80 protein-coding genes and 1 tRNA gene (2 of these 81 running past the window's edge) are annotated in these 115,343 nt (G+C 42.6%); 43 read left to right on the forward strand and 38 right to left on the reverse strand.

Annotated elements, in window-relative coordinates; all coding sequences use genetic code 11:
* Both EGM47_RS03375 and metG read left to right on the forward strand, forming a co-directional pair.
* Window positions 1–1,460, forward strand: partial view of a DUF1501 domain-containing protein gene (locus EGM47_RS03375; RefSeq protein ID WP_124979338.1) — the 3' portion only. It extends 145 nt beyond the left edge of the window; the window shows 1,460 of its 1,605 coding nt (coding positions 146–1,605); its start codon lies off the left edge, out of view; the stop codon is at window positions 1,458–1,460.
* A 192-nt stretch (window positions 1,461–1,652) separates the two neighbouring features.
* A complete protein-coding gene (gene metG / locus EGM47_RS03380) occupies window positions 1,653–3,713 on the forward strand; it encodes a methionine--tRNA ligase (protein WP_124979339.1) in 2,061 nt (686 codons plus the stop codon).
* 59 nt (window positions 3,714–3,772) lie between these two features.
* On the opposite strand, the gene EGM47_RS16575 is transcribed toward metG, so the two are convergent.
* A complete protein-coding gene (locus EGM47_RS16575; RefSeq protein WP_262707047.1) occupies window positions 3,773–3,898 on the reverse strand; it encodes a hypothetical protein in 126 nt (41 codons plus the stop codon).
* A 176-nt stretch (window positions 3,899–4,074) separates the two neighbouring features.
* Window positions 4,075–4,950 (reverse strand): pirin family protein, encoded by an 876-nt coding sequence (locus EGM47_RS03385; RefSeq protein ID WP_124979340.1) that lies wholly within the window; start codon window positions 4,948–4,950, stop codon window positions 4,075–4,077.
* 514 nt (window positions 4,951–5,464) lie between these two features.
* Here EGM47_RS03385 and EGM47_RS03390 point away from each other — a divergent pair.
* Window positions 5,465–7,654 carry a TonB-dependent receptor gene (locus EGM47_RS03390; RefSeq protein ID WP_124979341.1) on the forward strand — a complete coding sequence of 730 codons (2,190 nt, stop codon included), beginning with the start codon at window positions 5,465–5,467 and terminating at the stop codon, window positions 7,652–7,654.
* A 58-nt stretch (window positions 7,655–7,712) separates the two neighbouring features.
* Here EGM47_RS03390 and EGM47_RS03395 read toward each other — a convergent pair whose 3' ends face one another.
* Complete coding sequence (locus tag EGM47_RS03395; RefSeq protein WP_124979342.1) at window positions 7,713–8,141, reverse strand: Rieske (2Fe-2S) protein; 429 nt, start codon at window positions 8,139–8,141, stop codon at window positions 7,713–7,715.
* A gap of 205 nt (window positions 8,142–8,346) precedes the next feature.
* Between EGM47_RS03395 and greA the strand changes: the two genes are divergently transcribed.
* Both greA and EGM47_RS03405 read left to right on the forward strand, forming a co-directional pair.
* Entirely contained in the window at window positions 8,347–8,823 is a 477-nt protein-coding gene (greA, locus tag EGM47_RS03400; RefSeq protein ID WP_124979343.1) for a transcription elongation factor GreA, read from the forward strand.
* 1 nt (window position 8,824) lies between these two features.
* Window positions 8,825–9,217 carry an HIT family protein gene (locus EGM47_RS03405; protein WP_124979344.1) on the forward strand — a complete coding sequence of 131 codons (393 nt, stop codon included), beginning with the start codon at window positions 8,825–8,827 and terminating at the stop codon, window positions 9,215–9,217.
* A gap of 26 nt (window positions 9,218–9,243) precedes the next feature.
* Here EGM47_RS03405 and EGM47_RS03410 read toward each other — a convergent pair whose 3' ends face one another.
* The gene (locus EGM47_RS03410) at window positions 9,244–9,693 is read right to left on the reverse strand and encodes a nucleoside deaminase (RefSeq protein ID WP_124979345.1); all 450 of its coding nucleotides are present in this window, start codon (window positions 9,691–9,693) and stop codon (window positions 9,244–9,246) included.
* A gap of 70 nt (window positions 9,694–9,763) precedes the next feature.
* On the opposite strand from EGM47_RS03410, the gene EGM47_RS03415 reads away from it, so the two are divergent.
* Complete coding sequence (locus tag EGM47_RS03415) at window positions 9,764–11,536, forward strand: 1-deoxy-D-xylulose-5-phosphate synthase (protein ID WP_124979346.1); 1,773 nt, start codon at window positions 9,764–9,766, stop codon at window positions 11,534–11,536.
* On the opposite strand, the gene EGM47_RS03420 is transcribed toward EGM47_RS03415, so the two are convergent.
* Both EGM47_RS03420 and dgt read right to left on the reverse strand, forming a co-directional pair.
* The gene (locus EGM47_RS03420) at window positions 11,533–14,343 is read right to left on the reverse strand and encodes a T9SS type A sorting domain-containing protein (protein ID WP_124979347.1); all 2,811 of its coding nucleotides are present in this window, start codon (window positions 14,341–14,343) and stop codon (window positions 11,533–11,535) included. The two genes, EGM47_RS03415 and EGM47_RS03420, sit on opposite strands and share 4 nt — an antisense overlap.
* A 50-nt stretch (window positions 14,344–14,393) precedes the next feature.
* Window positions 14,394–15,725: a dGTP triphosphohydrolase gene (gene dgt, locus EGM47_RS03425; protein ID WP_124979348.1), complete on the reverse strand. Its 1,332-nt coding sequence runs from the start codon at window positions 15,723–15,725 to the stop codon at window positions 14,394–14,396.
* Between the two features lie 153 nt (window positions 15,726–15,878).
* On the opposite strand from dgt, the gene EGM47_RS03430 reads away from it, so the two are divergent.
* From EGM47_RS03430 to EGM47_RS03440, 3 genes are all read left to right on the forward strand, one after another.
* Window positions 15,879–18,608 (forward strand): TonB-dependent receptor, encoded by a 2,730-nt coding sequence (locus EGM47_RS03430; protein ID WP_124979349.1) that lies wholly within the window; start codon window positions 15,879–15,881, stop codon window positions 18,606–18,608.
* A gap of 88 nt (window positions 18,609–18,696) precedes the next feature.
* Window positions 18,697–19,845 (forward strand): hypothetical protein, encoded by a 1,149-nt coding sequence (locus tag EGM47_RS03435; RefSeq protein ID WP_124979350.1) that lies wholly within the window; start codon window positions 18,697–18,699, stop codon window positions 19,843–19,845.
* A gap of 186 nt (window positions 19,846–20,031) precedes the next feature.
* Window positions 20,032–22,308 carry an inorganic phosphate transporter gene (locus tag EGM47_RS03440; protein ID WP_124979351.1) on the forward strand — a complete coding sequence of 759 codons (2,277 nt, stop codon included), beginning with the start codon at window positions 20,032–20,034 and terminating at the stop codon, window positions 22,306–22,308.
* Between the two features lie 446 nt (window positions 22,309–22,754).
* Here EGM47_RS03440 and EGM47_RS03445 read toward each other — a convergent pair whose 3' ends face one another.
* Genes EGM47_RS03445 through EGM47_RS03460 form a run of 4 tightly spaced genes read right to left on the reverse strand, consistent with a single transcriptional unit; the run spans window position 22,755 to window position 29,493 of the window.
* Window positions 22,755–26,297 carry an efflux RND transporter permease subunit gene (locus EGM47_RS03445; RefSeq protein ID WP_124979352.1) on the reverse strand — a complete coding sequence of 1,181 codons (3,543 nt, stop codon included), beginning with the start codon at window positions 26,295–26,297 and terminating at the stop codon, window positions 22,755–22,757.
* A 1-nt stretch (window position 26,298) separates the two neighbouring features.
* On the reverse strand, window positions 26,299–27,477 hold the full coding sequence (locus EGM47_RS03450; RefSeq protein WP_124979353.1) for an efflux RND transporter periplasmic adaptor subunit: 1,179 nt from the start codon (window positions 27,475–27,477) through the stop codon (window positions 26,299–26,301).
* A gap of 21 nt (window positions 27,478–27,498) precedes the next feature.
* Window positions 27,499–28,875 (reverse strand): TolC family protein, encoded by a 1,377-nt coding sequence (locus tag EGM47_RS03455; protein ID WP_124979354.1) that lies wholly within the window; start codon window positions 28,873–28,875, stop codon window positions 27,499–27,501.
* Entirely contained in the window at window positions 28,876–29,493 is a 618-nt protein-coding gene (locus EGM47_RS03460) for a TetR/AcrR family transcriptional regulator (RefSeq protein WP_124979355.1), read from the reverse strand.
* Window positions 29,494–29,627: 134 nt separating this feature from the next.
* Here EGM47_RS03460 and EGM47_RS03465 point away from each other — a divergent pair, with 134 nt between their 5' ends.
* On the forward strand, window positions 29,628–30,611 hold the full coding sequence (locus EGM47_RS03465; protein ID WP_124979680.1) for a polyprenyl synthetase family protein: 984 nt from the start codon (window positions 29,628–29,630) through the stop codon (window positions 30,609–30,611).
* On the opposite strand, the gene rsmA is transcribed toward EGM47_RS03465, so the two are convergent.
* The 9 genes from rsmA to EGM47_RS03510 all read right to left on the reverse strand — a co-directional run bounded on the left by rsmA (window position 30,612) and on the right by EGM47_RS03510 (window position 39,682).
* Window positions 30,612–31,460: a 16S rRNA (adenine(1518)-N(6)/adenine(1519)-N(6))-dimethyltransferase RsmA gene (rsmA, locus tag EGM47_RS03470; protein ID WP_124979356.1), complete on the reverse strand. Its 849-nt coding sequence runs from the start codon at window positions 31,458–31,460 to the stop codon at window positions 30,612–30,614.
* A gap of 44 nt (window positions 31,461–31,504) precedes the next feature.
* Window positions 31,505–31,834, reverse strand: coding sequence for a DUF4286 family protein (locus EGM47_RS03475; RefSeq protein ID WP_124979357.1), 330 nt, complete (start codon window positions 31,832–31,834; stop codon window positions 31,505–31,507).
* A gap of 16 nt (window positions 31,835–31,850) precedes the next feature.
* Window positions 31,851–33,644 (reverse strand): tetratricopeptide repeat protein, encoded by a 1,794-nt coding sequence (locus EGM47_RS03480; RefSeq protein WP_240642155.1) that lies wholly within the window; start codon window positions 33,642–33,644, stop codon window positions 31,851–31,853.
* Between the two features lie 11 nt (window positions 33,645–33,655).
* Complete coding sequence (serS, locus tag EGM47_RS03485) at window positions 33,656–34,927, reverse strand: serine--tRNA ligase (RefSeq protein ID WP_124979358.1); 1,272 nt, start codon at window positions 34,925–34,927, stop codon at window positions 33,656–33,658.
* Window positions 34,928–34,993: 66 nt separating this feature from the next.
* Entirely contained in the window at window positions 34,994–36,334 is a 1,341-nt protein-coding gene (locus tag EGM47_RS03490; RefSeq protein WP_124979359.1) for an HTTM domain-containing protein, read from the reverse strand.
* Entirely contained in the window at window positions 36,315–37,250 is a 936-nt protein-coding gene (locus EGM47_RS03495; protein ID WP_124979360.1) for a bifunctional riboflavin kinase/FAD synthetase, read from the reverse strand. The genes EGM47_RS03490 and EGM47_RS03495 overlap by 20 nt, the downstream gene beginning before the upstream one ends.
* A gap of 111 nt (window positions 37,251–37,361) precedes the next feature.
* Window positions 37,362–38,000 (reverse strand): aminoacyl-tRNA hydrolase, encoded by a 639-nt coding sequence (gene pth, locus EGM47_RS03500; RefSeq protein WP_124979361.1) that lies wholly within the window; start codon window positions 37,998–38,000, stop codon window positions 37,362–37,364.
* A 65-nt stretch (window positions 38,001–38,065) separates the two neighbouring features.
* Window positions 38,066–38,716: a 50S ribosomal protein L25/general stress protein Ctc gene (locus EGM47_RS03505; RefSeq protein ID WP_124979362.1), complete on the reverse strand. Its 651-nt coding sequence runs from the start codon at window positions 38,714–38,716 to the stop codon at window positions 38,066–38,068.
* A gap of 24 nt (window positions 38,717–38,740) precedes the next feature.
* The gene (locus tag EGM47_RS03510; RefSeq protein ID WP_124979363.1) at window positions 38,741–39,682 is read right to left on the reverse strand and encodes a ribose-phosphate pyrophosphokinase; all 942 of its coding nucleotides are present in this window, start codon (window positions 39,680–39,682) and stop codon (window positions 38,741–38,743) included.
* 132 nt (window positions 39,683–39,814) lie between these two features.
* Here EGM47_RS03510 and EGM47_RS03515 point away from each other — a divergent pair.
* From EGM47_RS03515 to EGM47_RS03540, 6 genes are all read left to right on the forward strand, one after another.
* Window positions 39,815–39,896 (forward strand) — tRNA-Leu (locus EGM47_RS03515).
* A gap of 505 nt (window positions 39,897–40,401) precedes the next feature.
* Window positions 40,402–41,148, forward strand: a complete 747-nt coding sequence (locus EGM47_RS03520; protein WP_124979364.1) for a MotA/TolQ/ExbB proton channel family protein — start codon at window positions 40,402–40,404, stop codon at window positions 41,146–41,148.
* A 25-nt stretch (window positions 41,149–41,173) separates the two neighbouring features.
* Entirely contained in the window at window positions 41,174–41,668 is a 495-nt protein-coding gene (locus EGM47_RS03525; RefSeq protein ID WP_124979365.1) for a hypothetical protein, read from the forward strand.
* 3 nt (window positions 41,669–41,671) lie between these two features.
* A complete protein-coding gene (locus EGM47_RS03530) occupies window positions 41,672–42,283 on the forward strand; it encodes an ExbD/TolR family protein (RefSeq protein WP_124979366.1) in 612 nt (203 codons plus the stop codon).
* Window positions 42,284–42,285: 2 nt separating this feature from the next.
* Window positions 42,286–42,771 carry an ExbD/TolR family protein gene (locus EGM47_RS03535; protein ID WP_124979367.1) on the forward strand — a complete coding sequence of 162 codons (486 nt, stop codon included), beginning with the start codon at window positions 42,286–42,288 and terminating at the stop codon, window positions 42,769–42,771.
* 73 nt (window positions 42,772–42,844) lie between these two features.
* Window positions 42,845–43,564: a porin family protein gene (locus tag EGM47_RS03540; RefSeq protein WP_124979368.1), complete on the forward strand. Its 720-nt coding sequence runs from the start codon at window positions 42,845–42,847 to the stop codon at window positions 43,562–43,564.
* A gap of 27 nt (window positions 43,565–43,591) precedes the next feature.
* On the opposite strand, the gene EGM47_RS03545 is transcribed toward EGM47_RS03540, so the two are convergent.
* From EGM47_RS03545 to pyrH, 7 genes are all read right to left on the reverse strand, one after another.
* On the reverse strand, window positions 43,592–44,191 hold the full coding sequence (locus EGM47_RS03545) for a hypothetical protein (protein ID WP_240642157.1): 600 nt from the start codon (window positions 44,189–44,191) through the stop codon (window positions 43,592–43,594).
* A gap of 3 nt (window positions 44,192–44,194) precedes the next feature.
* On the reverse strand, window positions 44,195–45,652 hold the full coding sequence (gene rpoN / locus EGM47_RS03550; RefSeq protein WP_124979369.1) for an RNA polymerase factor sigma-54: 1,458 nt from the start codon (window positions 45,650–45,652) through the stop codon (window positions 44,195–44,197).
* A gap of 364 nt (window positions 45,653–46,016) precedes the next feature.
* The gene (gene asnS, locus EGM47_RS03555) at window positions 46,017–47,465 is read right to left on the reverse strand and encodes an asparagine--tRNA ligase (protein WP_124979370.1); all 1,449 of its coding nucleotides are present in this window, start codon (window positions 47,463–47,465) and stop codon (window positions 46,017–46,019) included.
* 117 nt (window positions 47,466–47,582) lie between these two features.
* Entirely contained in the window at window positions 47,583–49,976 is a 2,394-nt protein-coding gene (locus EGM47_RS03560; RefSeq protein WP_124979371.1) for an efflux RND transporter permease subunit, read from the reverse strand.
* Window positions 49,977–50,061: 85 nt separating this feature from the next.
* Window positions 50,062–52,260, reverse strand: coding sequence for a DUF5686 family protein (locus EGM47_RS03565; RefSeq protein ID WP_240642159.1), 2,199 nt, complete (start codon window positions 52,258–52,260; stop codon window positions 50,062–50,064).
* Window positions 52,261–52,390: 130 nt separating this feature from the next.
* The gene (gene frr, locus EGM47_RS03570) at window positions 52,391–52,945 is read right to left on the reverse strand and encodes a ribosome recycling factor (RefSeq protein WP_124979373.1); all 555 of its coding nucleotides are present in this window, start codon (window positions 52,943–52,945) and stop codon (window positions 52,391–52,393) included.
* Between the two features lie 47 nt (window positions 52,946–52,992).
* Complete coding sequence (gene pyrH, locus EGM47_RS03575) at window positions 52,993–53,700, reverse strand: UMP kinase (protein ID WP_124979374.1); 708 nt, start codon at window positions 53,698–53,700, stop codon at window positions 52,993–52,995.
* 175 nt (window positions 53,701–53,875) lie between these two features.
* On the opposite strand from pyrH, the gene EGM47_RS03580 reads away from it, so the two are divergent.
* The 8 genes from EGM47_RS03580 to EGM47_RS03615 all read left to right on the forward strand — a co-directional run bounded on the left by EGM47_RS03580 (window position 53,876) and on the right by EGM47_RS03615 (window position 66,592).
* On the forward strand, window positions 53,876–54,445 hold the full coding sequence (locus EGM47_RS03580) for a DUF3109 family protein (RefSeq protein ID WP_124979375.1): 570 nt from the start codon (window positions 53,876–53,878) through the stop codon (window positions 54,443–54,445).
* A 358-nt stretch (window positions 54,446–54,803) separates the two neighbouring features.
* Window positions 54,804–55,796, forward strand: a complete 993-nt coding sequence (locus EGM47_RS03585) for a ribonucleotide-diphosphate reductase subunit beta (protein WP_124979376.1) — start codon at window positions 54,804–54,806, stop codon at window positions 55,794–55,796.
* A gap of 148 nt (window positions 55,797–55,944) precedes the next feature.
* Window positions 55,945–58,458 carry a ribonucleoside-diphosphate reductase subunit alpha gene (locus EGM47_RS03590; RefSeq protein ID WP_124979377.1) on the forward strand — a complete coding sequence of 838 codons (2,514 nt, stop codon included), beginning with the start codon at window positions 55,945–55,947 and terminating at the stop codon, window positions 58,456–58,458.
* 272 nt (window positions 58,459–58,730) lie between these two features.
* Window positions 58,731–59,177 (forward strand): ferritin-like domain-containing protein, encoded by a 447-nt coding sequence (locus EGM47_RS03595; RefSeq protein ID WP_124979378.1) that lies wholly within the window; start codon window positions 58,731–58,733, stop codon window positions 59,175–59,177.
* A 291-nt stretch (window positions 59,178–59,468) separates the two neighbouring features.
* Entirely contained in the window at window positions 59,469–63,821 is a 4,353-nt protein-coding gene (gene dnaE, locus EGM47_RS03600) for a DNA polymerase III subunit alpha (protein ID WP_124979379.1), read from the forward strand.
* A gap of 105 nt (window positions 63,822–63,926) precedes the next feature.
* Window positions 63,927–64,244, forward strand: a complete 318-nt coding sequence (gene trxA / locus EGM47_RS03605; protein WP_124979380.1) for a thioredoxin — start codon at window positions 63,927–63,929, stop codon at window positions 64,242–64,244.
* A gap of 225 nt (window positions 64,245–64,469) precedes the next feature.
* The gene (locus EGM47_RS03610) at window positions 64,470–65,468 is read left to right on the forward strand and encodes an NADP-dependent oxidoreductase (RefSeq protein WP_124979381.1); all 999 of its coding nucleotides are present in this window, start codon (window positions 64,470–64,472) and stop codon (window positions 65,466–65,468) included.
* A gap of 194 nt (window positions 65,469–65,662) precedes the next feature.
* A complete protein-coding gene (locus EGM47_RS03615) occupies window positions 65,663–66,592 on the forward strand; it encodes a DUF58 domain-containing protein (RefSeq protein ID WP_124979382.1) in 930 nt (309 codons plus the stop codon).
* A 69-nt stretch (window positions 66,593–66,661) separates the two neighbouring features.
* Here the strand turns inward: EGM47_RS03615 and EGM47_RS03620 are convergent, their stop codons facing one another.
* From EGM47_RS03620 to EGM47_RS03640, 5 genes are all read right to left on the reverse strand, one after another.
* Window positions 66,662–66,898: a hypothetical protein gene (locus tag EGM47_RS03620; protein ID WP_124979383.1), complete on the reverse strand. Its 237-nt coding sequence runs from the start codon at window positions 66,896–66,898 to the stop codon at window positions 66,662–66,664.
* 142 nt (window positions 66,899–67,040) lie between these two features.
* Window positions 67,041–69,776 carry an alpha-amylase family glycosyl hydrolase gene (locus tag EGM47_RS03625; RefSeq protein ID WP_124979384.1) on the reverse strand — a complete coding sequence of 912 codons (2,736 nt, stop codon included), beginning with the start codon at window positions 69,774–69,776 and terminating at the stop codon, window positions 67,041–67,043.
* A gap of 65 nt (window positions 69,777–69,841) precedes the next feature.
* The gene (locus EGM47_RS03630) at window positions 69,842–70,948 is read right to left on the reverse strand and encodes a SusE domain-containing protein (protein WP_124979385.1); all 1,107 of its coding nucleotides are present in this window, start codon (window positions 70,946–70,948) and stop codon (window positions 69,842–69,844) included.
* Window positions 70,949–70,968: 20 nt separating this feature from the next.
* Entirely contained in the window at window positions 70,969–72,564 is a 1,596-nt protein-coding gene (locus EGM47_RS03635) for a RagB/SusD family nutrient uptake outer membrane protein (protein ID WP_124979386.1), read from the reverse strand.
* Window positions 72,565–72,576: 12 nt separating this feature from the next.
* Window positions 72,577–75,465 carry a SusC/RagA family TonB-linked outer membrane protein gene (locus tag EGM47_RS03640; RefSeq protein WP_124979387.1) on the reverse strand — a complete coding sequence of 963 codons (2,889 nt, stop codon included), beginning with the start codon at window positions 75,463–75,465 and terminating at the stop codon, window positions 72,577–72,579.
* A 193-nt stretch (window positions 75,466–75,658) separates the two neighbouring features.
* Between EGM47_RS03640 and EGM47_RS03645 the strand changes: the two genes are divergently transcribed.
* The 8 genes from EGM47_RS03645 (at window position 75,659) to EGM47_RS03680 (ending at window position 89,246) form a co-directional block, all read left to right on the forward strand.
* Window positions 75,659–76,678 (forward strand): LacI family DNA-binding transcriptional regulator, encoded by a 1,020-nt coding sequence (locus tag EGM47_RS03645; RefSeq protein ID WP_124979388.1) that lies wholly within the window; start codon window positions 75,659–75,661, stop codon window positions 76,676–76,678.
* Window positions 76,679–76,801: 123 nt separating this feature from the next.
* On the forward strand, window positions 76,802–78,334 hold the full coding sequence (locus tag EGM47_RS03650; protein WP_124979389.1) for an MFS transporter: 1,533 nt from the start codon (window positions 76,802–76,804) through the stop codon (window positions 78,332–78,334).
* A gap of 1 nt (window position 78,335) precedes the next feature.
* A complete protein-coding gene (gene pgmB, locus EGM47_RS03655) occupies window positions 78,336–78,998 on the forward strand; it encodes a beta-phosphoglucomutase (RefSeq protein ID WP_124979390.1) in 663 nt (220 codons plus the stop codon).
* The gene (locus EGM47_RS03660; protein WP_124979391.1) at window positions 78,995–81,298 is read left to right on the forward strand and encodes a glycoside hydrolase family 65 protein; all 2,304 of its coding nucleotides are present in this window, start codon (window positions 78,995–78,997) and stop codon (window positions 81,296–81,298) included. The genes pgmB and EGM47_RS03660 overlap by 4 nt, the downstream gene beginning before the upstream one ends.
* Window positions 81,299–81,301: 3 nt before the next feature.
* A complete protein-coding gene (locus tag EGM47_RS03665) occupies window positions 81,302–83,179 on the forward strand; it encodes a glycoside hydrolase family 13 protein (protein ID WP_124979392.1) in 1,878 nt (625 codons plus the stop codon).
* A 146-nt stretch (window positions 83,180–83,325) separates the two neighbouring features.
* Entirely contained in the window at window positions 83,326–85,680 is a 2,355-nt protein-coding gene (locus EGM47_RS03670; RefSeq protein ID WP_124979393.1) for an alpha-amylase family glycosyl hydrolase, read from the forward strand.
* Window positions 85,677–87,809: a glycoside hydrolase family 97 protein gene (locus EGM47_RS03675; protein WP_240642168.1), complete on the forward strand. Its 2,133-nt coding sequence runs from the start codon at window positions 85,677–85,679 to the stop codon at window positions 87,807–87,809. Before EGM47_RS03670 ends, EGM47_RS03675 begins: the two co-directional genes overlap by 4 nt.
* A gap of 6 nt (window positions 87,810–87,815) precedes the next feature.
* Window positions 87,816–89,246: an alpha-amylase family glycosyl hydrolase gene (locus tag EGM47_RS03680; RefSeq protein WP_124979394.1), complete on the forward strand. Its 1,431-nt coding sequence runs from the start codon at window positions 87,816–87,818 to the stop codon at window positions 89,244–89,246.
* Window positions 89,247–89,401: 155 nt separating this feature from the next.
* Here EGM47_RS03680 and EGM47_RS03685 read toward each other — a convergent pair whose 3' ends face one another.
* Window positions 89,402–89,587 (reverse strand): hypothetical protein, encoded by a 186-nt coding sequence (locus EGM47_RS03685; protein ID WP_124979395.1) that lies wholly within the window; start codon window positions 89,585–89,587, stop codon window positions 89,402–89,404.
* Between the two features lie 406 nt (window positions 89,588–89,993).
* Here EGM47_RS03685 and EGM47_RS03690 point away from each other — a divergent pair, with 406 nt between their 5' ends.
* The 10 genes from EGM47_RS03690 to EGM47_RS03735 all read left to right on the forward strand — a co-directional run bounded on the left by EGM47_RS03690 (window position 89,994) and on the right by EGM47_RS03735 (window position 102,963).
* Window positions 89,994–90,731, forward strand: coding sequence for a TIGR04282 family arsenosugar biosynthesis glycosyltransferase (locus EGM47_RS03690; protein WP_124979396.1), 738 nt, complete (start codon window positions 89,994–89,996; stop codon window positions 90,729–90,731).
* Window positions 90,732–90,860: 129 nt separating this feature from the next.
* Window positions 90,861–91,196, forward strand: a complete 336-nt coding sequence (locus EGM47_RS03695) for an arsenosugar biosynthesis-associated peroxidase-like protein (protein ID WP_124979397.1) — start codon at window positions 90,861–90,863, stop codon at window positions 91,194–91,196.
* Window positions 91,197–91,290: 94 nt separating this feature from the next.
* Window positions 91,291–92,361 (forward strand): arsenosugar biosynthesis radical SAM (seleno)protein ArsS, encoded by a 1,071-nt coding sequence (gene arsS, locus EGM47_RS03700; RefSeq protein ID WP_124979398.1) that lies wholly within the window; start codon window positions 91,291–91,293, stop codon window positions 92,359–92,361.
* An 82-nt stretch (window positions 92,362–92,443) separates the two neighbouring features.
* Window positions 92,444–93,412, forward strand: coding sequence for an arsenosugar biosynthesis arsenite methyltransferase ArsM (gene arsM / locus EGM47_RS03705; protein WP_124979399.1), 969 nt, complete (start codon window positions 92,444–92,446; stop codon window positions 93,410–93,412).
* Between the two features lie 300 nt (window positions 93,413–93,712).
* Window positions 93,713–96,922 (forward strand): SusC/RagA family TonB-linked outer membrane protein, encoded by a 3,210-nt coding sequence (locus EGM47_RS03710; RefSeq protein ID WP_124979400.1) that lies wholly within the window; start codon window positions 93,713–93,715, stop codon window positions 96,920–96,922.
* Between the two features lie 12 nt (window positions 96,923–96,934).
* Window positions 96,935–98,386 carry a SusD/RagB family nutrient-binding outer membrane lipoprotein gene (locus EGM47_RS03715; RefSeq protein ID WP_124979401.1) on the forward strand — a complete coding sequence of 484 codons (1,452 nt, stop codon included), beginning with the start codon at window positions 96,935–96,937 and terminating at the stop codon, window positions 98,384–98,386.
* Between the two features lie 59 nt (window positions 98,387–98,445).
* Entirely contained in the window at window positions 98,446–99,801 is a 1,356-nt protein-coding gene (locus EGM47_RS03720; RefSeq protein WP_240642170.1) for a sodium:solute symporter family transporter, read from the forward strand.
* Between the two features lie 17 nt (window positions 99,802–99,818).
* Window positions 99,819–100,703: a metallophosphoesterase family protein gene (locus tag EGM47_RS03725; protein WP_317126858.1), complete on the forward strand. Its 885-nt coding sequence runs from the start codon at window positions 99,819–99,821 to the stop codon at window positions 100,701–100,703.
* A 333-nt stretch (window positions 100,704–101,036) separates the two neighbouring features.
* Window positions 101,037–102,065 (forward strand): App1 family protein, encoded by a 1,029-nt coding sequence (locus EGM47_RS03730; RefSeq protein ID WP_124979403.1) that lies wholly within the window; start codon window positions 101,037–101,039, stop codon window positions 102,063–102,065.
* A 67-nt stretch (window positions 102,066–102,132) separates the two neighbouring features.
* Window positions 102,133–102,963 carry a hypothetical protein gene (locus EGM47_RS03735; protein ID WP_124979404.1) on the forward strand — a complete coding sequence of 277 codons (831 nt, stop codon included), beginning with the start codon at window positions 102,133–102,135 and terminating at the stop codon, window positions 102,961–102,963.
* Here EGM47_RS03735 and EGM47_RS03740 read toward each other — a convergent pair.
* Window positions 102,950–104,287, reverse strand: a complete 1,338-nt coding sequence (locus EGM47_RS03740) for a dihydrolipoyl dehydrogenase family protein (protein WP_124979405.1) — start codon at window positions 104,285–104,287, stop codon at window positions 102,950–102,952. The genes EGM47_RS03735 and EGM47_RS03740 overlap by 14 nt on opposite strands.
* Before the next feature lie 95 nt (window positions 104,288–104,382).
* On the opposite strand from EGM47_RS03740, the gene mfd reads away from it, so the two are divergent.
* A complete protein-coding gene (mfd, locus tag EGM47_RS03745) occupies window positions 104,383–107,727 on the forward strand; it encodes a transcription-repair coupling factor (protein ID WP_124979406.1) in 3,345 nt (1,114 codons plus the stop codon).
* A gap of 206 nt (window positions 107,728–107,933) precedes the next feature.
* On the opposite strand, the gene EGM47_RS03750 is transcribed toward mfd, so the two are convergent.
* From EGM47_RS03750 to EGM47_RS03770, 5 genes are all read right to left on the reverse strand, one after another.
* Complete coding sequence (locus tag EGM47_RS03750; protein WP_124979407.1) at window positions 107,934–108,371, reverse strand: hypothetical protein; 438 nt, start codon at window positions 108,369–108,371, stop codon at window positions 107,934–107,936.
* Window positions 108,372–108,459: 88 nt separating this feature from the next.
* On the reverse strand, window positions 108,460–111,723 hold the full coding sequence (locus EGM47_RS03755; RefSeq protein ID WP_164510814.1) for a TonB-dependent receptor: 3,264 nt from the start codon (window positions 111,721–111,723) through the stop codon (window positions 108,460–108,462).
* 132 nt (window positions 111,724–111,855) lie between these two features.
* Entirely contained in the window at window positions 111,856–113,490 is a 1,635-nt protein-coding gene (pgi, locus tag EGM47_RS03760) for a glucose-6-phosphate isomerase (protein WP_124979408.1), read from the reverse strand.
* A gap of 15 nt (window positions 113,491–113,505) precedes the next feature.
* A complete protein-coding gene (locus EGM47_RS03765) occupies window positions 113,506–114,765 on the reverse strand; it encodes a peptidoglycan DD-metalloendopeptidase family protein (RefSeq protein ID WP_124979409.1) in 1,260 nt (419 codons plus the stop codon).
* Window positions 114,766–114,768: 3 nt separating this feature from the next.
* Window positions 114,769–115,343 carry the 3' portion of a tryptophan 2,3-dioxygenase family protein gene (locus tag EGM47_RS03770; protein WP_124979410.1) on the reverse strand. Its footprint extends 415 nt past the window's final position, so only the last 575 of its 990 coding nucleotides appear in the window; its start codon lies off the right edge, out of view; the stop codon is at window positions 114,769–114,771.

A 115,343-nucleotide genomic window follows, 5' to 3' on the forward strand; every position in this document is an offset into this window, starting at 1 on the left:
GTGCAATGCCATCACCGCTCACAGCAGCCATTAATAGCTCTTCTAATGACCGCATTTTGGTTTTGGTGAGACTTAAAGGTGGAAACGATGGGTTGAATACAATAGTACCCGTCTATGATTACGCTACCTATGCTTCCAGACGTAGCAGTATCGCTTTACCTCAAAATTCGCTATATGCGTTAAATGCAGATTTTGGTCTACCTTCTTTTATGAGTTCGCTACAATCCAGATGGGGTAACGGTCAGATGAAAGTCGTAAATGGTGTGGGCTATGCAGTACAGGACTTGTCACATTTTAGGTCCAGTGATATTTGGGCCTCAATTGACGCCGTTAATCAAGAAGAAACTGGATGGATGGGCAGGCTGTTTGAAAGTGAGTTCCCCAATTTTATATTGAATCCGCCGGCCGTTCCGCCAGCTATTCAGATCGGTAGTTTGGGTAATCTGGCCTTTGAAGGACTGCAGACCAATTATTCTTTTTCCGTGGCTGATCCTCAACAATTATATAACCTGGCCCAAAATGGTTGGCAGCATGATCCTGTGAATGTTCCTGCCTGTACCTATGGTGACCAGCTCAGCTTCCTGCGTTCAACCACCAATAACACATTCAGGTATGCAGGGGTAATCAATACGGCTTACCAAGCGAGTAGCACTCAGGCTACTTATAATAATAACAATATTGCTGAGCAGTTTTCGATTGTGGCCAGGTTGATCAAGGGACAATTGGGAACCAAAGTTTATATGGTGACCTTGGACGGATTTGATACACATGCCTCCCAAGCCGGAACCCATGCAGATCGTCTCCAAAAACTGTCAGATGCTATCGACGCCTTTTATACCGATCTTACTGCCTATGGGAACCAAGATGAGGTATTGTGTATGACGATTTCAGAATTCGGCAGGCGGGTAGAAGAGAATGGATCTAATGGGACAGACCATGGAGCTGCTGCCCCAATGATGTTGTTTGGAGGTGGTCTGAACGGAAACGGTTTTATCGGTGCTCATCCCAGCCTTACGCAATTGGACAACAATGGAAATATGATCCACAATATTGATTTTAGGGATGTGTATACCACTGTATTAAAGGATTGGCTATGTATTCCACCAGGGATGGTAGATCAAGCCATGCTCAATGGAAATTACAACACGTTGAATCTAGGCTTTAATTGTACCACCGCCGGAATTGATAATGTCGTCCAACAAGATTTTCATCATCTGGTTATCAATGCGCCAGATGGAGAGCGTTTGCGTGTACAATTGGAATCTGGTAGAAAACTGGATATTCGTATTTATAATATGTTGGGTCAAGAAATCGGTCAGCTGGCCAATTCCTATTACGCTCCGGGAATGCACGAATTTGATATCAAAGCAGGTCTGAATACGCGTATGGATGCAGGTCCCTATATCTACAGGATTTCCACCAACGGCCAGGAATACTCTAAACAGTTTTTGTTGAGATAATGACTTAGAATGAGATGCATAGTCAGCTCACTGTTATTATCACTGTGGACATTCCAGTTTTAGCCTGGACTCTCAACACTAGAAGACTTGTTTTATGCAAAGTAATAAAGGGTAGATTACTCCCGCAGCAGATGTAAAAATCTGTGGGTTCAAGCTTATTAATTGTAAATTTGCGACTCTCAAAATTCATTCATGAGTAAGCAACAAAGATTTACGATCACCGCTGCACTTCCTTACACCAACGGGCCTGTCCATATTGGGCATCTTGCAGGTGTGTACGTGCCAGCCGATATCTATGCCAGATACCTGCGACTTAAAGGAAAAGATGTAGCTTTTATTTGTGGAAGTGATGAGCACGGTGTGCCTATCACCATCAAGGCAAAAAAGGAAGGCATCTCTCCACAGGAATTGGTCGATCGCTACCATACCATGATTGGAGATTCTTTTGAGGAGTTTGGGATCTCTTTTGATAATTACAGCCGTACCAGTGCGCCTATACACCATGAGACCGCCAGTGCCTTTTTCACCCAACTTTATCATGATGGGAAATTTGTGGAAAAGGTGACAGAACAACTCTATGACGCACAGGCAGACCAGTTTCTGGCCGATCGTTTTGTAGTGGGTACCTGTCCCAAGTGCGGCAATCCAGAATCCTATGGGGATCAATGTGAAAAATGTGGTACCAGCCATAATGCCACGGATCTGATCAATCCTAAAAGTGCCATCACAGGCAACCAACCACAACTGAAGGAAACTAAACATTGGTTCCTTCCGCTGGATGAGTATAGTGAATGGTTGAACCAATGGATTGTTGAGGACCATGCTACCGACTGGAAGAGCAACGTGGTAGGTCAAGTTAAAAGTTGGATTACTGACGGCTTGCATCCCAGAGCTGTTACTCGAGATCTGGACTGGGGAATTCCAGTGCCAGTTAAAGGTGCTGAGGGTAAAGTGCTGTACGTTTGGTTTGATGCTCCTATCGGATACATTTCAGCTACCAAAGAATGGGCGGCTCGAGAAAACAAAAACTGGGAAGACTATTGGAAAGATGAGGATACCAGCCTGGTTCATTTCATAGGTAAGGACAACATAGTTTTCCATTGTATAATTTTTCCAGCCATGCTTAAGGCACACGGAGATTTTATATTGCCAGAAAACGTTCCCGCTAATGAATTTCTCAACCTGGAGGATGATAAAATTTCTACGTCCAGAAATTGGGCCGTATGGCTTCACGAATATTTACAGGATTTTCCAGGTCAACAGGACGTGCTGAGATATGTGTTAACGGCCAATGCTCCAGAAACAAAGGACAACAATTTTACCTGGAAAGACTTTCAAGCCCGTAATAACAACGAACTTGTAGCCAATTTGGGGAATTTTGTCAACCGTGTGGTGGTACTGACTAACAAATATTACGGCGGCGTGGTGCCTCAACCTACCGGCCTGGAACCACGGGACAAGGAACTCCTGGAAAAAATCAAGACTTATCCTGGCAACATAGGTGGTAGTCTGGAACGTTACCGCTTTCGCGAAAGCCTCGCCGAACTCATGCATCTATCCAGTTTGGGTAACCGTTATATCGCTGAAGAAGGCCTCGAGCCCTGGAAACTGGTCAAAACCGATCCGGAAAAAGTTCAAAACATCATGTACGTGTGCTTGCAACTCACAGCTGCGCTCGCAGTCCTCAGCGAACCTTTTCTTCCACATACGTCTAAAAAACTTAGGCACATCTTAGGTTTATCAGATTCAGTAAGCTGGGAGACTGTTGAAAGTGAAAAAGCCTTGCTAGCCGCAGGACATCAGGTCCAAAAGTCACAATTGCTCTTTTCAAAAATTGAGGATGAACAAATTCAGGCGCAGTTGGATAAGCTCGCTACCACAAAAGCCAATAATACCACGCAAAACCCAAAACTCATGCCGCAAAAAGATGAAACCCAGTACGATGATTTTATGAAGATGGATCTGCGGGTAGGAGAAATTCTTACTGCAGAAAAAATGCCGAAGACCGATAAATTGATGGTGATGACCGTAGATACTGGTATTGACAAACGTACCATTGTGTCCGGAATTGCTCAGCATTATAAAGCTGAGGACCTGGTCGGTCGAAAGGTAACCGTTTTGGTCAACCTGGCACCAAGAAAATTAAGAGGTGTTGAATCACAAGGAATGATTCTACTGGCCGAAGATCCAGAGGGTAAATTGGTCTTTGTTAATCCAGATGATGAGATTCTGAACGGAGCCACCATCGCCTAATAAAAAAGCCTCGTTGCCGCAGTGGGTCAACGAGGCTATTAGTAGTCTAATCGAGTAGGTTATTCTTCCTCTTCGTTATCATAAGTCTTGACCGATTTGGGTTGTAAATTGTCATCCTTGGCAATGCCTTTAGCTTTTGGGATGGGATGTTTTCCTTTGGTTTCCTTGTAATTTGGCGTTTTCATAAAATTTGTTTTTTAAAAGATAAAGAAATCCATAGGTTATCCTACACCCACTAACAAAAGTTTAATGCTTTTTAGCAACGGTTAACATTGGCTTTTTATCGCTTGCTCTTCGTTTTTAAAACTGCAATAGTCCTATAGGTGAATCTAATTAACCATTGAAAATTGGTGTTTCTTCATTATTTAGGGAGAGAAACATAGGTATCGTCATTTTCCATCATGGGGAAGCTTTTTTCCTCCCAAGCGCTTTTGGCGTGTTCTATTTTTTCTTTGGAGTGGCTAACAAAGTTCCAATAGATATGTCTTTCTTCTGGAAAGGCTTTTCCACCAAAAAGTAGTAGGTGACTGCCCGCCTTGACCTTGATTTCGCAAGCATCATTGGTTTTGCTTACCAACATATTTCCCGCATTAATTTCTTGGCCACAGGCCCATACACCGCCAGTAACCACGGTTATACCTATTTCACCTTTAAGATGGTCTTTGATATTAAGATTAAAATCCTGTGTGGTAACCACATCTACCATAAAAAGGTCTGAATGCACTGGAACCGGAGAGGTATGGCCGTAGCCGGTGCCTGCAATCAATTGAAATCTAGCCCCCTGTTCTTCCCATTTAGGTAATTCTGATGGTTCAAAATGATGAAAAGATGGTGCCAAGTCTTCCAAGTCTTTGGGCAAAGCCACCCAGATCTGATAGCCATGCATGGTAAATGACTTGCCTTTATCTCGCAAGGCTTGGGGAGTGCGTTCCGTATGCGTGACTCCTTTTCCAGCCACCATCCAGTTAACCGCGCCAGGAGTGATGACCTGGTCAGTACCAATCCCGTCTTGATGTCTGATCTCTCCCTCCATTAAGTAGGTAAGCGTAGAAAGACCTATATGCGGGTGCTGATCCACATCCATATATTGATGAGGTCCCAACTCTGTAGGTCCCATATGATCGATAAAAATAAACGGGCCTACCATACGCTTTTGGCGGAAGGGTATCAATCTTCCTACCAGAAAATCACCAATATCGCGGCTGCGTTCTTCGATAATTAATCCTGTGTTGGACATAACTTATAATTTAATAATTCTCAACTTATATTCTCGTTGAAATTTACGCAATACTAAGCCAGCACATCAATTGAGGGGGTAAAGACTGTTGTTGTCCAACCAAAAGGAAAATGTAGACTAGCGCTGTAAAGGTCAAATGTACCTGAAATTTTGGCCTGATTCTTACCTTTTTTGCCCGGCGTGATCCCAGTTTACAGCAGTCATCACCATCGTTTTTACTTCTATAGCTTTTCTACTTTAAAAAGTCAAATAATCTAAACCGACCATGTATCTTTGCCAGCGTCTCAAGGGGTGCTGTGTAAAAGCGGCTGAGATTATACCCGAGGAACCTGGGCGAGTAATGTTGCCAAGGGATAGGAAAAGTACTAGTAGTAAAAGCAACACTGGTTGGGATAAACATACACCTTTAGCCAGGTCAGCGTATACCACCAATACTTTTCAAGAGCATCCTCTCTAACTTAATATTAACCCAAACCGAATGAATGCCCCTTTCATTGGAACTACAACTGTTCTTATGAAACATTTATGTCGCGTTGTCATGGTAGGAGCCCTTTTTTCAACGGGTCTGGCCGCAGCGCAAAACACACAGGAAAAGGATTCGCTCACCGCAGAAAAGCTGGATGAGGTACTGGTCAAGGCCGTACGCGTAGATGCCAATTCGCCAATCACCCACAGCAATCTCTCTGAAAAGGAAATTGTTAAAAGAAATCTGGGCCAAGATTTACCCACCATCATTAATTTCCTACCCTCAGTAGTTACCACGAGTGACGCAGGTGCCGGGATTGGTTACACCAGTTTTAGGGTGCGTGGGGTAGATGCCAGATCAACCAACGTTACCATCAATGGTATTCCGTATAATGATGCAGAGTCCCTGGGAACCTTTTTTGTCAATTTAGGGGACTTTTCTTCATCGGTAGAAAGCCTGCAGTTGCAACGCGGTGTGGGAACCAGTACCAATGGAAGCGGGGCTTTTGGAGCCAGTTTAAACTTGCTTACCGATGCCATTGAATCCGAGGCCTCTGGTCAAATTTCTAATTCGTTTGGTAGTTTTAACAGCAGGAAACATACGGTAAAATTTTCTACTGGCCTGCTGAATGAACATGTTGAGATCGCCGGTCGCTTGTCCAATATTGCCTCAGATGGTTTTGTAGACCGTGCCAGCACCGACTTAAAATCCTATTTCCTTCAAGGCTCCTATGTCGATGATAAACGCCTGATCAAGGCCATTACGTTTGGTGGGGAGGAAGTCACCTATCAATCATGGTTTGGGCTAACGCCTGAGCAGCTGGCTGAGGACCGCCAATTCAATCCCGCTGGCCAATACACGGATGAAAATGGAGAAACAAGATTCTATGACCGCGAGGTGGATGATTACCGACAAGACCACTACCAGCTGCACTGGAACGAGCGTTTTGACAACAAATGGTCAGCAAATTTAGGCTTGAACTACACCTACGGTCGTGGCTTCTTTGAACAATTTCGCGAGGATGACGATTTTGATACCTACGGATTTGACCCATTGGTTGTTAACGGTCAACCTGTTAATACCACAGACCTTGTGCGTCGTCGCTGGTTAGACAATGATTATTATGTGGCCAACCTCAATCTGAATTACAAGGACAATAAGGCCGATATTCTAACGGGAGTTTCCTTCAGTCACTATGATGGAGATCATTATGGTGAGGTGATCTGGGCGCGTTTTGCCTCCCAAAGCGAGATTCGGGATCGTTATTATGGTGGGAATGGAAAGAAGAATGATGTTTCCGCTTTCGCGAAAGCGAACATTAAACTCGATGACAAATTCCAGTTGTATGCCGATCTACAGGTGCGTAACGTCAATTATGAGACTTCGGGAATCGACTCTGATTTGGCGGCATTCAACGTAGATGAGAATTATACGTTTTTCAATCCGAAAGCAGGCTTGACTTATGCCTTTGACACCAGCAACGATTTCTACTTTTCTTATGCAAGGGCAAATAGAGAACCCAATAGAGATGACTTTCAAAACAATCCAGAGATCGAGCCCGAGCAACTCAATGATTTTGAATTGGGCTGGCGACACCGCAAGGGGAATTTCAGTTTGAATGCCAATGCTTATTTTATGTATTACAACCAGCAACTCGTATTGACCGGTGCCATCAATGATGTCGGGGCTTTGATCAGAGAAAATTCTGGAGAGAGTTATAGGTTGGGCCTAGAACTAGAAGCCAATGTTCAACTCGGGAAGAAATGGTTGCTTCAACCCAATCTTACGTTAAGCAGCAACAAAAACCTGGAGACCGTCCGATCTTTTGATGGAGAAATTCAAAACTTGGGCAGTACTGATATTGCCTACTCTCCTGAAGTCATTGCCGCCAATGCTGTAGTTTTTCAGCCAGTAAAATCATTACAAATATCACTGTTGAGCAAATATGTAGGTCAGCAATTTATGAGTAATACCGAGGCGTCGCTGTCCCAATTGGATGACTTCTTTATCAATGATTTGAACTTGGTTTATACCATTGAGACCAATTCCATATTTGAAAGTGTTGTTTTCACTGGATTGGTGAATAATATTTTTGATGTGGAATACATCTCAAATGGTTATTACTTTTCCTTTGACGACGACTTTTCTAATCCAGGGACTGTTACAACGGTAGAAGGAGTCGGCTACTATCCGCAGGCGGGTGTTAACTATTTATTAGGTGCGACCTTTAACTTTTAAGGCCTCTAATGTTAGTATAAATAAGCATCTTGACCCTTGTTTGGGTTGAGGTGCTTTTTTAATTGGATACACGGATGATGTTACCACTCTTGACCACCCGATAGGCTTTCATTCCAAACCTGCCTTCCCCCTCAATGGGCCGGCCAGTCAGAATATTGTATTTATTGATGTCATCGGTACAGGGGCAAGTGGCCTCAATACCCGAAATGGTCATTGTTGAACAGGAGTTGGGGGCGTGGTTGGGATCGCTCAATTCATAGGCAACATATTGCTCATTGTTGAAGTGATAAATCACAAAACCACGGATACCTGCGCTATTGACAACTACGGATGTGCCTGGAAAATTGAGGGTGGAGTATTGCGGTAGGCTGGTGTTGATATCAAATTGGAATCCTATATCTACCAAAAATGGATTTTGTCTACCGTCATCATCACTGGAACAGGCCAGCAATGCTCCCAACAACAATAAGGCAAGAATTCTACGCATGTATGTTTGTTTGATATTCTGTATCAAAGGTATAACGTTATGATTAGGTTTTAGTATATTTGTTTGACAATCCCGCAGCAATGATGGGATTTTGTTTTTTAAGGTCATGGGCTCATAAATGGCGTCTATTTCCTCTTTAATGGTCAGGAATTTAGAGCGATTGACCCTGGATCATTGACCATTTCATTTAAATCTTTTGACAATCATGAGTAACGTATCATATTATACCGAAGAAGGACTAAAAAAATTAAAGGACGAATTAAGCCACCTGAAGGATGTGGAGCGTCCCGCCGCTTCCCAAGCTATTGCCGAGGCCAGGGATAAAGGTGACTTGAGTGAAAATGCTGAATACGATGCGGCCAAAGAAGCCCAAGGAATGCTGGAAATGCGCATTTCTAAACTTGAAGCTATTGTAGCTAATGCTCGGATTATTGATGAGAACAGTCTTGATCTTTCAAAAGCTTTGATCCACAGTACGGTAAAGATCAAAAACTTGAACAATAAGATGATCATGAATTATAAATTGGTTGCGCAAAGTGAAGCCGACCTTTCTAAAGGTCATATTTCTGTAGAGTCTCCTATTGGAAAGGCTCTGCTGGGTAAACAGGTGGGTGATGTTGCCGAGGCTCAGGTACCGGTAGGAAGTATAAAACTTGAAGTCCTGGAAATTTCAAGAGACTGATATGAGTATTTTTACTAAAATCATCGCGGGAGAAATTCCTACTTATAAAGTAGCTGAAACAGATCAGTTCTATGCTTTTCTCGATATCAATCCCAATGCACCAGGTCATACTTTGTGCGTTCCCAAAAAAGAGGTCAATAAACTTTTTGATTTAGATCAGGAAACTTATGACGGTTTGATGTCGTTCAGCAGGAAGGTTGCGCTCGCTCTGAGAGAAGAAGTAAGTTGTCTTAGGATCGGCATGTCTGTGATTGGGTTAGAGGTCCCACATGTGCACGTTCATCTGATCCCTTTAAGAAGCATGGAAGACATGAGGTTTGTCAACAAGGTGCAGTTGGATCAAGAGCAAATGCAGGACATCGCTGATCGAGTCCGAAAAAGATTTGAGCAGTAGTAAGCTGCCCCAGCATTGTTTGACAATCAATTCAAGCTGCGTTTTCTATCAAAGAATTCCCTAAGAAGTAGGCTACATTCTTGTTCTAGTATACCAGATACAACTTGGGTTTTTGGATGTAAGCAGGAGCCCATGTTTTGGTAACCCCTGTCCAGATCCCTTGCGCCAAATACTAATGTTCCCATCTGCGACCAGTACAGTGCCCCTGCACACATCTGGCATGGTTCCAAGGTTACATACAGGCTACAATCTTTGAGATATTTTCCGCCTGTAAATCCTGATGCAGCGGTGATAGCCTGCATTTCAGCGTGGGCGGTGACATCGGTCAAGGTTTCTGTGAGGTTATGGCCCTTGGCAATAATGCGATTTTGCGTAACGATAACGGCACCTACTGGGATTTCATCCCTGTCAAAAGCGGCTTGGGCCTCTTGCAGGGCTTTTTCCATAAAATAGCGGTGGTCAAAGGGCTCGATCATCTTACAAAACTAAGCATTCATCTCTGACTAATTTCTATATTTTCAAAAAGCCTTGGCGTACCTTTGAAACATGGTAAGATCCTTACTTTCCCAAATTGATGATCCAGCAGATTTAAGACAACTGGAGACCGAACAATTACCTCAATTGGCTGGCGAACTGCGTGATTTCATCATTGATGTCGTGGCAACCAAAGAAGGACATTTGGGCGCAAGTCTGGGTGTGGTAGAGCTTACCATCGCATTGCATTATGTGTTCCAAACTCCCAAAGACTTGTTGGTCTGGGACGTGGGACACCAAGCCTATGGGCACAAAATTTTGACTGGTAGGAGAGTTGATTTTCATACCAATCGGGATCTGGGTGGTTTGTCGGGATTTCCCAAAAGAGCCGAAAGTGTTTACGATACCTTTGGCACAGGTCATAGTTCCACTGCCATTAGTGCTGCATTGGGAATGGCCATGGCCAGTGCATTAAAAGGTGTAGATACTAAGCATGTGGCGGTAGTAGGGGATGCCAGTATTGCCAGTGGGATGGCTTTTGAAGCTTTAAACCATGCAGGTGTGAGCGGTGCAGATCTCTTGGTCATTCTCAACGACAATGCGATTGGAATAGACCCTAGTGTAGGCGCTCTGAAGGACTACCTCACGAAAACAAAATCAGGTAAGGTTACCGGAAGGGATAACATTTTTGAGGCGTTAAATTTTGACTATTCAGGACCTATCGATGGACATAATCTGGAGCTGTTGATCCAAGAATTGAATCGGCAACGATCACTTTCAGGTCCTAGATTGCTTCATGTGCGTACCCTTAAAGGCAAAGGACTAAAACAAGCCGAGCAAGATCAGGTGCGCTATCACGCTCCTGGAAAGTTTGATAAATATACAGGTGAGATTCCTGCTAGTGATACCAGTGAGCTTCCGCCAAAATTCCAGGATGTGTTTGGGATTACATTGACCGAATTGGCTGCAAAGAATCCAAAAGTCGTAGGGATTACTCCTGCCATGCCTACCGGAAGTTCAATGAAGATAATGATGGATGCCTATCCGGATCGGGCTTTTGATGTGGGTATTGCAGAACAACATGCCGTCACTCTTGCTGCTGGTATGGTCACTCAGGGATTGGTCCCGTTTTGTAATATTTACTCTACATTTCTTCAACGAGCCTACGATCAGGTCGTACATGATGTCGCATTGCAGAAATTGCCAGTGGTCTTCTGCCTTGACCGAGCAGGACTGGTCGGTAAGGATGGTGCAACACATCACGGTGTATATGACCTGGCCTATTTAAACTGCATTCCTAATATGATCCTTTCAGCGCCCATGGATGCTATCGAACTGCGCCAGATGATGTACACAGCTTCACAAGGACTGAACCAGCCCATCGCTATCAGATATCCCAGGGGACGAGGACAATTGCGGGATTGGCAAGTAGACTTCAGGGAGATAAAACTGGGAAAGGCCCGTGTACTCCACCAATCCTCAAAAATTGCGGTCCTTAGTTTGGGAAGCATTGGTAGCATGGTGCAGGATGCGATCGTCGACCTGCAATTCAAACCTACGCACGTAGATATGCGATTTCTCAAGCCATTGGACACCCAAGTGTTGGATGAAATTATTGAACATCATGAACATATCATCACTATTGAGGATGGTTGTGTGATAGGAGGTCTTGGAAGTATGGTAACCGACTATGTTTCCTCAAAACGAGGCTTAGGTTCAGTCCCTGTGATTCATCGTTTAGGGATTCCAGATCAATTTATCGAACATGGTTCTACGGCAGAATTACACAAGCTAGCAGGGATTGATCGTGATACTTTAACAGCGCTAATTATGAGGCTGGTCTAGCGTTTGATCACCTTTTGGGTTTGTACAAAACCTTCCTTTTGGATGCGTATCAAATACATGCCACTGGGACCATAGATCTCAATGCGAATCGGTGTCGCGCTGATAGAAGATAACTGGTTGGATACTTCCCTTCCAGAAAGGTCAAAAACACGAATGTTAGCTTCACCCAACGTGGATGAGGCTGCTAATTGGAAAACTCCGTCAGAAATTGTTGGATAGACACTGATTTCTGTAGTTTCCGCTTCCGCGAAAGCGATACCCAATGTATCAAATTTACCTGTAAACATACCGCGACCATGGGTAGTGGCCAAAATCGTATTATCGGACAACCTGAGGTCTAAGTCGACTACCTTGACATTGGTCATACCGTTGATCAGAGGTTGCCAAGCTGGATTCGTGTTGGCAAAATCGCTTGTGGCATAGATTCCTAATTCAGTTCCAATCATAACCTCTCCTGGTAGTAATGGATTGGCAAGAATTGTTTTGACGGGAATATCGGGTAAGTTACCATCCTTGGGTTCCCAGGTTGTTCCGCCGTCATTGGTGTACCAGATATTGTTGACCCCATAATTGTGCATGGTCAGGTAGATTTCCTGTTCAGAGGCACCAAACTCAATATCTGAAACGCTTCCCAAAAAGTTCGGGTCAGAGATGTCCAACCAAACCGGATTGGTGGTGTTTGCATTTTCAACCTTGACCAATTTTGAAAATTCAGTACCTATAAAAAGGCTGGTACTTGTAGTGGTGTAGGGAGAAACTTTTAAGGCAGTTGGTCTAGAGCTGGATATCAAAGAATTACTCAGCAACGTACAGGCTGAAGCTCCAGAAAACAATTGACAAGCCTCAATGGCATTTGTTCCATTAAAATTTCGGCTGTTGGAAAAGAAGTAATCTAGATTAGCATCCAGTTCGGCTACATTGATAAAATCTCCATCTGGATTATTGCCGCCATCACCGCAATTGGGAGTGGAGATACAATATCTAAAATTATAGGTTGGGTAGGTCACATTTCTATGATTATTAAACTGGGAGGTGATCACCGCGTAATTATCAACCTCATCAATAGCTACATATCCGCCATCACCACCCAACACGGTTCCAAAAGCATTCTCACCAGGCGTAGCGTCATTGACAGCGAGCGTACCGTTATCTTGTGTACCGCCTGCCAGATCATCCCCATTGGCCTGACCGAGAGCTGCTATACTCCCGTAATAGAATTGAGTGACATTATAACCATTGTTTCTTGTTAGAATAGCGCTGGAGTTGGTATTGGCTTGGTTAAAACTCTGCGCCCATGAGACTCCGCCATCGCTCCCGATCAGTCCCTCATTTGGATTTCCAGGTTTGAAACTGATGGCATGTATATCTGCGTGTACAAAAGGGGCGTTAATGGTTTGAAGTCCATTGCCATTCATCCACTTAGAAATCTGGCTGTATGAAGTCCCGCCATTTACTGATCTGAAGCTGTCAATTCCGCCCACGTAAACAATTTGGTCATTGGTGGGATCCGTCTCAATCACCAAATCATAAAAGGCCTGTCCTCTGGTAAAATCGGTAGAAGGAATAGAATTATCTGCATCATTGGGCTCGTTGATTGGCGTGACACTGGCGAAGGCATCATCTGTAACAAACAAATCTCCAGCGCTCAACACTTGTGCGGCAATATAAAACTTGTTGGCATCCTGACCTGAAGCTGCAATTTCTACCCGATTAGCACCAGGGATAACGTTTCTGAGCGACCAACTCACCCCATCTGTTGAGCGGTAAACCCGGCCACCGCCTTGACCAGTTCCTGCTGAATTGATGGTGCTCATATAGAGTGTATTATCAGCGCTAATCTCAAAATCGTTGGGGGAGACATAAAAGGTTTGTCCGCTAAAATTATAGGATAAGATTGGTGATTCTACCCTGCTCCAGGTCGAACCATCATCAATACTTTTATAAATACCCGTATTCTGTGTTCCCAACACGCCGACAGGATTGGAAATATTGAAGTTTGGAGAATTGTACAAGATAGATCCCACCCCTATGTAAATCTCAGCATTTCCATTATTATCCCAAACGACAACGTCATTAATGCAAAATATTCCCGCTTTAAAGAGATTAGTTCCGGTGCTAGCATCTCCAGGACCAGCAAATGGTACTGGTACCGCTGCCCATGTGTTTCCTCCGTCAGAAGATTTATAAAGTCCATCGCCGATGGCTGCACCTCCTGTATATTGCTCGCCTGTACCGATGTATATGTTTTGCGGATTAAGTGGATCGATGGCATAACTTTGCACACTCAAGTTGGCTGCCACTCCCGGAACAATAGTCCACTGTTCATTCGGGTCAGTTATATCATCATTTACCCAAAGTCCGCCGCCAACACCGCCTGCAAAAACCCTGTTGTAATCAATCCCATCTCCATTGTTTGCACCTACGTCGTTAGGATCGTAAAAAACTACGCGTGTACGACCACCTACATTATTGGGACCGCGTTCTTCCCATGCCCTAGCGCCCGAACCTGGAACACTTTTTCCTATGCTATTTGTCTCAACAGGTTGAACCTTAAAAGGAGTTGGATATCCTAGTCTGGGATTCATGGTAAGCTCCCACATGCGTTCATTATAGGCATTAGGAGGGAGGCCATGAGCCTTGCGCTCTTCTTTTGACATGGATAGAGATTTATGAACTGCACTATTCAAAACAAATTCTCTGTGTAGTGCCTGTGCGTCCTCCATTGTAGTATCAGGAGAACAATGCCAAAAGCCAGCTCCAATAAAAAGTACTGAAGTGGTAAAAAATAAAATACGCTTGATTTTCATGACCTTTATTCTATGGTACGTAAATATAAATAAGCCTGGAGAAACTCTGTTTACACCTTGCCATTTATGACACCAAATAGCGCCATAGACTTACTGTCGGTAAGCGAGGCCACGTAACCACAAGCTTCTAGTAAACTATGGTATCGGTCTTTCTCAGCTATGTCTAGACCTTTGCAAGATGTCAGTATAAGTTTGTCGTAAGGGGTGAGCCTATCTTCCAATTTGTTTTCACAGGCCTGACAAACGGCCCCTAATATGTCACGCAGAATTTTATACCCGGCAATTTCTTTTTGGATGACCTCTTCATGTCTGTAAACTCGTTCTACGGTAATCCCTAATATATCGTCGATTTGTGCCTTATAGGTGGATAGGTCTGTTAGTGCTTTACTCATTTCACCATCGAGGATAGCTTCCTCATGATTCATAAAGATGTCCACGCAATCTTTGATCAGATTGTTGATGGCCAAAGATCTTAAATAAGCCAGTCTTTGGGAAGTAGTTTTAAGCTGGCTATAAGCTTCAGTCCGTATGGTATCCCTCACCAAGTTGATGAATTGTTCGAGCGCGTGGTCCTCGCTGATCCATCCCAGGTTGATTCCATCTTCAAAGTCTATGATGGTGTAACAGATATCATCTGCGGCTTCTACTAGATAGGCCAACGGATGGCGGTAATATTTTTCAGGATTGTTCTCAGGGGCTTTTAAGCCTAATTCCTGAGCTACATCCTCAAAATGTGCCCAATCTGCCTGGAAAACACCAAATTTCTTTTGGGAGATATGGCGCGTAGGTCGATGAGGTAAGGAATCCTTTGGGTATTTAATGAAAGCACCCAAGGTAGCATAGGACAAACGTAAACCGCCAGGAATACCAGGTTGACTTTGATTGAGTAGGTGATAGCCGTTAGCATTCCCCTCATATTGAAGCAGGTCTTGTTGTTGCTTTCGCGAAAGCGGTTCAATCATTCTTGCGCCTACACCTGAAGAGAAAAAGGAGCCAATAGATTTTTCGCCACTATGGCCAAAAGGTGGATTTCCGATATCATGTGCCAATGCGGCAGCGGCGACGATAGCACCAAAATCTTGTTGTTTATACCCCAGGGCCGATAAATGTGGATGTTTGTCCAGAATACGCTGTCCAGCCATACGTCCCAAGGAGCGTCCCACTACACTTACTTCTAGAGAATGGGTTAGACGTGTGTGTACAAAACCGCTTTGGCTCAACGGAATGACCTGGGTTTTATCCTGCAGACTGCGGAATTGCTGAGAAAAGATCACCCGGTCGTAATCCACCTCAAACCCCAGTCTTAATTCATCCTGATCAGCCCTGAGTCGTGGTACCTGATCTCCAAAACGTTTCAGCGAAAGCAGCTGTTGCCAGTTCATTGTCTTTTTTTGGGCAATATACACAGGATTTTGACGTCCGTCAGCGCTTTTTGATTTTACCATTTCTTAACGTAGAATGAATAGGACTTAATGGTGTGATAACTCATAAACGTCCTTTGTGGTTGTTCTTTTGCAAAATATAAATATGACCAAATGAAAAAGTTGTTTTTTCTTATTTTGTTTTTTGTAACTGCCTTGGTTTCAGCGCAAAATGGTACGGTTGCCGGTCTGGTGACTGATACGGATTATGATGATGAACCTGTAGCTTTTGCTTCAGTGCAGTTGAAAGGTACCACGTTGGGGGCGCAAACTGATATGGATGGGAAATTCCGCATTGTGGCTCCGGTTGGGACTTACACTTTGATCGTTTCTTTTGTGGGAATGCAGACGGTAGAAATACCTGACGTCAAGATCAACGAAGGCTTTACGACCACCATTAATGTGCCTATGAGTGCTGAAGCAGCCGCTCTTGAAGCGATAGAAATAACCGTAACCAAAAGCCGTGAAAGTGCCGAAGCCTTAATTCTTGAAAAGAAGAATGCCATAACGATTAAACAATCCATTGGTGCCGAGGAATTGTCCCAAAAAGGGGTGAGCGATGCTGAAGGTGCAGTGACCAAGGTAAGTGGTGTGTCGAAGCAGTCAGGGGTAAAGAATGTATTTGTACGTGGACTAGGTGACAGATATAATTCAACTACTTTGAATAGTTTACCCTTACCTTCTGACGATCCTGAATACAAAAATATTTCTTTGGACTTCTTTGGATCAGATCTGTTAGAAAGTGTTGATATCAACAAAGTGTTCACTTCAGAGATTACAGGTGACAACGCTGGAGCTAACATCAATATTGATATGAAAGGGCTAACCGGAAAAAGAGCCCTAGATATAGGTTTGGCCACGGGAATCAACACACAAACCATAGGTGAGGATTTTAAAGGTATAGATGGAGAAGGTTTCTTTGGTTTTAGTGAGGAAGAGGTGCCGGTAGATAATTTGAGTGTATATTCTTTTAATAATCAGTTGGCTCCAGAAACAAATGATGCCAGTCCTAACCTTGGGCTATCTATCGCAGGAGGTAAAAGATTTGATATCGGCGACAACCATTTGAATGTATACGGTTTGTTGACCTTTGATAATGGATACCGATTTACTGAAAGAACAGTAAGGAATACCAACAGTGCTGGAGTTGAATTTTTTGATTTAGATGGTGTGAATTACGATTATGGCACCTCGCAAATTGCCATGGGTAACCTTAATTATGTAATGGGGAAAAACAATATAGAGTTGATCTCTATGTACATTCATAAAAATACCCAAAGCTTTCAGGAATATGAGGGTATCAATAATCCTGAGCAAGAAGGAGACCGTATTTTCTTAAGAAGACAGCAAACCAATAATAACAATGTATATGTCAATCAGCTACTGACTAATTTTGCTTTGAGTGATCGTTTGGATCTTGAGGTCAAAGCATCATTTAATGCTGTCAGGGGTAGTGAGCCCGACCGACGTGATTTTGAATATCTTTTCAGGGATGGCTTTTATAGTCCAAACATAGATTCTGGAGGGAATAACCAGAGATATTTTAGTGAAGTTCAGGAAAATGATTTTAACGGTATTGCCAATCTTAAGTTTGACTTGAACACAGATGCAGAAAGTGACCTGGCTCATTTTATCAGCTTGAATACCTCTTATCGCTATACCCATCATATATTTAAGGCTACAACTTTTAACCATACAGTAAACAACCGAATTGAAGTTGATATTGATAATCCAGATGCATTTTATAGTCAACCTTCCCTGGTAGCAGGTAATTTTAGATTGGAAACAGGACGGGGGAGTGCTATCAATCCTAATGCTTTTGATCCATTCTATTATCTAGGGGATAAATACACGATCACTGGGGGAGCCAATTATGTGAAACAATTTTCTGATAAATTCCTCATCAACTTAGGAGGTAGATTCGAAAATATCGAGCAAGAGGTAGAATATAATACCAACATCGCCAGAAGTTCGATCAACGGTCCTTCTATTATAGAAGAGTCATTTTTTCTACCCAGTTTAGGGTTGAAATACAATCTTAACGAGGATAATATTATAAGATTTGGTGCCAGTCAGACCTATATGTTACCTCGATTCAAAGAAATTGCACCATTTAGATATGATGGAGTTCAATTCTCAATTCAAGGTAATCCTGATTTGGAGGCCTCTACCATCTTGAACTTTGACTTGGCCTATGAATACTATCCATCCAAAGGAGAGTTGATCTCGCTTACCGGATTCTATAAGAACATCAATGATCCAGTTTCTAGGGTTGAGATCCCAAGTGCGGGTAATACCTTAACTTATTTGAATGTAGGTGAAACAGCCACAGTATTGGGAGCAGAATTTGAATTGCGCAAAGATGTTTGGACCAAGGAATTGGCAGAACTGGAAGTAGACGCACCGAGAAATGCCACTTTTACAGTGGGATTCAATGCCAGCTATATTTACAGCAAGCAGGACCTGGACGATCCATTGGCCCAGTTCAGTGAGGAAAGCACCCAATTGCAGGGAGCAGCTCCATTATTGTTGAACCTGGATTTAAATTACAGCACATTTTTTGGTCACAGCAAGGTAAATACTGCCATGGTGTTGAACTACTTCAGTGATCGTGTTTACTCTGTGGGAACGAGAGGATTTGAGAATATCACAGAGGTGGGCGTACCTACCCTGGATTTTGTGGGATCTTTAGGTATTGGAGAGAATGGGAAGTTATCCCTAAAAGCTAAAAATATCCTCAATCCCGAAATCCAATTGGAGCGTGAAGGCCTGGACAACAATACAGTGTTAAGTAGCTACACCCGCGGAGTTAACATTAGCCTGGGATACAGCTACAAATTTTAAAGTTTGGTAAAGTTGGCTTAACACCTTCATGGTTATCAAGGAGTTAATTTGCACCAACATTCAAACTGAAAACTTTAAAAACAAAAAAATGAAAAAATTTATTTTATCAGCGCTTACCATAGCAGCCTTAAGCATCACTTCCTGTAGTACTGATGATGATGTCTCTGGAGGAAATCAAGGCAATAATGAAGAGTTGTCTTTGTCTGGAAATATTACCGAAAATAGAACTCTTGTAGCTGGAAATTCATATGTGTTAAACGGTCCTCTATTCGTTAAAAATGGAGTGACTCTAACCATTCCAGCGGGAACTGTGATTACAGCTCAGGCAGGAGGAACAGATGTTTATTTGATGGTAGAAAGAGGAGGACGTATTATCGCCGATGGTGAACCCAATGCGCCTATCAGATTTACAGCTTCTTCACAATCACCAGCCGCTTGGGGTGGGTTGATCATTAATGGGAACGCCTTTATTTCAGGTCAAAATCCTCAAGGGCAAAATGAGGCCGGAACTGAGGTGAATACTGGTGTCCTTTTTGGGGGTGATAACGATGCAGATAACTCTGGTGTTCTTGACCATGTGATCATTGAATATACGGGTGCTCGTATTGACGGTAGCGCAGAACACAATGGGTTGACGCTTAACGGTGTTGGTTCAGGGACTACGCTTTCTAATATCTGGATTGCTAATGGAGATGATGATGGTATTGAGTTTTTCGGCGGATCGGTTAATGCTTCCAACATCTTTGTTCTAAATGCTAAGGATGATATGTTTGACTTTACGCAGGGTTACAGAGGAACTTGTACCAACCTTTATGGTATCCGTCAGGCCGATTACACTGCTGTAACTTCTGACCCAAGAGGTATTGAGGCCGATGGTAACCTTGACGGGAACTCGCCTTCTGATAATACACAGTCGGACTTTACAGTGAATAATATTACGATCATCAATTCTGGTAATAATGTTGAGTTTTCTGACTTGATCAAGGTCCGTCGTGGAGCTACTGCCAGAATTACTAACGCGTTGGCAGGTACTTTTGGAACTGCCATTGCTTCTGACTTTATTGACCTGGAAGATTCAAGAGGAAATGCAACTGCATCAACTTCTATCGATGCTACCGCCAATGGTACGGCGGACGAGACTGATATTAAAAATGCGCCAGGCGCTACAGTGAATATCTCTGCTAACAACACAGGAGCTGATGCTACTGCATTTAGTTGGACGGGCTACAACTTCTAGTTCATCTAACTGATTATTTTATAAAAGCCACCCCAGTCGGGTGGCTTTTTGTATTCAAGCTTGTTTTGTTGGATTGAAGCCTATGTATCTTCATAATAACTCTATAGTATGAGTGTATTGATAACAATCCCATAACACTGGAAAGTTTTTAAAACACGACTTTTGCAGATTGAATAAAAGCGCCATATGTCTGATATATATATTTACATGCTCTTTATCCTTACCGGTCTGGCCATCACCGACCTGGTTGTGGGAGTGAGCAATGATGCAGTCAATTTTCTGAACAGTGCCATAGGTTCCAAGGCGATCAATTTTAAGACCATTATGATCATCGCCAGCTTAGGGGTGGCGCTCGGAGCTCTCTCCTCACAAGGGATGATGGAGGTGGCCAGAAAAGGGATTTTTAATCCGGGCGAATTTTACTTTGATGAGGTCATGACCATTTTTATGGCGGTCATGATTACTGACGTTTTGCTTCTGGATTTTTTCAATTCGATGGGATTACCCACGTCAACTACAGTTTCTATCGTATTTGAATTGTTGGGGGCAGCTGTGTGTGTTTCATTGATTAAGATCAATGCCAGTGATACAGAAACCTTCCTCAATCTAGGGCAATATATCGCCACCGATACTGCTTTGACCATTATTTTGGGAATTCTGCTATCCGTCCTCATTGCTTTTACTATAGGAGCGCTGGTCCAATTCCTCTCTCGACTCATGCTTACTTTTGACTTCCGCAAGCGACCTGCTTTTTATGCTGGAGTTTTCGGCGGATTGTCACTTACCAGCCTTTTCTATTTTATCATCCTAAAAGGTTTTAAAGGAGCAGATCTTTATTTTGAACCTCTTAATCAAGCGCTGAACAACTTACAAACCATGGATGTTACGGTATTGATTACAGTTGCTACCCTTATTTGGACCGTTGTTTCCCTGGTATATGTCTATGTCTTGAAATGGGATATCTATAAACTTATTATCATTCTGGGAACATTTGGTCTGGCCATGGCTTTTGCTGGAAATGACCTGGTCAACTTTATTGGTGTACCTATCGGTGCTTACCAAGCCTGGGAATATGCAGAATCTACAGGATTAATGGCCAGTGAAATCAGTATGGAACGCCTGGCTGCCAAACTCCCTGCCGATAAAATCCTGCTCATCGTTGCGGGATTGATCATGATTGCGACGCTGTGGTTGTCTTCCAAAGCACAAGCCGTAGTAAAAACTTCAGTAGATCTGGCCAGACAGGATTCTGGAACGGAGCGTTTCCAACCCAATGCTATTTCCAGATATTTGGTACGCTATTCTCTAATGGCTGCCGAAGGGATTAAATCCATTACCCCAGAGTCTACTCAGGAATACATCTCCGCCCGTTTTGACAAGCCCATTGCTCCAAAAGTAGTCTCCAGACATGCCGACAAGCCTGCCTTTGACTATGTGCGCGCCTCAGTTAACCTTATGGTAGCTAGTGTATTGATTTCTATTGCGACCTCTTATAAATTACCGCTCTCCACCACCTACGTGACCTTTATGGTAGCCATGGGAACTTCCCTGGCCGATCGCGCTTGGGGAACTGAGAGCGCTGTTTACCGTATTGCCGGAGTGTTGAACGTAATTGGTGGGTGGTTTTTTACGGCTTTTAGTGCTTTTACAGCCGCTGCTTTATTTGCCTATATCCTACACATAGGCGGGATGTATGCCGTTGTGGCGCTGGTGACCTTGGCCATTGTTCTGTTGATCCGTAGCTTCTTAAAACATAAGAAATCTCAGCAGATCCAAAAGGAAACTGACCAACTTAAAAAAGCAGAAAGCAAAACCATTCAAGGTATTATTGAGGAAAGTTCGTCTAACGTGGCTACCGTATTCAAGCGTTCCAAACGTATCTACAAAAACACCTTGGACGGGTTGATCGCACAAGACCTTGCCATCCTGAAAGCCTCCCGCAAGGAGTCTAAAAAATTGAGTGTTGAAATTGACGACCTGCGCAATAATATTTTCTTCTTTATTAAAAATCTGGACGAAAAAAACCTGGGTGCGAGTAAGTTCTATATCGATGCCTTAGGGAACCTACAGGACATCTCCCAATCATTGGATTATATCTCTAGGGCCAGTAACACGCACATTAATAATAATCACAAGAGTCTTAAGTTTACCCAGATCAAAGATTTGAAAGAAATCATTTTGAGCATTCACGAGATCTTTAACGATGCCCAGGAGATTTTTACCAAGCACGAATTTGACCAATTAGAGGAAATTATCCTGCAAAAACGTGAACTTATCGTCCTTGTGGACCAAAAAATTGACAAGCAGGTAAAGCGCACCAAAGACGATGAAGAATCGCCTAAAAACACCACGCTTTACTTCAGTATCTTATTGGAAACTCGCGATTTGATGAATGAAACCATTCAGATCGTAGAGCAGTATTATCGTGAATATGATGCTACCAGATCCACACAGGGTCAATAAGGAGGGTCTGCTGTTGACATCTTATCTAATCTTATCGCTTTCGCGAAAGCGAATCCATCACCGTCAGTTTTAGGTAGATAGGTCAGATGGACAAATCCTGTATTCATTATACAAGCGGCCTTTGTCAACATTCAGATCAAAAATGATTTCGTGAGATAAGGACCCTGTTGGTTGTTTAGAATTACGAAAAGCGGTTGTCTAAAAAAGCAACTTTCTAAAGTCGAACTGAGGCCGTAGAAGCAGTGTCAAACTGAGCCTGTCGAAGTTTTAATCTTTTGATTTCATATGAGCATGCTCAGCACGACAATACTTGTCAGCTTGAGCCCGTCAAAGGTGATTTCCAATGAATAAACCATTTGAGATTTCAACCGGTCTTCGACAAGCTCAGACTGACAACATTGTTGTTTATAAGCTTTTTAGACAGCCTCTTACAAGTTACAACTTATCTATGCGACTTGGTCGCCTTCCAGTTGTTGATAGGCTTCTTCACGTTCTTCTACACGTTCTGGATTTCTAAAACGTTGCCACCTTAACTTCGCCCGGTGTACCATATATAAAAGAACAGGTACAATGATCAAGGTCAGAAAGGTCGCAAACAATAGCCCAAAAATTACCGTCCAGGCCAATGGCCCCCAGAAGATCACATTGTCACCACCTTGGTAATAATTGGGGTCAAAATTACTGGCCAGACCAAAGAAGTCAATGTTCAGTCCGATGGCCAAGGGTATAAGTCCCAGTACGGTAGTGATCGCCGTAAGCAATACCGGACGTAAACGGGCTTTACCTCCTTGTACAATAGCTTTAAATGCATCTTCCTTGCTGATCAAGTGCTTGTCATCATCAATACCTAATTCCTCACGTCGCTTCAATTTTAAGATATCCACGTAGTCAATCAGGACCACACTGTTATTCACCACAATACCAGCCAAAGAGATGATCCCCATCATAGTCATCATAATGACAAAAGGCCAACCTGTGATCATCAAGCCCAAAAACACCCCAATAAAACTCAGGAAGATCGAGATCATGATGATGGTCGGTTTGGACACTCCGCCGAATTGGAAGATCAGGATAAAGAAAATCAGCAGTAATCCAAACAGTAGGGCTGACATCAAAAAGGCCTGTTGCTTATTTTGTTCTTCCAGCTGTCCGGTGTAATCGATTTTGATGTCTTGAGGTAGATCTTCAAAATCTAACATCTCATTTTGTATCTGCGCCACAGCGGCTCCTGCATCACTGTATCCAGGTTTCAACGCGCTGTAAACGGTCACCACACGCTGGTTATCCTTGTGCTTAATGGCACTAAAACCAGAAACATTCTCTTGAGTGGTTACTGCACTCACAGGTACTTCCATCACCCGGCCGGTCGCCATGTCCCTAAAGGTGATGCGCTGATTAAACAAAGAGCTACGATCGTATCGATTTTCCTCATTGAAGCGCACATAGATGTCATAGTCCTCACCATCTTTCTTGTAAATTCCAGCTTTTTCTCCAAAAATGGCACGCCTCAATTGCATTCCTACCTGGCTGGCACTGATACCCAGCTCACCCGCTTTTTCACGATCGACCTTAACCTGTAGGGCTGGCTTACTCTTATTGACATCGATTTTAAGTTCGTCAACAGGGGCGATATTCTTTTCATTGAGGAATTTGACCATGCGCTCTGCAGTCACGATCAGTTCTTCATAATCATCACCCTGTAGTTCGATATTGACCGGATACCCGGCTGGAGGACCGGCGGCATCCTTTTCAACACTAATGGCTATTCCCGGGAATTTGCCTTGAACGGCCTCTTGTACTTTCTTGCGTAATACCTCAGAATCCTTATCACGTCTGTATTTATATTCCCGCATGGAGGCGGTTATCTTTCCTTTATGGGGCATCTCAGCCGAGCTTCCCCCATCGGTTTGTGGGTTTCCGGCACCTTCACCCACTTGTGAAACCGCACTTTCTACCAAAAAGTTACGTCCATCATCCATGTACTCTTCTTGATTTAAGACATCATAGACTATCTCTTCAATGGCTTTAGTCGTGCTATTGGTCTTGGCGATGGATGTTCCTTGTGGGTATTCGATATAAACAATGATCTGGTTGGGTTTGTTTTCTGGGAAAAACTCCACTTTGGTACGACCTTTTGCTACCGACCACCCAAAATAAAGGGCCAATACACCAAAAAACATCACTACCATTCCCGCCATAAAGAAATACGGCTTCTTGCCTCTCAAGGCAAATTTCAGGAAACTGGCATAGGCATTGTCTAACCATTTGAGGATGCGACGTTGGAAAAATAAGGTAGCCCCTTTGAGGACATACTTGTAAATCCACAACAAAATTACAGTAACCACCATCACAGATCCAATTCCGCGTATCGCACCACCAAAAAGAATAATCAATATTCCCAATCCACCCATGACGATGGAAATCCAGATCAAATTCTTAAGCGGAATTTGTTTTTCATCCACGCTCATGAATTTGGACACCAACATCGAGTTAAAGAAAATGGCAACAATCAATGAACTTCCCAGTACCACGGATAATGTGATCGGGAAATACTTCATAAACTCGCCCATCACACCTGGCCATAGACCTATAGGGACAAAGGCTGCTACGGTTGTCAAGGTCGATATGATGATAGGTACGGCAATTTCGCCGATACCCACCTTTGCTGCTCGCATTCTGGGCATGCCTTCATCATCCATCAGACGATAGACGTTTTCAACTACCACAATACCATTGTCTACCAGCATTCCCAGTCCCATGATCATGGCAAATAGAATCATGGTGTTCAGTGTATATCCCAAGAAATTCAGGATAACAAAACTCATCAACATGGACATAGGAATTGCAAAACCTACAAACAATGCGTTACGGAATCCTAAAAAGAACATCAACACCGTCACCACCAAAATCACCCCAAAGATGATGTTGTTGACCAAATCATCTACTTGGTTCAGGGTTCTGCTGGAACCATCATTAGTAATGGTAATCTCTACATCTGAAGGGATTCGATTGTTTTCCTGTGATTCAGCTAAAATTTCACGAATACTTTCTGAGGCAGTAATCATGTTTTTACCTGACTGTTTCTTGACGTCGATCATCACAACCGGATCTCCTGACTCTCGGGCATAAGTGGTCTTGTCTTCTTCCTTAAAATTTACTTCAGCGATGTCTTTGAGATAGATCGGGCCGTTTTCATTCTTCACTACAAAACGTTCCAGCTGATCTGGTCGGGTTACTTCCCCCAAGATACGTATCGTGCGTCGTTGGTTTTCCGTTTTAATGTTACCTGCACTCATCGTGGAATTCCCTGCCCGTACCGCATTGATAACATTGTCAAAACTAACCTTGGCTGCGGTCATTTTGTAGATATCGACCGCTACTTCTACTTCCAGCTCCTGGGCACCCCGGATACTGGCTTCTTTGATCTCTTGAAGCCCCTCTATTTCATCTTGTAGGTATTCAGCAAATTCCTTGAGTTCTCTGACGGTATAATCTCCTCTCAGATTGATATTCATGATCGGAATCTCCTCACTCATTTTCAAGTCAAAGACATTGGGTTCGATTTTGGCACCGTTAAAGGTGGGCCAGTCTTCATTGGCCGTTTCCATGTCAACTTTATCCTTTACTTTTTGCTTAGCCTCTTCTACACTAATACTGGAACTCAAAATGTCTCCTTCTTCAAACTCAACTGTGATGATTGAGTAGTCTTCTTGAGAGGTGGAAAGTATCTCGGCTACACCAGAAATATTCTTCAACTGATCTTCCAGAGGTTCAGTGATCAATCGTTCAATATCTTCGGCTGTATTACCTGGAAAGACACTAGAGATATAAATTTTTGTTTCCTTGACCTCAGGAAAATCTTCCCTGGGCATGGCAAAATATCCTTGAACCCCCAGGATCAGCACTATGGCAATGAGGATCCAGATTACAGTAGAGTTGTTGATCGCCCAAGAGGACAATCCAAACTCCTTTTCACTTTTCTTTCCCATGTTATGCTTCTTTATTGATTCTAATGGACTGCCCGTCTTTCACACTACGTGCACCTTCGACCAAAATTTGATCTCCTTGCTTTAAACCCTCAACGACTTCTATCATATTCCCGCTAGGCTTTCCGGTTTCTACCAATTGTCTTTTGGCGGTAGCCCTATTATAGGAATTACCAGATTTCAAGTCGGTGGCAAGCATGACATATTGCTCCCCATCCTGATTTTCACTAATCACTGAAAGCGGTACCAGAATAGCGTCCTCCTTTGTGTAATCATTGATTTTAAGTTTAGCGGTAAGATTGGGCTTGATATTCCCGCTGGTATTGTTTACAGGTATTTTGATCATGAAAGATCTATTGGCCGGGTTGATGTAGGAACTGGATTGGCTTACCTTACTATCTACCGTTTCTCCGAGAACAGGGAACTGAACCTTTACGTCAGTACCCTCATTCACGCTGGCGATATAGGTTTCAGGCACTTCCACATCTATGTACATATCACTCAGATTGACCAATCTAAAAATCTGTGTCATACCAGGCGTAACTACATTCCCTTGTTCTGTAATCACGTCATCGATCACTCCAGAAAACGGCGCGGTTATGATTGTTTTGGCCAGTTGTTGTTCCATGGATTTGACAGCATTGACCTGGGACTCATAATTGGCTTTGGCTTGTAGGTATTGAATTTCTGAACCGATATTTTGGTCCCACAATCTTTTCTGGCGTTCATAAGTGGTTTTAGCCAATTGGGCTTGCACCCGGGCCTGTTCGATGTTTTGGCCCATACCTCCATCGTCAATACGTGCCAGTCGTTGCCCGCGTGTTACTCGCTGCCCTTCCTTTACATACACGTTGGTGAGAATGCCTGATGCTTCTGGGGTGATGGTGATATTTTGCTTGGTATCCACGCTTCCCTGAAGTTCTATATAATGCTTATACAAGGTATCAGAGATGGTCTCGATACTTACCAAGGCTCCTTCTTTTTTCACGGCATTTTTGTCCATGTATTTCTCAATCGCCTGGATATCATTTTCCAGCGCCTTTTTCTGGCTGAGTAATTCTGTTTTCTTTTGAGCGATTGCCTTTGTTTCACCTGAAGCAATTAATTCTTGAATGGTAGGTTCCTTTTCCCCACAAGCGGTGAGTAGCACAAAACCTAATAGTAATAAGCTTATTTTTTTCATGATGCAGTTGTTTGGAAGCAATTAATCTTGGTTGTTAATAAATTCTGGTGTGTTGAGTATAGTCTCCAGATTGGCTTTTTCTGTGATCACTTGATACATGCTTTGTAAGTATTCTGATTGGGTAGCATAAAGCTGTGTTTGTGCTTGCCGCAAGTCAAAACTCGTAGCAATACCCTCGCGGAATTTGATCAGGTTCTTATTTTCTATACGTTCTGCCAGGGCCAAATTGTCCTTACTAGTGGTATAATTGTCAATGGCTATTTGATAATTATTGACGGCGGTCTGATAATTCAACCGTATTTCCTGCATGGTACGGTCCAAATCGGTTTCTGCTTGGTCCCAGGCGATTTTTGCGCGGTCGGTGCGGGCTTGTCTACCTAGCGAACTAAATATGGGAACATTAAGGCTGATACCAGCGATGGATTGTCCAAACCATCTGGTGTCCGAGTCAAAAAAGACAAACTCATCGTCAAATGCATTTACTCCATAATTGACAAAACCACTGAGCGTAGGAAGAGCCTTGGCGCGTTCCAGTTTGTATTCCAGACGGCGTTGCTCGGTAAAATTATAAGCAATCTGGTAATCCGTATTCTTTTCCATTTCCAGTGAGCTGCTGGTTAGGCTAGGATCCATATGTTTTAAAGCCAGGCTCTCCAAGTCACTTTCCAGCGTTACTGGAGTATCTAATGCGATACCCAAGGCCAGCTTCAACATATCCATGGCAATATCTTCTTGGCGCATGGCACTTTTCAGCTGGTTTTTTAATTGGGCCTCGGTGATTTGCAGTTGCTCCACGTCTTCTTGTTCGGCTAAACCGTTTTCATAGATCTTGGTAGTCTCCTCAAGATTCTTGCTCAAGTTGTCCAAATTCCGCTCAAGTATGGCAATGTTCTCTTGAGTGAGTAAAACCCCTCCGTAGGCATTGATTATTCCTTTACGGACTTCAAGTTTGGTTTTGTTATTGGCATTTTCAGAAAAATCCAAAAAGGTTTTTGAAGCCTCCAGAGCCACAATATAAGAACCGTCAAAAATCAATTGTCGCAGCGTGGCGGTGAGGTTAGCGCTTTGTTTAGGAGTAAAAGTTACTGGAACAAAGGTGCCCGGCTCGCCTCCAACAATTTCTCCTGGTAGGGGAGTTACTGGTTGCTTGATTTGGTATTGATAGTCGGCGCTTCCATTGATTTGGGGTAACCCGGTGGAGGTTGTTTCCCATTTTTGCTTCAGAGCTTTGGCGATATCTCGTTTGGCATTTAGTGCCTGGTAGTTGTTCTCCAGACCGTACTGTATGGCTTCGTCTAAGCTGAAACTATAGGATTCCTGTTGCGGTGATGGCTGGGCGTCCGCTTTCGCGAAAGCGAATACTACCAAAATACATATCCCAAGAATATATTGGTTCATCTAATCGTGGTTTGAATTGGTTATTTTATTTAAAATTTTACGTCCCTGAGGCGTGACAATACCTCTGAGGTGGTACTCGAGGTACTGCTCAAAAAGCTCTTGAGCCGGAAACTCTTCTGAGGGGAAAATATTCAGGTTTTTGATCCCTTGCATACCCACAAAATAGATCCGAGCGATAAAACCCACATTGATGTTATCTCGATAAAGTCCCTGTTCAATCCCCTTGTTCACATTCTTACGGATACATTCGTCAATATGAGCAAACTGTATATCGGTAAGCTTTCGGAAAACATCAGGATAATATTTTTGAAGCTGATACATGGGGGAAGAATCGTCGCCCTTCAATTCCTTCATCACGTATTTTTTGATGGAATAGAGTTCCTCAATCGGATTCTCTGTATCAGCATCGACGATCTGATCAATGCATTCACACACTTGATGGCATTTGTGTAGCGAACTCTCTTCTACTAATTGACCTTTGTTCTTGTAGTAAGTATAAAGGGTTTTCTTGCTCATACCCATGCGTGAGGCAATCTCATCCATCGTCACACTTTTGAATCCCAAGCTTAAAAAGAGGTCCAGCGAAGTCGTGAGAATTTGTTCCTTTACTTCTGGCATAGTGTTGAAATTGAGGGCAAATATAAAACGAGGAAACTTTAGAAACTAATAAAGTTTCCTAAGTTTTACAATTTTTTAACATAACCTTTGTGATTTCCTACAAAACCCTAGGTTCCATCGCCTATTTTTACCCCATGAAATCAATGGACAACCTCAGGAAGAATTTTCTGAATCAACTCAAACAACGCATTACTGAAAAAGAACCTCAACACCTGTATGATCCGGTGCACTATATTTTAGACTTGGGAGGTAAACGCTTGCGCCCATTGCTCACTTTGATGAGTGCACAGATGTTTGGTGGACGACGGGAAGAAGCAATGGATGCCGCAATTGCGGTTGAGGTTTTTCACAATTTCACTTTGGTCCACGACGACATTATGGATGAAGCTGCCCTGCGCAGGGGAAAACCGACCGTCCATGAAAAATGGGATTTGAATACAGGGATTCTCTCTGGTGATGCGATGCTGATCATGGCCTATAGGCTTTTTGAATCCTACCCTCCAGAGCAGTTCTATCAATTGAACAAAGTTTTCTCTGCAACGGCACTGGAAGTTTGCGAGGGTCAACAATACGATATTGATTTTGAGACCCGCGATGACGTGGAAATCGATGAATATCTGTTAATGATTAAGCTCAAAACATCGGTGCTGGTGGGATGCGCCCTGCAAATGGGAGCTATAGTTGCTGGTGCGGCAAAAGAGCAACAAGAATTGGTCTATGATTACGGAATCCAACTCGGACTTGCCTTTCAATTGATGGATGATTATTTGGATGCATTTGGGGATCCAGAAAGTTTTGGTAAGGAAGTAGGCGGCGATATACGCGAAAACAAAAAGACTTTTCTCTATCTCAAAAGCTTGGAAGACCCTAAGTACGCAGCATCCTTAAAAAAATGGTTTGCCCAACACCACCACCAACTTTCGGATGAGCAAATCAGAAACAAAAAGGAAGCTGTTAAAAAACTATTTACCGATAGTGGTGGGGCACAGGCTACCCTGGATGCCATTTCTTCCTACACCCAGAAAGCCCTCAATATCATTGATCAATTGGCGGTGGCCGATGACGAGAAGGAAAAACTAAGACAATTCTCACTGGAGTTAATGGGGCGCCAAAGTTAGTCAGCTCAATTCCTCCACCTCAATAGCCAATGCCACAAACTGATCAACGCTGATCTGTTCTGGCCTGAGTCCAAACAACTCCCTTTCCTTCCATTCGTCTGGTAGGCTCAAGGACTTTAAACTGTTGCGCAATGTTTTACGACGTTGTTGGAAGGCAAGTTTTACTAGTTTTCTTAAACTCTGGTAAGAACAGCCTATCCGATCGTAATCCGGTTTGCGGGAAAGAATCAGTACACCGCTATCTACTTTGGGCGGCGGATTAAATACATCTGGGCCAACGGTAAATAAGTAGGTGGCATCATAATATGCTTGGGTCAAAACCGACAATATGCCGTAAGTTTTTGAGCCATGGGTCGCACAAATGCGTTGGGCTACTTCTTTCTGAAACATACCGCCAAATTCTGGTATCTGATCCCGATGGTCCAGTGTTTTAAAAACGATCTGGCTACTGATGTTGTAAGGAAAGTTACCGATTACCGCAAAGTCTTCCTTTTCAAAAACATCCTGGAGGTCCTGCTTTAAAAAATCTGCTTCTAACACCTGAAAGTTTTCCTGATTCACGATCTTGGCGTGTTCAATTGGGAAGCTGTGTTTTAAATACACCACCGACTCCCTGTCCAATTCCATCGCGGTGACTTTTAAACCTTTTCTGATGACATGTTTGGTCAGTACGCCAGTTCCAGGCCCAATCTCCAGTACTTGCTCATAGCCCTTATAACTCAGGCAATCAGCAATACGCATGGCTACTTGATCATCCTTCAGGAAATGCTGGCCCAGGTGCTTTTTGGCCGTCACTCCCTTATCGCTACCGTGCTTTGCACCCTTGTTTTTTTTCTTGAATTTTCCCAAAGAATCTACTTTATGTCTTAATCGTGAAGAGGTTTGGAGCTGGTTTAATTAAGGCTGCCGTGTACCCGGTATTCATCGATCAATTCCAACTCTGTACGGAAAGCGAGTACGCGCTCGCCAAATTTATCCATGGACTGCTGTCGCAAGGCAGGTGCATACCGGTCATAATAAATATCTAAGGCTTCCCGATCCCTCGCCTTGTACTGGATAGAAAACGTGCTTGAACCATCGTTTTCCTGGACCAAAACACGAGTAAGTCGGGCATCCATAAACAATCCTGTTCCCAGCACCTGAGCGATGTGCTCACGAATCCATTCCAACCACTCCTCTTCTACGCCTGCTTCCATATTACAGGTCACGTTATATATGATCATTGTATAGATTTTTGGCCTAAAAAGCCTTGGTGTTTTCATCTCCTCTCAAACTTCTGTAGCGTCGTCTGGCGTCTACAAAATGAATGCTGTCTGCATGATTGAAAATGATTTTTTCAAAATACTCCTGTGCCTTGATCGGATCTTCCAGGTGCTCTTGATATAATAAGCCGAGTTGGTAATATGCATCATCTGCCAGTATACCATCGGCATAGTTCTCGATGACCAACTGGTAGTTGTTCCGTGCTTTTTCAAATTCACCTTCCTGCTGATAGAGTTGGGCTTGTTTGACCAAGGCTTCATCCTCAATAGGGTCACCCTTGTGATTCAATAATAGCTGACTGTAATCTGAGATGGCCTCTTTCCTTTTGTTCTGGTATTGTTTCAGGTCCGCTTTCGCGAAAGCTTTTAAAGCTACAAAGGTGGTGTCCTCCAAGGAGTGGTCTGAAATCACCAAACTCAGTTCCATGGCATCATTGGCAATCAATTTACTGGCGGCACTGCGGAGGACTTTGAGTTGAGTCAAGCTCCATGGAAAATCTCCTTGGAAATAGCTGGCCCGTGCTACTTTAAATTGTGCTTCCTGCGCCCTGGTATCGTTGGGTAAGTCATTTTGGACCTGGCTGTATAAAATCAATGCCCGGTTGAATTGCTCCTGAAGCACCAAAATATCAGCCAGTTTCATTTTAACATCTGCTTGCTGAAATTTGGATAGATTAGTCTTTTCAAGTGCCACAAGGATGTCACTGGCCTTTTTGGGTTGATCAGCTTTAAAGGCGAGAAAATCGGCATAATCCAACTGAAGCCTAAAGGTTTCGGCGTCGCGGCCGTAGATGCTCAACAGGTTGTCATAAGATGCTATAATCGTGTCGAATTGTTCTGGGGTAGACCGATTGGCCTTTATTCGCAATTGAAGACTTTGAGCAATATATTTGACGCTTCTGGACTGGGTTTCGGAAATCATATATTCCAAAATCGACTCTGCTGCTTCAAGATCCCCTTCGTCCAAAGCGGTGTTGACCAGATCTTGGAGGTTGTCCATATTGGACTCGGTGCGTTTGTAGATAGCTTTTTCTTGAATAAAAGCTTTCTCAAAATCTTTTTGTTGGACAAACAGCCAGGAAAGCAATTGGTTGTAAATCGGGTCTGGATTTTCGCGTAAGCGCAACAATAATACTTTGCGCAGTAACTGATTTCCCTCGTTTTCTGGATCATCTGTCACATATTGGGAAAAGATGGCCTGAGCCCTGGACCTGTAAACGGCGTTGTCCTCAATCATCTTGATATTGACGTCAAACATTTTTTCCAATTGGCCTTGTTCGCCATACAGCCGGGCCAGTTGGTAGGTGAAATTGAGTTTGGGGTTGGCGGCCATGCCTATTTCGTAAGCCTGGATCGCCTCTTCAAGTTCATTGCGACGCTCAAATCGGTTAGCGATCTGATAGGTCATTTGAGGAAGCGAGTCGATTATTGACAGGGCCTTTTGATAATACATTTCCCCAAGACTGTCATTGCCTTGCAGCACCTGGTTATATCCACGCTCAATGATGAAAGGCTGGTCTGATCTCCAACCCAATTGGGCATCGTCCAGCAAGGAATCTACACTCTGATAGCGTTCTAACTCGTGATACACATCAATCAGGGCAAACACATTATTTTGATTGCGTTTATTCTGCTGATATAGTTTCTGATAAATATTCAGTGCTTTGGTGAACTCACCCTGATCCATATAATTCTGCGCCAGCTTTGAATCCTGGCCGTCACAGAAGTTGGCAGCCAATAGAAGCACAATAAATAGGATCACATAACGCATAGGACTTAAAGTTAATCGATCTTGTCGAAACCGCAATAAGGTATCAATACCTTAGGGATGTTGATACCATCCTCTGTTTGGTAATTTTCCAAGATTCCGGCAAGAATACGCGGTAAGGCTAACGCACTACCGTTGAGCGTATGTGCAAGCTCCGTGCCTTTGTCGGCGTTTCTATATCTTAATTTCAATCTGTTCGCTTGAAATGTCTTAAAATTGGACACACTACTCACCTCTAGCCATTTTTCCTGGGCGGTACTGTAGACTTCAAAATCATAGGTCAGGCTGGAAGTGAATCCCAAATCTCCTCCACAGAGGCGCAGAATTCGGTAGGGGAGTTCCAGTTCTTCTAATATTTCTTTGACGTGTACAACCATGGCATCCAGAGCACCGTCGCTATTATCAGGGTGTTCGATACGTAGGATTTCCACCTTGTCAAATTGGTGCAGTCGGTTTAACCCTCTTACATCTGATCCGTAAGATCCGGCTTCTCTTCTAAAGCAAGGAGTGTAGCCGGTCATGGCAATAGGTAGGTCTTTTTCTTCCAGTAAGTCCCCGCGATAAATATTGGTGATTGGAACCTCGGCGGTAGGAATGAGATAAAGATCATCGTTACCGACATGGTACATCTGACCTTCTTTGTCTGGTAATTGTCCGGTGCCATAACCGCTCGCTTCATTCACCAAATGTGGTACTTGCATTTCCTGATATCCAGCTGCGGTATTTTTATCCAGAAAATAGTTGATCAAAGCCCGTTGTAATCTCGCTCCTTTGTTTTTGTAAACTGGGAATCCGGCACCTGTAATCTTGTTACCTAACTCAAAATCTATGATGTCGTATTTTTTGACTAGTTCCCAGTGAGGTTGAGCATCAGTATGTAATTGGGGTATATCACCATGTTGGGATACCACCTCATTGTCTTCATCAGAATTTCCTGCGGGCACACTTTCCTGCGGAATGTTAGGGATATTATACAGCAATTGCTGTAATTCTTCAACCGCCTGATTCAATTCATCTCCTAAACTTTTGGATTTAGTTTTTAAATCAGCAGTTTGCTCCTTCAGTTGATTGGCTTCCTCTGTTTTACCAGATTTAAACAATCCGCCAATTTGCTTGGATAATTGGTTGCTTTGGGCAAGTGTCTCATCCAATTGTGTTTGTAAGCTGCGTCTGTTCTCATCAATGGAAATCGCTTTTTCCAATAATGGCATGGCGTCGATATTCCTTTTTTTTAAGGCGGTGGCAAATGCCTCTTTGTGCTCGCGTATTTGTGCTATCTGTAGCATCTGTTCTGATTTAAACTAAGGGGTAAAATTAGGGATAATCCTTTGAAAATCGGTTCAGGGAGGGACTTAGTTTTTTAAGTGGGTTTGTCTAGGGTACAGCGCCGATTTCATGATCCAGTCGTGGTGTCCAAAATGATTCCATTCCTCGGCAGCGAGATCGACACCAGGATCGGTGAGCTGCTGGAAGGGCCGGCCGTTGATGGACACTTTGACATCTGCATAGACTTCAATTTCTTTCCCTTGTTCGGCATAGATCTTTTCGAGTTTTTGGGCAAACTGCCAGATAAAATCAGGTTTGGACTGTACCGATCGCTGTTGTTTTCTACTTAAATACTTGGGCAAATGCACATATTCCTTCTCGCCAGTGGATTTATTTATTATATAAAAACTGCCGATACCACTCCGGCTGCGCAACATCATCCGCCAGCTTAATCGGTGTCCTTCTTCCGTCCATAAAACATCGTCGTGAATTGCCCAATGCCGCAGCGGCAACAACAACATCACCAGTAAGAAGGTGACGCAGGCAATGCTTATAAAGCTTTTGGTTTTTGGCACAATAATTTCGCGTGCCGCATAATAGGTTTTTCTCCAGATCAATCTGCGGTGCAGGGTTTGGGTTGGGAAAAAGAATAATAAAAAAGATAGAGCGAGGTAAGGGAAAATGCCGATTTGGAATACCACACTATTGAAAAGATGGAAAAATATGGAAGCTGCGACGGCAATCCATCGGGTAGGTTTCCACAATAGGAAGGGTACGATCAACAGGTCAAAGAATAATCCAAAATATAAAATGCTTTTGTGCGCCCAGTCGTGTTGTAGGATATCAAAATTTTTACCGCGTGTACTCATCAGGTATTTGGGAAAGCTACCATCCAGCCAATCCGGATAAAATTTGGCCACGCTCGCATAGGCATATACAATCCAGATAAAACTAATAATAAAAATGTAGATCCAGCGTGACATGTGTTCGCGGCGAATTTCTGGACTTAATTTTGCGTCTAAAGAGGCTGATCGATGTGCAGGTAGAAAGATCATGATCACGTTCAGCAACATGAGCAGGTAACAGTGGTTGTTGTAACTTGATTTTTGCAGCAGATAAACATAAGCCCAGGTGATGGCATAGAAGGTCATGGCTACTCTATATTTGTAGCCTACCATGATCATTAGTCCAGCGATTCCCATCAGACTGTACAGCACATACATCCAATTGCCTGGAAGGGGCTCCAAAAATTCAAAACCTATGAAGGTAAAGGTGGTTTGGGGTTCGATAAATAGTCGCCGTACTGCACCTAAAGCAATGGAGCCAAAGGCCTCACTGGCCAGCAGCAAACCAAAGATCATCCTGAATAGTACCAGTGCAGTATTGTCCACTTGTGTGAACAGCCATTTATCCCAGGTGCTGTGCATAGGCTTTGGTTTCTTGCTCATCCAATTTCATGGCTGCTATTAGTTCATCCATGGAATCAAATTTCTTTTCATCTCTTAATCTTTTATGGAAAAACAATTCCATTTGTTGCCCATAAAGATCATCCTCCCTATTCAAATAATAGGTTTCAATGGTCTGTTTGCTAGAGGAAGCGACGGTGGGGTTATTGCCAATATTGGTCATACCGTAAACCCGATGTCCCCCAATGATCGAACTGGTAATATAAACTCCTGTAGCAGGCAACATTTTATAGGTTTCAGGAACATGTAGGTTGGCTGTAGGATAACCTATAGTTCTACCGATTTTCTTACCAGAAACTACCTTTCCCTGAATGCTAAAATCCCGATTTAAATAGGTGTTGGTCACCTGGATATCTCCATGGGACAGACTATTGCGCACCTTTGTACTGCTTACTGCGACTTCTTCTACTTCTTTTTTAGAGATTTCAACCACTTCAAATCCAAATTCTTGACCAAATGCTTTTAATTCCAAAATACTGGCTGATCTGTTGATGCCAAATCTATGGTCATATCCGATGACTACGACTTTGGCTTTTAATCGTTCGACTAATATGTGTTGCACATAATCAGAGGCGCTGGTTCTAGAAAATTCCTTGGAAAAAGGATGGATCACGATGTTATCTATGCCTTGATTGGCCACCAAAGAAACACGTTCGTCTATGGTATTGATCAACTTCAATTCGTGGTCGGGTTGCAATACCATGCGTGGATGAGGAAAAAAAGTAAGTAAAAGACTAGTTAGCTGGTGTTGTTGGGCTGTTTTTACAACGCGTTTGAGGATCTTTTGATGTCCTTGGTGTACACCATCAAAAGTTCCTATGGTCACCACGCTGCCAGAGGTTATATCGTATTCATCAATATGAGCAAAAGTCTTCAATCTTTCCTGGCTTTAGGTGGCTGCAAATTATAATAATCTATCTTTAATTCTAGGGTTTTTAGGATGGTTTTGGTCATTATTGGTCTAGACCTAATGGTGATTGTCAAGCCATTACTTTCCGTTGTACTGGTTCATGGTATTGGCCAAACCAGCATGGGTAAAGGACAGCGCCATTTCGGCGGCCTTGGATAATCGTTCAGGTAAGGCTTTTTGTTCTTCCATATCCCATTCGCCCAGCACATAATCTACCTGTCTTCCTTTGGAGAAAGCATCTGAAATACCAAACCTTAATCTTGGATAATTTGGCGTGTTCAATTGCACCTGGGTGTCTTTAAGTCCGTTATGCCCGCCATCACTTCCTTTACCCTTCATTCTGAGGACGCCAAAAGATAAATTGAGATCATCTGTAATCACCAACAGTTGAGCGATATCGATATTTTCCTGTTTCAGATAGTATTTAATAGCCTTCCCGCTGAGGTTCATAAAGGTGTTGGGCTTAAGTAAAATGATGGACTTGCCTTTGTGTTTGATCGTGGCAAGTTCACCTAATTTCATAGTTTCAAAGCTAACTTCTTTGTCTTTCGCAATTTGATCCAATACCTTAAAACCGATGTTATGACGAGTTTCTGCATATTTTGCACCTGGATTACCAAGTCCTACGATCAGAAATTTTTTCATGGGGTCTTTTTCTATGAGCAGATGTGAAGCTTTTTCCTGCCGGTTCATTAATTTTTTGAGCCATGTCCACATGTCACAAAAATAAAAAAAGCTGCAAGAAGTAAATCTTGCAGCTTGTATAGTTTAGAAAGTGATGCTTACTCTGAAGCAGCTTCTCCTTGCTCCGTTGCTGGAACATCTCCGGCTTCTCCTTCTGCAGCTTCTCCTTCTTCTTCTTCATCATCATCGTCTTCTGCGATGGCGGTACGTGAAGTTTTGATCATACAAACCACAACACTGTCTGGGTGAAGGATTTCATATTCATCAACTCTCAAGTCCCTGACATAGCGCTTGTGACCGATCTTCATATCGCTGATATCGATAGTGATAAAGTCAGGTAAGTTAGCAGGAATTGCTCTTACCTTAAGTTTACGATTGTTACGTCTCAAGACACCACCGTTAAGTACACCACGGGCAGTACCTTCCAGTACTACTGGGATATCCATTGATACAGGCTTATCATCAAAAATTTGATAGAAGTCTGCATGTAGAAGCAATTCTCTAACTGGGTGCCATTGCATATCTTGAGCGATGGCTTGGTAAGTACCATCTTTACCCAAGTCAATTACCACAGTATGCGCATCTGGAGTGTAGATCAGATTTTTAAAAGCTTTTTCTTCTGCTGAAAAGTGAATGACGTCGTCTCCTCCGTAAATTACGCAAGGAACCAATCCAGCATTACGTAAGGCTTTTGTTGCTTTCTTGCCCACGCTTTCTCTTTTAGATCCTGGGATCGTGATTGATTTCATGTGATTTATATTAAGTGAATGAAATTACATTATAAAATTATCGCTGATGGACTGATTGTTCTGCACGCTTTGCATGACTCCTGCAAATAGTCCTGCACAAGACAGTACTCTAATTTTTTCGCTTTGTTGCTTCAAAGGAATGGAGTCTGTAACGATCAGTTCCAGCAATTTTGAGTGTTCAATACGCTCATAAGCCTTTCCAGATAGGATGGCATGCGTACAAATGGCTCTTACGCTTTTGGCGCCACGTTCCATCATAACGTCGGCTGCTTTGGTCAATGTTCCTGCAGTATCTACCATGTCATCTACCAGGACAACATTTTTACCAGTCACATCACCAATCAATTCCATGTGAGAGATGATATTGGCCTTCTGGCGTTGCTTGTAACAAACTACCACATCGCTTTCAAGCGTTTTCGCGTAAGCGTATGCACGCTTTGATCCACCCATGTCAGGTGAGGCAATGGTCAGGTCTTGCAGGTCCAGGCTCCTGAGGTACGGGACAAATAGCGAACTCGCAAAAAGATGATCCACTGGTTTTTCAAAGAACCCCTGAATCTGGTCAGCGTGGAGATCCATTGTGATAATACGTGTGGCTCCGGCTGTTTCAAGAATCTTGGCGATCATTTTTGCGCCTATGGGAACCCTGGGTTTATCCTTTCTATCTTGGCGCGCCCATCCAAAATAAGGAATAACGGCTGTGATATGTCTGGCACTGGCTCTTTTGGCCGCGTCCATCATCAAAAGCATTTCCATCAAGTGGTCACTACTGGGTTGGGTAGAGCCGATGATGAAGATGCGTCTGCCTCTAATCGATTCCTCAAAAGATGGCTGGAACTCACCGTCACTGAAGGTGGAAAAATTCACCTGTCCCAGTTCGGCACCATATTCCTTAGCGATCGCTGCAGCAAGATCCATGCTCTGGCGACAACCGAATAATTTTGCATCTTTTAAGGCATAACTCATAGTAAAAACCTTTGGGTCTTGATTTTAAGGCTGCAAATGTACTTATTATTTTATAGTTGGCTGGCTATTTTTTGTTGAAATAAATGTTGGAAGTCAAAATATTTATTACTTTTGCCGTCCCAATTATCTAATGCCTCAGTGGTGGAATTGGTAGACACGTTGGATTCAAAATCCAATGCTTCACGGCGTGCCGGTTCGATTCCGGCCTGAGGTACAATCCCTGAAAGCCCCGCTATTGCGGGGCTTTCGCATTTTAGGTAGTTATGGGGGGTTCAAAAATAGTGGTCAGGGGCAATTTTGGGTGCTAAAAAGGTTAAGACAGATCAGCGATACAACGTACACAAAACCGACTGTTTATATTAGGCTTTATGATCCCAATTTAGGTGCGCTATTTTGTGACCAATTCCGATTTCTAGGTAGTAGTTGTAATGACTGATCCTAGTCTTGTATTAAATGAATAGTTGATTGAAAAATTTGAGACCGTCATTTTAAATCGTTTCAGCCTAGATTTTACAAAAAACTAACATTCAGGACAACTTCGTTTGCTAATCCCTTGATTTGTCGGTGATAATGCTGAAAGCAGGATAATACAAATTTGGCAGAATCAAGTATAATCCCTAGCATTCTCCTATACATTTAGCAAATCTTGTGCTATTTTAATTCAAGATATTATATATTTACCCCTTAACTTGAAAATTCAAATAAATCAATAAAGTCAAATGAAACGATCACTTTCAATTTTATTCACCGCAGCCATGACCTTTGGCGTTACTGGTATCGCATCAGCCACTGCACTTATTCAGGATGAGCCTGAGACGGTAGAAAAGGTCTCTTTTCACCAAGTACTTAAGGACAACTTTATTGATGGTGGTCCTATATTCATGTCCATCGTATTGGTATGTTTAATTCTAGGTCTTGCTATTGCCATTGAAAGAATTATCTATTTGAACCTTTCCACTACCAATTCTAAGAAATTGGCCGCAGATGTGGAAGATGCACTGAAGACTGGTGGAATTGAAGCTGCTAAAGATGTTTGTAGAAATACCAAAGGGCCTGTTGCTTCTATCTATTATCAGGGACTTGACCGTGCTGATGAAAGCATTGAAGCTGCCGAAAAAGCTGTTGTAGCTTATGGTGGTGTGCAAATGGGACAGTTGGAAAAAAACGTTTCTTGGGTATCCCTGTTTATCGCTCTTGCTCCCATGCTTGGGTTCATGGGAACAGTAATCGGTATGATTGGTTCCTTCAACAGTATTGAGGAAGCAGGTACTATGGAGCCTTCACTTGTTGCTGGAGGTATTAAGGTAGCTCTTCTTACAACCGTATTTGGTCTTATCGTTGCCATTATTCTTCAAATCTTTTACAATTACATCGTCGCCAAGATTGATAGTATTGTAAACGATATGGAAGATGCTTCCATTACACTTATCGACATTCTTGTAGACTACAAGAATGGTAAGCTGTAATTCATTTTAAAAAACGAACGACATCATGATTTTACATAAAGTATTAAAATATTTGGTGCTGTTACTCAGCTTGGTAGCTATGGGATTCTTTTTCTATACGCTTATCGTGGGTGATGACCCAATTAAAGCCAACGACGATGGTATTCAGGCCGCAACGGTTAGCCCGCTGATGGTTTTGTCCTATATTATTTTGGGACTGACCATTCTACTCGTATTGATTTTTGTAGTCAAAGGTTTGTTTACCAATCCAGATGCCGCTAAAAAATCACTTATTTCAGTGGGTTTGCTGGCATTGGTTGCCGCTCTTAGCTATTTTGTATTTGCTGAAACAGGAACGCTGAACGAACAAGGTTATGTGCTAGATGCTTCTGGCAGGGTTGTTGAGGGTGATGGAGGAGCGCCTCTTGAAGGATCGACCTCCAAATTGATCGGTGCCTCACTTTACATGTTCTACATCCTTGCAATTGTAGCCGTGGGAACTGTGGTCTGGTCAGGCGTAAGCAAAATCCTTAAACGATAAATTATGGCTAGAAGATCTGCCCCAGAAGTAAACGCCGGATCGATGGCAGACATCGCTTTCCTATTATTGATCTTCTTCCTGGTAACTACCACGATTGAAGTAGATAGCGGGATCGATAGTAAGCTGCCACCGCCGATTGAAGACAATCCAGTGCCGCCGCCTATCAAGAAAAAGAATATTTTTCAGGTGATTGTTAACGCAGATAACCGTTTGCTGGTGGAAGAGGCTGATATGGATATCAAAGACCTGACAGAAGCTGCTGTGGCTTTCCTAGACAATGGTACAGAGTGTTCTTATTGTAGAGGAGCCAAAGATCCAGCATCATCTGATAATCCAGAAAAAGCTGTAATTTCTTTGGTCAATGACCGTCAAGCCAGCTATAGCATGTACATTACTGTGACCAATGAGCTGGTGAGGGCATATACTATACTGCGTAACCGTGAAGCTAAACGTTTATACAACGAAACCTTTGAATCCATGGAGAGCCGCTTGAAAGAATGGCCAGCCAATGAAAAGGATACGCCAGAATATGAGCAGTTGGAAGAGAAGATCGAGAGGGTAAGGGACTTGTTTCCTAGAAAACTCTCTGAAGCAGAACCGCAAAACAGAGAATAATTATGTCAAAGTTCAAGAAAAAGAAAAGTGGTGATTTGCCGGCAATTTCGACGGCATCACTTCCTGACATCGTATTTATGCTGTTGTTCTTCTTCATGGTAGCTACCGTTATGAGGGAGGATGAACTACAGATTGAAAATACACTACCACAAGCTAATCAGGTTGAAAAACTGGCCAGTAAGGATAAATTAGTGTATATCTATATCGGAAAACCAAGTCCTAATTTCCAAAAGACATACGGAACAACAGAAGTTGTACAGTTAGGGGATAAAATCTCCAGAGTGGAAGATGTGGAAACCTTTGTCAACACCAAGCGTAACGACATGGATGAGGATGATAAGGATGAAATGATGGTTTCTTTAAAAGTCGACCGTGATGCCCAAGTTGGTATTCTTACTGATGTAAAACAAGAATTGAGAGATGCTTATGCATTAAAAATCAATTATACGGCTACCGAAGGTGACCCATTAAGAAACATCAGAAAATAACCTGTCGCAAGGCAGAGTAAAAATTTAGCCAGCTCTCCAGAGCTGGCTATTTTTTTGGCTTACATTTGTCTGTATGTGTAGATATATCTATTTACTAATTTTATTATTGCTGGGCCTTTCGTCGGGCGCACAGGATACTTCTGATGCTCCAGATGACAACGTTATACCCGAGGTAGTTGATTCCCTTTATCGTGAAGATCAATTCTATTTAGGTTTGAGCTTTAACTTGATTAATAATGAGCCACAAGCGTTTTCCCAAAACGGATTTTCTGGTGGTTTACATTTGGGATTTATCCGAGATATGCCGATCAATAAACGCCGTAATCTGGCTATAGGTCTTGGTCTGGGATTGTCAAGTAATATTTTTAATTCTAATTTGTTGATCAGTGATACGGATACCGGCAAGAACCAATTTTCCATTCTAGAGAATCGCAGTAGTATCAACACCAACAGATTTCACACCAATTTGATTGAAGTGCCCTTAGAATTTCGGTGGCGCACTTCAACAGCTACCAGATACGATTTTTGGCGTATCTATGGTGGTATCGTTTTCGGGTATATGTATGCTTTTAGATCTAAATTTGATGATAACGGAGTCGCTATTATTAAAAGAAATTTGGAAGAACTGAACCGATTCAGATTTGCTGGCTCCCTTAGTGTTGGAAACGGTGGGTTCAATGCCTTTATCAAATATGACCTTCAAACCTTGTTTAATAAAAACGCTGTTACTGTATCTGGTGACAGGGTCAATTTACAACCCATAAAGTTTGGCATCATGTTTTATTTCCTGTAAGAATAATACTTGAACCTTTCTATCAACTCAAGCATAACTTGCCATCAAGAGTTGGGAGGCAATGCCCAAGAACAAACCAAAAACCAATTCGTGACCCACGTGGGCTTTCATATACAATCTAGAAGTTGCGGTTAATCCACAGGCTATAGCCGTTAAAGCCATGATACTGAGTAGGGGTATGCCTTGCATCAAAGACAGTGTGATTAAAAATCCAAAAGCCCCACCCATGCCAAGCATGTGCAAGCTAATTTTGTATTTCAACAGTGTAAGTAATAAACTCACCAAGGTGGCCACAAATATCCCCAAATAAAAACAATAAAGCTGAAGATGCAGCCCGTCTTTAAATCCACTGCGCAGGAGTATCAGAATGAGTATAGCATAGACGATCAAAGGAGTAATCCTTTCTCTAGTGCTCTGTAAATGTATGCTTTTCACAGCACCGATAATCTTTAGCATGGTATAGATCAATAGCGGGATAGCAATCGTAAGGATAAGGATCAAATAAACCTTTAAGCGGATATGGCTGGCATCAGTATATCCTGCATAATTAAAGTACCAAAGCGATACAACCGAGGGTATAAATAGGGGGTGGACAATATAACTCCACAAGCGCAAGAACCACTTCATAAATCAGATTTCCTTCCTCAAACGGGCTACAGGTATATCGAGTTGTTCGCGATATTTAGCCACGGTTCTTCGGGCGATAGGATATCCTTTTTCTTTTAAAATCTCAGCCAGTTTTTGATCGGTTAGTGGTTTTTTCTTGCTTTCCTCATTCACCACTGTTTCCAAAATCTTTTTTATCTCTCTGGTAGAGACTTCTTCTCCATCGGTGTTGGTCATCGATTCTGAAAAGAATTCTTTGATCAACTTTGTTCCATAGGGCGTATCTACGTATTTGGAATTGGCGACTCGAGAGACGGTGGAAACATCCATATCAATCTCGTCTGCAATGTCTTTAAGGATCATGGGTCTCAAATTACGCTCATCGCCAGTAAGAAAGTACTCTTTTTGGTAGTGCATGATGGTGGACATGGTCACATAAAGTGTTTCTTGTCTTTGCTTAATAGCTTCTATAAACCATTTGGCACCATCCAGTTTTTGTTTGATAAACATTACCGCATCCTTCTGGGATTTGGTTTTTTCCTTGGCCTCTTTATAGCCGCGCAACATATTGGAATAGTCTCTGGATACGTGTAACTCTGGAGCATTTCTACCGTTTAATGTCAATTCCAACTCACCATCCTTGATTCTAATTGTGAAATCTGGAACCACTTGTTCCACGATACGTGTACTTCCACCCATGTAAGATCCTCCTGGCTTAGGGTTGAGGTGCTCAATATCTTCAATGGCATCCCTGAGCTCATCCTCTGAAATGTCATATTTGGCCAAGAGTTTGTTGTAATGCTTCTTGCTAAATGCATCAAAAGAATCCTTGATCAATTTTATGGCCAGTTCATTAGATTGATCACGACGCTTTCGCGAAAGCTGTATCAATAAACACTCCTGGAGATTTCTTGCTCCAACACCCGCTGGATCTAGTTCTTGAACCGTTTTCAGAATACGCTCCACTTTCTCTACCTCGGTGTAGATATTCATGGTAAAGGCTAGGTCATCTGTAATATCTTCCAGGGAACGTCTGATGTACCCGCTGGCGTCAATACTTCCCACCAAAAACTCGGCAATGGCATAATCCTCATCGCTCAGACGTCTGGTGTTCAATTGATCGATCAATGTTTGGGTAAATGATTTTCCAGCGGCATAAGGCACACTTTTCTCATCATCATCTGCACTGTAATTGTTGGCTCTTGTTCGATAATCCGGGATTTCATCATCACTCAGATAATCATCTACATCGATCTCTGTTTCCATCGAATCGTTGCCCTCATCATAGTCATCCTGATTTGAAAATTCGTCAAAATCTTCTTCTGATTTTTCCTTGCCGCTATCCAGTGCAGGGTTTTCTTCCAATTCTGATTTTACCCGTTGCTCAAAAGCCTGGGTGGGCAATTGGATCAACTTCATCAACTGAATTTGTTGAGGAGAAAGTTTTTGGGATAATTTGAAATTTAATGATTGTTTGAGCATCTATCACGGGTTATCCCTGTAAAAATAATAAAAGCCCATTTGAAATGTGGCGGTCTTGTTAAAATTATAACGATTATGCACAATGTGACTGACTACATACTGTATCACACAGACTTTGCTGCAGCGCTGGCCAATACCAATTTAGTAACGCATTCTTGAGCCTTATCTGTAGCGTGGTTGCTTACTTTGGCCTTGAGCCAAACAGAAAAGAGTGCCTATAAACCGCCACTTTTTAATGTCAAGCTAAGTCTGTTGCGGTTTTTAAATTTTTGATATTGAGCAGGTTTTCGACAAGCTCAAATTTAGAACTTGGTTATTTTTTGGCTTTTTAGACAGCCGCTTGAGTTACTTCTCGATAACCCGATCAGAACTCGGCACTACCAGGAGTCCTGGGATATGGAATCACATCCCGTACATTACCCATACCGGTGACAAACATTACAAGGCGCTCAAAGCCAAGACCAAATCCGCTGTGAACCACACTACCGAATTTGCGCATCTCTAGGTACCACCACAACTCTTCTTCTGGAATACCCATGTCCTCCATTTTTTTCTTCAACACTTCATACCGCTCTTCCCGTTGCGAGCCACCTACAATTTCGCCTATTCCAGGGAAAAGAATGTCCATGGCACGTACTGTCTCACGTCCTTCTGCATCTGCCTCGTTAAGGCGCATGTAAAAAGCTTTAATTTTGGCGGGATAATCAAATAAGATTACCGGACATTCAAAATGTTTCTCTACGAGATAACGTTCATGTTCGGATTGAAGATCTGCACCCCATTCCTCGATCAGGTATTTAAACTTTTTCTTTTTATTGGGCTTAGAGTTTTTCAGGATATCGATGGCTTCTGTGTAAGAAACCCTTTTAAAGTTGTTCTTACCAATAAACTCTAGTTTTTTACGCAAAGGCATTGGACTGCGCTCAGCCATAGGTTTGGTTTTGTCCTCATTTTCCAAACGTTGTTCCAGAAAATCGATATCATCCGAACAATTGTCTAGCGCATATTTTATCACGTACTTAATAAAGTCTTCGGCCAGGTCCATATTGGCATCAAGGTCATTGAAGGCCACTTCTGGCTCGATCATCCAAAATTCTGCCAGGTGCCTGGAAGTGTTAGAGTTTTCTGCCCTAAAGGTTGGTCCAAATGTGTAAACCTGTCCTAACCCCATTGCATAGGTTTCTGCCTCCAATTGTCCAGAGACCGTTAGGTTGGCTTCTTTGCCAAAAAAATCTTTTGAATAATCAATTTCTCCATCCTCAGTCAAGGGCATATTTTTGGGGTCCAGCGTGGATACCCTAAACATCTCACCGGCTCCTTCCGCATCGCTTCCGGTCAAGATTGGGGTATGTGCCTGATAAAATCCTTTCTCCTGAAAATATTTATGAATCGCAAATGACAACGCAGCCCTAACACGCATTACAGCTCCAAAAGTGTTGGTACGTACCCTGAGGTGGGCTTGCTCTCTTAAAGTATCTAGTTTGTGTCGTTTGGGTGAAAGGACGGTGCGCTTCACATCCTCGGGATCGGCCGTGGCCAGTATTTTGATGGCGGTGGACTGTAATTCCACCCGCTGTCCAGAACCAGAGCTTTCTACCAATGTCCCTGTCACAGCTACAGCCGCTGCCACATTGATTTGATCCAGTATTTCTTGATCATGGTCTTCAGGCTCAATTACGCATTGAAGATTATGTATACAGGACCCGTCATTTAGGGCGATAAATCTATCGTTTCTAAAACTACGCACCCATCCCTTGACTGTCATTTCGACCATGCTAGGATCAGATTTAAGTATATCGGCTATTCGCTTCATTGTTGTCTGGTGATGATAAGCGGCAAATATAATTTTTATACCGCTTAGGAACAATGAATCATTAGTAAAATGGCGGTATTCACTTGTTTGGATTGCACAGCTTAAATGGCTTATCACTTACTCCTCCTCATCCACAGCTTCTGGCGGAATGATAGGGATGGCCGGTTTCTTGAAGATGCGTTCATTAGCGATACTGCGCTCCAAAGAGAGTAACATGCTGGGGAGCAACAAAAGATTGGCTGCCATGGCAAATAATAATGTGGCACTGACCAATGCTCCCAAAGCTACTGTCCCGCCAAAACTGGAGATGGTAAAAGTGGAAAACCCGAAGAACAGGACGATAGACGTATAGAACATACTGACACCAGTTTCGCGTAAAGCGCCGTATACTGACTTCTTAATCTTCCAATTATTAGCGATAAGCTCTTGTCGGTACTTGGCCAAGAAGTGGATGGTATCATCCACAGAGATACCAAAGGCAATTGAAAAAACCAGTATGGTGGATGGTTTGATCGGTACCCCCAGGTAGCCCATCAGACCTGCGGTGAGTAATAAGGGCAAAAGGTTAGGCACCAGGGATACAAAAATCATGCGCAGTGACTTAAACATCCAGGCCATGAACAGGGCAATTAAAACTATGGCCAGTGAAAGCGAAAGTATCAGATTGTTGATCAGGTAGTCTGTCCCTTTTCTAAAAACAAGTGCCTTTCCGGTCATGGAGACTTCAAATTTATCTGCTGGAAAAATCACCTGTATTTTTTCCTTCAAATTTTCTTCTACCCTTTCCATCCGGTCTGTACCCATATCTTTCATAAAAGTGGTGACTCGGGCGTACTGGCCTGTACTATCAACAAAACTTTGCATCAAGGAAACATCATTGGTGCTTTTTTTCAAAAGCGGCGCAATAAAAAGCCGCTCATTGGAGGTTGGAAGATCATAGAATTCTGCATCACCACCGTAAAATGCTTGTTTGGTATATTTTACCGCAGAGACAATGGACATAGGTCGGGATAACTCTGGAGTGTCTAGAATATGTTCCTCAAGTTTGTCGATCTTTTTGAGCGTTGATGACTTGGTTACACCTTCCTTTTTCTTTGTGTTGATAACAATCTCCAGGGGCATGATGCCGTCAAAGCTCTCTTCAAAAAATTTGATATCCTTATAGAATTGCATGCTTTTGGGCATATCTTCTATCAGACTACCTGAAACTTTGATTTGATAAATTCCAATAAAACTGAAAATCAGTACCACAACACTAGTGATATAAATTGGAATACGCTGGCCCCTGACCATGCGTTCGTTTCTGTCTACAAATACGCTGATCCATCGCTTGCGCAAGTGTTGCAAGTGGCGTTTTTTAGGAACGTGGAGATAGCTATAAATGATAGGGATCAACATTAAGCTAATGATAAAGATGGCCACAATACAAATACTAGCTACGATCCCAAACTCTACCAGCAACTTACTATCGGTAAAAATAAAGGTGGCAAAACCACTGGCGGTAGTCAGATTGGTCATCAAGGTGGCATTTCCCACTTTGGTAATGACGCGTTGTAGGGACTTGGCCTGATTTCCGTGTTTTTTGATTTCTTGTTGATATTTATTAATCAAGAAGATGCAGTTGGGAATACCAATCACAATAATCAACGGCGGAATCAAAGCCGTAAGCACAGTGATCTCGTATCTCAATAATCCTAAAATACCAAAGGCCCACATGACACCAATAATTACGGTGACAATCGAGATAAAAGTTGCCCGCCATGATCTAAAAAAGAAAAAGAATATTCCCGAGGTGATCAATAGAGCGGCCAACAAAAACATACCGATTTCATCTACGATATTTTTGGCATTTAATGTGCGTATATATGGCATACCCGATATACGGATGTCCAAGCCGCTGGCAGTATTGAAGTTGCTGACGATGGGTTGAAATTTCTGCAAGATGAAATCCTTGCGCAGTGCCGTATTGACTATATCTTTTTTGAGGTAGACCGCAGTGCGTATTACACTGTCTTTTTCTGAGAAAATAAGATTTTTATAAAATGGCAAATCGTTGAAAAGTTGCTCTTTATATTGAGCAAGCTCCTCATTATTTTTTAAAGGCTCCTGTAATAATGGTGCAATGATAAACCTGGAGTTGTCTTCAGATTTTTTGAGTTGAGGTAGATTGGCAGTAGATAAGACAAAGTCAATTTCTGGAAATCCAGACAAGGTGTCGGCCAATTGGTTCCATTGATTGAACTTTTCAAACGTATCAAGAGATTCCTGCTCAATTCCTAGAATGATGAGATTACCTTCTTCTCCAAACCTATCCAGAAAAGCATTGTATTCCTGATTGACCGGATGATCATCAGGTAAAAGATTGGCCTCGGTATGTGTAAACTGCATGTGTTGCCATTGGGTGGCAAGACCGACAGTAGCCAGCAAGATCAATCCCAATAAGATTTCTCGGTTGCGCAGGATCAATCTGGCGATACTATTCCAGAAACTAAAACTGAATAACTTTTGCATGCGGGCTTTTAAGGCCTGCAAAGGTACTCGCTAACATTGGATTATCGAATAATGCAGCACTATAAATTATGCATTGCACAATATGTTATAGTTCGAGGTAGAAGGTAAACTTCATCGCCAGGTTATCCTCAAAATCAGATAAATGATAAGGGCCATGCCGGTAGGTAAAGCTTAAACCGAAACCGAATAACAATTTATTCAATTCAAAGCCGCTTTCAAAATAGCCTCTATCCAATGTTTTGAAGTCGATGTTTAGATGTCGATCCGGATGTTCTAAATCTCCCCAGGCCGCTCTTGTGATTAATACCATCTCTGGTTGCAGGAAGGGAAAAATTTTGAAAGGAGCCAAACGGTGCTTGACCTGGCCGATCAGAAGTTTGTCAGAAAAGAACTCGTTAAAAAACATGGTTTCAAAACTGCGCCTACCTGCCACTGAAAATCGCTGTAGCAATTCATCCTTGTTAGGGGCGTTGGGATAGGCGTGATACAGGTGGGTGAGTGGTATTCTTCCAGTACCATAATGGCCTTCCAGACTGAGGTCTGTAGAGGAGTTGTTCAGATTTTTAGTCGTATAGGCTATTTTGCCAGATAACTTGAGGTAATTAAAATTTGATCCTGCCAGGCCTTTGATTCCTTGAGTAAGCTGCCCACTCAGGATGGGGTAGCCTCGTTCTGTTTCCTGATAGCCGTTGGGCGTACGCATAAATTTACTGACCGGACTCCAGCGTACACCTACGGCTATTTCTGACAAGGTGTAATTCCCAAGGGCATCATTAGGATCAGCTTCTGGGGCAAATTGATAGGCGGTGGTTTGATTGATCCGCTTTCGCGAAAGCAACACCTCACTGATTACTGAAGGGAACAGCCGTTGTTGAAGTGATAAACCGTACTCTCTATACAAGTAAAAGGTAGGAATATTGATGAGCCGAGGTTCAAATAGAGAATATACCCGAGCGTCGGTCAGAAAACTTTCTGCAGCAAATTCGGTGATATCATCTTCCCTGTAAATATTGAGCCAAGTGTTTTTCTCCTCGTTCAACCGATAACCCAGGTTGATATTGTATTTAAAGGTGTCGTCTTTGGTTCCATAGGCCAGGTAACCGCCTACTCTGAAAGAATCGCTTAGTTTCTCATTGGTCTGCCCCCCAATACCGACTCGGAAAGCTTCATAATCATTGAATTTAACCAAGTATTTCAGGTCAATATCAAAGATCCCTACTGGATAATAGCCAATTTTAAATTTGTCCAGGGTTTCTAGTCGCCTTGTAATTCGGCTGGCATCGACTATACTGTCCAAGTTCACAAACGAGGCTAATTCTGTAGTAGAGAAACTATCGTTGTTGCGGTATTCCTTCCAATAAGATTCCTTTTTGGTAATGGCGCTGTCCAGCACTTCGATTTCGAGACCGCGCCGACCGTAGGTAATTTCCTTATTGGTTTTAAAATCTGTATTGCGTGCCTGGATGATCAGATAAAGCTCCTCTGGCTCAGTATTATTTTTTTTGTTATCCCTTTCTAAACCAACCTCCAATCGGCCTCCAAACAATTCAAGTTCCTTCTTGGTTTTTTCTTTGCGTATAGAAAGACTGCGGGAGCTTTCTAACCAAACCTCCAAGGCTGGATCATAGACAAAATCATGGTTTGCATTGATGTTAATGTCGCCAGTGGTCTCCAGTATGGCTCTGGCTACAGCAAAATTCAATTGATCGATATATAAATAGCCTGATAGCAAGCTTTTGTCCTCCACGTTCTTGGGACGGAAGCCGACTTTAGTTACAGGCCTGCCGTCGATCAGGGAGTCAGAGATTCGCTTAAAATTGAAGAAATTCTTTCCATCATCACCTAGCGGATTTTTATAGGCTTGGTCTAATATGATATAAGTGTCTTTGTATAAATGCTCGCTTTGGAAATTGATGTTGTAAATAGGGTAAACTGGTTCATCAAAGCCAGGCATGTAGGCGCCAGTTATGATCTCTTTATAGCCCTCTTTGTGATCGTGAATGTGCTTGGAAGTCTTTTCGGCAAAAAGGACTCCGGTCTTTTTCAGGGTTTTACGTAGTTCAGTTTTTTTATAGCCAGGACCAGTCAAGGCCTCAGGATCCCCACTGACTTTAAGGATCTCATAGGAATTGTATTGAAACGAATTGAATTTGTGCCTGGGATTATTTTTCTTTTTAGAGATAAGTACCTTGGTTATCAGATCATCTACTGGAAATGCAGAATCGTTTTGCGCAGGAGCGACCAGACTAAGAAAAAGGATAAAAACTCCGGTGAAAAATTTCATTAAAATTTATTGCTCATCAAACATAAAAATAGAGAATATTGGTAGGTAGGCAGCCTTCCATTAAGAGAATATTGTGAAATCAAAAAGCCAGCATATGGGCTGCTGGCTTTTTGATTTTCATAGGCTGTTTTTAGACAGTCATGATTTCTTTTTCTTTGACCGTGATATGCTCGTCGATCTTGGCGATGTATTTATCGGTCAATTCCTGAATATCTGCTTCGGCGTTTTTTTGCATGTCTTCAGACACCTCTAGTTTTTTCAGATCATTCATGGCTGTTTTACGGTCATTGCGCACTCCAATTTTAGCTTCTTCGCCTTCTGCTTTTGCTTGTTTGGCCAATTCTTTTCTGCGTTCTTCGGTAAGTGCGGGAACATTGATTATAACGCTATCTCCATTATTCATGGGGTTCAGCCCCAAATTGGCCAGCATGATACCACGTTCAATCTCATTAATCAATCCTTTTTCCCAGGGTTGAATGCTCAAGGTACGCGCATCTGGCGTATTGATATTGGCCACCTGTGATAGTGGAGTTTGGCTGCCGTAATAGTCAACGCGTACTGTACTCAACATCGAGGCACTGGCTTTTCCTGCACGTATGCTAAGAAGTTGCTTCTCAAGGTGCTTGATGGCCTGGTCCATGTTTTCCTTGGTGCTGTCCAGTATAAAGTTTATTTCTTCATTCATCCTTATAAATGTTTTGGATCTGCTGTAGCAAATATATTGCCGCTTTTTTAAAGTTGTACTTTGGTTCCTATATTTTCTCCGCTCAGTAGCCTGACGAGGTTACCCTTGGTATTCATATCAAAAACAATGATGGGCAATTCATTTTCTTGGCTCAGGGTAAAAGCGGTAGTGTCCATTACCTTAAGTCCTTTGCGCAGCACATCATCAAACGAGATAAAATCAAATTTGGTAGCGCTTTTATCTTTCTCTGGATCAGCGGTATAGATACCATCTACGCGGGTTCCCTTTAAGATCACGTCTGCCTCGATTTCAATTGCTCTCAAGACCGCGGCACTATCTGTAGTAAAGTAGGGATTCCCTGTACCACCTCCAAAGATGACCACTCGACCTTTTTCAAGGTGTCTCATCGCTTTCCTTCTAATAAAAGGCTCTGCCACCTCATTAATTTTAATCGCAGTTTGTAACCTGGTAGGTATGCCAGCATCCTCCAGCGCACTTTGTAAGGCTAATCCATTAATAACTGTAGCCAGCATGCCCATATGGTCACCTTGAACACGGTCCATTCCGTTACTTGCTCCGGCCACACCTCTGAAGATATTTCCCCCTCCAATGACAATAGCGACTTCTATACCTTTATCTGTGACCTCTTTGATTTCCTGCGCATATTCGGCCAGACGGGCTGGATCGATTCCGTATTGTCGGTCGCCCATTAGGGCTTCTCCAGATAGTTTTAATAGAATACGTTTGTATTTCATAGCCTGCATGTGTGTATTGCAAATATAAATGAATTAGCAGCCCGTAAAAACATTAATTTAGTTCAGCCAGGCGCTTCTTCAACTGATCGATATACCTCAAGACGCACCGCTCAATCTGTCTATGCTGTGTACGTGTCTGTTATATGTATCTTTGCAACCCTCAAAAATCACATATATGTTTCAACTGGGTAAGACTATTGTTTCTGATGATTTGTTAGAAAAAGAGTTTGTTTGCAACCTGACTGCTTGTAAAGGAGTTTGCTGTGTGGCCGGTGAAGCGGGTGCGCCATTGGAGACTGCCGAATTGGATATTCTGGATCGTGAATATGAAAAAGTAAAACCTTACCTCCGTCCTGAGGGCATTGCGGCTATTGAATCTCAGGGCACCTGGATTGAAAGGGAGAATGGCGAGCTAGAAACACCCTTGGTCGATGGAGCAGAATGTGCCTATGCGCAGTTTAAGGAGGATGGCACTGCTTTGTGTGGAATTGAGGCCGCCTACCGGGATGGAAAAACTAACTTTTATAAACCCATCTCTTGTCACTTGTATCCAGTGCGCATTCAGGAATACACCGATTTTAAAGCGGTCAATTATCACAAGTGGGAAATTTGTGATGATGCCTGCGAATTAGGGGCAAATTTAGGTGTTCCGGTGTATCAGTTTGTCAAAGAAGCCTTGATCCGTAAATTTGGTGTGGATTGGTATGACGAACTCGAGGAAATTGCTCGTGAACATCATTCCTAAATCTCAACATCTGCATTTGAAAAATTAGAATTTGGTCTTTTCGCTTTCGCGAAAGCGTGGATAACTTCTTCTAAGCAAAGATCAGATATTACGTAGGAAAATACGTCAAAAATCAAGTTCAATAGCCGTGGAAACGGGGGTTTGAAATCCCTCGTTCTATGAATGGTATGGAATTATGGATAAATGTTAACATCCATTCCTTCAAAGGGTTATAATGATCATTTTGTCCGGGCGCAGGAAAAATCTCATGTTGAAAACTTGTGCAAAATGCAAATGTTAATTCATCCATACCGCTGGAAAGTTTTGTCATCTTTGTTAGTCCCAAGTCATTAGAAATTAACGAGAAAAAATGGACAACATGCAGACGACTCAAGAACCTATACTTCAAGAAAACCCTAACCGTTTTGTGATCTTCCCGATCCAACATCACGATATATGGGAATGGTATAAGAAGCAACAGGCTTGTATCTGGACGGCTGAAGAGATAGATCTGCACGTGGACATCACAGACTGGGAAAACTCCCTTAATTCTGACGAGCGTTATTTCATCAAACATATTTTGGCCTTCTTTGCGGCCAGTGATGGAATTGTCAATGAGAATCTGGCTGAAAACTTTGTTAATGAAGTGCAGTATTCAGAAGCCAAGTTCTTCTATGGTTTCCAGATTATGATGGAAAACATCCATTCTGAAACCTATTCCCTGTTGATTGACACGTATGTAAAAGATGACAAGGAAAAAGATAAGTTATTTAAAGCCATTGAAAACTTCCCAGCCATCAAGAAAAAGGCAGAGTGGGCGTTGAAATGGGTGGAAAGTCCTTCATTTGCCGAGCGTTTGATCGCGTTTGCCGCGGTAGAAGGTATATTCTTTTCAGGAGCGTTTTGTTCGATCTTTTGGTTGAAAAAACGTGGATTGATGCCAGGACTTACATTCTCTAATGAGCTAATTTCTAGAGATGAAGGTATGCACTGTGATTTTGCAGTTCACCTACATAACAAGCACCTGGTCAATAAAGTTTCCAAGGAACGTATCAAAGAAATTATTGTTGATGCCTTGGATATTGAACGCGAATTTATCACGGAATCCCTACCCGCGAGTCTTATTGGTATGAATGCCAAGTTAATGACACAATACCTTGAGTTTGTCACCGACCGCTTATTGGTTGAGCTTGAATGTGAGCCGGTGTACAATGTGACCAATCCATTTGATTTTATGGATATGATCAACCTGCAAGGAAAAACCAACTTCTTTGAAAAAAGGGTGGGTGAATACCAAAAGGCTGGTGTCATGAACAGTACCAAAGAGGACAAAAATGAAATGGACTCCTTTTCCCTGGATGCCGATTTCTAGTTTCTTGTAATGTAACAAGGTGCAGCCGATGAGGCTGTCCCAACTATATTTTATTATCAAGGGTGATCCATTGGATTTCCCCATCATTAACCCAATGTAGGAGACACGGGTCAGGCGCGTTGTCTCTTATCCAAAAAGCAGTTCAATTATGTTTGTAGTAAAAAGAGACGGTCACAAGGAGCCGGTAATGTTTGACAAGATTACCGCTAGAGTTCGTAAACTGTGTTATGGTTTAAGCCATCACGTAGACCCGGTAAAAGTAGCCATGCGGGTAATCGATGGTCTTTATGATGGTGTGACCACAAGCGAATTGGACAACCTTGCGGCAGAAACTGCTGCCACCATGACTACTCAGCACCCGGATTATGCGCGTCTAGCTGCACGTATCTCGGTGTCCAACTTGCATAAGAACACCAAAAAAACCTTTTCAGAAGTAGTCACTGACCTATATGAATACGTGAATCCGCGTACCGAGAAGAAGGCTCCCATGATTAGTGATGAGGTCTATAAGGTTATTCAGGATAATGCAGATCGCCTGAACTCTGCGATCATCTATAACCGTGATTTTGGATACGATTATTTTGGGTTTAAAACTTTGGAGCGTAGTTACCTGTTGAAAATCAACGGACAGATTGCAGAGCGGCCACAGCACATGTTGATGAGGGTTTCTGTAGGGATCCATATCGATGACCTGGATGCAGCCATTGAGACTTATGAACTGATGTCCAAAAAATTCTTTACTCACGCTACACCTACATTATTCAATTCAGGAACGCCAAAACCTCAAATGTCTTCATGTTTCCTATTAACCATGAAGGATGATAGTATAGAAGGAATTTATGATACGTTGAAACAAACGGCCAAAATCTCCCAGAGTGCAGGGGGAATAGGTTTATCTATCCACAACATCCGTGCAAGAGGTTCTTACATCGGTGGAACCAATGGAACTTCCAACGGAATTGTACCTATGTTAAAGGTGTATAACGACACGGCCAGATATGTTGACCAAGGAGGTGGAAAGCGCAAAGGTTCTTTTGCGATTTATATGGAACCATGGCATGCAGATATTTTTGATTTCCTTGAACTTAAAAAGAACCACGGGAAAGAAGAAATGCGTGCGCGCGACCTTTTCTATGCAATGTGGATGTCTGACTTGTTTATGAAGCGTGTAGAAGCCAATGAGGATTGGACGTTGATGTGTCCCAATGAATGTCCTAACCTTTATGATGTACACGGAGAGGAGTTTGAAGCGCTTTACACCCAATATGAGCAAGAAGGAAGAGGCCGTAAGACTATTAAAGCAAGAGAGTTGTGGGATAAGATCCTTGAGTCACAGATCGAAACGGGAACTCCTTATATGTTGTACAAGGATGCGGCCAACCGCAAGTCCAACCAAAAGAACCTTGGAACGATTCGTTCTTCTAACCTCTGTACGGAGATCCTGGAATACACCTCTCCAGATGAGGTAGCGGTTTGTAACTTGGCTTCCATTGCATTGCCCATGTTTGTAAAAGATGGAGCTTTTGATCACAAGGCGCTTTACAAGGTAACCAAACGAGTGACCCGGAACTTGAACAAGGTGATCGATAGAAACTTCTATCCAGTGAAAGAGGCTGAAAATTCCAATATGCGTCACCGACCAGTAGGATTGGGGATTCAGGGGTTAGCTGATGCTTTTATCATGTTAAGGCTGCCATTTACCAGTGATGAGGCCAAAAAACTTAACGGAGAAATTTTTGAAACCCTTTACTTTGCCGCTTGTGAAGCATCCATGGAAATGGCAATGGAAGAAGGGGCTTACTCTACCTTTGAAGGTTCGCCTATGTCTCAAGGTGAGTTCCAATTCAATATGTGGAACATCAAGGATGAGGAATTAAGTGGAAGATGGAATTGGGCCGATTTAAGGAAAAAGGTGATGGAACACGGTGTGCGTAACTCTTTGTTGGTAGCGCCTATGCCTACGGCTAGTACTTCCCAGATTCTGGGGAACAACGAGGCATTTGAGCCTTACACTTCTAATATCTATACGCGTAGAACCCTTTCTGGAGAGTTTATTGTGGTGAATAAGCATTTATTAAAAGATTTGGTAGATCTAGGGTTGTGGGATGATAGTCTTAAAAATGCCATTATGAGAAATAATGGTTCTATTCAGGCTATCGAAGGTATCCCAGAGGATATCAAAGAGTTGTATAAAACGGTTTGGGAAATGAAAATGAAAGATATCATTGACATGTCCAGACAACGCGGGTACTTTATTGATCAGTCACAATCCTTGAACTTATTTATGGAAAATGTGACCACTTCAAAACTTACTTCAATGCACTTCTATGCTTGGAAGAGTGGCCTTAAAACGGGTATGTATTACTTGAGGACCAAGGCTGCAGTAGATGCGATTAAGTTTACCGTGACCAAGGAACGCAAATCAGCTCCAGAGGTAGTAAAAACAGCAGGAGCTCCACAGCAAACGGTGTTGCCTACTTCGCTGGAAGTGGATGATAGCACGCCTGCAGCAGCCAAGGTCATGAATGAGACTCAGCCAATCGCCAATACGAATGTGATCACTGAAAATGACGAAATGAGTGCCGAAGAGTATCGTCAGATACTCCAGCGTGCAAAAGATGCCGCAAGCAACGGCGATGACTGCGAGATGTGCGGCTCATAAACCTTGCTTATTTACTTGAACCGAAAAGCCTCATCAATCGATGGGGCTTTTTTATGAACTGTCGCTGATGCGAAACCCCCTAATTAGAATTGGCGTGATTGTTAAATACCAGGCAATGGTAGTTAAGTAATTTAACGTTTGACGCCCTAAGCTTCAAAACCTCTTAATCTCAGGCTAAAATTGATATAAACCTATCATAATCAGTCGTTTCAAACATGTTGTTCGTCGTATATTAGTAATGAAATTAATTATTAACCATAAAAGCTAATACAATGAATTACACAAAAGAAGTTTCCAATAAATTAAACGATTTACTTACCAAAAACTACGATGCTGAAGCTGGATATAAACTGGCCAAAGACAAGGTAGAAAGCAATAGGTTGCAGGATTTCTTTGAAAAGCAACAACAGGAGCGATATAACTTCGGTCATGAGCTGAAAAATGAAATCAGAAGCTATGGCGAAGAAGTAGATAAAGGAACAAGTGTAAAAGGTGACGCACACCGCACTTGGATGAATATCAAATCGACATTTACTTATGATAATGAAGAAGCGATTCTAGAAGAAGCTATCAGAGGAGAAAAGTCCGCGGTAGAAGAGTACAATGAAATTTTGTCTGAGACAACATTGCCTCCATCTACTAAAAGTCTGCTAACCAAGCACCGTGATAACATTCAAGGTGCATTGAATAAAGTAAATGCGATGGAAGAGATTGCCTAAGCAATATCCATTTCATAAGAAAAGCCTGATCCACTAGATCAGGCTTTTTTTATTACAAAGGATTTAAAGCGACTTCTTTTCTTCTTTTTGTGGCGTTCAAATTAAAATAAGATCGGTGGTGGTAATACCCTGAATGTTGATAAAAACATTTTCCTGCGGCAGTAATTTGAGTTATATTTAAAATCTTGATTCTTCCAAAGAAATAAGATGTAGGTGGTTGTAATTCAATGATCTACGACTATTTTTTAAATTTCCTTGGAAGAGGTAATTTAGAGTAAAGCGGCTGACTGCATGTACCTGATATTTGATACTGAAACCACTGGACTTCCCAAGCGTTGGGACGCCCCAATTTCTGATGTGGACAATTGGCCTCGCGTTGTACAAATCGCTTGGCAGCTTCACGATAAGATGGGAAACCTGATCGAGGCCAAAGATTTTCTTATCCGACCTGATGGATTTGATATTCCCTATGATGCCGAGCGCATCCATGGAATTTCCACGGCATTGGCAGAAAAGGAAGGAATTGCCCTGGAAGAGATGTTGGAAGAATTCAACATCGCTTTAGGAAAGACCAAATTTGTGGTTGGACAGAACCTCAGGTTTGATCTCAACGTGACAGGAGCTGAATTTGAGCGAACTAAAACCGCCAACCGTTTACAGGAAATGCCAGTGTTGGATACCTGTACAGAGCATACGGCGCAACTTTGTAAGATTCCGGGTGGTCGAGGTGGAAAATTCAAACTACCCACCCTTACAGAGTTACATGAATTCCTATTCAACGAGGCCTTTGGTGAAGCCCACAATGCCACGGCAGATGTAGAGGCCACGACACGCTGTTTCCTCGAATTGGTAAGACAACAGCAATATACCGCTGATCAATTGGGTGTGGAACCTGAATATTTTGTTCGCTTTCGCGAAAGCAATCCTATCACGATTGAACCAGTTGGTATCAACCACGTCAACCTTAAAAAAGCATCAGATCGATTAAAAACAGATACTGAGCCTTCAATTACCAAGGAAGAAATTAAGGAGAACCTAGATGAACTCAGTGGCGCCACTTTTGCCCATTTACATAACCACAGTCAGTTTTCCATTCTACAATCCACAGCCAGTGTAAAAGATTTGGTCGATGCGGCCGCAGCTCAGGACATGCCTGCGGTGGCTATGACAGATCACGCCAATATGATGGGAGCCTTTCATTTTGTGAGGGCTGTCAATGCCTATAACAGCAGTCTTGCAGGTGATGAAGACCAACAGGGTAAACAACCCATGAAACCTATCATAGGTTGCGAATTTCAGGTGTGTGAAGATATGCACGATCGTACCCACAAAGACAATGGATACCAAATCGTCATACTGGCCAAGAACAAGAACGGTTATCACAATCTCGCCAAAATGGCCAGTAAAGCCTATACAGATGGGTTTTACTACATGCCCAGGATTGATAAAAAATTAATTCAAGAATTCAAATCAGATCTTATTGTGCTCACCGGAAATATGTACGGTGAGGTGCCTTCAAAGATTTTGAATATTGGGGAAAAGCAAGCTGAAGAAGCCTTGTTGTGGTGGAAAGAGCAGTTTGGGGATGATCTATATGTGGAATTAATGCGCCACGGTCAGGAAGATGAAGATCGCGCCAATGAGGTGCTGATCCAACTGGCCAGAAAACACGATCTTCAACTGATCGCTACCAATAATACCTATTACATCCATAAGGAGGATGCCAATGCGCATGACATCCTACTTTGTGTCAAGGATAACGAAAAACAATCAACGCCCATAGGAAGGGGAAGAGGCTATCGTTACGGACTTCCTAATCAGGAGTATTATTTTAAAAGCGCCCAGGAAATGAAGCAGCTCTTCAAAGACCTGCCTGAGGCCATATTGAATATCCAAGGGGTTCTGGACAAAATTGAAGCCTATGAATTGGCGCGAGATGTATTGCTACCGGCCTTTGATATTCCAGAGCAATTTGTGGATCCAAATGACGTGATTGAGGGTACCAAAAACGGCGAAAACGCTTATTTGAGACACCTGACTTATGAAGGGGCGAAAATCCGCTATGGTGAGGAGCTTTCTGAGGAAATCCGCGAGCGATTGGATTTTGAACTTGATGTCATCAAAAACACAGGTTATCCAGGTTATTTTCTCATTGTTTGGGATTTTATTAAAGCTGCCCGTGAGATGGATGTGGCCGTAGGACCTGGACGTGGGAGTGCGGCAGGAAGTGCAGTAGCCTATTGTTTGTGGATTACCAATGTGGATCCCATCCATTATGACTTACTTTTTGAGCGTTTTCTCAACCCTGACCGTGTCTCCATGCCTGATATTGATATTGATTTTGACGATGAAAATCGGTATAAAGTCATGGATTATGTGATCGATAAATATGGAGCCAACCAGGTAGCGCAGATAATCACTTACGGAACCATGGCGGCCAAATCCTCCATCAGGGACACAGCAAGAGCCTTGGACTTGCCTCTTCCAGATGCTGATCGCGTGGCCAAACTGATTCCTGACTTTGCCAAATTAAAGAAGATTTTCGCTTTAAGCGAAAATGAGGTAGGGAGTAAATTCCGCGGTGACGATGCTGATATGGTCAGGGAATTGATGGCCCTTTCAGAAGGTGACGACCTGACCGCTGATACGATTCAAAAAGCCCGAATTCTTGAAGGTTCTGTGCGTAATACAGGAGTACATGCCTGCGGAGTCATCATTACACCGGATGATCTAACGAACTTTGTTCCTGTGGCCACCGCCAAGAATTCTGATCTCTACGTTACGCAATTTGACAATGAGGTGGTGGAAAGTGCTGGCTTGCTTAAAATGGACTTCCTGGGTCTTAAAACGTTGAGTCAAATCAAGGATACGGTAGCCATTATCAAAGAGCGCCACCATATTGAATTGGATATTGAAGCCATTCCCTTGGACGATCAAAAAACTTACGAGCTATTCCAACGCGGAGAGACCACAGGGATATTCCAATACGAAAGTGTAGGGATGCAGAAATATATGCGCGAACTCAAACCTACCCAATTTGCGGATTTGATCGCCATGAACGCACTCTATCGCCCTGGACCTCTGGAGTATATTCCAGAGTTTATTGATCGTAAACACGGCCGCAAGGAAATCTCCTATGACCTGGATGCTATGGAGGAATATCTACAGGAAACTTATGGGATCACCGTTTACCAGGAGCAGGTAATGCTATTATCACAGAAACTGGCTAATTTTTCCAAAGGTGATGCCGATGTTCTGCGAAAAGCGATGGGGAAAAAGCAAATGGCTACCCTTCAGAAGATGAAGCCTAAGTTCTTGGATGCAGGAGAGGCCAATGGGCATGATAGAACGATTTTAGAGAAGGTTTGGAAGGACTGGGAGGCATTTGCGTCTTATGCTTTTAATAAATCGCATTCTACATGCTATGCGTGGATTGCCTATCAGACAGCCTATCTCAAAGCCAATTATCCGGCAGAGTTTATGGCCGCCACCCTGTCCAACAACATGAATAACATCAAGGATGTAACTAAATTCATGGATGAGTGCCGCAGGATGGGTCTGGATGTGCTAGGGCCAGATGTGAACGAATCCAACTATAAATTTACCGTAAACCCCAAAGGAGCGGTACGATTTGGTATGGGAGCTGTTAAAGGTTTGGGGCATGCAGCGGTGATGACTATCATAGAAAACAGGAAAGATGGTCCCTACCAAAGTATTTTTGATATGGCCAAACGCATCGACTTAAGAGCTGCCAATAAGAAATCCTTTGAGGCATTGGCGTTGAGTGGTGGATTTGATGGTTTAGGAGGAGAAAACAGAGCGCAGTTCTTTCATGCGTCAGAAAATGGTCAGATCTTTCTCGAACAGGTGATCAAATATGCTCAGAAATTCCAAGAAAATGAAAACAGTGCGCAGGTGAGTTTGTTTGGTGAGGCTAGCGAGGTGCAGATTCCAGAACCTAAGTTACCAGACTGTGAAGATTGGGGTACTATGGAAAAACTCAAGCGCGAAAAGGAAGTCGTAGGCATTTATATATCTGGACATCCCCTGGATGATTATAAAAAAGAAATGGAGTTTTTCTGTAACTCCAATCTATCTACGCTTAAAAATCTGGAACCTTTGGTCAATCGCGAACTCACTTTTTGCGGTGTAATTTCTGAGACAAGACATTTGGTTTCCAAACAAAACAAGCCTTGGGGTATGTTTACCCTAGAGGACTATGAAGAGAGTCATGAATTTAGGATGTTTGGAGAAGATTATTTGAAATTCAGACATTTTCTGGTACCCAATACCTTTATCCATTGTAAAATTAAGATACAACAGGGTTGGATTGATAAAAACACTGGTAAACCCAGGGATCCGCGAATCCTTTTTACAGCAATGGCCCAATTACAAGATGTGATGGCTACGGCAGCTAAAAAGCTTACGATAGAATTTCATGTCAACGAAGTCCTAGAAGAACGTATCGAGATGCTCAAAGAAGTTTTGGATCGACATGAAGGTGACCATCGATTACAATTCACCCTTAAAGATTTTGAGGAAAGAATTAGTATAGATATGTCTGCTAGGTTTCAAAAGGTCAATGTCAACAATGAATTACTTCATTTTCTTGATAAACACGAGATCTCTTACGGAGTAAGTTGATACATTGACAGCTCACATAACATTATAAGTAAGTACAATATAGAGCTAAAGTTGCATGCTAGGATTTTGCTTAACTTTGTATTTCAATAATCAAATAAAAATATAATGGCACTAGAAATAACTGACGCAAATTTTGAAGAAACTGTATTAAAAAGTGATAAACCTGTTATGGTCGACTTTTGGGCTGCCTGGTGTGGACCTTGTCGCATGGTAGGACCTATCATTGATGAGGTTTCTGAAGAATACACGGATAAGGCTGTAGTGGGTAAGCTAGATGTTGATGCCAATCAAGAATTTGCCGCTAAATATGGCGTGCGTAACATTCCAACCGTATTGGTTTTCCAAAACGGAGAAGTGGTGGGTCGTCAGGTAGGTGTAGCTCCAAAGAATGCATATACTGACGCTCTAGACGCTCTATTGTAAAGTACTACAACAACAATATAATGCCGAGCCTGTAATTATTGTTACAGGCTTTTTTTTTCAATTGACTTTCTTTTCTATTTCAATACAACACCGCTGAACCGGCCTGCCAGACTCAATTGGTGATATTTGAATGGCCACACACGCCAACTTTAACACTAGGCTCAGGTTTTTTAGCAAAAGTCTAAGTGGGCTGGTCCTTGTATTGGCGTAACTTGAAAAGAAAAAATGAATCAGAGCATTATATTAAAACAACGACCTGAAGGAACACCTCAATCCACAGATTTTAAATTTGAAGATATTGACCAACCCACCCCAAAAGAAGGGGAGGTGTTGCTGAAAACAAGATTTGTTTCCGTTGATCCTTATCTACGAGGAAGAATGCGGGATGAGAAATCCTATATCGCGCCATTTGAAGTTGGCGCCCCCATCGAGTCTGCTGTTGTTGCGGAAGTGGTTGAAAGTCGCCATAAAAACTACAAGAAAGGGGATCACCTCACGGGTATGCTAGCCTGGAAGAAATACCAAACTTCAGATGCCAATGGACTCAGGCTGGTAGATCCAGATCAGGCTCCTTTGAGTGCTTACTTAGGTATACTGGGAATGACAGGTCTTACGGCCTATTTTGGCCTGAACAAGATAGGTCAACCTAAAGAGGGAGAATGTTTACTTGTATCTGGAGCGGCTGGCGCTGTAGGCTCAGTGGTAGGTCAGATCGGAAAGATCAAAGGAATGAAAGTGATTGGCATCGCCGGCTCTGATGAAAAAATCACGCTGATACAAGAGAAGTTCGGTTTTGATGCGGGTATCAATTACAATAAAACTGATTCACTTTCCAAAGCCATCAAACAATCGGCTCCTGACGGAATTGACGTGTATTTTGATAATGTTGGTAGTTATACTCTCGATGCGGCCATGAATAATATCAATCAGTTCGGAAGGGTCGTTAATTGTGGTGCTATTTCTTTATACAACGAAACAGAGGTACCCAAAGGCCCAAGACTGGAAACTACCCTAGTAAAGAAAAGTGTCAAAATGCAAGGCTTTATCGTCCGTAATTTTGAAGATGATTTTCCTGAGGGCATCCAGCAATTATCAAAGTGGATGAAGGAAGGCAAGCTCACCAATGAGGAAACTATTGTCCAGGGCTTTGATCAAATCCCGCAAGCATTTATTGATTTGTTTGACGGTAAAAATAAAGGGAAAATGGTGGTGGAGGTGGCATAGTGCTCAACTACTATGGAATACGTCCTTCTCATTTTTGTCAGCCAAGGGAGCTGAACCGATTACAGCAAAGACATTGATGATAGCTATTGTCTGTTAAGTTCGCTTTCGCGAAAGCAAAACACTATGACTCAAATACATTTCCTTAGTGATTACAGCTTCTTGTCAAGCTATAATTTTTATTATCTTCACTTCTTATGGATTTGCAGCACGAACTCAATAAAACTACTGGTTTCAAAAATCTACAATTGTTGGCCAGCCAGGTGGTGGAGGGCTATATCAGTGGAATGCATAAATCCCCTTTCCATGGTTTTAGCGCAGAATTTGCTGAGCACAAGATTTATAATCCAGGGGAGAGTACGCGTCATATAGACTGGAAGCTGTATGCCAAAACAGATAAGCTCTATACCAAGCGTTATGATGAGGAAACCAATTTGCGGTGTCATTTGATTTTAGACAACAGTCCATCCATGCACTACCCCAAGACAAAACAGCAAAGTCTGGGAACATTGAACAAAATTGGATTTAGTGCACTGGCAGCAGCCTCCATCATGCACCTATTAAAAAAGCAGCGTGATGCAGTAGGTATGAGCATCTATTCCAATAGCTATGAGTACTACGCTCCAGATAAGGGGAGTGAAAGACACCATAATATGTTGTTGGACCAGTTGAATCAAATGGCATCACAATCACCGGAAGGCACTCAAACCGATACCTTTAAATATTTACATGAAATTGCGGAAAACATCAAGCGCAGATCGTTGGTGCTTCTATTTACCGACATGTTCCAAAGCGACCGGCATGAAGATGAGCTTTTTGAAGCCCTGCGTCACCTGAAATACAATAAGCACGACGTTGTTTTGTTCCATACTTTTGACGGAGACACAGAAGTGGAATTTAATTTTTCAAATCAACCTACTCGCTATACCGACGTTGAAACTGGTGAACATATCAACTTATATGCAGACAATATCCGGGAGGATTATCAAGAAGCGATCAGCGCTTATTTTGACAGGTTAAGACTGCGTTGTGGGCAAAATAGGATCAAATATATGCCAGTAGATGTACGCAAGAGTTTTGATGTTGTCCTAACCACATTTCTATTGGAGAGGCAATTGTTTAAATAGTTGAAAAGATAAAGCCTAGCTTAAGGAGGCTAGGCTTCACTGACAGAAATTCAAATTCACATATAGGGATTATGAATTATCATCTGTCTTTACTTTCTCAACCTGACCGTCATCATCATATTTAATTTTGGTCTCGGAACCGTCTTCGTTCTCTATCTTGACTTTGTCTTCTTTAACTTTTACTTCATCTCCGTTTTCGATCATTTCGTTCACGGTTTCTTCTTGGGACTTTTCTTCATCCCTACAAGAGGTTAACGCTACTGCAAATAAGGCTACCAGCAATAGACTTTTCAATAAATGTTTCATAAGGTTGTGATTTTAAGTCGCCTAAGGTAGCTGATTGTTTGTAAATAGCAAGACTTTATACTCGATAAACAAAAAAAGCCTGTCGACAGACAGGCTTTGAAATTGACACTACGCTCGCCATCCTACTGCGAATGAAGGCTTTTTATTCTTTAATTAATTTTAGTGTTTGTACGCGATCCTTATCTGTGACCTGTAAAAAATAGAGTCCGCTGGATAATCCGTTAGTAGAAAAGCTGGTTCCCTCTGCAGAATAACTTTTTATCTTCTGACCTGCACTATTAAACAAGATGATCTGATCTACAGGTTGCGACAACCTAAATACATCAGCAGTCGGATTCGGATACAGACGGATATCCAATGCATTGTTTCCTCCAATCGCATCGTCAGTACTCAGCGGGTCATTCAGCGCCTGAGTAGTATATAACTTATATTCTCCAGGCTGGAGACTAATAGGTGAGCTGGTGTTGGTCACATTGACCACACTATTGTTACCAAAATAATCGTACCAGACTCCAGTCTGTGAAAAGTTAGGGTCGACCGTTTGCGTACTTGTTGCAAAGTTTGCTACCACCACGGCATCAAACTGGCTTCCATTGAGATTAATACGCTTAACCAGTCCCGATACATCCAGGCTGTTATTTCTACTATTGAAAGTGTCGGGATACAATGTTTTAAAATTGATCATGGTTGCTGTGGCCTCATACAAGTCAAGACGGTCTTGATCTGTATCATAGTTCAACGTCCACGGAATCGGTTTGCGACCTGTTCGACCATTGAAATCTATATCGATCTCATAACCCAGCTCGCCGAATTGCCATAACATTTTCGGTCCGGGAATACTGTATAAAATGGCAGCGATTGCCTCCTGACGATCCAGTGCAACCGGCAAACTACGCACATCATGCGCCGGGTTGACATTGTTTCCAAATTGTAAGTTTTTATACATCAAACGTTGCTCATCGTGACTTTCTGCATAAGCTACCAGATGCTGATCGTTATAATTGCGTGAGGTAAAGTAGGTACGGAAAACATCTGCATTGGTAGAATAACCCATGGAATTCTGGTTATAGGCATCCGTCATTTTTCCCCATAGCATGAAACCTACATCGGCCAACACCTTTTCCTCGCTGTCCACGGCAAGGTGTTCCAAGATCATATAAATATCATTGCTGTTATTGTTCCATATGGTTGAACGGTAATCGTTTAGAATATCTACACGGGATTGGTCGTAGGCATTCCAAGCGCCAACATTGCCTAAAGTGTTGTTTTGGGTAAAACCCTTGGACAGGTCAAACCTAAATCCATCCACTTTGTATTCGTCGATTAAAAACTGAAGTGTTTGCTTGACGTATTCTCTGGTCCATGGACTTTCATGGTTCATGTCGTAACCTACATTGAAATCGTGTTTAGCGACTGGGTTCATATACGGATTATCGGCAGCAGGTCTGAAATTGGCGGCATCCCACCACATTTGGCACAAAGGACTTTGGCTAAAAGCGTGATTGTATACCACGTCAATAATCACGGCAATACCTTTAGAATGACACAGGTCGACCAATTCTTTAAATTTTTCTGGAGTTCCGTAAGCCTTGTCGATCGCACCGTGTAATTTTGGATTGTAACCCCAACTATCTGTTCCTTCAAACTCGTTGATAGGCATGAATTCAATTGCGTTTACGCCTAGATCGTCCAAATAATCTATTCGGTCGATGACTTGTTGATAACTGTCCTCTTCTGAAAAATCTCGTACCAAAAGTTCGTAAACCACAAGGTTTTCTTGGTCTGGGCGCACAAAATTATTGACCGTCCAGTTATACGGAGTTTTTTGGTAAGTGTATAAGGTTATATCACCCTCAGTTTCTCCGGTGGGATAAGCAGGAAGATTGGGATAGTTACCCGGTTTGATAAAAGGATCGCTATTTTCATCCAAAATAAGTTGGCTATAAGGATCGGCAACTTTGATTTCAAAATCTACCAAGTACTGATACATAAATTCGGTATTGGCCGTGAACTCAGAGGCAGGAACGGTGATCCAAAAATAATCACCATCCTTATTCATTTGGTAAGCCGTGTCCAGATTCCAGTTGGTAAAGGATCCCACCAATACCACATCGTTTTTGAGTGGAGCAGCCAGTAGGAAGGTCACTGAACCATCTGCATTTTCATTGACGCCATGCTTCAGTCCTGCGGGTCTTGGCACATTTTGGGTGACTCCAGGTACAAAAACGTCTATACTATCGCTCGCCGTATCTGTACCATTATTAGCCGAAACCACGATTTCGTAGTTCCCTGAGGCGTTAAAAGAATAATTTGTCGAGATATTCATGGCGGTGGCTGTCGCCACAGCATTCCCATTAACACTGATGTTCAGAGCTGTGTTCTGTGAGCAATCACCGCTTATAGTAACCGAATCATTAATATTAAAAATGTCACCATCTTGAGGTGAGGTAATTGCCACGTTCAGTCCAGGCGGAAAAATATCCAAGAAAATATCAGGATTGGTTTGGGCCGTAGCACTGGAATTGCGGATCACCAGACATATTTCAGAAACTACATCACCTGGAGCCACACCATAAAATTGCTCCACCGTCGTTCCCAGATCAAGTTGGTAAATGTTTCCGCCTACGTTGGTAAAGGCTGGGGCAGTTGTATTGTCATTAAAAGGGCCGTTGACAATATTTTGCCAGCGGTTGCCATTCACTGTCACCCCTGTGTAAGCATAAAGGGTACCAGATACATTTTCTAGATCGGTACCAGTAGAATCAAAGGTGAGCACAACCTGATCGGTCTGTGTAGGGGTGGACGGGCTGGTAGTGACTTGCGCTTTCGCGAAAGCGATACCACACAATGCCAAGACGGCCAGAATAAAATTTTTCATCAAGTAAGTATTATTAGAGCAAAAAAAAGGGCTGCGAACAGCCCTTGATTTCATCATGTTTTAATTTATATCGATGTTGCGGTGTAAGTATAAGCACGCGGCTGACTTAGATCCAACTCAAAAAGATAGTTTCCAGGAGCTTGATCAAAGGAAATATCTGATGCGTTGAATTGCAGACCATTGGTTACGTCTGCATCCGCACCAAAATTATTGGTTGGTGTTCCCCAATCATCATTGGCTCTAAACTTGAAGTTATCTTGAGTCATCATTACAGTAACTTCCCATTTTTTGCTAGCAGCGTTGTACGTCATATCTGTGTCAGGATCACTCCATCCGTTGGGAGTAGCTGCTCCAATGATCGCCCAACTGGTAGCTCTGGCAGACCAGGTACCGTCATTGGTAGCTGGATCTCCATCAGGGTCAGTATTTACTGTAATGTAGTAATATCCTGGACCGGGCACAGTAAGGTTGGCACCACCCGCATCTAGTGTACCATCGGCTCCATTATCTCCAAAATCTTCATCCCAATCCTGCTCTGGAGTAAACTTAAATTCAGGTGAGGCTACATCCATAAATATAAAGCCTTCAAATTCAGTGCTTCCAAACTCTACGGCTTCCAAGAAAGGGGTGTTGGCATCACCTGGAGACCAGTCGGCACCATACCCACTACTAGCGGCATAGTTACCTGGCACCCATAGTCTAGGGCTTTCTGTAGTGTAAGAGGTAACGTTCAAGCTCAAGACATCTGTATATTGTGGCTCCATAGAAGCATCTGCCAAACTTGCTTTCACACGCATGGCAACTACACCAGGTGTAAACGGTGTCAAACCTACAGAAGCAGCCACTTCATTTAAGCGCTCTACTGATAGGGCAGCGCTGGTTTCATTGGTAGAAGTTACAACCACGGGATTATCAAAATTGGACGCATCTGCAGAAGCTTGAACTTCATAAGTCACAGCAACAGGAGTGCTAAACTCCAAGTCGTTCCACAATAAACGCTCAGCCAAATTGTCTTTGGTATCAAAGGTCAACACATAGGAAGCTGATGGGGTTGAACGGAATGTGAAGTCACTGGTAGGTTCTGTAGTGAACAACTCTTCATTATCGTCGTCACAGGAGATCATGGCGGTAATCGCCAAGAAGGACAACATTAGTATAGAAAACTTTTTCATTGTAATGATAGATTTATGAATTAGTAACCAGGGTTCTGGCTAAGGTTTGGATTTTGATTTACTTCTTGAGCAGGGATAGGTAGCAATCTTCTAAAAGTGGCTGTGGTAGTTCCACTAGGAACATTTCCTTTCCAGGCCCATACCTTACCGGAGGTAAATTTGTTGAAACGGATAAGATCTTGGCGTCTGTGGGTTTCCCAGTGTAACTCTCTGGCTCTTTCATCCAGAATAAAGTCAAGGGTTAACGCACCCGCTGTAATGTTACCACTCGTGTTACCGTAAGCTCTTTCTCTTAATGCGTTGACATAGCTCAATGCAGTAGCATTGTTTCCTCCAGCTGCTCCTCTTAATGTAGCTTCTGCATACATCAAATAAGCATCAGCAAGGCGGAAAACTGGAAAATCAATATCTACAAAATCACCATTAGGATCTTTTCCTGGCGTACCGTCGGTATTGAGGTTTTTAAACTTCTGAATGGCAAAACCATCTGTAAATGGACTTACTTCTCCGATTTCTTTGGTCTGTCCATCAGTATAGAAAGTTTCACGTTGATCATCTGAGTTTTCTTCATTAGGGAACAACTCTACAAATTGCGGTGTGGTACGTATACCACCCCATCCACCATTGATACCAAATTGAGCCGCATTCATGCTACCTCCGACAGGAGCATGGGTCAAATAAGTGGTGCCACCGAAGGTTTGTGTGTTCAATCCATCAAAATTAATGGTCCATATAAATTCGTTTTGTGCACCATTCTGATCATTATCAGCAAGGAATAAATAGCTATATGGTGCGTTAGGTATACTGTATCCGGCATTGATCACTTTATTAACCTGCACCAGTGCATCATCGTATCTTGGTGTTCCAGTGTAAACCTCTGCATTCATATAGATTTTGGCAAGAAGCATCCAAAGAGCAGCACGGTCAGCACGACCGTATTCGTTGGCTCTTGCGTCCACCATTTGATCTTCAACCGCCAGAAGTTCGCTTTCTATGAAATCAAATAATTCAGCCCTAGAAATGGCAGGTGGTAGGTCGGCCAGACTTGAATTTTCGTCAGTAAAAGGCATGGTTCCAAAAAGATCCATTCCATGGTAGTAGGAGTATGCCCTGAGGAATCTCGCTTCTGCCCGGTACTCCATTACCTCTGCACGAACATCGGCTGGTACGTTGTATTGATCCAATTTGGCATCTGTACTTAACGAAATAAATTCATTACAAACGGCTATTTGATAATTAATCCTGGAAAACATGGCATTAATAAATTCATTACCATCATTCCACACATGACCGTGAAGGTCCTTGATAGTTCCGTCGTTCCATCCAATGATGGCCTCATCAGTAGTGAGTTCCTGCATATTCCAATACAATCTCAGGTAGTTAGAAAAACCACCGTCGATACCAGAAATATCAGCATTGCCATCTCCACCACTTTGACCACCGACTGCAAGGCCTGCGTAGGCTTTGGCAACGATGCCACGATAAGTAGCAGGGTCTTGAAAGATTTCCTCTTCTGTCAATTGGTTACCTTGTGGCTCCACAGTCAGTGCATCGTCACACGCTGTAAAAACAAGGGTTCCCAAAAATAACAGGATAATTGACTTGTATATTTTCATGTTATTGCTTTTTTATTTGAATGTAAATCCTAGTCCAAAAATCACACCTCTATTACGAGGGAACAGGTTATTGTCTATTCCGTTAAATACTTCTGGATCTACCCCATCATATTCAGTAATGGTAAATAGATTGGTTCCAGTTACGGAAGCCCTGATATCTACTGAGTCGCCAGGGAAATTGTATCCTAACGAAACGTTGTCCAGTTTAACAAAATCAGCTTTTTGAACATAATAATCAGAAAACAGCTCCTGATTGCTGAATTGTGTATTATTGATATCTGATGGAGTATTTAGGTATAAAGGGTTTTGCGTATTTGTGGGGAATACACTAGCAAAGTTAGCTGCATTGGAAGCCACATTGTTATAATTGTATCCACCAGCGGCACCTCTAAATGTAAAGCTGAAATCTAGATTTTTATAGTTAAAATTAGATGTCAATCCAAAGTACACATCGTGATTGGCTTTTTTGTATCTCACGCGATCGGCCTCATTTATAATATTGTCTCCGTTGGTATCTACGTAAACGCCATCCAAAGGGTTTCCTTGTTCGTCATAAACCTGACGGAATACATGAAAAGCAGTAGGGTCAGAACCTACGGCCCATTCCTGGATCGTATTACCTACACCTCCTGAAATACCTCCTTGCGCAACTGGCGTATTAGCGGCTCCAGCAAGATCGGTAATCTCTATTTCCTGTACTGTAGCATTTCCGCTCAGCGTCCAATTGGTATTTTCCTGACGGATCACTTTAATGCTCAAACTGGATTCAATACCTCTACTAAGTGTAGAACCAGCATTCTGGAAACTTCCGTTTTCCAATCCACCAGCAGGTAGTGGTCCAAACAACAAAAGATCCTCTGTTTCTCTGTAAAAACCATCAACACTTCCGGTAATGCGGTTATCAAAGAATCCAAGGTCAATACCTGCATTCCATTGACCTGTGGTCTCCCACTTCAAGTCAATAGAACCCTCAGGACGAATGGTAGTAACAAATTCATCACCAAACTGTACAGCTGCCTGAGGCTGTCCTGGAGTAAATACGGAAAGGAAAGCAAAGGAAACTGGTATGTCCTGTTGACCTGTTTCACCGTATCCTCCTCTTAGCTTCAATTGTGAAAGGAAACCACTATTCTGTACAAAGTCTGTGTTGGTAAGTTTCAAGGCAGCACTAGCTCCAAAGAAATCGGCCCATCTGTTATTTTCAGAGAACCTTGAACTACCGTTGCGGGAATAGCTTCCAGATAATACCAATCTATCCATGATGTCAAATGATGTTCTGGCAAATCCAGTTACAATTACATTTTCGTCTACGGCAAGAGGAGCATTTTGAAATCCAGTACCTACTACAAAGTTTCTACCTCCAGATTGGCGAAGGAAATTTTGATAACTTCCACCCACGGTTACATCAAGCTCGGTGTCTAAAGATTCAAGCAACTTTTTGTACTCAAAGCGCCCGTCTAGCAGTTGATTTCTTCTAAAACCAAATCCAAAGTCACGTTGTGTTCCTAAAGAGCCAACTCCTGAATTAGCTTCCCTAAAGGAATAACTATCAAATTCATTGTAGTCGATACCAGCATTTCCATAGAATTTTAAACCGTCGATAGGCTTGATATTCACCACTGCGTTCAAATTAACTCTTGCCTGGCTATTGTCCAATTCAGAATCTAAACTGTTTAACAAGCCCAACGGGTTTCTAGGGGCATTAGGTTCAGCACCAACAGAATTGGTGTATTCAAAGAACCCACCGAAAGCACCTGTATTATTGAAAATAGGTTGGGTTGGGTCAAAAACAACTGCTGCGCCAACGGCACCTGCATCTGCATTTCTTATTTCTTCCTGAGCTAATTGAGAGGTCAGTGTGAACCTTAAGTCGCCGTCAAAGAAGTTTTGACGAACATTCAGTCCTAGAGTAGCTCTCTCGTAACCTGATTTCAACAAGGTTCCGTTTTCATTGGTATAACCCAAAGAAGCGCGTATCGAGGTGTTTTTAAAACCTTTTTCGGCTACTACATTATGCATCGCACGAGTTGCATTTTGGTAGATTTCGTTTTGCCAGTCTGTGTTGGCATCTCCCAAAATGGAAGTATCAGCACCTTGTTCAGCGACGAGTTCTCTGAATTCATCAGCGGTAAGTACATCAGCATAGTTCTGTACTTTTTCAATCGCGTACTGTACATTGTAGCTCAGTTTGAGATCACTATTCAGTTTTGCCTTTTTCGTAGTAATCAAGATCACACCATTGGATGCTCTGTTACCATATATAGCAGTCGCACTTGCGTCCTTAAGAATGGTAAAAGATTCTATATCTGCTGGGTTGATACTGTTTAGACTTGCGTTTTGCTGATCTAAAGGAACACCATCTACCACATATAGGGCGTCCTGGTTTCCACCTAGGGTAGAACCTGGTCGAACTCTAATTGTAGGACCATCGCCTGGGCGTCCAGAGGCTGCGGTTACGGATACACCAGCCACCTTACCAGCGATCAATTGTCCTGGAGAGGTAATGGCACCGTTGTTGAATTCTTCGTCATCCACCGTCGTTTGTGCCGCGGTTACATTTTCTTTTCTGGTACTACCATAACCGATGAGAACAATGGTATCCAACTCGGCGGTATCTGCCTCCAATTGGACATTGATCGTCGTACGACCATCTACAGCAACTTCTTGGGTCACATAACCTACATAGGAGAATACCAACACAGCATCATCGGCCACATCGTTGAGTGTATAGTTCCCGTCAAAATCAGTGGACGTGGCATTGTTGGTACCCTTGACCTGCACGGTGGCTCCCAATGTTGGAAGGCCGTTGGGTTCTGTCACTGTACCAGTAATCACATTCTGTGCAAATGCAACCAGTGGAAGTATCAATAACAAGAGTGTTATTTGGATTTTTTGATTCATTACTTGTTTTTAATTAATGATTTAGAAATAACTATCTTCTCACACGGCGGCTAAATTATGTAAACTAAATGTTAAGGAAAGGTAATCCTTACCACATTTTACGAAAACGTTTTCGACTTTTTTTAGTAGAATTTTATCGGTATCTTCACTTTCGCGAAAGCGTCATCATCATTTCAAACCCCAAAGCAGATTCATGCCTCAGAAGTTAACCCTCAAGAAAATAGCTACCGACTTAAAAGTCTCTATATCAACAGTTTCTAAGGCTTTACGGGACTCTCATGAAATCAGTGAGGAGACCCGTACTAAGATAAAGGACTATGCCAAAAAGTTCAATTACAAGCCCAACAGCATTGCTCTGAGTCTCAAAAATCAGAAAACGAAAAAAATAGGAATCATCATTCCCGAAATTGTTCATCATTTTTTTGCGACAGTTATTTCGGGAGTAGAGCGTGTGGCTAACGAAAAAGGTTATCAAGTCATTATTACACTTTCGGGAGAGAGTTTTGATAAGGAAGTGGTGAATATGGAGATGCTGGCCAACGGTAGTATTGACGGATTTATCATGTCTCTATCCAAGGAAACCATGTCTAAACAGGATTTCCATCACCTGAGGGAAGTAACTAATCAAGGTATGCCTATCGTGATGTTTGATCGGGTATCCAAAGACATTCAATGTGATCAGATCATCATTGACGACGTGTCAGCAAGCCATACCGCGACGGAATTCCTGTTGCGTAAAGGTTGCAAAAAGCTAGGGATCATCTCTACTGTAGACTATGTAAGTGTGGGAAGACTACGTACCCAGGGCTTCAGGGAAGCCTTGCAACAACGCATGTTTGAGATGGAAGAACATCAGGTGCTAAAAATAGAGGACGCCGAAAACTGCGATAATCTGATCGAAAATTTTCTAAAAGAAAATGAGTTTGACGGGATCGTGGCAGTAAACGAACTTTTTGCTGTGACCGCGAGTAAGGCTTTACAGCGCATGGGTAAAAAGATTCCGCAAGATGTAGCAATCGTTGCTTTTACAGACGGAATGCTTTCTAAATACGCGAGTCCTACACTCACAACCATCAGCCAAAACGGGGAAGAAATGGGCGCGCTGGCGGCCAGCAAACTGATTGAAAAACTAGAAGCCGAGGATCATAAAGAGGAAAGTTACGAAACCGTTGTCGTAAAAACTTCACTTGTAGAGCGGGAATCAACTCCTTAATTTTCTTAACTTTGTCTTATTCGATTGAACTTTTTATTCGGTCGTCTCATCAAAACTTATCTTCTTCACACACTTAAGTTTTGATAAGTCATAAGGCTTATCGTCATTAAATCTAATTACGATATGCAAAAGCCTAAGTTAGGTTTCTGGGACATCTGGAACATGAGTTTTGGATTCCTGGGTATTCAGTTTGGTTTTGCCCTGCAAAATGCAAACGTCTCTAGAATTTTTTCTACCCTAGATGCTCCAGTAGAGGATCTTGCCGTGTATTGGTTAGCTGCACCTTTAACGGGTTTGATCGTGCAACCCATCATTGGTTATTTCAGTGATAGAACCTGGACAAAGCTCGGTAGAAGGAGACCTTATTTCTTGGTCGGCGCCATTCTGTCTTCTTTGGCCTTGATCGCTATGCCCAATTCAAGTACATTATGGATGGCCATTGGGGTACTTTGGATTATGGACTCCAGTATTAATATATCCATGGAGCCTTTCCGTGCCTTTGTGGGGGATAACTTGCCTCAGCGTCAACGCGCTTTGGGTTTTGCTATGCAATCCTTTTTCATTGGGATAGGTGCCGTAGTTGGATCATTGCTTCCCTATATTTTCACCAACTGGTTGGGGATTAGCAACACCGCACCAGAAGGTGTAATTCCTGATTCTGTAACTTATTCATTTTATGCAGGAGCAGCAGTATTTCTTACCGCAGTGCTTTGGACAGTTTTCAAATCAAAAGAGTATTCTCCGGCAGAAATGAAGGAATTTGAAAAATCTGAGCCTTCGCAAGCTGTTAAAAGAGATACTCCGGAAGATCTTCAAAAAAATATCAATTGGCAATTCATTAATGGAGCCATTATGTCCGTTGTGGGTGCTGCTGGTGTCGCGTGGGTTTATACAGGTGATTTAAAGAAGGATCTTTACATTTTGACTATCGGACTCATTGTCGCTGGAATATTGTTTATAGTGGTGGGTCTTTTAAGAAGGGCAAGTATCAAGAATGGTTTTACCATCATCATTACCGATATGCAAAATATGCCCAAAACCATGAAGCAGCTGGCTATCGTTCAGTTTTTTTCATGGTTTGCACTTTTCTCGATGTGGATTTATATGAATGACACAGTCACTGGCCACGTTTTTGGTTTCTTTGATAAAACCTCTCAAGAATATAATGACGCCGCAGATTGGGTTTCAGTCATGTTTGGTGTTTACAACGCTGTTGCAGCTGCGGTGGCCTTTCTCTTGCCAGTGGTGGCCAAAAGAACTTCCAATAAAGTAACCCACATGCTCGCGTTGATCCTAGGAGGTTTAGGCCTTATCTCAGTGTACTTTGTCAGTGATCGGATCGGATTAGTGATGAGTATGGTAGGTGTGGGTGTCGCTTGGGCAAGTATTTTATCCATTCCATATGCCATGTTATCAGGTTCTCTGCCTTCAAGTAAGATGGGCTATTATATGGGGGTATTTAACTTTTTCATAGTGATCCCTCAACTGGTTGCGGCCAGTATATTAGGGTACCTCGTCGGAACCGTTTTTAATGACCAGCCAGTATATGCGATGCTCATTGGCGGATGTGCCATGATTCTTGCCGGCGTACTGACATTGAACGTGTCTACCGCAAGAAAAGTCGCTATCCCAGAAACAACAGTAAGACCGCAATAGCATGAAGAAAAAAGCATTCATATTTGACCTGGATGGTGTTATCGTAGACACGGCAAAGTTTCATTTTGTCGCTTGGCAACGTTTGGCAGCTTCCTTGGACATCAACTTTACAGAAAAAGAAAACGAACAACTCAAAGGGGTTTCCCGTGTCAATTCTCTCAAGAAAATTTTGGAGTGGGGAGACAAACAAATTTCTGAGGATTTGTTTCAATCCAAAATGGCCCAGAAAAATCAAGAATACCTTGAACTCATCAAAACCTTGAGTACAGACGATATTCTACCAGGTGTACACGATTTCCTTATCAAATTACGCCAATCTGGACAACCTATCGCTTTGGGTAGCGCTAGTAAAAATGCGCGTCCGATTCTGGAGAAACTGGGTATTATGAATCTCTTTGATGTGATCGTAGATGGTACCGATGTGACCAAAGCCAAACCAGATCCCGAAGTGTTCCTCAGCGCTTGTGGCCAATTGCAAATGCAAGCCAGTGAAAGCGTTGTATTTGAAGACAGCTTGGCTGGAATCCAAGCCGCCAATTCGGCAGGGATGATCTCCATCGGATTGGGAGATCCCCAAATTTTAAAAGAGGCAGACGAGGTTTTCCAAACCTTTACCCAAATGCCCGAAGACTATATCAACAGCCTATTAAATAAGAAGAAATGAATCAAGAATATATCATACCCCATCCATGGTCCATTATAGAAGAAGGATGGAAACCTTCCCTGGTAAAGTCCAGTGAAAGTCTGTTTTCTATTGGGAATGGAGCCATGGGACAACGCGCCAATTTTGAAGAAAAATACTCTGGTGAAACTTTTCAGGGTAGTTATGTGGCTGGTGTTTATTATCCAGATAAAACCCGTGTAGGTTGGTGGAAGAATGGGTATCCAGAATATTTTGCCAAAGTACTCAATGCACCCAATTTTATCGGTATCGATGTCTTTGTCAATGGGCAAGAATTGGATCTGGCCAACGTTCAGGAAGTCAGAGATTATCGCCGCGAACTCAACATGAAGGAAGGTTGGTATGAGCGTTCTTTTGTTGCGCAGATAAATGAAGAGCACGCCATCAAGGTGGTGGCCCGCCGTTTCCTTAGTTTGGAGATGGATGAACTGGCTGTCATTAATTATAAGGTTACTGCCGTTCAGGGCGATCTCGACATTTCTTTTGAACCTTATATTGATGCTGGAATCACCAATGAGGATTCTAACTGGGATGACGCCTTTTGGGAAGTAGAGGAATTGGTTTCTGAAGATCACCAGGCCTTTATTCGTAGTCGTACCAATAAAACTAACTTTTATGTAGCGACTTTTATGCAATCCGAATTGTACAAGAATGGTGAGCATGTTCAATACGCTACCCATCTAGACCAAAACAATACGGTAGTCAGACACAAAGCAGGTGGGAAAATCGCTCAGGGCGAAAGTTTAACCTTACGCAAATATGCCGGTTATACCTCTAGCCTGAACCACGAGCATTTTGATTTGTTTCCCGCAGCCAAAAATTTAATGAAAAAGGCTACCGAACTCGGTTATGAAAGTTTACTCAAATTACAGGCTGATTCCTGGAACAAGATTTGGGCGATGGCTGACATCAAGATCGACGGTGATCTCAAAGCCCAGCAAGGAATAAGATTCAATATTTTCCAACTGAACCAAACTTATCTGGGGAAGGATTCTAGGCTCAATATCGGTCCGAAAGGATTTACTGGTGAGAAGTACGGAGGGTCTACCTACTGGGATACCGAGGCGTATTGTATACCATTTTACATGGCGACCAAAGATCAAAAAGTCGCTCGTAATCTGCTCCAGTACCGCTACGAACAACTGGACAAAGCCATTGAAAATGCCGAAAAACTAGGTTTTGAAAATGGGGCTGCGCTTTATCCCATGGTAACCATGAACGGAGAAGAATCTCATAATGAATGGGAGATTACTTTTGAAGAAATTCACCGTAATGGCGCAATGGTTTTTGCCATTTACAACTACGTAAGATACACGGGTGATTTCAGCTATATTCCAGAAATGGGATTGGAGGTAATGATCGCTATCGCTAGATTCTGGCACCAGCGAGCCACCTACTCTCAACGTGCTAATCAATACATGATATTGGGCGTAACTGGTCCCAACGAATATGAAAACAATGTAAACAATAACTGGTATACCAATTACCTGGCGCAATGGTGTATAAGATACACGCTTGAACAAATCAGCAAGGTCAAGGACGGCCATAAAACCGATTATGAACGTGTCATGGCCAAAACCAAACTGACAGACAAGGAATTGGCCGGTTGGTTGGATGTGGCAGATCACATGTACATGCCGTATGATAAGGAGTTAGGAATCTACCTTCAACAGGATGGATTCCTGGACAAGGAAATCATTCCGGTAAGCGAGTTGTCCAAAAACAATCGACCGATCAACCAAAAATGGAGTTGGGACAGAATCCTGCGCAGCTGTTACATCAAACAAGCTGATGTTCTGCAAGGTTTTTACTTTTTTGAAGATCATTTTTCTACCCAGGAACTTCAAAAGCATTTTGATTTTTACGAGCCATTGACCGTTCATGAGAGTTCGCTTTCTCCTTGCGTTCACAGCATTCAGGCGGCCAAATTGGACCGTATGGATCAGGCCTACGAATTTTACCTGCGTACCTCACGACTGGACCTTGATGATTATAACAAGGAGGTAGAAGAAGGTTGTCATATCACCAGTATGGCAGGAACCTGGATGAGTATTGTAGAAGGTTTCGGAGGCTTACAAATCATTAATGACAAGCCCAGCTTTACTACCAGACTACCTGAGCAATGGGAAAGTTTTAGTTTTAAGATCAATTTCAGGAATCAGATCCTGAATGTGCAGGTCAACAAATCAGGTACCCAGGTGACACTGGAAGGTAAGCACCCCCAAGACGTGATCATCAATGGTGAATTACACAGTCTGGAACCTCAAATGGTAAACGCTTAAATTATGAAGTATCTGGTAAGGCTTGTTGGGATTTGCTGTTGTTTCGCTTTCGCGAAAGCGGGATTTGCACAATCCATTGAACGTGTCGAACCTCCGTTTTGGTGGTCCGGAATGAAACATTCCCAGGTGGAATTGATGATATACGGTAAAGATATAGGCCGTGCTGCCAGCGTTTCGGCCGATTTGCCCGTGGTCAAGCTACGTAAAACAGAAAACCCGAACTATTTATTTGTGACCTTGGATACCAGCGATAAAGCTCCTGGTTCTTATGGGATAAGTTTAAATAAGGGCGACAGCTATTTTGAATATGATTTTCATTTGCTTCAGCGACGTGCGGATTCTGAAAATAGAAGAGGGTTTGACAGCAGCGATATCATTTATCTGTTGATGCCTGATCGTTTTGCCAATGGTGACCCCAGCAACGATAGCGATCCAGATCTGACTGAAAAAGCCAACCGAAAGATCAAGGGAGGAAGACATGGTGGCGATATTCAAGGTATCATCGACCATCTGGATTATATAGACGAGTTGGGTGCCACGGCCATTTGGAGTACACCATTATTAGAAGACAATGATGCGGCCTATTCCTACCATACTTATGCCCAGAGCGATGTTTACCGCATCGATCCCAGGTACGGGACCAATGAAGATTACCAGCGTCTGGCCACCGAGTTGCATGAAAAAGACATGAAGTTGATCATGGATTATGTGACCAATCACTGGGGAGCGACCCACTGGATGATGCAGGACTTGTCCACCAAGACCTGGATTCATCAATTTGATGATAACAAGGGCAAGGATTTTCCTGTGACTGGATATGCCAATTCTTCCTATCGCCAAACCTCCCAAATGGATCCTCACGCCAGCAAGCGCGACCAGCGGTATGCTGAAAAGGGATGGTTTGTAAGTTCGATGCCAGATCTCAATCAAGAAGATCCGTTGGTGTTGAATTACCTCATTCAGAATGCAATTTGGTGGATAGAATTTGCAGACCTGGATGGGCTTAGGGTTGATACTTATTCTTATGGAGAAAAAGAAGGTACTGCAGCTTGGACCCAGACGATTATGGAGGAGTACCCCAACTTTAATATTGTGGCAGAGACCTGGTTGCTTGATCAGGCTCAAATTGCATTTTGGCAAAAGGATTCAAAAATTGCGGCCATACAGGATTTTAATACCCATGTACCCAGTGTAATGGACTTTACACTTCATGAGGCCATCATGCATGCATTTAAGGAGAACCAACAAGGATGGGACAAAGGCGTTGTGCGTTTTTATGAAAACTTCGTCAATGATTTTCTCTATCCCAACCCGGACAATATTCTCGTTTTTGCTGGAAATCACGATACCAATCGCCTCAGTGGCAATGGCCTGTACGATGGCGATCTGGCCAGCTATAAATTGGCAATGACCTTAGTGATGACCACTAGGGGTATACCTCAAATTTATTATGGAGACGAAATTGGGATGGCGGGTAATCGTGATGCCAATGGCGACGGCGATATACGCAGAGATTTTCCAGGTGGATGGAAAGGAGACAAAGTCAATGCTTTTACCGAACCCACGGAGTACCAAAAAAGCTTTCAGGATTTCGCCAGGACATTGATGAATTATCGCAAAAATAGCCCGGTATTACATACAGGGAAGATGATTCAATACGTTCCTGAGAACAATTGCTATGTGTACTTTAGAGAAAAAGGAGCAGAAAAAGTCATGGTCATCATCAATAACAATCCGCAGGAAGTGGTGTTAAATATGTCCAGATTTAAAGAGAACATTCAAAACCGCAAGAATGGAAATGATATTTTGACTGATCAAAGCGTTCAATTGGATGGAAACATGAAGGTCTCTGGGAAAACCAGTATGGTGATCGAGTTTTGATCAATTGATACTGGACTAAACTTCGGTAAATTTCCTGCTATAAATGCGTCAGAGACTCGTACGAGTAAACTTAGCTTGAGATTGACCTTGTCGTTCCAGACCGACTCATGCGCTGACAACAGGATGAATAAATGAACAACACAAACATGAGAAAAATTTTATGTCTATTACCGCTACTGTTGCTTTATGCCTGTGGTTCAGATAAGGAGAAACAATCCCAATCAAAACCCAGTATTATACAGGCGATGACTACTCCCATTTATGCCTCCCAAGGAAAAAGCAGCTTTTTGGTCAGTGACTACCTCGTGCAAACGGATGCTTTAGACAGTATCACCTACGGTAAGGGAATCAAAGCTTCTGGACTTGAAAATGGAAATACGGATGCGAAGTCATTTGAATTGGCTGAAGACGCACCGTATATCAGCTATCTTACGCTATGGACTGATGGAATACGCAATGATATACCAGTATACAAACCCACCGGAAAACAGATTCGGATTGTTTACCCGGGCACAGCTTCAGATGTGGAGATCAAAGGCGAATTCACCAATTGGGTTAATCAACCACTCCTAGAAGAGAATGGTGAGTTGGTTTTTGAGACCAGCATTCCAGAAGGAAGTTTTCAATACCTGTTTTTGGAGAACGGACAGGAGGAAAATCTTAGCGGAACAGAGCCCCATACGGTATCTAATGGTATGGGCGGATTTAATAGAGTGGTAGAAAACAAAGCCAAAGGAATTCCTGCCCGCTTGAACCACGGAAAAATTACGGAAAGCGGATTTAGTTTTACCACCACAGGTCCCCTAGAGCAGGTGGTGGTGCTTTACGAAAACCAATTGTTAGAAACTGTCAGAAACGGGAACACATACAACGTGCAGATTCCGAAAATACCGATGGATGATCGGCTCAATAAAACCCAGCTCATCCGGGTATATGCCAGCGACCAATCTGGACGGACTAATGACTTGTTGATCCCAGTGCAGGACGGGCAAGTGGTAACCGATCCTGATCAACTGGCCCGTACAGATTTCCATACCCAGGTGTTGTATTTTATGATGGTGGATCGATTTCTGGATGCAGATCCAGCAAATACGAAACCCGTGGATGATGCCGATATCCTGCCCAAAGCCAATTATATGGGCGGTGATCTGGCGGGTGTGCTACAAAAAATCAAAGATGGTTATTTTGAAGATTTGGGAGTGAACAGCCTGTGGCTATCGCCAATTGTTCAAAATCCAAAAGGGGCCTATGGACTATGGCCTGAACCAAAGACTAAATTCAGCGGTTATCACGGATATTGGCCGATTTCAAGTACCAGAATCGACGATCGTCTGGGTGATCAAGAATTGCTGGAGGAACTTATCAACGAAGCACACAATCGGGATATGAATGTGATTCTGGATTATGTAGCCAATCACGTCCATGAAGAACATCCAGTATATAAAAATCACCCAGAATGGGCTACTGATCTCTATCTCGAAGATGGGAGTCTGAACACGGAACGTTGGGACGATCAGCGACTGACCACTTGGTTTGATACCTTTATGCCGACGTTGGATTTCTCCCAGCCAGAGGTGGTGGAAAAAATGACTGACTCAGCCATGTATTGGATGAAGGAATATAAAATTGACGGTTTCCGCCACGATGCTACTAAACATGTACCTGAGGTATATTGGCGCACCCTGACCCAAAAGATCCGTCAGCAAACTAAGCGTTCTATCTATCAAATCGGTGAGACCTATGGGTCTTACGACCTGATACGCAGTTACGTGAATACTGGAATGCTGGATGCGCAGTTTGACTTTAACCATTACGATGCTGCTGTTTCCGCTTTCGCGAAAGCGGACCTGAATTACGGAAACTTGGTGGAAACCCTTCAAAAAGGCCTGAGCTATTACGGCCACCATCACCTGATGGGGAATATTTCTGGAAATCAAGATCGGGCGAGGTTCATCAGTTATGCCAGTGGAGATGTGCGATTTGATGAAGATGCCAAAGCTGCCGGTTGGACCCGCGATATTCAAATGAGTGATCCCAGTGCGTACAACCGCTTAGGTATGTTGCAAGCCTATAATATGAGTATACCTGGTGTTCCTGTAATTTACTATGGCGATGAATACGGTGCGATAGGTGCCAACGATCCAGACAATAGACGTATGATGAGATTTGAAGGTCTGAGCGAGCAAGAAAAAGAACTGAAATCATTGATTCAATCATTAGTGAAATTGCGACGTGATTCCATGTCACTCTTGTACGGTACGACCGAAGTTATCGCAGAAGGCAATGGGATTTTGTCCATCAAGCGCAGATATTTTAACGAAGAGACCATCGTATATTTTAATGAAAACCGATTGATCATGAATGTCTTGGATAAAAATGAGCGTTTTAAACAGGCTGAAGTCAACCTGATCAATGCCCTTGAAAATGATACCCATGTCCAGGTGCGCGCTGGTAATTTTGCCATTATTCAAATGACCACTAAAACAGCAGAAAGCAAATGATACCGAAGATGTTATGGGTCGCTTGTTGCGGATTATTGTTGTGGTCCTGTAAGCCCTCACAAATTCATGAAGAAATTGTCACCGAGCTGATGTCGCCCAACGGGCAACTGAAGTTGGAGGCCAATGTAGATACAAAGGGCCAAGCTTTTTATCGCGTATTGTATAAAAATGAAGTGGTGATCGATAGTTCCAAAATGTCTTTTGAATTAGAAGATGCAGCTCCATTAAAAACGGGCTTTCAAATTGTGAGTACCCATATCAGCACGGTAGATGAGACCTGGGAGCAGCCTTGGGGGGAAGATCAAAAAGTTCGCAACCACCACAATCAACTCATGCTTAAACTCAGAGAAAGTGGAGAAAAGCCGAGAGAACTGCATATAGTTTTCAGGCTCTTTGATGACGGCGTGGGATTCAGGTATGAATTTCCAGAACAACCACACTTGAAAGAGGTACTTATTGCTGATGAGTACACTGAGTTTAATTTGACAGAGGATTACAAAACATTTTGGCAACCGGGTGATTGGGATACTTATGAACATCTCTATCAAGAGACAGCTTTGTCAACAATCAATGCGACTACCTTAAGGGATCATCCCAATGTAGCCAGTACTTATATTCCTCATAATGCGGTAAATACACCGGTAACCATGGTGGGTAAAGATGGACTGCATTTGAGTTTTCACGAGGCGGCCCTTGTCGATTATGCAGGGATGACGCTAGCCGTGGATACAACCAATTATGATTTGACGAGTAAGTTGGTTGGGTCGGCCAATACCACTTATAAAGTAAAGCGGGAATTGCCTTTCCATACACCTTGGCGCAGTATTCAGATGACCGATAATGCTGCCGACTTAATTGCCTCACATTTGATCCTGAATCTCAACGAACCTAATAAATTAGGCGATGTTTCTTGGTTCAAACCCATGAAGTACACCGGAGTCTGGTGGGAAATGCACCTGAATAAGAGCTCTTGGGATTATGGAATGACCCGGGATGAAAATAATCAGTGGATCGACTCAGGAAAAGCACACGGTCGCCATGGTGCTACTACCGCGCACGTCAAGGATATGATTGATTTTGCAGCAGACAATAACCTGAAAGGTGTGCTGGTGGAAGGTTGGAACACGGGCTGGGAAAACTGGATTGGTTTTGAAGATCGGGAAGGTGTTTTTGATTTTGTGACGCCTTATCCAGACTACAATATCAAAGAAGTAGTGGCGTACGGTAAAGAAAAAGGAGTCGATATCATCATGCACCACGAGACCAGTGCGGCTACTGAGACCTATGAGAAACAACAAGATACAGCCTACTCATTGATGAAGGAAATGGGTATGCATACCGTGAAGACCGGTTACGTGGGTAAAATTCTACCTAAAGGGGAGTATCACCACGGTCAATATATGGTCAACCAATATAACCAAGCGGTAGAAAAAGCTGCTGGGTATCAAGTGGCGATCAATGCCCATGAGCCCATCAAAGCTACTGGTTTAAGGCGTACCTATCCCAATACGATCTCGAGGGAAGGACTACGCGGCCAGGAATTTAATGCTTGGGCTACCGATGGAGGAAATCCGCCGGAACATTTGTCTATTGTAGCCTTTACCCGGATGCTGGCAGGCCCTATTGATTTTACTCCTGGAATCGTCAACATTAAGTTTGACGAATACAAAAAGGAGAACCAGGTCAACACCACGCTTGCCCACCAACTGGCTTTATATGTGGCGATCTACAGTCCAATCCAAATGGCAGCTGATCTTCCCGAACATTACAACGCCAGGCCGGATGCCCTTCAATTTATTAAGGAAGTGGGTATAGATTGGAAACAAACAAGGGTACTGGATGGAGCAGTAGGAGATCATGTGACCATCGCCAGAGAGGAAAAACTAACTGGTAATTGGTTCCTTGGAAGTATTACAGATGAACAAGCCAGAGAGGTCAAGGTGAATCTTGACTTTTTGGAAGAATCTGCCCAATACGAGGCTCGTATGTATCTGGATGCAGCAGATGCACATTGGGATGAAAACCCTACCGCCTTGACCACCGAGTTCAAAACGGTGACCAGCAAAGATGAATTATATTTGAATCTGGCTCCTGGAGGAGGAGCTGCAATAAGTTTTATTAAAAAATAATTTCTAATGAATAAATATATTTTAGGATTCGTGTTGATGATAGCACTTTGGTCCTGCAAAGAAGAAAAAGAAGCAGAACCTGCAGTTAATGTTACAGAAGAGGAGGGCTATCGCCCCATCAAAGACTCAGATTTGGAAAATGCCGTGATCTATGAGGCCAACATCCGACAGTACTCTCCGGAAGGAACCTTGGATGCCTTTACCAAGGACATTCCGCAATTAAAGGAGCTGGGAGTAAAAATAATTTGGGTAATGCCGGTATTCCCTATTTCTGAAAAAAATCGCAAGGCCAAGGGAGATTTGATGGTGGAGGATATCAAAGATCCTGAAGAAAGAAAGAAATACCTGGGTAGTTACTATGCGATCGCTGATTATGAAGCGATCAATCCTGAATTTGGTACCATGGAAGACTTTAATGAATTGGTTCAAACCGCCCATGATAACGGAATGTTTGTCATTATGGACTGGGTGGCCAATCATACAGGTTGGGATCACAAATGGATGGAAAAGCATCAAGAGTATTATACCAGAAATGCCGAAGGTGAAATTACTCACCCCATTGGGACAGATTGGACAGATACGGCAGATTTGGATTATGGAAATTTAGACTTGTGGGAAGACATGTCATCAGCCATGCTGTATTGGGTTAAAAAGCACGACATCGATGGTTTCAGATGTGATGTGGCCCATGAAGTGCCTACTGAATTTTGGGACTATGCAACCACACTGATTGAAAAGGAGAAGCCTGTCTTCATGCTGGCCGAAAGTGAGAAAAAGGATCTTTTCAAAAAATCCTTTGATATGGGATACAACTGGGAAGGTCATCATATCATGAATAATCTGGCTCAGGGAAAAGCATCCGTCGAGAAATGGGATGCCTATATGGAAAAGGTTGAAGAAGAATATGAAGAGGATGATATTTTAATGAACTTTATCACTAATCACGATGAGAATTCTTGGAACGGCACTGTACAAGAGCGTATGGGTCAAGCCCACGAGTTAATGCTATCCATGTCTTACACTATTCCAGGTATGCCACTGATCTATTCAGGGCAAGAATACGGTTTAGATCACCGATTAAAATTTTTTGAAAAAGACTCCATTCCAAAGGAAAAAGGTAGGGTCTGGGAAGCGATGAAAAGATTAGGTCAGTTGAAAGCTGAGAACCCTGCGCTTCATGGAGGGAAAAATGCCGCCGCTTATAAACGCCTGAAAACATCTGATGATGAACATATCTATGCTTTTGAACGCTCTAAGGATGGCCACACAGTGTATTTTGTCGCCAATATTTCAGATGAAAAAAGATCTCCTGTCATTTACGGTATGAGTGGTGAAGTGAGGGTTGTAATGCAGCCAGGTCCTGCAACACTTACCGAGGAAATGGTACTTGATCTTCCACCATATCGTTATAGATTATTTGAAAAAATTGTGGATTAAAGGATATGGCTTAAAGATAAAGAGGCCGTCCAAAAAGTCCTTCAACAGTAATTTGGTGAGTCTGAGCTTGTCGAAGATATTTCTAACATTCATAAATTAGAAGCTTCGACAGGTTCAGCTTTTTAGGATATAATTTCTTTTAGGACGGCCTATTTTTATACCTGATCTGTGTCTTTTCTGTGCTTGAGCAAGCTAATTCCAGCAATAAAGAAAATTATTCCTAGAATGATGCAAGGCCAAGTAGCGGCTCCCATAGCCATGGTGCCGAATACGCCTAGAACGCCCAGAATTAGTGCAATCGATCCACCTACAGCCATTATCACTCCTAATATCTTAATCATAACAATTATTTTTAATAATGCGTCAAATATATTGAGGGTTTAAAAACAATTTACTTAAAAATTTGGTAATAGTACATATATGGTCCGATAGGTACTATTGTGAATTAACAACGATGTACCCGATTTTAGAGGGGAAAGATGACTTTATCTATACACTAAAAGATGACTTATCTGGAACTGTAGTTACCACTGCGCTCTCTGGATAGCCGTGAATCTCTGGAGTTCGCTTTCGCGAAAGCGCCACACAAATAATGAATAGATTATATATAGGAGTACGGTCTATTTCGGGCTTTTTCTTTGAGGAGTTTTACTATCCACTAAAAAGCAGAAATCCTACAATTGATTCTTAAATTGCAATTTTGTGATCATTTTGAGATTAAATTCGCTTAAGTTCGTGACAGAATAAATGATTTTGCACTCCGACAATCGTACAGACACCGCTATTCTCATCTTTGCCAACTCAGGTAAGGTAGATGCTGTGCATAAAGGTTTCGGTAAACAGGCCTCTGTATTCAAAATGCTGACTGAACTTACCATTGAAATGGTTCAGCAAACTGGTTTAGATTACGAATGGCATTCAGAGCGCCAACAGCGTGGACGGTCTTTTGGTGAGCGATTGGAATATTCCATCAACTCCCTTTTTGAAAAGGGATATCAACAGGTCATCGCCATCGGGAATGACACACCTGAGTTAAGTGTTCAATTATTAAGGTCTGCAACACAAAATTTGCGCAAAGATCAAATGGTTATCGGCCCCAGCCTGGACGGCGGTTTTTATCTGCTGGGAATGTCAAAATCACATTTCCAAAGACTTCAATTACCAGATAATCATGAGTTGTCAAAGGCTGGTCAATCAAGTTTGTTTGAATCCTTGTCTTGGTGTTCGTCCCGGTTAAGCAAAGATTTGGATCAGTGTTTAAAACAATTGGACATCGAGACCTTATTGTTGGAACCCTTGTCCGATTTTGATTCGGTTAGTGATCTTAAAGATTTATTGTCAGCTGGACATCTACAGCCATGGCTGAACAAACTGATTACTCATCTCTTATTCTCAAGAGTCACAGCTTCTGGTGCGGTACAAATGGGCTTACTTTCCTTAAGCTATGGCTTAGCGCCTACTAGAGGCTCTCCGCAATCCTGCTAGAGCAATCGGCCGCTATATTTACCTGAGTTTGGAGTAAAATCCTGCTGGGTATCATCATCATTTTATTTAAAATCCCTCCATATTCGATATGCTTTAACCTGCATTTCGATGTGGGTAAATCTTATTATTATGCAAAAAACCTATTACGATCCCAAGGACTTAAAAAAATTCGGTGCTATTACCGAATGGAGCGAGGAATTGGGAGAAAAATTCTTTGACTATTACGGGAAAGTTTTTGAAGAAGGAGCTTTAAGTGCCAGAGAGAAATCCTTGATTGCACTGGCAGTTTCTCATGCAGTACACTGTCCTTATTGCATTGACGCTTATACCGGCGATGGTCTTAAACGTGGGATCACCAAGGAAGAAATGATGGAAGCCGTACACGTGGCAGGAGCGATCAAAGGTGGTGCTACCTTGGTACACGGTGTACAGATGATGAATAAGGTCAACAAACTTGAGATGTAATTGTTCTTTCTGAAAACTGTACGGTCTTGATTATCGTACCTAAAAAAGCCTGGCTTTTTGCCGAACCTTTAACCTATTAAAACCATACACCTTTATGAGTGTAGCAGTAAATACTAAAAAATCCCTGAAGAAAAGGGAATCTGATTTAGCCGACATCAATAAGCAGTTGGCCGTACTGAATGGCGAGCCATTTTCCAATGGTGAATTACCCTCTTTTGCCCATAAAATCAAGCAGATTGATGAGTTGCCTTTGCGACCCAACACACTTGAAATACTACAAGTAAATGTAGGCTATATGTGTAATCAGGTTTGTGCGCACTGTCACGTAGATGCAGGACCTGACCGTAAGGAAATCATGACCAGGGAAACCATGGGGCAAATATTGGAAGTCATCAAAACAACTGGAGCGCACACCCTAGATCTGACAGGTGGAGCACCTGAAATGAACCCAGACTTCCGATGGTTTGTAGAAGAAGCAGCCAAGGCTGGTATCCAAGACTTTATCGTGCGATCCAACCTCACCATCATTCGAGCCAACCCTAAGTACCATGATCTACCCGACTTCTTTAAGAAACACAATATCCACGTAGTGTCCTCCATGCCGCACTGGACAAGAGGTAAAACAGATAAGCAGCGTGGTGATGGCGTGTTTGATAAGTCAATCAAAGCACTACAGGAACTAAATGAGCGCGGATATGGGATGCCAGGTAGTGACTTAAGGCTGGATTTAGTGTATAATCCCAGTGGTGCCTACTTGCCAGGTGACCAAGCCAGTATGGAAAAAGAGATGAAGACTGCTTTGATGGAAGATTTTGGTATTCATTTCCACCATCTTTTTGCCATCACTAACCTGCCAATCGCTAGATTTTTGGATTATTTGGTAGCCAGCGAAAATTATGAAGACTATATGTACGCTTTGGTAGAGGCATATAACCCAGCGGCTGTCAAAAACGTGATGTGCCGGAATACCATTTCTGTTTCCTGGGATGGTTGGTTGTACGATTGCGACTTCAACCAAATGCTGGATTTGAAGGTCAATCACAAGATCCAACATATCAAAGACTATAATGAGGATTTACTTCAGGACAGAAATATCCAGATTTCACAGCATTGTTATGGTTGTACAGCCGGTGCTGGAAGCAGTTGTCAGGGCGTAGTTGCCTAAAAAAGTAAACAGATTATTCTAAGACTTTTTAATTATTTATTACCAAAATCGCTTTCAATCAAAAGCCGTAAAAAAATATCAGATGAGTTACTTAAGCGCTACTGAAGAATTGTATAGAGATGCAGCCTTGATCCCAGATGTGGGATTGTGCTGTACTACCAATCCGGTATGGGAATTGCCTGGATTGAAGATCCCAAAGATCATGCAGGAAATGAACTATGGTTGCGGATCCACCGTACATGCCCGCGACCTGACCAATAGTCCGCGTATCTTGTACGTAGGTGTAGGTGGTGGTATGGAACTACTCCAATTTTCCTATTTCTCCCGACAGCAGTCTGGTGTGGTAGGCGTTGATGTGGTTCCTGAAATGCTGGAGGCTTCCCGAAAAAACTTTAAGATCGCCGAAGAGCAAAACGATTGGTTCCACAGTGATTTTATCGAATTACACCAGGGCGACGCCTTAAATTTACCTGTAGAGGATAATTCCATAGATGTAGCTGCCCAAAACTGCCTGTTCAATATTTTTAAGGAAGAGGATCTCAAAAAAGCCATTGAAGAGATGTACAGGGTGCTTAAACCCCATGGTCGATTAGTCATGAGCGATCCTACCTGTGAGCAAGAAATGAATCAAACACTGCGAGAAGATGATAGACTCAGAGCGCTTTGTTTAAGTGGGTCACTGCCTATCGATCAATATATCAAGGCACTTACAGATGTAGGTTTTGGTACCATTGAAGTAAGAGCCAGAAAGCCATATCGCATTTTGGATCCTAAGCATTATCCTACCGACGAACTAATTTACATAGAGTCCATCGAGGTAGCGGCCATCAAAGATCCCATGCCTGAAGACGGGCCCTGTATTTTCACTGGAAAAGCTGCCATTTATTATGGGGAAGACCGCCAATTTGATGACGGAAAGGGTCACGTGTTGTTGCAAAATCAGCCGCTGGCAATTTGTGACAAAACCGCCCAGGCTTTAAGTGACCTAAATAGGGATGACATCTTTATTAGCGACAGCACTTATCATTATGACGGTGGCGGTTGTTGCTAACCAAGGGGGAAAAACAAAGCGATTGAATTACACAGCTATGGAAACATGCGGCTGGTAAGCATCGGGTGAATTGCCTGAAAAATGGCAGTCCACCAGGCTGACATCGTTTGGTGTACTGGCTTTGTGGCTGCGCTCACCCGTTGCCTGTGAAGTTTTTAAAGTCGCTTTCGCGAAAGCGATCCAATGACCATACTATCTATTAACCATATCATCTCATTCATATAACAATAAGTCCTTGTGACAATGAATCAACCTGAGGAGTTGCTTTAAGGATCAAAAAATCAATACCCTAACAATTTTATGAAAAAAATTATTCTTGTTTTGTTATTGCTGTGCAGTCTTGCTGGCATAGGGCAAACAACTTTGACTGGCCGAGTCACTGATTCGGCTGGAGAGCCACTGGCCTTTGTCAGTGTTTTGGAACAAGGTACTGGCAATGGAACCACCACAGATACCAACGGAAATTTTGAACTCCAAGTCGACGGAGAAAGTGTATTGCTGTTTTCCTTTGTAGGCTACGAAACCCAGCGTCTGCTGTACGATGGCAGTGAATATCTCAATGTGGTGCTGCAGGAAGGAGAAGCCCTAGATGAGGTGGTAGTCACTGCACTGGGAGTCAAACGTCGGGAGCGGGAATTGGGCTATGCGGTTCAAACCTTGGAAGAGGACCAGATTCAAGAGGTTAAAGCTGTGAATTTGATTGATAATCTGGCAGGTAAGATAGCTGGTGTTAGCGTGACCCAGGGGGCTACCGGTGTAGGTTCTAGTTCAAAAATAACCATTAGAGGAGAAGCCAGCTTTTCTAATAATAATCCGCTGTTTATCGTCGATGGTACACCGGTCAATAACAATTCGGTTTTTAATTTTACCAACGAGGCGGCTGCTGGTTTTCAGGAAATTGATTTTGGAAACGGTGCCTCCGAAATTAACCAAGATGATATCGCCAGCGTTTCTGTCTTAAAAGGTCCGGCCGCTGCCGCTCTTTATGGAACAAGGGCTTCAAATGGAGTTATTATAATAGAGACCAAAAATGGAAAATCGCAGCAGGGACTCGGTATCAGCTATAATACCAGTTTTTTTGTAGATACTGCTTTTCAACTACCACAATTTCAGAACGAATACGGACAGGGTAACAGCGGTGAGTTTGAGTTTGTAGATGGTCTCGGTGGAGGAATCAATGATAATATCACCTATTCCTGGGGACCCAGATTGGATCAGGGAATTTTGATTCCGCAATTTGACAGTCCGGTACTATTGCCGGATGGAAGCCAGGTTCGTGGAGGTGATACCTCATTGTACAATGGTCTGGACATTACACCCACAGCCTTTAGAAGCCATCCTGATAATTTGAAGAACTTCTACGAGACAGGTTACACTGCTATCAACAATATAGCCGTGAGTAATGGTTTTGACCAAGGTAACTATCGACTCAGTTTTACTGATCTGCGTAGTGAAAGTATTATTCCGGGTGTGGATCTGGACCGACAGACCGTCGCAGCCAAACTTCAATTCCAGCCTTTAACTTCTACTCAGATTAATGCTTCCATCAATTACGTGAACAGTGAATCAGGCAACCGACCTTCCAATGGTTATGGTAGTGAAAACGTTAATTATTCTCTAGTGGCTTGGGGACCCAGATCGCTGGATATTGGTAATTTGAGGTCATACTGGCAACCTGGTTTGGAAGGGGTTCAACAGTATTCTTTTAATTACACCTTTTTTGACAATCCATATTTTATTCTATTGGAAAACCGGAATAGCTTTACCAGAGACCGTCTATTCGGAAATTTATCGCTGCAACAGGAGCTGACTCCTGATCTTAAATTGAGCATTCGTTCTGGAATGGATTACAGCAATGAAAAAAGAAGATTTCTAAGGAATTATTCTACCAATAGGTTCAGAAATGGCGCCTATGCAGAACATGATGTGTTTTATAGAGAGATCAATACAGATGTGTTGCTTACTTACCAAAAACAGTGGAGTAAATGGAGCCTAAATGCTAATGCTGGTGGAAATCGATTTTCCCAAAACGCATCCACGACACAGGTGCAGACCACTAGTCTGGCCCAACCTGGTATTTTCTCTATTAACAACGCTGCGAGTCCGCTGGAAAGTTTTGGCTTCAGGAGCAGAAAACGTATCAATAGTTTGTATGCGTTTGCCAAATTAGGGTATGAAGAAATGATCTACCTGGATGTGACCGCCAGGAACGATTGGTCCAGTGCATTAGCGACACCCTTTTCTGCAGACAATACGTCGTTCTTTTATCCATCCGTATCAGCCAGTCTGATCTTGAATAAATTGGTCAGCCTGCCAGAAGTAATAGATTTTGCCAAATTGCGCACGAGCTATGCTCAGGTAGGAAACGACACAGATCCTTATCAAACACAAGGAACTTTTATTGCTCAGACCACGGTAAACTCACAACCCACCTTTTCTAATCAGGATTTTATTCCCAACCAAAACCTGCGTCCTGAGCGTACCTCAAGTACAGAGCTAGGTTTTGATTTACGCATGTTTAACCAGCGCTTGGGTATTGATTTTACCTATTACAATGCCTTGACCAAAGACCAGATCCTTTCATTACCTATAGGTATAGCTTCAGGTTATAGTCAGCAGGTCGTCAATGCCGGTGCCGTGCGTAATCAAGGAATGGAAGTCATTTTGAATGCAGTTCCTGTGCGCAGAGGTGATTTTGAATGGAATACTACCATCAATTTTGCCAGCAATCGGGCGGTGGTGGAAGATCTCCCGCAGGAAGAGGGCAGGCTCACCCTGGCTTATTCCAGAGTTTATGATAGCCAGGACCAAACTGTTTGGCATCAGGTAGAAGAAGGAGGAAGAATAGGCGACCTATATGGTACAGGGTACTTGCGCAATGAGGAGGGAGAATACGTGTTGACACCAGAAGGTAGATTCATTGCGGATCCCAATTTGAAAAAATTAGGGAATTACAATGCAGATTTCACCATGGGCTTCAACAATTCGTTTCGCTATAAAAATTGGGATGCTTCATTTTTGTTAGACTGGAGACAAGGTGGTATTCTGGTGTCCAGAACTTTAGCCCTGGCTGCTGTTGGCGGTCAACTGGAAGAAACGGCTTTTAGACCGGAAGAAGGGATTATTGCTGATGGAGTTATTAATACTGGTTCACCAGAAAACCCTGTTTATGTCCAAAATACTGTTCCAGTGAGCGCTGAGAGCTACTACAGGCAGTTTTATGATAGAAACCATGAAGAGCACAATGTTTATGATGCCAGTTTTCTCAAGCTTAGACAATTCGCCATCGGCTATAACTTTAAATTGAATGAGAACGCACTAGGCTTGTTCCAGCGTGGTGCTGACCTAAGGGTAGCTCTAATCGGGCGAAATCTATTTGCCTTCAGCGAGATCCCGCATTTTGATCCTGAACAACTGGCTGTTCAAGGACAGGGATTTGTGAATGGCGTGGAAGATATGTCCTATGCTTCAACCCGCAGTTTAGGGATCAAAGCCGGAATCTCATTTTAAAACATCACACCCATGAAAAATATTAACATCAACATATACATTGCCACCTTCTTCGGGTTATTTTTCTTTTCCTGTACAGCAGATTTTGAACAGATAAATACCAATCCCAATGCGCCTGTAAACGTGCAGCCTAGCTTGCTGTTACGTCAGGTTATTTATAACTATGGAGAGGAAATGTCTTATGAGGGATTTGTGGCTGGCGGCTTGTTGAGTCAACATATGACTGCCTTGGACTTTAATCTTTTTGACCGCCATGCCCTCAAGAGTCCACAGCTGGGCGGGAATCCGTGGTCAGTGTTTTACCGCAACCTTCGCGATAATGAAATCATCATTAACCAGTCTAGAGAGGTTCCTGCCTTTGCTGTCTATGAGGGGCCTGCCTTGATATTTAAAGCTTATATGGCTGCAACACTAACTGATCTTTATGGTGATATACCTTATAGCGAAGCTTTTAAGGGAACAGAAGGTACGGTAGAACCTATGTATGACCTCCAGGAAGATATCTATCTGGGACCAGAGGGTGTGTTGGATTTGTTGGATCAGGGTATCGCAGCTATTCAAAATTATTCCGGTAGCATTGCCTTGGAAGGAGATGTTCTATTTGATGGTAATCTGGATGCCTGGATCCGTATGGCCAATAGCTTGAAAATTAAAGCCTTGGTGCGAATTGGTCTGCGTGAAAATAGAAGTGGCGAACTTCAGCAACTTTTTGACGACCAGAACTATATCCAATACAATGCAGATCAGGCGGTTTTTGAGTTTGCTGCTACAGAACCCAATAATTTCAGGATGGCAAGATTGCGTGCAGGTGACTTCAATAATTTTGTCATGAGTGAAACCATGGAAGAGATCTTGGAAGACCTCAGTGATCCCAGGATTGATGTATTATTTCGTCCTCGGACCAATAATTCAAATGGAGATGACTATGAAGGGCTGCTGAATGGAATTGATGCCTCTTCTACTTCTATCACTCTAGCGGACTATTCCTTGGCAGGAACGATTTTCCGGGAGGATACTGGCCAGTTAAAAGCCAATTATATGACCGCCTGGGAAACCAATTTCTTGCTGGCCGAAGCGGCCCAACGAGGATGGATCAATGCTCCTGCCCAGGATTTATACGAATTAGCGGTCACTCAAGCTTTTGCTTATTGGAATACAGCGCTACCCTCTGATTACTTGTCTAATGAAGCTGCGTTTGGCGGGAATGGTGCAGATCCCATTGAGCAAATCATTACCCAGAAATGGTTGGCCAGTGTGATCAATGGATACGAAGGCTGGATAGAGTATAGACGAACAGGATTTCCACAGTTGAAAACGATTTCAGCCAGTTTAAACAATAATTTAATTCCCGTCAGGATGCCATATCCGGCAGAGGAGGCTAGCCTGAACGCTGAAAACTATAATCAAGCCGCCGCCGCCACGAATGACAACGATATCAATGTGCCTGTATGGTGGGATGAATAAATCATCAGGACAAGGATGAACGATATAAAACAAAACGCTAACCTATTTCACAACCCATCTTGACCGATATTTTTTCCATATCTGCGATCCAGTGGTTCTTGGTGATCAGCACAAGTGTGGTGTTTTTCGCTCTGGCTCCTTATGCCAAGGATGCAGCCACGTTTTTTAAAGCTCAGCACAAAGGCAAACAACCCAATATGTGGATGCTTACCGGAAGCTTGATCATTTCCTGGATTTTTGCCAAAAGCATCACTAATGCTGCCAACCTTGGACTCGAATTTGGCTTGGTGGGAGGCGTGGCCTATGCCGGTTATTATTTATCCTTTGCCGTGGCAGGCATCCTTATCTATCAACTGCGCACAAAAGGTGGTTATACCAGTATCCACCACTTTTTAACCCATCGTTATGGCAAACAAGCCATGATGCTGTTCTCAGTGTTAATAAGCCTGAGATTATTCAATGAAGTTTGGTCCAATACCATGGTGATCGGTACTTATTTTGGAGATACGGGCAGTACGCCATACTATATAGCCATTATTTTGTTTACTTTACTTACACTGGCTTATACTTTAAAAGGTGGTCTAAGTAGTTCTATTTTTACCGATGTCATACAGATGTTGTTGTTTGCTGTGTTGTTGGTGGTCATCCTGAGCATTTTGTTTACGAATGAAACTGCACAGATCGAGCAAGTTTGGGATGCTGGTACTTGGTCGATGTCTACTGGACTCAATCTTTTCTTTGCCGCCCTTTTACAAAGCTTTAGCTATCCTTTTCACGATCCCGTATTGACCGATAGAGGTTTTATAAGTTCGCCCAAAATCACAAGGAGCAGTTTCCTGTGGGCATCCTTTCTGGGAGCAATTTGTATCATCCTTTTCAGTTTGGTTGGAGTTTTTGCACAGCAGGCGGGTCTCGAAGGTCAGGCCGCTGTAGAGGTAGCCAAAAAACTAGGTGCGATATTGTTGCTGGTGATCAACTTTATTATGGTCACCAGTGCTGCCAGTACTTTGGATAGTACTTTTTCCAGTTTTTCCAAATTGATCAGTATTGATTTGGGATGGAACAAGTCGATCAGCTTTGGTCGGTGGATGATGGTGACTGTTGCTGTTATAGGTACTATCCCAGTATTTTTGGATGCAGAGATTCTGAGCGCCACTACGATTAGCGGTACGATGGTGATTGGCTTGACTCCAGTATTTCTGTTGTGGAAATGGAAAATGCCTCGCATCAGTTATTTCCTTTCGGTAGCTTGCGGATTATTATTTGGTTTGCTACTCGTTTTTGAGGTATTCCCAAAATCCTGGATCTTGACTGAAGGTTCTTACGCCAGCCTTTTGTGGATCAATATATACGGTCTTATGGCTAGTTTTCTGTTATTTTTGACGCCCTTATGGATAAGAAAATTCTCGATTTAGGGACAAAAAATGGCAAGATGCTCATTTTTGGAGGTGTGTACAGCAACCTTCAAGCACTGGATGCTGTGATGCAACTGGCCCAAGCGCAAGATATCGCTCCTCAAAATTGCATTTGTACCGGTGACATCATCGGTTATTGCGGTCAGCCTCGGGAGAGTTTAGAGCGTATGATGCGCTGGGGTGCCTACAGTATTCTGGGCAATGTAGAAATACAGTTGCGGGATGATGAAGAGGATTGTGGCTGTGATTTCAGTGCTGGGTCTCGTTGTGACGGATTCAGTGAGGTCTGGTACGCTTTCGCGAAAGCGACTTTAGGAGCTTCACGACCTTTGGGAGAGCAGAGCGGTAAAGCGACTTTAGGAGCTTCACGCCCAGCGCGAGAGGGTAAAGCTCAACAATATCTGGATACCCAGTATGAAGCCTATTTTCACCAATTACCCGATCATATTCAATTTACCTACGCTGGCAAAAGCATAGGCGTAGTCCATGGTTCTACAGAAAATGTTTCTGAATTTATATTTGCCTCCAGTTCCTGGGAAGCCAAGCAACCCAGTTTTGAGGCATTAGGAGTAGAAGTAATTCTGGCCGGACATTGCGGTTTGCCATTTGCAGATAAAAAAAATGGAATGTATTGGCTGAATCCTGGGGTGATTGGTATGCCAGCAAATGACGGAAGCACACAGACCTGGGCGATGATTTTGGATGATGCCAATGGTTTTTCTTACGAATTTATCCGTGTTCCCTATGATTATTTGACCGCCATGGAACAGATGAAAAAACATCATTTGCCCATGGAATATGCCAAAACACTAGAAACAGGTATTTGGGACAATATGGAAATTCTGCCTGATGAGGAAAGACAGCATTTTACAGATTTGCATGCTGTAAAAGGCGAGAACTAAGGGTTGAAATCGTTAAGCTGGCTACCGGCGTCGACCAAGAACCTTAGCCTGAACTTCTGAATTCCTTTATCTTTACTTCCAAATAATTCTTATGATTCCCAAATGGTTCTGGAAGCTGTTGATCAGTATGTGTGTGATTTGTTTGTGCATCATCGGTTACAAAATCGCGGCTGGTGAAAGGAATCGTGCTTTTATCTGGTATTCTTTTCTTTTTCTGATGGCGATCTGGTTTGCCATAAGACAGCAGCGAAATGCTTCTTGATCAAGTGGTCAGTATTGGGCTTTTTTTTCTTTTGTGATGGAATCATGAGCTAAAACTCCTATTTTCACGTCATGGCAATATTTGAACGTGATCCCTGGATTCTTGATGTTTATCGCACCTATAGTGGTCCGCGTCATTTATACGTCCGCGGTCGTGCGTTAGAGGATCAACCCTTAAAACATTTTGAACAGCAAACGCTTTACCAAACTTTACGCAACACCTGGCGCACCTTTGCTACGGATGAGATACGCAGTGCCTTGGTGGTGCTTACGTTGCCCAACGGTAAAAAATTTGAGACCAAAGCTGACCACGAGGGTTATTTTCTATTTGACCTAAAAACAGATTTTGATCTATATGATTTGATCGATGACGAGGGCTATCTTTCTATTTCCGTAGCCTTTGATGAAGATAATGCCGCTTTCGCGAAAGCGAAACAACAAAAAAGGCTGAAGATCAATAAATTTCCGGGAGAAACCTTGATACCACCCATAGATGCGGGATTTGGCGTAATTAGCGATATTGATGACACCATCATGCATACCGGTGTGACCAGTTTTTTAAAACTGCGTGTGGCTTTCAATACCTTCTTTAAAAATTATGACCGCCGCCTGCCGCTCAAAGGAGCTGCCAGTTTTTACCAACTCCTACATCGTGGGGCTTCCTCAAAAGCACAGAATCCAATGTTCTATTTGAGCAATAGTCCCTGGAACCTGTATAAATATTTAGAAAAATTTCTCGATTTTCACGGTTTTCCCAAAGGCCCGATCTTGTTAAGGGACTTTCCAACTCCTTGGGACCGCACGCCCAAATTAAAGAGGCCACACAAGGAACACGAGTTGCTAAATATTCTAAAGCACTATCCGAATATGAAATTTATTCTGATAGGGGATTCGGGTGAGCACGACGCCGATTACTATATCAACGTGGCGCAACAGTATCCAGAGCGAATTTTGGCGATTTATCTGCGCAGCGTCAATCACCGCAGAAAGATGCTGCGGGTTCAATCCAAAGCAAATAATTTTGATATCTGCCCCATGCTACTGGTCAAAGAATCCAAGGAAGCTGTAGCCCATGCCAGGTCCATGGGATGGATTGTCTGATCTTTCAATTCCCTAAATTATTGATAAAGAGGTGGAGCTTAGTCCAGCACGTTTTTATATTTGATTGATGTCGAATAAAACTATCTCCATTTTAAATTTATTAAGCGTTATCATTCTAATCGCATGGAACGCATATGCCAGCAACGGAAACTACAATGGGAAAACAGTAGGTGAGCTCAGCGCAGAATACAATAATCTGTTTACTCCCGCTTCTTATGCTTTTTCCATTTGGGGATTGATTTTTCTAATGCTGCTGGTATTTGGGATTTATGGTGTTTACACAGCTTTTTCTAAGGGCCAACAATCCAAGACAAAGAGTTATCGCACCGATGTTGTAAAAACCACGAGCCCCTGGTTCCTGGCGGCCAATGTTTTCTGTACGCTTTGGGTAGTGCTTTGGTTAGATGAGCATATTGCGGCCTCAGTCATATTTATGTGCGGAATTCTGTTTTGTCTGTTGATGTGCGTGCGATTGTTGGATATGGAAATTTGGGATGCTCCCTTTCCCATCATTGCTTTTGTGTGGTGGCCATTATGTTTGTATGCTGGGTGGATCAGTGTGGCCCTTATCGCCAACATAGCTGCATTTCTCAACGGAATCTTTGAGATCCACATATCCACTCAAATCATTACCACCGCTGTCATGATATTTGTCGCGTTTGCCTTGAATATGGCTATATTATATTTCAGAAATATGCGGGAATATGCCATGGTATGCGTTTGGGCCTTGGTTGCGATCGGTGTACGACATTATAATGGGCCAGTCAATTATCTCGGCATTTTGGCTTTTGCCCTAGCGTTGTTTTTACTGATAGCTGTGGTTTATCACGGCAGCCAGCATATGGATACCCATCCACTGATCAAATTTAAACAATGGCGATCGACTAAAAACTTATGATATCGTTGCCCCAACTGGGATAAGTAAATATAGTATCCTGTAAGGCATCCATTGTCATTCTTGCTTTCATCGCTATCGCAAACATATTGATTTGCTCGCTTGCACCATGGCCAACAATATGGGCCCCAAGAATCAAATCGCTGGATTTTTCCACCACCAATTTATATGCATAGAAGTTGGCATTGATGCGTTTGTTATTGAACCAGGCGCTCGCATCTTTTTGAATTATCTGGTAATCTTTTCCTTGCTCCTTGGCTTGTTGCTCAGTCAGACCTATTCCTGCACAGTTGGGAAGCGTGAATACAACACTGGGGATGGCTGGGATATCCAATTCACGCGGATTCTTGGTAATGTTGTCTGCAACCACTTTGGCCTCCCTGCTGCTCAATGGCGTAAGAGGTAGGCTTTTGCTGGATACGTCTCCGCAGGCATAAAAATGGTCCTGGGTGGTGCTTTGAAGGTATTTATTAACCACCACGCCCTTTTTATCGGTGACCACGCCAGCGTTTTCCAATTGAAGACTACTGATGGAAGGGACTCTTCCTGCGGTATTAAATACTTTATCAGCGGTAATTTGATGCATCCCATCGTCCATCGCATAATGGACGGTTAATCGATCTCCATTTTCCTCTAGGCTAGAAACTTGGGCGTTTTTGATGATTTCTATCCCCAGTTCTTCAGAGGCCCGCTCGACAAAACTGGCGGTAAAAGCTTCAAACGGACCCAACAACTGATCCGATTTTTCTAAAATGTATACTTTACTGCCGGCTCTGGCCAGCATGTGACCGAATTCCATTCCTATGTATCCGCCACCGACGAACACTACTTTTTCTGGTGCCTTTGTCAATTGGAAAAAATCATCAGATGTGAGCAAATGAGAGGCGCCTGGGATTCCCAAGGGCAGTGTTGTCATTCCTGTGGCGATCACAAAAATATCAGATTGGATTTTCTGGTCCTCGAGTACGATGTGGTGACTATCCACAAAATGAGCCTCACCGTGAAAGCAGGTGATTCCTTCTTTTTTTAAGGCTTCTTCTGTGTTATTAGGGATGTCATCCACATATCGATGTGCATACCTGTGGGCGGCATGGAAATCCAGAGTGATGTCTCCTTGTATGCCATCACCTTGCATGTCCTGAGCCAATTGAAGGGCTTCGGTAGAGGCCAACATCAATTTTTTAGGATCGCAGCCGCGTTGGGAGCAAGTACCACCATAAGCCCGGTTATCAATTATGGCCACTGACTTTCCAGCCTTGGCACATTGTTTAGCGACCAATTTTCCAGCCGTTCCAGTGCCGAACACAAACACATCAAATTTTTTCATACCACAAGATATAAAGTAGATCCAGCCCTAGCTATTAAAGAATTCTCAATATTGTTGAAGAGGCTGGAAGCAGCACTTATATTTGCGGATTAATTATGGCTTTTACAAGTATACTCAACCAATATCGCAAGCAGTCACAAACACAACAGCTTCAATCACTTGCATCGCAAGATCAGGGAAGATATACAATTAGTGGACTACAGGGAAGCGCGATATCCATAATATTAAAAATCCTTTTTGAAACGTCAGAAAATCCATTTTTGATCATCGCCAACGATAAAGAAGAAGCTGCCTTCTATCTGAACGATCTCGAACGTATGATCGGAGAGGATCGGGTGTTGTTTTATCCGGGCAGTTACAGGCGACCCTATCAAATAGAAGAAACCGATAATGCCAATGTACTCCTGCGCGCTGAGGTGCTCAATCGCATTAATTCACGACGTAAACCTGCAGTAATTGTTTCCTATCCAGATGCATTATTTGAAAAAGTAGTGACCCGCAAAGAACTGGAAAAAAACACCTTGAAAATTGCCGTGGGCGATCAGATTTCAATCGATTTTGCCAATGAAGTACTCTTTGAATACAAGTTCAAAAGGGTAGATTTTGTAACAGAACCAGGTGAGTTTTCGCTGCGTGGTGGAATTTTGGATGTGTTTTCCTTCTCCAATGATGAGCCTTATCGTATTGAGTTTTTTGGCAATGAGATTGATTCAATCAGGATCTTTGATGTAGAGACCCAACTTTCCAGTACACAGATCAAGAAAATATCCATCATCCCTAATGTGGAACACAAAAAATCTGAAGAGAGCAGGGAGAGTTTTTTACAATATGTTTCAAGTAAGACAATGGTCTTTTCCATGAACATGGACCTGCTCTTGGGTAGGTTGGATGCGCTTTTCGCGAAAGCGGAACAAGCCTACAACGAATTGCAGGGAGAAGTAAGACAATTATTGCCAGGAGAAATTTTTTGTGATGCCAGTCTCATCAAACAACAACTGCAAAACTTTCAATATTTTGAGTTCGCCGCCGGATCTACCGATTTGGGCTTTCATACGTCACCACAACCTTCATTTAATAAGCAGTTTGACTTGCTCATTGAAAACCTGAAGGAAAATCAAGAAAACGGCTATACCAATTACCTGTTCTGTGGTACCGACCAGCAAGCCAAGCGTTTTCAGGACATTTTTGAGGACATGCAAGCTGATGTACAATACGAGACAGTGGTCATGCCGATTTATCGTGGTTTTCTGGATCATGACCTTAAGATTGCTTGTTATACAGATCATCAGATTTTTGATCGCTACCATAAATTTCACCTCAAGAATGGTTATGCGAAAAAACAGGCCATTACGCTTAAAGAATTAAATACGCTTGAAATCGGTGATTATGTAACCCATATAGATCACGGGATTGGAAAATTTGGAGGACTGCAAAAAATTGATGTCAACGGTCAAAAGCAGGAGGCCATCAAATTGGTTTACGGCGAGCGCGATATTCTTTACGTTTCCATCCACTCTTTACATAAAATTACCAGGTATAGTAGTAAGGATGGCAAACCGCCTAAAGTGTATAAACTGGGAAGTCCTGCCTGGAAAAAGTTGAAGGCTAAAACTAAAAAGAAGGTGAAGGAAATCGCCTTTGATCTGATCCAGCTTTATGCAAAAAGAAGGGCGAAAAAAGGTTTCCAATACGCTCCAGACGGATATCTACAAAATGAACTGGAGGCCAGTTTTATTTATGAAGACACCCCTGATCAGAGTGCCGCTACTGATGATGTAAAAAAAGACATGGAAAGCGATCGTCCGATGGATAGACTCGTGTGTGGTGACGTTGGTTTTGGAAAGACCGAAGTAGCCATCAGGGCGGCGTTTAAAGCAGCGGTCAATGGGAAACAAGTCGCTGTGCTGGTTCCAACGACCATATTGGCATTCCAACATGCCAAAACCTTTAAGGAACGTCTAGCCGACTTACCGGTAAAGGTAGATTACCTCAACCGTTTCCGAACTGCCAAGGAGCGCAGAACCGTACTTGACGGTCTGGAAGACGGCAGTATTGACATAGTCATTGGTACCCACCAACTGGTGAATAAGGCGGTTAAATTCAAGGATCTGGGTTTATTGATTATTGATGAAGAACAAAAATTTGGTGTAGCGGTAAAGGATAAACTCAAGACCTTAAAGGAAAACATTGACACCCTTACTTTGACAGCTACTCCTATTCCTCGTACTCTCCAATTTTCGCTAATGGCAGCCAGGGACCTAAGTGTGATCAAAACACCACCACCTAACCGTCATCCTGTAGAAACCAAGGTGGTGCGTTTTAACGAAGAAATCATACGTGATGCGATAAGCTATGAAATTTCTCGTGGAGGTCAGGTTTTCTTTGTCCACAACCGTATTGAAAACATCAAGGAAGTAGCGGGTATGATACAGCGCAGTGTACCAGATGCCAAAATAGGCATAGGGCACGGGCAAATGGAAGGTAAAAAGCTGGAAGAACTGATGCTGGCTTTCATTAATGGAGAATTTGATGTTTTGGTTTCAACTACCATTATCGAAAGTGGGCTGGATGTTCCTAACGCCAATACGATCTTTATCAACAATGCCAATAATTTTGGATTATCAGACCTACACCAGATGCGCGGTAGGGTAGGACGCAGTAACAAAAAAGCCTTTTGCTATTTCATCACACCACCTTACGAGGTCATGACCGAAGATGCCCGAAAACGTATTCAGGCGCTGGAAATGTTTTCAGAATTGGGCAGCGGATTCAACATTGCGATGAAAGATCTGGAAATTCGTGGTTCAGGAGATATTTTGGGAGGGGAACAGAGTGGCTTTATCAACGAAATAGGATTTGATACCTATCAAAAAATATTGAGTGAAGCTATCAATGAATTAAAAGAAAACGAATTTTCGGAATTATACGAGCAAAAGGAAGAAGACAAAAAGCACGTGAGCGATGTGAGTATAGATTCTGATTTTGAGTTGTTGTTTCCAGACGATTATATCAATTCAATCACAGAGCGATTGGCCTTGTATTCCAAACTTAACGAAGTGGAGGATGAAAAAGGTCTAGAGGCTTACCGTAAGGAGCTGGAAGATCGTTTTGGACCCTTGCCAGAGGAAGCAGAGCAATTGCTGACCAGCGTTCAGGTGAAGTGGCTGGCAGCAAGGCTGGGACTTGAAAAAGTGGTGATGAAACAGGGTAAGTTTGTAGGATATTTTGTTTCTGACCAGCAGAGCGGATTCTATCAATCCCCTGTGTTTATGAATATCATTAAAGCGGTGCAGAACAATCCTAAGCTTTTGCAAATGAAGGAAAAGCAAACCAGGGCTGGCCTGAGATTGTTGTTGACGGTCAACAATGCTCGATCGGTGGATCGGGTACTTCAAGTCCTGGAATTGATTGCGCCTAAAAAAGTCCAACCGGCAGAATGATAAAAGTAAATGCAATGAGTTGTAGATATCCCTTATCCTTCCGCAAATAGTTTTCTAGATGATCGCCGGCGATACGGAAAGACTTCCCCCTACAATTGGATTGAGTTGTTATTTCTCCCGTTGGTTGTGAATACCTCAGGTTCGTTGTGCCGCTGGGCTCTCCCGTTTGTCGTGATCCTCTTAAAGTCGCTTTCGCGAAAGCGGAATTAAGCTAACCATTGGGTCCAAGGTAACCTGGAAAGCACTACGATTAAAGCGAGGCTATAGAAAATGGCCAACATTTTAAATTTTCCCTGACTCACCCTTTTCTTTTTATGTTTAGAGTAACCGATGGTCAGCAGAGCTACGGCTATGATCATCATTAACGGATGTTCTAGAATCAGCAACCGTACAGCCGGAATTCCCATGGCACCCTCAACGTCCCATCTAGCTAAATTACTGGGTGTTACATATAATGCGATTCCTAGTAGTAGTTGGATATGAGTGACGATCAGGCCTACTAAAGCCAGACTAAAGTCTTTATTTCCAAATTCTTTTTTACCGAAATAACCTATCAGTGAATTGATCGTTGCGATCGTAAGAACGATGAGTAGTAAATAGGCCCATCCGGAGTGCGCTTTCAAAACAATAGTTTCTATTGACATAAAAAAGTATTTGATTCAAAAATACTCTAAAATCAAAAACCCTGCTCAAAAGTTGAGCAGGGTTCTAGAATTTTTTTGAAGGTTTAGCTTAGTTAAAGATATATCTAAGACCGACCTGCATTTGCCATCTTGAAGAACGTGTACCACCGTCATCTACTACTTCTATGCTATCATTGGTAAATGAAGGATTAAAGGTAAATTCTGGATCTGGACCTCCTTGCTCGGTAGTGATTAATCCTACCTCTCCAAAGTTGGGTACAAAAGTGCGCTCTCCCCAATCTTTATTCAAGAAGTTGGCTACGTTGAATAGATCCAAGGATAATTGTAGCGTATTCCTTTTATCTTTATTGGCTCCAGTATAAATGGAGAAGTCCTGTAGCACTTTCAAATCAATGCTGTGATTCCAGCTTGCACGGCTACCATTTCTCTCAGCATATTCACCTCTACGCTCGCTCAGGTAGTCATTATTCTCGATAAATGCATCCAAAGCTTCCCATTGCTGTTGGGCAGTAAAGATGGTGGCACCAGTGTCATCATCAAGAATTGGAACCAGATTAATTTCAGATTGGTTTCTCGGGATATAAATCAAGGCGTTGTCTCTTGAGTCATCACCTAACAAATCACGTCCCTCATTATAGATATAGGAGATACGCTGACCATTTTGACCTGTATAGAACAGTCCAAAACTAGTACGGATATTATCATTCCAATTGATTTCGTAAGTAGCGTTGGCAGTCACGCGGTGACCGGTTGCAAATAGATCATTACCGTTTCTGGCCGTGTTTTTACCATTAACGGTTACCACATTTCTCCACTGGCTACTGTTTTGAGAAGACGTACCTTCAAAAACCGACTTACCATTACCATAGGTATAGGCTACCTGCCCGCCAAAACCATTCTTGACTGGCTTGGTAAGACTGAAAGTCGCATTGTAAGACCAACCCTCATTGGTGTTAGTTCCTAAGTAGATATTACTGTATGTGTTGTCAATTCTATCTCTGTTCCAGTACAATCTGTCATCAGCGCCATTCAGGCTACCTTGTGGTCCAACTGTATTCAGATTTTCGTAAGTAACATTATTCAATGTTTCATTATAAAGGAAATCTGCCGAAGCAATCAATCCCCAAAGTTTCAATTTTTGATCGATTCCCAAGTTGTACTTCATTACTTGAGGTAGTTTAAATTCGGGAGCAAACAAGTCGATTTGACCTCCTAGTTGACCGCTGCCTGGAGCAGCGCCATTTCCGATAGGTTGGTTGTTTGGATCTCCTACAAAGAACACCTCGTCATTGTCAAAATCTCTTTCATCAACTCCACCTACAGAAACACCATTGTTGTTATAGGTACCACCTGGCCATACCAACGGAATTCTAGAGGTAAATACACCCATTCCTCCACGGATTTGTGTGCTGTTGTCTCCGTTGACATCCCAGTTAAATCCAACTCGAGGTGCAACATGGATTTGACTTTTGATTTCCTTTCCAACTCTTGCTCCTTGAAGATCTTTTCCTGCTGCTTCTAGCAAGGCTACAGTTCTAGTATTGAAGTCTTCATTCACTGTTCCTGTAGAGAAGAAAGGAACATCAAATCTTACGCCGTATGTCAATTTGAAGTTTTCAGTTAAATTCCAGGCATCCTGCGCATAGAGGCCTAACTGTGAATATTCAAAGGCAGCTGCAGCTGCCTGAATGTCGTCACCACCTACACCTGCTGGATCCAACAGTGAATAACTATAATCATAAGCATCGGCTGCTACATCATCGCTAGGATCTGCATTTAAATAAGTATTAAAGTCGGCAAGACTCAAGAATTGGTATTGTCCAAAGTTTTGACGTACAAATACGTTACGTACGTCAAAATATTCAAAGTTCCCACCAATGGTGATATTATGAGCACCTTTCTGAATATCAAAGTTGTTGGTCACGGTCAATACAGATTGTTCCAAGAGGTTGGCCGTAGAAAAAGCTTCTGAACCAAAAGTAATGCTACTGTTTTGGCCATCATCGATACTTACTCTGGGGAAAGGATTTCCTATAGGATCACGGTCATCATTCACTGTGGTATAACCAATGATCAAGTTGTTGGACAAGTTTCCTCCGTTGGTAGCTCTCCACTCAAAGGTAGTTGAGTTGGTTTCTGATGGAAAGAATATACCTGCATTTGCAAAATTGATGTTAGCCCTGTTACTGAGGCTAGGCGAGTTGGATTCCCCACGTACATAATTGTGCTTTAAAGTAAAGCTGTGCTTATCATTAAGGTTATAGTCCAGTCTGGCTAAGAATTTGTCAGAGACCAAGGTCTGGGTTCCGTCCTCAAAATTTCCAGGATCATAACCAAATGTGTCGATCAAGCCTTGTCTTAAGGTATTGAGCTCTGCTACTGTAGAGTTTCCAGTGTATCCATCGGCATCAAAAAAGCGCGGTGTTTCCTCATCTTGTCTTTCATAATTGACAAAAAAGAACAATTTATCTTTGATAATAGGGCCGCCCACACGTACACCGTAAAGTTGAGCACTGAATTCATCCAGTTTTTCTCTGTCCTCTACGTCAAAAGCTCCTGGAGTTTTTCCGGCCAGATCTTCATTTCTGTAGTATCCATAAACACTTCCAGAAAATTCATTAGTTCCTGATCTGGTGATAGCATTGATTGCACCACCGGCAAAACCAGATTGACGTACATCAAAGGGAGCTAGGTTTACGGAAAAAGATTCAATCGCGTCCAGGGAGATTGGATTAACGCCGATTTGTCCCCCATTGGTACCTGTTGACGATAGTCCAAACACATCATTGTTAACAGTTCCATCCACGTAAAAGGAGTTGTACCTGTTGTTTTGTCCGCCAAGAGAGATCGCGCCATCCTCACTTACGTCAGCTTGCGGAGTTTTTCTCAATAAATCCGAGATATTTCTGGTTGTGGTAGGAAGTGTGTTGATCTCACGGGTAGAGATATTGGTTTCAGTTCCAGTTTTTCCAGAATCAAAAATCCCATCCCTGACAGCATTAATGACTACCTGATCCAGAGCGTTGGCCTCATCAGCCATGGTTAAAGAAATGTTTTGGGACTCTCCCAGTTGAAGGTTGATGCCCTCCAAAACTTCTGTTTTTTTCCCTACATAGGAAATAGTAATGGTGTAGGGACCTCCAGCTCTCAAGTTATTGATACGGTAATACCCGTCAATATCGGTCGAACTTCCATAATTGGTGCCTGTAGGGTTGTGTACCGCTTGGATAGTGGCACCCAACAGGGGCTCATTTTCGGCCTCAAGGATACGACCGTTGATGCTTGAGGTGGTAACCTGCGCGCCAACTGCCATCGTACTCAGGAAAAGTCCGAGTGCAAATAGAAATTTCATGGTTCTGTTCATGTCAGAAAAAGTTATAGTTTGATTTTGCAAAAATACAGCCCAAATCAGCTTTTCTATATTAAGCCAATATTAAGATATACAATTGTTATCAACGCTATCTATCTGAACAACAGAGCCTTGTTATTTTTTGGAATAAAAACGTTGTAAAAGTTGGTCTGTACTGGCGTCATGATCGGTAGAACTCACATGTTCAATGTCGTGTAGAATAACGTCGGCAAGCACCTTTCCTAATTCCACTCCCCATTGATCATAGCTATAGATATTCCATATCACTCCCTCGGTAAAAATCTTGTGTTCATACATGGCTACCAGTTTACCTAGACTGCGCGGTGTTAATTCGTCAATTAAGATGGTGGTCGTAGGTTTGTTGCCCTCAAAAACTTTAAAAGGAACCAGTGTTTCAATTTCTTCGCCTGATTTACCTGATCTTATCAAGTCTTCATGAGCTTCAGCAGCCGTCTTGCCAAACATCAAAGCCTTGGTTTGAGCAAAAAAGTTGGCCATGAGCTTGTTGTGGTGGTCTGGATGGTCATATTTCGCTTTAGCGAAAGCGATAAAATGAGCAGGAATCAATTTAGTTCCTTGATGAATTAATTGAAAAAAGGCGTGTTGCGAATTTGTCCCTGGTTCTCCCCAAACAATATTTCCAGTTTGGTAGTCTACACGATCACCATTGCGATCTACGCTTTTGCCATTACTTTCCATAATCGCTTGCTGTAGATAAGCGGGTAACCTGTGGAGATATTGGGTGTAAGGGATGACGGCCTCACTCTCTGCGCCATAAAAATTGTTGTACCATATGGTGAGCAACGCCAGTTGGACTGGAATATTACGGTCAAAGGATGTGTTTTTGAAATGAGCATCCATACTCGCTGCTCCATCCAATAAGGCTTGAAAATTTGATGTACCTACACCTAAGGCAATGGACATTCCAACAGTACTCCACAAAGAAAATCTACCACCTACCCAATTGAACATAGGGAAAATATTCTCTCTATCAATACCAAATTCAACAGCACGATCAATATTACTGCTTACAGCAATAAAATGTTGAGGAACTGCATCTCTCCCCAATCGATCTATAAACCAATTGCGGATTGTAGTGGCATTAGTTAATGTTTCCTGAGTTCCAAACGATTTTGAAACAATCACAAACAAGGTGGTTTCAGGATTGATTTTTTTCAATACTTCTTCCACGTGGTCTCCTTCTACATTGGATACAAAGTGGAGCTCCATATCGTTTTTATAAGCCTGCAATGCCTCGTAAACCATTACTGGTCCTAAGTCACTACCGCCGATGCCTATGTTGACCACCGTATCAAAAGTTTCTCCTTTGTAGGTGGTTGCGCTGCCTTTGTGAACAGCATCCACAAATCCAAACATCTTTTGTTTACTGAGCTCTGCTTCTTTGACTTTTTCTTTTACAGCAGTTGGTGCGGTGTCTTGGTCTGTACGTAGAGCGGTGTGTAGAACGGCACGATCCTCTGTCGCGTTGATGCGTTCCCCTCCAAAATAACTTTGGATAGCCTGATCTAATCCGCACTCTTCTGCCAATGCATTCAAAGCAGCGCTGATTTCTGGAGTAATTAGATTCTTTGACAGATCTACAAAAAAGTCTTCATGGCTGATGCAAAATTCTTTGCCGCGTTCAGGATGGTGGATGAAGGCATCTCTCAGTTGGAATTCCTTCATATCTTGGAATAACTCGTGCAGCCTTTGCCAAGCATTTGTGGATGTTGGATTTATATTTTTCATAGTCTTGTACTGATTCTAAAGTATTGGATCTGCCTTGGCTTCCTTAAAGGGTAAGAGATCAATCTCCTCCTTAAGTGGAGCGATAAAGTCCATATAGACTTCCATTTGATCCTGAGGGAGTGGGTCAGCGCTGGGTAGATTTTGTCGATAAGGATCTACTTGTACGCCATTCACCCAAAAACGATAACACACGTGTGGGCCTGTTGCCAAACCTGTACTGCCCACAGTTCCTATGACCTGACCCTGTTTGACATGTTGTCCTACCTTCACTTTTCTTTTGGTCATGTGCAGGTATTGGGTGGAATAGGTACCGTTGTGCTTGATTTTTACATAATTCCCATTTCCGCCTGTATATCCTGATTTGGTGACTACCCCATTGGCTGTTGCAACGATAGGTGTGCCATATGCAGCGGCATAATCGGTTCCTTTGTGCGCTTTCCATCGTTTTTGGACAGGGTGGAATCTGCGTTTGGTAAAGCGGGAGGATATTCTTGAATAATTAACCGGCGCCTTGAGGAAAAAACTGCGCAGGGTTTTTCCATTTTCGTCGTAAAAGTCACTGGTACCCTTGATGCTGTCAGTGACGTAATCAAAGGCATAGAAAGGCGTGTCATCGGTTTCAAAAACGGCTACCTCAATGGCTTCTATCCCTGCATAAATACTATCATTGATGTATCTTTCCTGATAGATCATCTTGAATCGGTCACCTTTCTGAAGTTTGAAAAAGTCAATAGACCATTGGTAAACATCAGAGAGTTTGGCGATCGCACTTTGACCCAAACCTTCATCTGCCATGGCTTGCGATAGCGAACTTTCAATAATTCCGCTGGCTGTTTTTCTTTTGAAAGAAATAGGATGTTTATCTCGATAGGCGGCAAGGCTGTCCGTTAGTTTTACCACTATGTAATCCAGTTTACTGGGTTCATAAATAAAAGCCTCTGGTGTGTGTATGCTGTCCTTGCGCTTGAGGATTTTAAAAGGTTTCCCGGCCTGAATGCGTCTTAGATCATAGATTTCATTCAGCGTATTTGCTGTGTGAAAAGAGCTTTGCCCTTCCACCAAGTGATCTTTTATCAAATCGTCAAAAGTGTCACCACTGTGAACCGTATCCTTAAAAACCTCATATTCATTGAGGTCAAAGCCATACTTCATTACTGGTTCTACAATTTCTGGCTCTGTGACGGCTAGTTCCTGTTCCGTCTCAACGATTTTATCGTTTTTACAGGAAGCAAGCATCAATGTCACGGCTAGGCTGGCGATAAAGATTTTTTTCATTTCCTATTTTGTGTTTAATACATGATCTACCCACTGCTTTCCCCAGTTTTCATGTTCTTCAGAACTCCAAAGACTTGGGAAAAAGGATATTTTTTGAAAGCTGGGCGGTAAAAATTCCTTCCAGTTTGTTCCTCCTGTTGCCTGAACTGCTTTTCCTTCCTTCCTTAGGTACCGGTGGGCGGCACCCATATGCATCAACAACCAGTTGATATTGACATTTTGATCTAATGTCCGCAAAGCAGTTCTCAAATTTTCTGTTTGTTCTTCTTTGGGAAGATTCAGATAACGCTGATTCAGATTCGTTGATTGCACTTGATGCGCAATTCTTAAAAACCTTGGCGTATATCTTTTTTCAAACTGTTTCAGGGTCAGTGTTTTTTCTCCTGTGTGCATATCAATGCCACCTTTCTTCCAGTAAATCTGAGCAAAATAATCTTCTATGGAAAAGGCATTTGATAATTCAGGTTGATGGTTTTCGCTTTCGCGAAAGCGAGAACGCTTTGAAGCATGAACCAGGTTTTCCAGATCGGTACTGTAAAATTCAATCATTCTGAATTGTGCGCTCTGAAATCCACTGG

Origin of the sequence: Nonlabens xiamenensis (assembly GCF_003865345.1) — a bacterium.
GTDB classification, from domain to species: Bacteria; Bacteroidota; Bacteroidia; order Flavobacteriales; family Flavobacteriaceae; genus Nonlabens; species Nonlabens xiamenensis.

Coding starts and splice junctions, on each gene's coding strand:
- asnS (WP_124979370.1), bottom strand. CDS start 47,465: ATGAAGCGAATAGCCGATATACTTAAATCTGATCCTAGCATGGTCGAA.
- EGM47_RS03525 (WP_124979365.1), top strand. CDS start 41,174: ATGATTTTACATAAAGTATTAAAATATTTGGTGCTGTTACTCAGCTTG.
- EGM47_RS03450 (WP_124979353.1), bottom strand. CDS start 27,477: ATGAAAAAAATAAGCTTATTACTATTAGGTTTTGTGCTACTCACCGCT.
- EGM47_RS03590 (WP_124979377.1), top strand. CDS start 55,945: ATGTTTGTAGTAAAAAGAGACGGTCACAAGGAGCCGGTAATGTTTGAC.
- EGM47_RS03410 (WP_124979345.1), bottom strand. CDS start 9,693: ATGATCGAGCCCTTTGACCACCGCTATTTTATGGAAAAAGCCCTGCAA.
- EGM47_RS03565 (WP_240642159.1), bottom strand. CDS start 52,260: ATGAAATTTTTCACCGGAGTTTTTATCCTTTTTCTTAGTCTGGTCGCT.
- EGM47_RS03735 (WP_124979404.1), top strand. CDS start 102,133: ATGTCGAATAAAACTATCTCCATTTTAAATTTATTAAGCGTTATCATT.
- frr (WP_124979373.1), bottom strand. CDS start 52,945: ATGAATGAAGAAATAAACTTTATACTGGACAGCACCAAGGAAAACATG.
- EGM47_RS03540 (WP_124979368.1), top strand. CDS start 42,845: ATGTGTAGATATATCTATTTACTAATTTTATTATTGCTGGGCCTTTCG.
- EGM47_RS03415 (WP_124979346.1), top strand. CDS start 9,764: ATGGTAAGATCCTTACTTTCCCAAATTGATGATCCAGCAGATTTAAGA.
- serS (WP_124979358.1), bottom strand. CDS start 34,927: ATGCTACAGATAGCACAAATACGCGAGCACAAAGAGGCATTTGCCACC.
- EGM47_RS03505 (WP_124979362.1), bottom strand. CDS start 38,716: ATGAAATCAATCACGATCCCAGGATCTAAAAGAGAAAGCGTGGGCAAG.
- EGM47_RS16575 (WP_262707047.1), bottom strand. CDS start 3,898: ATGAAAACGCCAAATTACAAGGAAACCAAAGGAAAACATCCCATCCCA.
- EGM47_RS03435 (WP_124979350.1), top strand. CDS start 18,697: ATGAAAAAATTTATTTTATCAGCGCTTACCATAGCAGCCTTAAGCATC.
- EGM47_RS03645 (WP_124979388.1), top strand. CDS start 75,659: ATGCCTCAGAAGTTAACCCTCAAGAAAATAGCTACCGACTTAAAAGTC.
- EGM47_RS03560 (WP_124979371.1), bottom strand. CDS start 49,976: ATGCAAAAGTTATTCAGTTTTAGTTTCTGGAATAGTATCGCCAGATTG.
- EGM47_RS03610 (WP_124979381.1), top strand. CDS start 64,470: ATGAATCAGAGCATTATATTAAAACAACGACCTGAAGGAACACCTCAA.
- EGM47_RS03405 (WP_124979344.1), top strand. CDS start 8,825: ATGAGTATTTTTACTAAAATCATCGCGGGAGAAATTCCTACTTATAAA.
- EGM47_RS03630 (WP_124979385.1), bottom strand. CDS start 70,948: ATGAAAAAGTTTTCTATACTAATGTTGTCCTTCTTGGCGATTACCGCC.
- pgi (WP_124979408.1), bottom strand. CDS start 113,490: ATGAAAAATATAAATCCAACATCCACAAATGCTTGGCAAAGGCTGCAC.
- pyrH (WP_124979374.1), bottom strand. CDS start 53,700: ATGAAATACAAACGTATTCTATTAAAACTATCTGGAGAAGCCCTAATG.
- EGM47_RS03455 (WP_124979354.1), bottom strand. CDS start 28,875: ATGAACCAATATATTCTTGGGATATGTATTTTGGTAGTATTCGCTTTC.
- dgt (WP_124979348.1), bottom strand. CDS start 15,725: ATGAACTGGCAACAGCTGCTTTCGCTGAAACGTTTTGGAGATCAGGTA.
- EGM47_RS03750 (WP_124979407.1), bottom strand. CDS start 108,371: ATGTCAATAGAAACTATTGTTTTGAAAGCGCACTCCGGATGGGCCTAT.
- EGM47_RS03390 (WP_124979341.1), top strand. CDS start 5,465: ATGAAACATTTATGTCGCGTTGTCATGGTAGGAGCCCTTTTTTCAACG.
- EGM47_RS03635 (WP_124979386.1), bottom strand. CDS start 72,564: ATGAAAATATACAAGTCAATTATCCTGTTATTTTTGGGAACCCTTGTT.
- EGM47_RS03585 (WP_124979376.1), top strand. CDS start 54,804: ATGCAGACGACTCAAGAACCTATACTTCAAGAAAACCCTAACCGTTTT.
- EGM47_RS03440 (WP_124979351.1), top strand. CDS start 20,032: ATGTCTGATATATATATTTACATGCTCTTTATCCTTACCGGTCTGGCC.
- EGM47_RS03715 (WP_124979401.1), top strand. CDS start 96,935: ATGAAAAATATTAACATCAACATATACATTGCCACCTTCTTCGGGTTA.
- EGM47_RS03695 (WP_124979397.1), top strand. CDS start 90,861: ATGCAAAAAACCTATTACGATCCCAAGGACTTAAAAAAATTCGGTGCT.
- EGM47_RS03490 (WP_124979359.1), bottom strand. CDS start 36,334: ATGCACAGCACCTGGGATAAATGGCTGTTCACACAAGTGGACAATACT.
- EGM47_RS03675 (WP_240642168.1), top strand. CDS start 85,677: ATGATACCGAAGATGTTATGGGTCGCTTGTTGCGGATTATTGTTGTGG.
- EGM47_RS03615 (WP_124979382.1), top strand. CDS start 65,663: ATGGATTTGCAGCACGAACTCAATAAAACTACTGGTTTCAAAAATCTA.
- EGM47_RS03385 (WP_124979340.1), bottom strand. CDS start 4,950: ATGTCCAACACAGGATTAATTATCGAAGAACGCAGCCGCGATATTGGT.
- trxA (WP_124979380.1), top strand. CDS start 63,927: ATGGCACTAGAAATAACTGACGCAAATTTTGAAGAAACTGTATTAAAA.
- EGM47_RS03725 (WP_317126858.1), top strand. CDS start 99,819: ATGCTCATTTTTGGAGGTGTGTACAGCAACCTTCAAGCACTGGATGCT.
- EGM47_RS03765 (WP_124979409.1), bottom strand. CDS start 114,765: ATGAAAAAAATCTTTATCGCCAGCCTAGCCGTGACATTGATGCTTGCT.
- EGM47_RS03545 (WP_240642157.1), bottom strand. CDS start 44,191: ATGAAGTGGTTCTTGCGCTTGTGGAGTTATATTGTCCACCCCCTATTT.
- EGM47_RS03680 (WP_124979394.1), top strand. CDS start 87,816: ATGAATAAATATATTTTAGGATTCGTGTTGATGATAGCACTTTGGTCC.
- EGM47_RS03535 (WP_124979367.1), top strand. CDS start 42,286: ATGTCAAAGTTCAAGAAAAAGAAAAGTGGTGATTTGCCGGCAATTTCG.
- EGM47_RS03620 (WP_124979383.1), bottom strand. CDS start 66,898: ATGAAACATTTATTGAAAAGTCTATTGCTGGTAGCCTTATTTGCAGTA.
- EGM47_RS03530 (WP_124979366.1), top strand. CDS start 41,672: ATGGCTAGAAGATCTGCCCCAGAAGTAAACGCCGGATCGATGGCAGAC.
- arsM (WP_124979399.1), top strand. CDS start 92,444: ATGAGTTACTTAAGCGCTACTGAAGAATTGTATAGAGATGCAGCCTTG.
- rpoN (WP_124979369.1), bottom strand. CDS start 45,652: ATGCTCAAACAATCATTAAATTTCAAATTATCCCAAAAACTTTCTCCT.
- greA (WP_124979343.1), top strand. CDS start 8,347: ATGAGTAACGTATCATATTATACCGAAGAAGGACTAAAAAAATTAAAG.
- mfd (WP_124979406.1), top strand. CDS start 104,383: ATGGCTTTTACAAGTATACTCAACCAATATCGCAAGCAGTCACAAACA.
- metG (WP_124979339.1), top strand. CDS start 1,653: ATGAGTAAGCAACAAAGATTTACGATCACCGCTGCACTTCCTTACACC.
- EGM47_RS03460 (WP_124979355.1), bottom strand. CDS start 29,493: ATGCCAGAAGTAAAGGAACAAATTCTCACGACTTCGCTGGACCTCTTT.
- EGM47_RS03685 (WP_124979395.1), bottom strand. CDS start 89,587: ATGATTAAGATATTAGGAGTGATAATGGCTGTAGGTGGATCGATTGCA.
- EGM47_RS03690 (WP_124979396.1), top strand. CDS start 89,994: ATGATTTTGCACTCCGACAATCGTACAGACACCGCTATTCTCATCTTT.
- EGM47_RS03660 (WP_124979391.1), top strand. CDS start 78,995: ATGAATCAAGAATATATCATACCCCATCCATGGTCCATTATAGAAGAA.
- EGM47_RS03670 (WP_124979393.1), top strand. CDS start 83,326: ATGAGAAAAATTTTATGTCTATTACCGCTACTGTTGCTTTATGCCTGT.
- EGM47_RS03475 (WP_124979357.1), bottom strand. CDS start 31,834: ATGATCATATATAACGTGACCTGTAATATGGAAGCAGGCGTAGAAGAG.
- EGM47_RS03420 (WP_124979347.1), bottom strand. CDS start 14,343: ATGAAAATCAAGCGTATTTTATTTTTTACCACTTCAGTACTTTTTATT.
- EGM47_RS03740 (WP_124979405.1), bottom strand. CDS start 104,287: ATGAAAAAATTTGATGTGTTTGTGTTCGGCACTGGAACGGCTGGAAAA.
- pth (WP_124979361.1), bottom strand. CDS start 38,000: ATGTGGACATGGCTCAAAAAATTAATGAACCGGCAGGAAAAAGCTTCA.
- EGM47_RS03730 (WP_124979403.1), top strand. CDS start 101,037: ATGGCAATATTTGAACGTGATCCCTGGATTCTTGATGTTTATCGCACC.
- EGM47_RS03755 (WP_164510814.1), bottom strand. CDS start 111,723: ATGAAATTTCTATTTGCACTCGGACTTTTCCTGAGTACGATGGCAGTT.
- EGM47_RS03710 (WP_124979400.1), top strand. CDS start 93,713: ATGAAAAAAATTATTCTTGTTTTGTTATTGCTGTGCAGTCTTGCTGGC.
- EGM47_RS03650 (WP_124979389.1), top strand. CDS start 76,802: ATGCAAAAGCCTAAGTTAGGTTTCTGGGACATCTGGAACATGAGTTTT.
- EGM47_RS03465 (WP_124979680.1), top strand. CDS start 29,628: ATGAAATCAATGGACAACCTCAGGAAGAATTTTCTGAATCAACTCAAA.
- EGM47_RS03430 (WP_124979349.1), top strand. CDS start 15,879: ATGAAAAAGTTGTTTTTTCTTATTTTGTTTTTTGTAACTGCCTTGGTT.
- EGM47_RS03445 (WP_124979352.1), bottom strand. CDS start 26,297: ATGGGAAAGAAAAGTGAAAAGGAGTTTGGATTGTCCTCTTGGGCGATC.
- EGM47_RS03625 (WP_124979384.1), bottom strand. CDS start 69,776: ATGAAAAATTTTATTCTGGCCGTCTTGGCATTGTGTGGTATCGCTTTC.
- EGM47_RS03520 (WP_124979364.1), top strand. CDS start 40,402: ATGAAACGATCACTTTCAATTTTATTCACCGCAGCCATGACCTTTGGC.
- EGM47_RS03395 (WP_124979342.1), bottom strand. CDS start 8,141: ATGCGTAGAATTCTTGCCTTATTGTTGTTGGGAGCATTGCTGGCCTGT.
- EGM47_RS03480 (WP_240642155.1), bottom strand. CDS start 33,644: ATGCGTTATGTGATCCTATTTATTGTGCTTCTATTGGCTGCCAACTTC.
- dnaE (WP_124979379.1), top strand. CDS start 59,469: ATGTACCTGATATTTGATACTGAAACCACTGGACTTCCCAAGCGTTGG.
- pgmB (WP_124979390.1), top strand. CDS start 78,336: ATGAAGAAAAAAGCATTCATATTTGACCTGGATGGTGTTATCGTAGAC.
- EGM47_RS03510 (WP_124979363.1), bottom strand. CDS start 39,682: ATGAGTTATGCCTTAAAAGATGCAAAATTATTCGGTTGTCGCCAGAGC.
- EGM47_RS03640 (WP_124979387.1), bottom strand. CDS start 75,465: ATGAATCAAAAAATCCAAATAACACTCTTGTTATTGATACTTCCACTG.
- EGM47_RS03665 (WP_124979392.1), top strand. CDS start 81,302: ATGAAGTATCTGGTAAGGCTTGTTGGGATTTGCTGTTGTTTCGCTTTC.
- arsS (WP_124979398.1), top strand. CDS start 91,291: ATGAGTGTAGCAGTAAATACTAAAAAATCCCTGAAGAAAAGGGAATCT.
- EGM47_RS03580 (WP_124979375.1), top strand. CDS start 53,876: ATGTTTCAACTGGGTAAGACTATTGTTTCTGATGATTTGTTAGAAAAA.
- EGM47_RS03595 (WP_124979378.1), top strand. CDS start 58,731: ATGAATTACACAAAAGAAGTTTCCAATAAATTAAACGATTTACTTACC.